Origin of the sequence: Mucilaginibacter ginsenosidivorax (genome assembly GCF_007971525.1) — a bacterium.
Classification (GTDB): Bacteria; Bacteroidota; Bacteroidia; order Sphingobacteriales; family Sphingobacteriaceae; genus Mucilaginibacter; species Mucilaginibacter ginsenosidivorax.
Genome location: NZ_CP042437.1, coordinates 6,967,026 through 7,082,368, shown reverse-complemented (window position 1 = coordinate 7,082,368; position 115,343 = coordinate 6,967,026). Strand labels below are relative to the sequence as shown.

General features: G+C 43.4%; 86 protein-coding genes (2 of these 86 cut by a window edge). 48 read left to right on the top strand and 38 right to left on the bottom strand.

The window, feature by feature from the left end; translation table 11 throughout:
• Positions 1 to 745: the 5' portion of an ABC transporter permease gene (locus FSB76_RS29175; protein WP_147059803.1), read on the bottom strand. The gene continues 1,661 nt to the left of window position 1, outside the view; only the first 745 of its 2,406 coding nucleotides appear in the window; its start codon is at positions 743 to 745; its stop codon lies beyond the left edge, outside the window.
• 147 nt (positions 746 to 892) lie between these two features.
• Positions 893 to 3,286 (bottom strand): ABC transporter permease, encoded by a 2,394-nt coding sequence (locus tag FSB76_RS29170; RefSeq protein WP_147059801.1) that lies wholly within the window; start codon positions 3,284 to 3,286, stop codon positions 893 to 895.
• Between the two features lie 257 nt (positions 3,287 to 3,543).
• Here FSB76_RS29170 and FSB76_RS29165 point away from each other — a divergent pair, with 257 nt between their 5' ends.
• Entirely contained in the window at positions 3,544 to 3,840 is a 297-nt protein-coding gene (locus FSB76_RS29165; RefSeq protein ID WP_147059799.1) for a hypothetical protein, read from the top strand.
• 216 nt (positions 3,841 to 4,056) lie between these two features.
• Here FSB76_RS29165 and FSB76_RS29160 read toward each other — a convergent pair whose 3' ends face one another.
• From FSB76_RS29160 to FSB76_RS29150, 3 genes are read right to left on the bottom strand one after another with little or no spacing between them, the layout of a single operon-like run.
• Positions 4,057 to 4,428: a hypothetical protein gene (locus FSB76_RS29160; RefSeq protein ID WP_147059797.1), complete on the bottom strand. Its 372-nt coding sequence runs from the start codon at positions 4,426 to 4,428 to the stop codon at positions 4,057 to 4,059.
• A 32-nt stretch (positions 4,429 to 4,460) separates the two neighbouring features.
• Positions 4,461 to 5,690: a M28 family metallopeptidase gene (locus FSB76_RS29155; protein ID WP_147059795.1), complete on the bottom strand. Its 1,230-nt coding sequence runs from the start codon at positions 5,688 to 5,690 to the stop codon at positions 4,461 to 4,463.
• A gap of 1 nt (position 5,691) precedes the next feature.
• Positions 5,692 to 7,008 (bottom strand): serine hydrolase domain-containing protein, encoded by a 1,317-nt coding sequence (locus FSB76_RS29150; RefSeq protein ID WP_147059793.1) that lies wholly within the window; start codon positions 7,006 to 7,008, stop codon positions 5,692 to 5,694.
• A 188-nt stretch (positions 7,009 to 7,196) separates the two neighbouring features.
• Between FSB76_RS29150 and FSB76_RS29145 the strand changes: the two genes are divergently transcribed.
• Positions 7,197 to 8,234 (top strand): sensor histidine kinase, encoded by a 1,038-nt coding sequence (locus FSB76_RS29145; RefSeq protein WP_147059791.1) that lies wholly within the window; start codon positions 7,197 to 7,199, stop codon positions 8,232 to 8,234.
• On the top strand, positions 8,231 to 8,929 hold the full coding sequence (locus FSB76_RS29140) for a LytR/AlgR family response regulator transcription factor (protein WP_147059789.1): 699 nt from the start codon (positions 8,231 to 8,233) through the stop codon (positions 8,927 to 8,929). The genes FSB76_RS29145 and FSB76_RS29140 overlap by 4 nt, the downstream gene beginning before the upstream one ends.
• Before the next feature lie 558 nt (positions 8,930 to 9,487).
• On the opposite strand, the gene FSB76_RS29135 is transcribed toward FSB76_RS29140, so the two are convergent.
• Together FSB76_RS29135 and FSB76_RS29130 are read right to left on the bottom strand one after the other, a co-directional pair.
• Positions 9,488 to 10,399, bottom strand: a complete 912-nt coding sequence (locus FSB76_RS29135; RefSeq protein WP_147059787.1) for a helix-turn-helix domain-containing protein — start codon at positions 10,397 to 10,399, stop codon at positions 9,488 to 9,490.
• Positions 10,400 to 10,483: 84 nt separating this feature from the next.
• Complete coding sequence (locus FSB76_RS29130) at positions 10,484 to 11,302, bottom strand: SDR family oxidoreductase (RefSeq protein WP_147059785.1); 819 nt, start codon at positions 11,300 to 11,302, stop codon at positions 10,484 to 10,486.
• 199 nt (positions 11,303 to 11,501) lie between these two features.
• Here FSB76_RS29130 and FSB76_RS29125 point away from each other — a divergent pair, with 199 nt between their 5' ends.
• The 5 genes from FSB76_RS29125 to FSB76_RS29105 all read left to right on the top strand — a co-directional run bounded on the left by FSB76_RS29125 (position 11,502) and on the right by FSB76_RS29105 (position 18,232).
• On the top strand, positions 11,502 to 12,269 hold the full coding sequence (locus tag FSB76_RS29125; protein ID WP_147059783.1) for an SDR family NAD(P)-dependent oxidoreductase: 768 nt from the start codon (positions 11,502 to 11,504) through the stop codon (positions 12,267 to 12,269).
• A 92-nt stretch (positions 12,270 to 12,361) separates the two neighbouring features.
• On the top strand, positions 12,362 to 13,279 hold the full coding sequence (locus tag FSB76_RS29120) for a helix-turn-helix domain-containing protein (protein ID WP_147059780.1): 918 nt from the start codon (positions 12,362 to 12,364) through the stop codon (positions 13,277 to 13,279).
• 427 nt (positions 13,280 to 13,706) lie between these two features.
• Positions 13,707 to 16,205, top strand: a complete 2,499-nt coding sequence (locus tag FSB76_RS29115; protein WP_147059779.1) for an alpha-L-rhamnosidase-related protein — start codon at positions 13,707 to 13,709, stop codon at positions 16,203 to 16,205.
• A gap of 283 nt (positions 16,206 to 16,488) precedes the next feature.
• Positions 16,489 to 17,331, top strand: coding sequence for a helix-turn-helix domain-containing protein (locus FSB76_RS29110; RefSeq protein ID WP_147059777.1), 843 nt, complete (start codon positions 16,489 to 16,491; stop codon positions 17,329 to 17,331).
• A gap of 64 nt (positions 17,332 to 17,395) precedes the next feature.
• A complete protein-coding gene (locus tag FSB76_RS29105) occupies positions 17,396 to 18,232 on the top strand; it encodes an NAD-dependent epimerase/dehydratase family protein (RefSeq protein ID WP_147059775.1) in 837 nt (278 codons plus the stop codon).
• Between the two features lie 122 nt (positions 18,233 to 18,354).
• On the opposite strand, the gene FSB76_RS29100 is transcribed toward FSB76_RS29105, so the two are convergent.
• From FSB76_RS29100 to FSB76_RS29070, 7 genes are all read right to left on the bottom strand, one after another.
• Positions 18,355 to 19,260: a helix-turn-helix domain-containing protein gene (locus tag FSB76_RS29100; RefSeq protein WP_147059773.1), complete on the bottom strand. Its 906-nt coding sequence runs from the start codon at positions 19,258 to 19,260 to the stop codon at positions 18,355 to 18,357.
• 64 nt (positions 19,261 to 19,324) lie between these two features.
• Positions 19,325 to 20,137, bottom strand: coding sequence for an SDR family oxidoreductase (locus FSB76_RS29095; RefSeq protein ID WP_147059771.1), 813 nt, complete (start codon positions 20,135 to 20,137; stop codon positions 19,325 to 19,327).
• A 324-nt stretch (positions 20,138 to 20,461) separates the two neighbouring features.
• On the bottom strand, positions 20,462 to 22,069 hold the full coding sequence (locus FSB76_RS29090) for an RICIN domain-containing protein (RefSeq protein ID WP_147059769.1): 1,608 nt from the start codon (positions 22,067 to 22,069) through the stop codon (positions 20,462 to 20,464).
• Positions 22,070 to 22,320: 251 nt separating this feature from the next.
• On the bottom strand, positions 22,321 to 23,295 hold the full coding sequence (locus FSB76_RS29085; protein ID WP_147059768.1) for a BT_3987 domain-containing protein: 975 nt from the start codon (positions 23,293 to 23,295) through the stop codon (positions 22,321 to 22,323).
• A 29-nt stretch (positions 23,296 to 23,324) separates the two neighbouring features.
• Positions 23,325 to 25,118: a RagB/SusD family nutrient uptake outer membrane protein gene (locus tag FSB76_RS29080; RefSeq protein ID WP_147059766.1), complete on the bottom strand. Its 1,794-nt coding sequence runs from the start codon at positions 25,116 to 25,118 to the stop codon at positions 23,325 to 23,327.
• Positions 25,119 to 25,143: 25 nt separating this feature from the next.
• A complete protein-coding gene (locus FSB76_RS29075) occupies positions 25,144 to 28,455 on the bottom strand; it encodes a TonB-dependent receptor (protein ID WP_158643009.1) in 3,312 nt (1,103 codons plus the stop codon).
• Positions 28,456 to 28,666: 211 nt separating this feature from the next.
• A complete protein-coding gene (locus tag FSB76_RS29070; protein WP_158643008.1) occupies positions 28,667 to 29,821 on the bottom strand; it encodes a FecR family protein in 1,155 nt (384 codons plus the stop codon).
• A gap of 120 nt (positions 29,822 to 29,941) precedes the next feature.
• On the opposite strand from FSB76_RS29070, the gene FSB76_RS29065 reads away from it, so the two are divergent.
• Positions 29,942 to 30,514, top strand: coding sequence for a sigma-70 family RNA polymerase sigma factor (locus FSB76_RS29065; RefSeq protein ID WP_147059760.1), 573 nt, complete (start codon positions 29,942 to 29,944; stop codon positions 30,512 to 30,514).
• 81 nt (positions 30,515 to 30,595) lie between these two features.
• On the opposite strand, the gene FSB76_RS29060 is transcribed toward FSB76_RS29065, so the two are convergent.
• Positions 30,596 to 31,858, bottom strand: a complete 1,263-nt coding sequence (locus FSB76_RS29060) for a PQQ-dependent sugar dehydrogenase (RefSeq protein ID WP_147059759.1) — start codon at positions 31,856 to 31,858, stop codon at positions 30,596 to 30,598.
• Positions 31,859 to 31,966: 108 nt separating this feature from the next.
• On the bottom strand, positions 31,967 to 35,170 hold the full coding sequence (locus FSB76_RS29055; RefSeq protein ID WP_147059756.1) for a glycoside hydrolase family 2 TIM barrel-domain containing protein: 3,204 nt from the start codon (positions 35,168 to 35,170) through the stop codon (positions 31,967 to 31,969).
• Between the two features lie 320 nt (positions 35,171 to 35,490).
• Between FSB76_RS29055 and FSB76_RS29050 the strand changes: the two genes are divergently transcribed.
• The gene (locus FSB76_RS29050) at positions 35,491 to 39,657 is read left to right on the top strand and encodes a hybrid sensor histidine kinase/response regulator transcription factor (protein WP_147059754.1); all 4,167 of its coding nucleotides are present in this window, start codon (positions 35,491 to 35,493) and stop codon (positions 39,655 to 39,657) included.
• Between the two features lie 146 nt (positions 39,658 to 39,803).
• Here the strand turns inward: FSB76_RS29050 and FSB76_RS29045 are convergent, their stop codons facing one another.
• The 6 genes from FSB76_RS29045 to FSB76_RS29020 form a co-directional block, all read right to left on the bottom strand.
• Positions 39,804 to 42,185, bottom strand: a complete 2,382-nt coding sequence (locus FSB76_RS29045; protein ID WP_147059752.1) for an ABC transporter permease — start codon at positions 42,183 to 42,185, stop codon at positions 39,804 to 39,806.
• A gap of 210 nt (positions 42,186 to 42,395) precedes the next feature.
• On the bottom strand, positions 42,396 to 44,780 hold the full coding sequence (locus FSB76_RS29040) for an ABC transporter permease (protein ID WP_147059750.1): 2,385 nt from the start codon (positions 44,778 to 44,780) through the stop codon (positions 42,396 to 42,398).
• Positions 44,781 to 44,902: 122 nt separating this feature from the next.
• Positions 44,903 to 47,290, bottom strand: a complete 2,388-nt coding sequence (locus FSB76_RS29035) for an ABC transporter permease (protein WP_147059748.1) — start codon at positions 47,288 to 47,290, stop codon at positions 44,903 to 44,905.
• 120 nt (positions 47,291 to 47,410) lie between these two features.
• Positions 47,411 to 49,765: an ABC transporter permease gene (locus FSB76_RS29030; protein WP_225976343.1), complete on the bottom strand. Its 2,355-nt coding sequence runs from the start codon at positions 49,763 to 49,765 to the stop codon at positions 47,411 to 47,413.
• A gap of 151 nt (positions 49,766 to 49,916) precedes the next feature.
• Complete coding sequence (locus tag FSB76_RS29025) at positions 49,917 to 52,337, bottom strand: ABC transporter permease (RefSeq protein ID WP_147059744.1); 2,421 nt, start codon at positions 52,335 to 52,337, stop codon at positions 49,917 to 49,919.
• Between the two features lie 219 nt (positions 52,338 to 52,556).
• Positions 52,557 to 54,293, bottom strand: a complete 1,737-nt coding sequence (locus FSB76_RS29020; RefSeq protein WP_147059742.1) for a phospho-sugar mutase — start codon at positions 54,291 to 54,293, stop codon at positions 52,557 to 52,559.
• A gap of 1,143 nt (positions 54,294 to 55,436) precedes the next feature.
• Here FSB76_RS29020 and FSB76_RS29015 point away from each other — a divergent pair.
• From FSB76_RS29015 to FSB76_RS29000, 4 genes are all read left to right on the top strand, one after another.
• Entirely contained in the window at positions 55,437 to 56,192 is a 756-nt protein-coding gene (locus FSB76_RS29015) for a glucose 1-dehydrogenase (RefSeq protein WP_147059740.1), read from the top strand.
• Positions 56,193 to 56,384: 192 nt separating this feature from the next.
• On the top strand, positions 56,385 to 56,963 hold the full coding sequence (locus FSB76_RS29010; protein ID WP_147059738.1) for a TetR/AcrR family transcriptional regulator: 579 nt from the start codon (positions 56,385 to 56,387) through the stop codon (positions 56,961 to 56,963).
• Positions 56,964 to 57,345: 382 nt separating this feature from the next.
• The gene (locus FSB76_RS29005) at positions 57,346 to 59,241 is read left to right on the top strand and encodes an AAA domain-containing protein (RefSeq protein WP_147059736.1); all 1,896 of its coding nucleotides are present in this window, start codon (positions 57,346 to 57,348) and stop codon (positions 59,239 to 59,241) included.
• Between the two features lie 103 nt (positions 59,242 to 59,344).
• Positions 59,345 to 59,863: a DinB family protein gene (locus FSB76_RS29000; protein ID WP_147059734.1), complete on the top strand. Its 519-nt coding sequence runs from the start codon at positions 59,345 to 59,347 to the stop codon at positions 59,861 to 59,863.
• 201 nt (positions 59,864 to 60,064) lie between these two features.
• On the opposite strand, the gene FSB76_RS28995 is transcribed toward FSB76_RS29000, so the two are convergent.
• The 3 genes from FSB76_RS28995 to FSB76_RS28985 are packed head-to-tail and all read right to left on the bottom strand — an operon-like array spanning position 60,065 to position 65,338.
• Complete coding sequence (locus FSB76_RS28995) at positions 60,065 to 61,006, bottom strand: sugar phosphate isomerase/epimerase family protein (protein WP_147059732.1); 942 nt, start codon at positions 61,004 to 61,006, stop codon at positions 60,065 to 60,067.
• A 3-nt stretch (positions 61,007 to 61,009) separates the two neighbouring features.
• A complete protein-coding gene (locus FSB76_RS28990) occupies positions 61,010 to 61,870 on the bottom strand; it encodes a sugar phosphate isomerase/epimerase family protein (protein ID WP_147059730.1) in 861 nt (286 codons plus the stop codon).
• Between the two features lie 24 nt (positions 61,871 to 61,894).
• A complete protein-coding gene (locus FSB76_RS28985; RefSeq protein ID WP_147059728.1) occupies positions 61,895 to 65,338 on the bottom strand; it encodes a ThuA domain-containing protein in 3,444 nt (1,147 codons plus the stop codon).
• A gap of 331 nt (positions 65,339 to 65,669) precedes the next feature.
• Here FSB76_RS28985 and FSB76_RS28980 point away from each other — a divergent pair, with 331 nt between their 5' ends.
• The 4 genes from FSB76_RS28980 (at position 65,670) to FSB76_RS28965 (ending at position 70,681) form a co-directional block, all read left to right on the top strand.
• Positions 65,670 to 66,542, top strand: a complete 873-nt coding sequence (locus FSB76_RS28980; protein WP_147059726.1) for an alpha/beta fold hydrolase — start codon at positions 65,670 to 65,672, stop codon at positions 66,540 to 66,542.
• 44 nt (positions 66,543 to 66,586) lie between these two features.
• Positions 66,587 to 67,315, top strand: coding sequence for a DUF2625 domain-containing protein (locus FSB76_RS28975; protein WP_192910110.1), 729 nt, complete (start codon positions 66,587 to 66,589; stop codon positions 67,313 to 67,315).
• Positions 67,316 to 67,382: 67 nt separating this feature from the next.
• A complete protein-coding gene (locus tag FSB76_RS28970; protein WP_147059724.1) occupies positions 67,383 to 69,293 on the top strand; it encodes an AMP-dependent synthetase/ligase in 1,911 nt (636 codons plus the stop codon).
• A 185-nt stretch (positions 69,294 to 69,478) separates the two neighbouring features.
• Complete coding sequence (locus FSB76_RS28965) at positions 69,479 to 70,681, top strand: DUF763 domain-containing protein (protein ID WP_147059722.1); 1,203 nt, start codon at positions 69,479 to 69,481, stop codon at positions 70,679 to 70,681.
• Positions 70,682 to 70,833: 152 nt separating this feature from the next.
• Here the strand turns inward: FSB76_RS28965 and FSB76_RS28960 are convergent, their stop codons facing one another.
• The 4 genes from FSB76_RS28960 to gltB form a co-directional block, all read right to left on the bottom strand.
• Entirely contained in the window at positions 70,834 to 71,832 is a 999-nt protein-coding gene (locus FSB76_RS28960; RefSeq protein WP_147059720.1) for a family 43 glycosylhydrolase, read from the bottom strand.
• Positions 71,833 to 71,884: 52 nt separating this feature from the next.
• On the bottom strand, positions 71,885 to 72,418 hold the full coding sequence (locus tag FSB76_RS28955) for a DUF4142 domain-containing protein (protein ID WP_147059718.1): 534 nt from the start codon (positions 72,416 to 72,418) through the stop codon (positions 71,885 to 71,887).
• 194 nt (positions 72,419 to 72,612) lie between these two features.
• Complete coding sequence (locus tag FSB76_RS28950; RefSeq protein WP_147059716.1) at positions 72,613 to 74,091, bottom strand: glutamate synthase subunit beta; 1,479 nt, start codon at positions 74,089 to 74,091, stop codon at positions 72,613 to 72,615.
• 6 nt (positions 74,092 to 74,097) lie between these two features.
• Positions 74,098 to 78,615, bottom strand: coding sequence for a glutamate synthase large subunit (gene gltB / locus FSB76_RS28945; protein ID WP_147059714.1), 4,518 nt, complete (start codon positions 78,613 to 78,615; stop codon positions 74,098 to 74,100).
• Between the two features lie 484 nt (positions 78,616 to 79,099).
• Here gltB and FSB76_RS28940 point away from each other — a divergent pair, with 484 nt between their 5' ends.
• The 13 genes from FSB76_RS28940 (at position 79,100) to FSB76_RS28880 (ending at position 91,894) form a co-directional block, all read left to right on the top strand.
• Positions 79,100 to 79,591, top strand: coding sequence for a D-glycero-alpha-D-manno-heptose-1,7-bisphosphate 7-phosphatase (locus tag FSB76_RS28940; RefSeq protein ID WP_147059712.1), 492 nt, complete (start codon positions 79,100 to 79,102; stop codon positions 79,589 to 79,591).
• Positions 79,592 to 79,759: 168 nt separating this feature from the next.
• Positions 79,760 to 81,295, top strand: coding sequence for a hypothetical protein (locus tag FSB76_RS28935; protein ID WP_147059710.1), 1,536 nt, complete (start codon positions 79,760 to 79,762; stop codon positions 81,293 to 81,295).
• 339 nt (positions 81,296 to 81,634) lie between these two features.
• Complete coding sequence (hisG, locus tag FSB76_RS28930) at positions 81,635 to 82,486, top strand: ATP phosphoribosyltransferase (RefSeq protein ID WP_147059708.1); 852 nt, start codon at positions 81,635 to 81,637, stop codon at positions 82,484 to 82,486.
• Between the two features lie 103 nt (positions 82,487 to 82,589).
• Complete coding sequence (gene hisD / locus FSB76_RS28925) at positions 82,590 to 83,873, top strand: histidinol dehydrogenase (RefSeq protein ID WP_147059706.1); 1,284 nt, start codon at positions 82,590 to 82,592, stop codon at positions 83,871 to 83,873.
• Between the two features lie 136 nt (positions 83,874 to 84,009).
• Positions 84,010 to 85,062, top strand: coding sequence for a histidinol-phosphate transaminase (gene hisC, locus FSB76_RS28920; protein WP_147059704.1), 1,053 nt, complete (start codon positions 84,010 to 84,012; stop codon positions 85,060 to 85,062).
• 48 nt (positions 85,063 to 85,110) lie between these two features.
• Positions 85,111 to 86,253 carry a bifunctional histidinol-phosphatase/imidazoleglycerol-phosphate dehydratase HisB gene (gene hisB, locus FSB76_RS28915; protein ID WP_225976342.1) on the top strand — a complete coding sequence of 381 codons (1,143 nt, stop codon included), beginning with the start codon at positions 85,111 to 85,113 and terminating at the stop codon, positions 86,251 to 86,253.
• A gap of 88 nt (positions 86,254 to 86,341) precedes the next feature.
• Positions 86,342 to 86,932: an imidazole glycerol phosphate synthase subunit HisH gene (gene hisH, locus FSB76_RS28910; RefSeq protein ID WP_147059702.1), complete on the top strand. Its 591-nt coding sequence runs from the start codon at positions 86,342 to 86,344 to the stop codon at positions 86,930 to 86,932.
• 5 nt (positions 86,933 to 86,937) lie between these two features.
• Positions 86,938 to 87,687, top strand: coding sequence for a 1-(5-phosphoribosyl)-5-[(5-phosphoribosylamino)methylideneamino]imidazole-4-carboxamide isomerase (locus FSB76_RS28905; RefSeq protein WP_147059700.1), 750 nt, complete (start codon positions 86,938 to 86,940; stop codon positions 87,685 to 87,687).
• A 216-nt stretch (positions 87,688 to 87,903) separates the two neighbouring features.
• Positions 87,904 to 88,659: an imidazole glycerol phosphate synthase subunit HisF gene (hisF, locus tag FSB76_RS28900; protein WP_147059698.1), complete on the top strand. Its 756-nt coding sequence runs from the start codon at positions 87,904 to 87,906 to the stop codon at positions 88,657 to 88,659.
• Positions 88,660 to 88,670: 11 nt separating this feature from the next.
• A complete protein-coding gene (locus tag FSB76_RS28895; RefSeq protein ID WP_147059696.1) occupies positions 88,671 to 89,030 on the top strand; it encodes a hypothetical protein in 360 nt (119 codons plus the stop codon).
• 272 nt (positions 89,031 to 89,302) lie between these two features.
• On the top strand, positions 89,303 to 89,890 hold the full coding sequence (gene hisIE / locus FSB76_RS28890) for a bifunctional phosphoribosyl-AMP cyclohydrolase/phosphoribosyl-ATP diphosphatase HisIE (RefSeq protein WP_147059694.1): 588 nt from the start codon (positions 89,303 to 89,305) through the stop codon (positions 89,888 to 89,890).
• Positions 89,891 to 89,975: 85 nt separating this feature from the next.
• Complete coding sequence (gene bla / locus FSB76_RS28885; protein ID WP_147059692.1) at positions 89,976 to 90,866, top strand: class A beta-lactamase, subclass A2; 891 nt, start codon at positions 89,976 to 89,978, stop codon at positions 90,864 to 90,866.
• A gap of 119 nt (positions 90,867 to 90,985) precedes the next feature.
• Positions 90,986 to 91,894, top strand: coding sequence for a WD40 repeat domain-containing protein (locus tag FSB76_RS28880; RefSeq protein WP_147059691.1), 909 nt, complete (start codon positions 90,986 to 90,988; stop codon positions 91,892 to 91,894).
• A 6-nt stretch (positions 91,895 to 91,900) separates the two neighbouring features.
• On the opposite strand, the gene FSB76_RS28875 is transcribed toward FSB76_RS28880, so the two are convergent.
• Both FSB76_RS28875 and FSB76_RS28870 read right to left on the bottom strand, forming a co-directional pair.
• The gene (locus tag FSB76_RS28875; protein ID WP_147059689.1) at positions 91,901 to 92,662 is read right to left on the bottom strand and encodes a C40 family peptidase; all 762 of its coding nucleotides are present in this window, start codon (positions 92,660 to 92,662) and stop codon (positions 91,901 to 91,903) included.
• Between the two features lie 229 nt (positions 92,663 to 92,891).
• The gene (locus FSB76_RS28870; protein ID WP_090647487.1) at positions 92,892 to 93,245 is read right to left on the bottom strand and encodes a 4Fe-4S dicluster domain-containing protein; all 354 of its coding nucleotides are present in this window, start codon (positions 93,243 to 93,245) and stop codon (positions 92,892 to 92,894) included.
• A gap of 101 nt (positions 93,246 to 93,346) precedes the next feature.
• On the opposite strand from FSB76_RS28870, the gene FSB76_RS28865 reads away from it, so the two are divergent.
• The 12 genes from FSB76_RS28865 to FSB76_RS28810 all read left to right on the top strand — a co-directional run bounded on the left by FSB76_RS28865 (position 93,347) and on the right by FSB76_RS28810 (position 105,434).
• Positions 93,347 to 94,372 carry an acyl-CoA reductase gene (locus tag FSB76_RS28865; protein WP_147059687.1) on the top strand — a complete coding sequence of 342 codons (1,026 nt, stop codon included), beginning with the start codon at positions 93,347 to 93,349 and terminating at the stop codon, positions 94,370 to 94,372.
• A 109-nt stretch (positions 94,373 to 94,481) separates the two neighbouring features.
• Positions 94,482 to 94,685, top strand: coding sequence for a fructose-6-phosphate aldolase (locus FSB76_RS28860; protein ID WP_090647478.1), 204 nt, complete (start codon positions 94,482 to 94,484; stop codon positions 94,683 to 94,685).
• A gap of 5 nt (positions 94,686 to 94,690) precedes the next feature.
• Positions 94,691 to 95,371, top strand: coding sequence for a cell division ATP-binding protein FtsE (locus FSB76_RS28855; protein ID WP_147059685.1), 681 nt, complete (start codon positions 94,691 to 94,693; stop codon positions 95,369 to 95,371).
• Between the two features lie 256 nt (positions 95,372 to 95,627).
• Positions 95,628 to 96,239: a nucleotide exchange factor GrpE gene (locus FSB76_RS28850; protein WP_225976341.1), complete on the top strand. Its 612-nt coding sequence runs from the start codon at positions 95,628 to 95,630 to the stop codon at positions 96,237 to 96,239.
• A 168-nt stretch (positions 96,240 to 96,407) separates the two neighbouring features.
• The gene (gene dnaJ / locus FSB76_RS28845) at positions 96,408 to 97,577 is read left to right on the top strand and encodes a molecular chaperone DnaJ (RefSeq protein WP_147059683.1); all 1,170 of its coding nucleotides are present in this window, start codon (positions 96,408 to 96,410) and stop codon (positions 97,575 to 97,577) included.
• 156 nt (positions 97,578 to 97,733) lie between these two features.
• On the top strand, positions 97,734 to 98,882 hold the full coding sequence (locus FSB76_RS28840) for a DmpA family aminopeptidase (RefSeq protein WP_192910109.1): 1,149 nt from the start codon (positions 97,734 to 97,736) through the stop codon (positions 98,880 to 98,882).
• A 46-nt stretch (positions 98,883 to 98,928) separates the two neighbouring features.
• Positions 98,929 to 99,579 (top strand): hypothetical protein, encoded by a 651-nt coding sequence (locus FSB76_RS28835; RefSeq protein ID WP_147059679.1) that lies wholly within the window; start codon positions 98,929 to 98,931, stop codon positions 99,577 to 99,579.
• A complete protein-coding gene (locus FSB76_RS28830) occupies positions 99,576 to 100,148 on the top strand; it encodes a hypothetical protein (protein ID WP_147059677.1) in 573 nt (190 codons plus the stop codon). The genes FSB76_RS28835 and FSB76_RS28830 overlap by 4 nt, the downstream gene beginning before the upstream one ends.
• A gap of 593 nt (positions 100,149 to 100,741) precedes the next feature.
• The gene (locus FSB76_RS28825; protein WP_147059675.1) at positions 100,742 to 101,932 is read left to right on the top strand and encodes an exo-alpha-sialidase; all 1,191 of its coding nucleotides are present in this window, start codon (positions 100,742 to 100,744) and stop codon (positions 101,930 to 101,932) included.
• A 250-nt stretch (positions 101,933 to 102,182) separates the two neighbouring features.
• Positions 102,183 to 103,103 carry an ABC transporter ATP-binding protein gene (locus tag FSB76_RS28820; RefSeq protein WP_147059673.1) on the top strand — a complete coding sequence of 307 codons (921 nt, stop codon included), beginning with the start codon at positions 102,183 to 102,185 and terminating at the stop codon, positions 103,101 to 103,103.
• On the top strand, positions 103,096 to 104,349 hold the full coding sequence (locus tag FSB76_RS28815; protein WP_147059671.1) for an ABC transporter permease: 1,254 nt from the start codon (positions 103,096 to 103,098) through the stop codon (positions 104,347 to 104,349). The genes FSB76_RS28820 and FSB76_RS28815 overlap by 8 nt, the downstream gene beginning before the upstream one ends.
• A 155-nt stretch (positions 104,350 to 104,504) precedes the next feature.
• Positions 104,505 to 105,434: a Ppx/GppA phosphatase family protein gene (locus tag FSB76_RS28810; RefSeq protein WP_147059669.1), complete on the top strand. Its 930-nt coding sequence runs from the start codon at positions 104,505 to 104,507 to the stop codon at positions 105,432 to 105,434.
• Between the two features lie 134 nt (positions 105,435 to 105,568).
• On the opposite strand, the gene FSB76_RS28805 is transcribed toward FSB76_RS28810, so the two are convergent.
• From FSB76_RS28805 to FSB76_RS28775, 7 genes are all read right to left on the bottom strand, one after another.
• Positions 105,569 to 106,462 (bottom strand): Rpn family recombination-promoting nuclease/putative transposase, encoded by an 894-nt coding sequence (locus tag FSB76_RS28805; RefSeq protein WP_147059667.1) that lies wholly within the window; start codon positions 106,460 to 106,462, stop codon positions 105,569 to 105,571.
• 13 nt (positions 106,463 to 106,475) lie between these two features.
• Positions 106,476 to 106,742, bottom strand: coding sequence for a hypothetical protein (locus tag FSB76_RS28800; protein ID WP_147059665.1), 267 nt, complete (start codon positions 106,740 to 106,742; stop codon positions 106,476 to 106,478).
• A 25-nt stretch (positions 106,743 to 106,767) separates the two neighbouring features.
• A complete protein-coding gene (locus FSB76_RS28795) occupies positions 106,768 to 107,082 on the bottom strand; it encodes a hypothetical protein (RefSeq protein WP_147059663.1) in 315 nt (104 codons plus the stop codon).
• A complete protein-coding gene (locus tag FSB76_RS28790) occupies positions 107,079 to 108,476 on the bottom strand; it encodes a radical SAM protein (protein ID WP_147059661.1) in 1,398 nt (465 codons plus the stop codon). Before FSB76_RS28790 ends, FSB76_RS28795 begins: the two co-directional genes overlap by 4 nt.
• Positions 108,469 to 109,218 carry a prolipoprotein diacylglyceryl transferase gene (locus tag FSB76_RS28785; protein ID WP_147059659.1) on the bottom strand — a complete coding sequence of 250 codons (750 nt, stop codon included), beginning with the start codon at positions 109,216 to 109,218 and terminating at the stop codon, positions 108,469 to 108,471. Before FSB76_RS28785 ends, FSB76_RS28790 begins: the two co-directional genes overlap by 8 nt.
• Positions 109,219 to 109,310: 92 nt before the next feature.
• Positions 109,311 to 110,054 (bottom strand): carboxypeptidase-like regulatory domain-containing protein, encoded by a 744-nt coding sequence (locus tag FSB76_RS28780; RefSeq protein WP_147059658.1) that lies wholly within the window; start codon positions 110,052 to 110,054, stop codon positions 109,311 to 109,313.
• A 14-nt stretch (positions 110,055 to 110,068) separates the two neighbouring features.
• Positions 110,069 to 110,635, bottom strand: a complete 567-nt coding sequence (locus tag FSB76_RS28775; RefSeq protein ID WP_147059656.1) for a hypothetical protein — start codon at positions 110,633 to 110,635, stop codon at positions 110,069 to 110,071.
• A gap of 153 nt (positions 110,636 to 110,788) precedes the next feature.
• Here FSB76_RS28775 and FSB76_RS28770 point away from each other — a divergent pair, with 153 nt between their 5' ends.
• The 5 genes from FSB76_RS28770 to FSB76_RS28750 form a co-directional block, all read left to right on the top strand.
• On the top strand, positions 110,789 to 112,780 hold the full coding sequence (locus tag FSB76_RS28770) for a M1 family metallopeptidase (RefSeq protein WP_147059654.1): 1,992 nt from the start codon (positions 110,789 to 110,791) through the stop codon (positions 112,778 to 112,780).
• 235 nt (positions 112,781 to 113,015) lie between these two features.
• Positions 113,016 to 114,140 (top strand): cyclic dehypoxanthinyl futalosine synthase, encoded by a 1,125-nt coding sequence (gene mqnC / locus FSB76_RS28765; protein ID WP_147059652.1) that lies wholly within the window; start codon positions 113,016 to 113,018, stop codon positions 114,138 to 114,140.
• Between the two features lie 84 nt (positions 114,141 to 114,224).
• A complete protein-coding gene (gene scpB, locus FSB76_RS28760) occupies positions 114,225 to 114,776 on the top strand; it encodes an SMC-Scp complex subunit ScpB (RefSeq protein WP_147059650.1) in 552 nt (183 codons plus the stop codon).
• 139 nt (positions 114,777 to 114,915) lie between these two features.
• Positions 114,916 to 115,110 carry a hypothetical protein gene (locus FSB76_RS28755; RefSeq protein ID WP_147059648.1) on the top strand — a complete coding sequence of 65 codons (195 nt, stop codon included), beginning with the start codon at positions 114,916 to 114,918 and terminating at the stop codon, positions 115,108 to 115,110.
• 77 nt (positions 115,111 to 115,187) lie between these two features.
• Positions 115,188 to 115,343, top strand: partial view of a GNAT family N-acetyltransferase gene (locus FSB76_RS28750; RefSeq protein ID WP_147059646.1) — the beginning only. 963 nt of this gene lie beyond the right edge of the window; 156 of the gene's 1,119 nt are visible here — the first part of the coding sequence; its start codon is at positions 115,188 to 115,190; its stop codon lies off the right edge, out of view.

The window sequence follows — 115,343 nt, the reverse complement described above, 5'->3', positions numbered from 1 at the left end:
TCGAGTTTTTGATTTCGATGTTCCGGATCTGAGTTTCCAGGTTTTTAATGTTGGTGCCTGGTTTTACCAACAGGTAATTACGCATACCGCTGTAGCCCCAGGAGCTTACCTTGCTTTCGGGAATTGAAGAAAATGACAAAAAGAAATCATAATGAAAATGCGAAGCTGCAGGCACATCTTTAATTACAGCAGTAATTTTGTAGGTACTGGTATCATTCATAGTGAATGTTTGCCCTACTACGTTGGTTTTATTAAAATATTTTTTGGCCGTACTTTCGGTGATAACCGCTGTATGTGGTTCTGTTAAAACATTGGTTGCGCTGCCATCAATTATAGGTAAAGTAAATACATCAAACAGGCTCGACTCGGCAAACACAACACGTTTTTCCTGAAGATTTTCGTTCCCCTTACGAATCGAAAACTTTTGTGGTGAAAAAAACAGCGCTGTGTTAGGGATCAAACGGGTTATTTTTTCGATGCTGGGCAAATCTTTTATCGCGGCTGCTAAAGGGGCCTCTGACGATGCGTATGACCCTTCCCTACCGTTTAGCTTTGCATTTACTGTAATGCGGTAAATCCTATCGGCATTGGTGTTATACCTGTCGTAACTCAATTCATCTGCTACATATAATACAATAAGCAAACATGCAGCCAATCCAACAGACAGCCCCAGCACATTTATAGCCGTAAAGCCTTTGTTTTTCCAAAGGCTGCGGTAAGCGGTTTTAAAGTAATTTTTTATCATTTGATTTAGTTCATTAGTTCATTGGTGCTATGTTTATTAGTTCGCTGGCCTGATGTTCATTAGTTTATCGGTGCTATGTTTATTAGTAATTGGGGCAACGCCGCCAAATTGATCCGCCAAACACCAATGAACTAATGAACCAATGAACTACTCGCTTTTAAGGCTCTTAGCCGGATTAACTGTGGCTGCCCTTATCGATCGTGCACTTACGGTTAAAAAAGCGATTACAGTGGCTATAACACCTGCCAGCAGGAATATCCACCATTGGATCTCGACACGGTATGCAAAGCTTTGCAGCCATTTGCTCATGCTATACCAGGCTAATGGAGATGCTATCAGCGCCGCTAATAATACAAGCTTCATTAAATCCTGCGATAGCAGTTTTACGATGCTTGCTATACTGGCGCCTAATACTTTGCGGATACCTATTTCCTTAACCCTTTGTTCGGCGGTAAAAGTGATCAGGCCGAACAGACCTAAGCATGCAATACCAATGGCCAGTATGGTGAATACAAACAGTAGCTTACCTTGCTTTTGCTCGGTTTGGTATTGTGCTGCAAAGTTTTGGTCAAGAAAATTATAGTCTGCTTTATTTTCGGGGTCAAAACGGGCATATACTTTTTGCAGGTAGTTGATGGCTGCCTGTACATTGCCCTGGCCCAGCCGCACGTATAAATTATCTTTATCTTTTGTTTCGGATGGAAGACTTAATACCATAGGCGAAATTTTATGCTGCAACGAGTAGGTATTAAAATCCTTTACTACGCCAATTACGGTTGCGTAGGTAACCACCCCATGGTCTATACCGCTGCGAACGCGAGCGCCAACGGGATTTTTCCAGCCCATTTCTTTCACCAGTGTTTCGTTAACCAATATGGAATGGTTGGCGGTATCGGCAGGACCTTTCATGAAATTACGCCCGGCAGCCATTTTTATCTGCATAGCAGGCAAAAAGTCTTCATCAATGATCAACGATTCTACCAGTTTGCTATCCGGACCTTTTTTACCGTCGGCCCCGATGCTAAAATAGGTAGATCCGATATCGTTGTTGCCGATTGGATTGCCTGCAACCGCCACGCTTTGGATCAAAGGGCTTTGCAATAATTGCGTTTTAATTTCGTCAGTTTTCGCCCTCACGTCACGGTTACGGATGTGGAACGTAAGCATTTGCGATTTGTTGAAGCCAAGGTCTTTAGTCAGCACAAAATTGAGTTGCTGGTAAATTACGCATGACCCAATGATCATCAATATGGTAATCACAAACTGGAATACCACCAGGCCCTTGCGGAAAAGAATGGTTGACGATTGGTTACCCAACTGCCCCTTCATAGCGCTGATAGTTTTGAAGCCCGAAAGGAACAAAGCCGGGTATATGCCACTTACCACGCCGGTAACTACAGCGAATAATGCAAAAACCACCAACGATTTGGTTACCCCGAAATACCAAAGCTGTAACGATTTACCGGATAGCATATTTACGTAGGGTAAGGCAGCCTGTATGAGCACCATACCTGCAATGGTGGCCAGCACGGCCAACAGGATTGATTCGGTAAAAAACATGTACAGCAATTGCAAGCGGCCCGAGCCTATTACTTTCCGGGTACCAATTTCTTTGATCCTGACAGATGAGCGAGCCGTGGTAAGGTTAACGTAATTGATAACTGCGATTGACAGGATGAGCAGGCCAACGATGCCAAAAACATACAGGTAGGCTACGTTGCCATTATTGCCCATCTGGTAGTCAAGGCTGGAGTGCAGGTGAATAGCTGTAAGTGGCAATAGTTCCAGTTTATAGGTTACCCCTGCCAGGTTTTGTTTCAGGTATTTGTTATAAAAGTCGCTGGAGCGTGCTTCTATTTTTTTATAGTCATCATGGTCTTTTAGCAGTACAAAGGTGTAAATGCCTGCGTTGCCCCAGTTGCCATTATAATCGGCATTGAATGAACGGAGTGCGCTAAACTTAAATGTAGAGTTTTGAGGCACATCATCAATTACCCCGGTAACCGTATTTTGAACCTCGCCTTCAAAAGTTATTACTTTATCAATAGCAGATGAAATATCGGGGCCAAAGATCTTTTCGGCCAGTGTTTTGGTTAAAACAATGGATTGTGGCTTTACAAGTGCCGTGCTGGGATCGCCGGCCAAAAAATGATAAGTAAATACATTAAAGATGCTTTTATCGGTAAAAGAAATATCACCTGCTTCAACCTGCTTTTCGTTGTAAACAATTTTGCCCCCGCCCTCCAAATCAACGCGTACGGCCTCTTCAACTTCGGGATAGTCTGCCTTTAACGCCTGTGAATAGGGTGGCGATGTTACTGCCAGGTTAAAACTGCCTCCGTTCCATTTGCCATGTTGGGCTACCTGGAAAATCCTATCCGATTTTTCATTATATCGGTCGTAACTCCATTCATCGGCAACGTATAAACTGATAAGCCAAAACGCTGCCACCCCAATGGCCAGGCCGCTTACATTGATAATAGAGAAAACCTTATGTTTGATTAGGTTACGCCAGGCTATTTTTATATAATTTTTCAACATAAGGCAAATGTTTAACGTTTATACAACTTAGGTATTAAAACGCGTACCAATTATATAATATATTAATAATCAAATATTTATAAAAAAATCAAATATTAAAAACCGTACGAAAGCGGACGGTGGCCGTGCACAGGCGAACAGATGTTAAGGTTATCGGCTAAGTGTATGATCAGGAATGAATAATGACAAATACTGTAACTATTCGTGCATTAAACAACTACGAAAAGTGCCCAAAGCTCCTTACATTAGCACGAATCATGACCGGGATTATTTTCCATAGTTTCGATGTTATTGTTCCTAATGGGCATTTTCCAGGCCATATCGGTTACAAGTATAATTTTGCGATACGGAACTGCAAAAGCGACTCCCGCCTTTTCAGCGCCGTCTTAGTAATTAGTAATCCGGGCCCTGCTGAGTGCAAAAATATTCCTGCATACAACCAGCGTTTGGCAATTACCGGCCTTTCGTTACTTCCCGCTTGTTATGGATACTTTATTGTCGGTATTGCTTTATACGTATCTGTTAACGGCAACCGGCAAGCCATTGCACATTAACAGAAAAAATAGGGAAAGATACCTCCTATCTGGTTTTTACGTTTTTTATGACCATAGATTTTGGAAAAAGGTAACGCCTCACCAACAATCAGCGTGTACAAAACTTAAAACACACGTAAAAAAGTGCGCTCAAAAAAATAAAATATACAACGCGATGGTTAAGCCACTGTGAATAAATGTATGGTTAACTCTTAAAAATGGCAGCTTTGCAATGATTTAACTGCCCGAATTTTCAAATTTATCAGCCCGATCAAATTTTATTTGCGCCGGATCATCGACTTTTATATAGGAGCCGTTTTTTAGAACGCCGGTTACACAGATTTTTTTACCTTCAAAATTAAAATAATCCGGTCCGATGGCCTTTTGGAACTTATATTTAAACCTGATCCTGACATAGGCGTAATGAGTCGAATCACCGAGGTACAAGCCGACGTAAAAGGCCTTGTTACGCTCGCGAAAAACGCGGTCACAGATGGTGACTTTTTCACTGGTATGATTTACGGCATCTTTGGCCGTAATGATGGTTTGAGCGGATAACTTATCAATTGATAATAGGGTAAGTGCGAAAATGATGGTTAGGGCTTTCATGGTTAATTTAGATGAATAGTTAGTTTTTTTATTTATAAATCTGACTGGAGAAAAGTATAGAGTAGATGTGTTGCTCTTCTCAGATGCGGAAAATCGATCAGGCTGATCTTATCCTGCGGGGTGTGATGCTCATCAAAGCCACCGGAACCCAGTAATAATGATGGAATCTGTTTATTTATAAAACTATAAGTGTCTGTATTCCTCAATACTTCTTTTACTGAGTCCGTTGCTGAGAACTGTAGATTTAATGTGGTAAAGTTTTTTCCTGCGTTCATAAAGGCCGTTTTGAATTGAGGGTCACCCAATGCCCACACCCCTTTGAATGAGCGGTGCTTACTGCCCAATTGTTCAAGATTGATCGTCATCACGATATCCTTTTGAGGAACGGGCAAGTGGTCGGCGAACCAATGGGAACCCTTTAGATTAAGCTCCTCGCCACAAAAGAAAGCGAATATTACTGTGCGTTTTGCGGGGTGGGCAGCCAGCATTTTTGCAGCACTAAGTTCGGTCACGCAACCGCTGGCATCGTCATTAGCGCCATTATAAATGTGGTTACCGATGCGGCCAATATGATCGAGATGGGCACCGACAAGTATGGCCCGATGGGCCATTTTGAGGTTAGTACCTAACGCTTTGCCTATTACATTATACCCGGTTTTATCTTCAGACCTGTATTTAAGTTTTACGGTTATGCTGTCCCCGGTTGCCAGCATTTTTGCCAGCAATGGGCTGACCATGATAGAAGGTAGGCTGTTTGCGGCTTTTATGCCATCGGGCCGGTAATGCATATACCCGAAGCGGTATTGCCGGATGACGGTTGTTTCCCAGTTATTTGCCTGTTCTTTGTTGGGGAGAAGGAGAACACCGGCTGATTTATCATTTACCGAATCGCCGGATGTTGTTACGACCCATTTTCCGGGCCCTGTAATACCGCGCTGAATAACAATATAGTTTTTTGGGGAATGCAGGTAGGGTTTACCATTAATGATCAGTGTGGTGCCAGAATAATTATCCCAGCTGAAAGGGACAGGTTGCAAATAGGTTAATTTGTTTCTTTCCTTCCAGCCGGGTTTTATGCCTGATGCCTTTAATTGGCTCGCCACATATTTTGCAGCTTTCAGATATCCGGGAAAGGCAGTAAAACGTCCTTCTGTGGCATCGGAGGCAATACCATACATGTCTTTTTTTAATGTACCCACACTTTGCGATTTGCTTTCCAAAATATTAATGGCCAAAATCAGAATGATCAGATACTTTTTCATATTATTTGCGGTTAACCTTTAGTACTTGTTTGCCACTTTCGATTACGACCAAGGAGTTGGTGTCGGGAAACTGTAGCTGCACATCGTAACCCTCCATAAAGAATTTGTTCGCTGATTCGGGGAATACAGTTACAGTGGGCACACCATCCCCGGAAATTTTTAAGGCGTTGCCATCCTTCTCAACCTTTACCAGTTTGCCATTACTTTGTGCGTATGTGCCGATATAGCTTTGGATCAACTGATCGGCGATAGCTACCCTTTCGTGGCTGGTCGCAGATTTGTTCATGGTTTCCAGGATCAGCGCTCCTTCAGGCAGGGCGCGTTTGATGATGCGGTCGCAGATGAATTCGCCGTTATCACCATTGGTCATCACGACCACGCCGCTTTTTGATCCCGGCAGAAAAATCGCCATAGTCCTAACCCCAATGTCCGAGCCCCCGTGCTGCAGGGCGTATTCACCATTGGGTAGGCCGTCCACGAGGCCCCAACCCAGTCCGGAGGCGTTGCCGCGTTTGGTTCTTCTTTGCGGTCTGATCATTTCGGCATAAACCGGGCCGCCGTCATTAGCCAGTTTCATGGCGTAGATACCCAGGGTGCAATAGTCGGCAATACTGGTGATCAGGTCATCAGCTGCGTTTACCGAAGTTTGGATCGATGTAGCGTAGCGTTTGCCTTGCCCGTCGTGCCACATAGCAAAGCGTGTAGTATCCAGGTTTTCGCTCCAATATTGTGTGTCGTTCATACCCAGCGGTTTGAACAGGTAAGTAGCCATCAATACAGCAAGGGATTGATGAAACTTTGCTTCCAGCGCCCGGCGCAAATACTCAAAACCTTCGCCCGAATAGCCTGAGGCAGTGCCTGGTTCAAATTTGAATTTGAGTTTGGTCCCCCCGTTATCTGACCGCCAGTTAGGGAAACCGGTCTGGTGGCTCAACACAAAACGGGTAGTCAGTTTTATCAGACAAGGATCGCCTGCAATATCCGGATCTGTCCAGTAATGCACCAGCGGCTCATCTAAGTTCCATTTACCCATTTGTACCAGCTTCAAAGTAAGCATAGCGGTTACCGGTTTGGTTTGCGAAGCGATATTGAATAACGAATTTTCTGGTGCAGAGTGCCCGGCTTGTAAGTCGCCAAAGTTTTTGACCCATTTGATCTGACCATTTTCGATAATGCCAACACCAACGCAGGGGACACGGTATTCGGTCATCCAGGCAGGGATATCTTTAAATAAGTTAGTGTGAACAGTATCGGTTTGGGCAAAAGTCGAAACGATCATCAGGAATAAGGCGACTAAGGAGGTGACGAATGTTTTCATAATTTTTAAATTATGGAACAAAAGTATCCTGGCTTCAACCTCTAAAAAATAAGAGTGATAAGTCTATAGGGATTGATGTCGAACGTAAATAAACTGATGATATTCGTCATTTGTAACGTTTATCCCCGGAATCGATCAGTTCATCATCAAAATTTGGATGAGCGGTTTTGCTGTCGTTTATTTGAAAAATGAAGACTTTCGACTGGACACGTTTATTTACCTGGCCTTATAAGATTTACACACAACTATTGTTCTGGGTGATAGTTTTCTTATTATACATCCTGCTGAAGGAGTATCCGCAACGCATGAGCGGGATAACATTGATCTGCCTTGTTTTCCAGGAAACGCTCGAGCTCATCATTCCCTGTTATTCACAAAACCTGTTGGTGCTGCCATTTCTAAAACACCGCAAATGGCTTGTGGGGTTCGTTATTTATGCAGTGCAGCTGGTAGTACTTATCGAGTTACTGCCTTATTTTTTGAACCTTATAGGCTTGCTTTTTGCAAAGCTGTTCCATATTACGGACGTGGTTACTAATTGGCAGGAGCAGCATTTTGCTTTCACGATGGTGGCCTTTACCGTGATGGCCTCACTGGCTAAAGTTGGGATGGATCGTTTGATCCGTGATAAAGAACAAAAGGAAAACGAATTGCGGCACCTGAAAGCTCAACTGAACCCTCATTTCCTGTTCAATACCCTGAATAACCTGTATGGCCTATCCGTCGCTGAATCGAAAAAATTGCCTGATTTGATGCTAAAGCTATCCGACCTGCTAAGATATTCACTATATGACACCAACCAGCATTACGTGGCTTTACAAAAAGAGATCGAATATCTAAATAATTATGTGGAGCTGGAGCGGATTAGGCTAAGTGGCAACTCGGATATTGAGTTGACTTTTGAGGGTGATACGGCAGAAAGATATATAGCCCCTTTGCTGATGATCGTATTTATTGAAAACGCGTTCAAGCATTTTTCAGCCGCTAAGGGCGAAAAGTCCTTTGTGCATATCCGGCTTGCTGTAAACGGGGACGAATTGCATTTAAAAGTTCAAAATTCTGTAGATCCCGGATTTGCACCTATTCTTTCAGCCAAACGAAAAGGCGGCCTTGGTTTGGAAAACGCCCGGCAGCGACTCAACCTGATCTATCCGGGGCAATACCAGCTAAAAATCAATAAAAATCAGGATATCTTTGAAACTAACCTTATAGTTGAACTGACATGATCTTAAATTGCCTTATTGTTGATGATGAACCGATCGCCCGTGATATTTTGAGGGCTTATATTTCGCAGGTGCCTTATTTAAACCTGGCTGGCGAATGCAGGGATGCGTTTGAGGCCATGCAGGTGATCAACCGGCAACCTGTCAATCTGATCATCCTGGATATTAACATGCCGCGTTTAAGCGGGCTGGACATGCTGCGGACACTGAAAAAATACCCGGCGATCATCATCACTTCCGCTTACCCGGAGTACGCGCTGGAGGGGTTCGAACTTTCGGTAACGGATTATCTGTTGAAGCCGTTTTCCTTTCCGCGGTTCGTTCAGGCAACTGAGAAGGCATTGACCACCGTGAATCCCTCATTTTCATCGTCGGCATCAACAGGAGAAAAAGAGGATTTCCTGATGGTAAAATCAGATAAAAAATTAACCAAAGTTTTTTTTTACGAGATCACTTACGTGGAGGCCTATGGCAATTATATCTTCATTTATCGCGAGCAGGACAGGATCATGTCGAAACAAACGCTTACCCAATTTCAAGAACAGCTTCCTGGCAACAGGTTTGTCCGTATTCATAAATCTTACATCATTTCACTTCATTCTGTTAAATTCATAGAAGGCAATGAAGTCTCTATCGGAACTAAAAAATTACCGGTTGGTAAAGTTTATAAGGATAACCTGTTAAAAAAGTTGCAATAAATGACTTGCGAACCTATCGAGATCAAATGAAAAAAGCCTTGTTTTTACTGCTATGTCTGTCCCTTTCTACAGGGTTATCGTCCGCTCTGGCGTGTAATGCACAGCGCTTCTTCCCAAAGGAACCCAATCGTATAATATCGGTGGAACATTTTGAAGTCACTTATTAATGCTGGCTATGCTGTTATTGCGATAATTACGGTTATAACATTGCAATATTCCTAGCTCGGAGAAGAGACTGCAACCAGGCGATGGAGTATATTTACGAAAATGCCTGAAAACGTTATTTTTGTTAAAGTTAGAGAAGTGAAACCACAGAGCGACTATCACCCTTTTCGCGGATTTCGTAAAGCACTGAATCAATAATAGAATCAGATATATAACCCAGGTTGGCGTACAAAAGGCAACTTTGGCAGCACAAAACCCTTCTAAATCTCTAATAGAGTAACTTTTGTTTTTTATTATTCTTTTCAAGGATCAAAACCTGAAAGCATAAACCCGCAGCTTCCGGCTGCCCCATTTTGATCAAGAATCGTTTGGCAAAATTATAAGCGAAACTGCTTAGTTCAGGTTGCGAAACTCAACAGGTGTTTTACCTGTTTTTTGCTTAAAAAGCTTATTAAAATATTGGGGATATTCAAAGCCCAGCAGGTAAGCTACTTCGCCAACTGGCTTATCAGTGCTGATCAGGATGTTTTTGGCTTCTTCGATTAAATAGTAGTGGATATGGTCCTGCGCATTCTTCCCCGTTTCTTTTTTTAGGAGATCGCTCAGATAACCCGGCGATAAGTTGACTTTATCTGCCAGGTTTTTCACAGTTGGTAAACCTTGCTCTTTAAGCCCGGCATTGCTAAAATAATCGCGTAGTATTTTTTCCACCTGCATAATAACTGAGCTATTCGCACTTTTCCTTGTAATAAATTGTCGCCCGTAGAAGCGTGCGCAATAATTTAAAAGCAGCTCAATATGGGATACAATCACAGACTGACTGTGTGTATCTATGTTCTCATGTAATTCATTGTCCAGTTTCTGTACGCAATCATAAAAGATGTGTTTCTCTTTTTCGGACATATGAAGCGCCTCCCACACTTCATAAGAGAAAAAGCTATAATCTTTCATTTTATCATGAAGACTGGTTCCTCTGATCAGGTCGGGATGAAAAAACACACCCCAGCCCTCCTTTTCGGTGTATGCGTCAATATCGGTTTCCAGGTCCAATACCTGGTTCGGTGCAATACACATCAGGCTGCCGTTATTAAAATCAACCACCTTACGTCCGTATTTTACATTATTGCCATCATACCGCTTAAACAATAAGCAGTAGTAATCGCAGGATATCCTGGTGTTTTCTGCCACCTGCTCATCAACATCGCTAAAGTCAATAACGGCAACAAGCGGATGTTTAAGTGGCTGATCTAAGTTGAAGAACTTATAAACATCGGCTATCTCGGAAAAATGAAGCGATATGCTCATAGTTTGTTGACTAATAGCTTTAAAGGTAAAGATTTTTGGCCATACACAGGGCCGTTGCATTGCATCAGCCCTGTGTGGCTTATATTAATCAAGTTTAAACAAACCTTTGATTCCCTGCAAGAAAGTTTTATCGTCAGCTTCCTTGCGTTGGGCAACAATTCCTTTCGCATCTTCTCCAGCGGTGTATCGCAGCTTATCGGTGCCATCTGTTGCCGCTTCGTAAATAACTTCGGCAACTACGCGGGCAGGAGAAGCATTCTCAAAAAAAGCTGGCATTCCTTCGTTTACTTTCTCCACAATATCGTTATATTCAGTCATCGATTCATCGTTACTAAAGTCAAGCGAACGGCCGGCAAAATCCGTAGCGATGGCGCCAGGTTCAACGATCTTAATTTTCGCGCCGAATTGCTCCAGTTCGTAGCTCATGGCCTCCGATATTCCTTCCACCGCAAACTTGGTACCGTGATATAAGGCCCCCAAGGGAAAAGCCATCTTGCCGCCTATAGACGATATGTTGACGATGACGCCGCTTTTATTACTGCGAAAGTGAGGCAATATTGAACGGGGTACATCAATAAGCCCAATTACATTTGTATCAAACTGGCGGATAATATTTTCCCTTGAAAATGCTTCCAATGGTCCGAATGCACCATAACCTGCGTTATTGACCAGAACGTCAATCTTTCCAAACTGTTTAATGCCTTCAGTTATCGCCCGTTGTATACTATCAAGGTTAAGAACATCCAGTTGGGCCAGGATTACATTATCCAAAGCTTTAAGTTCTGATTCGCCTTCGGGATTTCTCATGGTAGCTATCACATTCCAGCCTTTTTCCTGAAACAATATAGCTGTGGCTTTACCTATACCGCTGCTTGCACCGGTAATTAAAATTGTGTTTTTCATGTTTTAATTATTTGATAACACAAAGGTCAGCGTAAATTGATGGCGACAGGTAACACAAATTGCGGCAAGTTGTATACTTATTACGGTTTGTTAAACCAGGTAAATAAATATTCATTTCGGTTACAACTCTCCTTGATTCGGTTACAGCTGCATAAAATGAAACGTTGACTTTTGCTTTATAACAGTTAATCAAAATCTTATGGAAGATCAAATAACATCTGCGAACAAACCGATTGCCTTAGTGACCGGCGCTAACCAGGGTGTAGGTAATGAAATTGCCAAAGCGCTAGCCGCTAACGGTTATGTGGTATATGTAGGTTCGCGTAAATTGGAAAATGGCGAAAAAGCAGCCGCAGCGATAGGGGAAAATGCCAAGGCTATACAGCTGGATGTTACGCAGCAACAAAGCATCAATGCAGCAATAGCGCGCATTGAAAACGAACATGCCCACCTGGACCTTCTGGTGAATAACGCAGGTATATCACATGGCGGAACATCTCCTAAAAACCCGGAAGATCTTATGAGCACAGGGCGTGCGGTTAATGTATCGCTGGACGAAGTGCGCACCGTATGGGAAACCAACGTGTTCGGCGTTATAGCCGTAACACAGGCTGCTTTACCTTTGCTACGTAAGTCATCGGCTGCACGTATAGTCAATGTATCAAGCGGCCTGGGTTCACTCACCTGGATATCTGACCCGGCTTGCTGGGCAAGAGAGCATTTCGGTATTGTTTACGCTGCCTCTAAAACTGCACTTAACGCGGTTACACTTGCCTTTGCCCTCGAGCTTGAAAAGGAGAACATCAAGGTGAACGCCACCAGCCCGGGCTATACGGCTACCGCACTGAATAATTTCCAGGGAACCGACAGCCTGGAAGTGGGATCACGTGAGCCGGTTCGGGTAGCCCTGGATACAAAAGGCCCAACGGGCGGATTTACCGGCCCCGAAGGCCCACTGCCCTGGTAGTTCCGCTTATTCGGCACCAAAGTAATCTTATTTACAAATTAATTATGACCGGGGGCTGAAACAGCCTCTGGTCATAATTATTATCTTTCAACATGAAAAACGACATACCAAAAGTTGTTAAACTCGGATCGATAACGGAAATACATCGTTTGCTTGGTATCCCGGGGCCGGCTCACCCGCTGATCAGTTTATTGGATACCAGGGACGAACGAATTAACCTGAGTCGCCTGCCGGTAAGCTATGTTACAACACTTTACAAGATCTCCTTTATTAATAAGTTAGGTGGCAAATTCAGATATGGGCAGGGTTATTATGATTTTGACGAGGGAAGTATGGTTTTTACAGCGCCGAACCAGGTGGTGGGCAGTACAGCGATTTACAATGGAAACGAGGGGTATTCTTTGATTTTCCATCAGGATTTCCTCCATGGTTATCCGCTCGCTGTTAAAATCAAACAATATGGGTTCTTTTCCTACGCTTCAAACGAGGCCCTGCACCTTTCTGAGCAGGAAAGGGCTACTGTTTCGGCTGTTTTTACCATTATTCAGGAAGAATTGAACAGCCGGATAGACGATTTTAGCCACGAAGTAGTTATCGCACAGATCGAATTGCTATTGAGTTATGCCAGGCGCTTTTATAAAAGACAATTTCTGACCCGGCAGGCAGCCAGCAGCGATCTGCTGCTTAGGATGGAAGAATTGCTCGAGTCTTATTTTAAGGAAGATAAGCCGGCCAATCAGGGATTGCCCACTGTACAATACCTGGCTGAGCAGTTAAACTATACACCTAACTATTTAAGTGATATGCTGCGCTCGCTCACCGGACTTAACGTACAGCAGCATATTCATGAAAAGCTCATCGGGCGATCTAAAGAACTACTCACTACTACCACTTTAACCATTAGTGAAATAGCTTACCAATTAGGGTTTGAGCATTCACAGTCATTCAGCAGGCTTTTTAAAACCAAAACCAAACTCACACCGCTCCAATTCAGGCAATCTTATAATTAATGATCAGGAACAAATAAGCATTCTGATGGCAACAACTTTACGTTAAGGTGTACAAAAGATAAACCAGACTTGTATAAAAATTGATATAGTCTTGGCAATCAACAAAACACAATTGGATTTCGGTAAACTTCCTTACTATAAGAAATCCAGTCTCCAAAAATATTTTCCCGGACAATAAGCGTATCCAATCAACGTAAAGCATGTTGTGCAATACGGCAAAGGGAATACCAACTCCTCCAGGGCAATCAAGTAGCTACGAGTATCAAAAAATGCAAATAAAAGCCACTTTGCAACAAAAATACTTTGGTAGCCATTAGCTAATTTCGTTTTCGCAACCAAGTTACAGGTACCGTTATGGTAACATAATTTTTATACAGCCACTTTTTATAACAAAACCAAGAATACTGATATCTAATTTATCGTCAACATGCCAAAAAAGATCGTCCAATTCCTGTTCTGTTTGTTGTTTACCCTGCGGGTATCGGCGTATGCCAAATACGCAAATACTGCAAGGATTTCGCCTTACGCAAAAACGGTCACTATAGCGGTACCCGGTAATCAATTAGCAATAGTGATAGATTACTCAGAGGGCTGCATAATTAAACAATTGCGGATAAAGGGGAAAAACGTTTTATCACCGGCCGGCATCTACACTGGCATCACCACAAAAAACGGGATATTCTTATCAAGCACAGCAGTTGAAAATATCAAATTGTCCAAAAACGACGGCGTAATAAAATTATCGGGACTAACTTATGGAGATGGTGATTTAACCGTTGACGAAACCTGGGAATTTAAGATTAACAACGATAAAATAAGCTGGACCATCATACGGAGTTATAACAAGTCGGCCGAGCTGGAAGATATGTCGTTCCCAAAATACAATTTCAGCAACCTTACGGTGTGGAAAGGCGGCATATTGGATAATGGCGGTATGGTTTGGTGTAAATATCTGAAACAGGTAGATGACACCTATGGCGTACACACCGGGGGCGTAACGTTCTGGAACGCCGAATCGGGCAACGGTCTGCGCATCAACACCAAAGCAGATAATGGTGATGTTGTAGCATCGAAGTTCTCACACAGCAAAAATAACGAATTTACGAGCACGCAATTAGTAACGGATGATCAGTTGCAACAGCGACATGACTTAAGCCGTTTCGTGTCGCAAAAGGCTGATATTTTTGCTCCCTTTAAGGTAAAAAAGGGTGTGGTAAGCGTGCAAATAGACCTGCAGTACGTTGATTATTTTAAAGAATATTCGAAAGGTAAGCTACCGGGGATAGATGCCATTGCCGTGCGCGAGCTAATGAACACCACCGGGCGTTACGGCGTGGTTGATAACAACATTATCGGCGCTAATGGCTGGCTTACCAATTGGAAATGCCTGCATGAACCGTTTTTTGCGCAGATAGGGATGGCGCTGGGCGATAAAAACTATACCAGGAATATGTCGGCCACACTGGATCAGGAACGTGATGAGGCAATACTTCCGGACGGGCGGGTACTATCCCGTTGGCACAATGCCCCAGGCGATGAAATGCCCGGTACCTATAATCCCAAAACAGGATATTACGAGGCTATGTGGGGCTACACTGTAGACTCACAAACCGGGTATGTGATTAACGCCAGCGAGCAATTTGACATAAATGGGGATTTAAAATGGTTGCGCTCACACCAAAACAGCTGCGAAAACGCCCTTGAATGGCTAATTAAACGCGACGCTAATCATAACGGGATATTTGAAGCGATGAATAACAACATTGCCGAAAAAAAAGCAAGCGACTGGCTGGATATAGTTTGGGCGAGTTACGAGAACGCTTTTGTAAATGCCCAGATGTATGAAGCGTTAAACCTTTGGGCTGATTGTGAAAAGGTATTGGGTAATAAACAAAAAGCAGCCTATTATGCCGTAATTGCTGCGCGTCTTAAAACAGTTTTTAATAAACCTATTGAGCAGGGTGGCTTTTGGTCGCAGGCAAAAAAGCAGTACGTTTACTGGCGCGATAACGATGGCTCGGTACACGGCGATAACCTGGTTACACCAGTAAACTTTGCAGCAATAGCCTTTGGCTTATGCGACGATCCGCAGCGCACAGCGCAGATTCTTGACCAGATAGAAGCCCGTACAGTTAAAGAAAATCTTTTTCACTGGCCTTTATGTTTTGATTCGTTTAAAAAGGATGAGGTTTCCGGCGGGAACTGGCCATTCCCCAATTATGAGAATGGCGATATTTTCCCTACCTGGGGCTATCTGGGCGTAAGAGCATATGCCGGATACGATAAGGGCATCGCGCTGAAGTATATTCATAAACTACTGAACCAGTACAAAAAGGACGGGCTTTCATCGCAACGTTACAGCAGGGCTACTCAGTTGGGCCTTGGTGACGATATACTGGCGGGAATATCCACCAGTATAACAGCTTTATACCGGGATATTTACGGATTAAGGCCCAAGTGGAACCGCATGGGTATAGAGCCCAAAATATCTGCAGAGCTTAACGGTACAACTTTCTCTTACACACTACGCGATACGGTATACCAGGTAAAACTCGGCTTAACTTTTTATGAAATTCGTTCAAAAAAGTTTTCGATTAAAAATAACGAAAGCTTTGGCGTATCTTATGGACAAAAAATTCTGACTTATTACTGTCAGAACCTGGAGACTAATCAGCTTCTGATAAAAGGCCGTACTGACCGGCCTATTAATCTAATTGTCCATACATGGAAAGATCAAAAAATGTCGTGGTCAATCGGCTCGCAAGATACCTATTGGTTTATCATTAAAGGGCTCGCGCCGGGAACCAGATACACATTAACTACAAGCCATAATGATGTGCAACAAATACGGGCAAAATCCGATGGCACACTAACATTTATGAAAAACTGCGATCCTGGCACCAAATTATTACTAACGCCCATTTGATAAGTTTTTCGACCGAGACCAGAAAATGATGTTTTTTCCTTTTAATAAGCTTGATATTAGGTAATTGGAAAGCGCCATGCGGAGGTTGAAACAAGAAGCAATGACTTCATATCATTTTCTGCCGCGGTACAAATAAACCGATCTTTTATTCCATGAATTATCATTTAGGCATTAGCAGACTATAATTTAGAGACAAAGATGACACATTCGCCATTTTTTATTTACAGGCAAGCCCATTATCGCCCTACATAACCAACAAGTTTGATTTTATTAACTTTGCGGTATGGCAAATGAAATTCCTGGTGTTAACATGGAAGCGCTAAGGCTGCAGGGTTTTAAAGTGCACGAGCTACCTTCAATTGTAAATATTCCTGCTGCCCATGGCAGACGCGATTTTTATAAAATGGGTTTGGTCAGCGGTGAAATGGCCATTGATTATGGCGGTCAGATCCTGGAGTTAAACGGTACGGTGTTGTTTTTTGTAAACCCCAAGGTGCCGCGTTCGGTGGTACGGCGTTCAATGAATGCCACGGGTTATGCGTGTATCTTTACCGAATCGTTTATGCCCGCCATCGTGAAGCGGTCGCCGTTATGGAATACAGGCGATAGCCCGATGATCCGACTGAATAGCGAACAGGCCGCTTTTATGACGGGCATTTTTCAAAAGATGCTGGCTGTTCATCATAGCGATTATAGCTTAAAGGCCGACCTGATCAAAAATTGTATTGAACTGATCATTCATGAAGCATTGAGTATACAGCCTCCTGCATACACTTTGCAGAACGGCGCGGCACGGCTTACGCATTTGTTCATGGACTTGTTGGAGCGGCAATTCCCTATCGAACATGCGGCAGAACCGCTCAAATTAAGAACAGCGCAAAACTTTGCAGATATCCTGACAGTACACGTTAACTACCTTAACCGCTCGGTAAAGGAAACAACCGGCAAGCCCACCTCGGTACATATTGCCGAGCGTGTTGCTGCCGAGGCCAAAGCCTTGTTAAAGCATTCTGACTGGAGCATAGCCGAAATAGCCTACGCGTTGGGATTTAATTACCCAACCTATTTTAATAATTACTTTAAGCGCCTGACTGGTGCCACACCCAACTCTTTTAGAAAGGTTTGAAAATCATACTTATTGGTTTGATTATTATTAACCCTTGGCTGTTTTTTTGCCAGACCTTTGGGTTATGAAAATATTAGTAACCGGCGCTACCGGCAAGGTAGGCAGCAGATTAGTTCCACGCTTAATAGCCAGGGGCTATGACGTCCGGGTGTTGGTGCGTGATGCCGCGAACGCCCCGGCAGGCGCTGAAATTGTAGTGGGCGACCTATTTGAAGCCGCAACCTTAGCACCGGCCGTGGCCGGCGCAGATGCCGTGATCCATCTTGCAGCACTATTCCGCACCTTTACTGACAACGAAGGTATTATCAAAACCAATCATAATGGCACCATAGCGCTGGCAGATGCCGCCGTAGCCGCAGGTATCAAACGATTTATTTTTACCAGCACGGGGAACGTCTACGGTGCCGGCTACGGACACCCGGCAAAAGAAGACGACTTTGTTAACATCAATGACCCCAGAGCCTATTCATCCAGCAAAATTGCCGCGGAACAAGAACTGTTAAAAATGGATTTGAATGTAAGCGTACTGCGTTTAGGCTTTGTTTACGGTGATAAAGACCCGCATATTGCCGAGATCATCCCCTTGCTCAAAAAAATGAAACGTCATTCCGGCTCCCGGATGCACATGGTCCACCATTTGGACGTAGCCCAGGCGTTAATATTGTTGCTGCAAAACGATAACGTAAGCGGCGAGATTTTCAATATCGCCGATGACGCGCCGATAACACTGTATGAACTTGCCGATTCCGTTGGACAGGCGTCTGTTACATTTGATACCCCCGAGGCAGCCCTGAATGACCCTTTTGAAGGCATCATGGACATTTCAAAACTCAGGCGCATCGCAGGTTTTCGGCCATTGGTACCTAGTTATTACGTCGCACGCGACCTTGATATTTTGTAATATGGTTTTTAGTGAACACCTTCCTGGCACGTGAGCGAGCGGTCATAATAATTCCCAATCAGGCACGGAAAAAGGCTATGTATCCTAACTTTAAGAAACGATATGTCTTGACAAACGTAATTTCAATTTAATAGCCTGTACTCACTTGGCGATTTCCCTGTTTTTGTTTTAAATATTTTCGTAAAATGCGATGGGTGCTCAAATCCCAGCCGGTAGGCTATCTCGCTGATTGACTGGCTACTGCCCCATAGCATGATTTTCGCTTTATCTATCAGTTCCAGGTGAATATGTTCCTGTGTGGTTTTACCTGTGAATTTACCCAACAGGTCAGACAGGTAATTAGGCGACAGGTTGAGCCGGGAGGCAAAATAACTCACGTTGGGCAGTCCCCTTTCTATGAGGTTGTCTTGAGAAAAATAATCTTTTAATAATTTTTCAAACTGCTGTACAACATCCGAATTAACCTTTGCCCTGGTATAAAACTGCCGGTCATAAAACCGGTTACAATAATTCAACAGCAATTCAATATTACTAACAATCAGGCCCTGCGAATGCTTATCGATGTTTTGTGCATACTCTTTTTCTATCTTGGCCACACAATCTTTAATGATCTGTTTTTCCTCTTCTGAAATGTGCAGCGCCTCGTTTATCTCATAATTAAAAAACGAATACTGATGTATCTTCTTGCCCAGATCGGTGCCATGGATCAAGTCGGGATGGATGAACAGCGCCCAGCCTTCTTCCACCTGAACATCAGGCCCGGGGCCAAGAACCTGGTCGGGAGCGGTAAACATTAGCGAGCCCTCATTAAAATCATAATGTCCCTTGCCGTATTTTAACAATCCGTCAAACTTTTTACACGAAATGATATAAAACCCAAACCGGTAAAACACATCTGCTTTAGGATGGTAGCTCTTATAAAAGTCGCAATGATCTATCACACTTACCAGTGGATGCCTGGGCGAGGTGTAATGTACCATCCGGTGCAAATCGCTTATCGATTTGATGTCAATGTATTTATCGGGCATATTTTTATGGTAAAGTTAACGCAAAAAAATTGTTGGCTGCCCTAACCCGGGCAGCCAACAATTTTTAAATGCCCATTTGGCCTACTATCATTTTTTTGAAATCCACATCATCCATCTGATGCCTTGCCTCAATTATTAGCCCGGCGTCGTGACCTACGGAGTAACGCAGTTTTTCGGTACCATCGGTAGCCGCGTCATAAATGGCATCAGCAACTTCTCCTATATTTTCAGACATCGGCCATTGCTGTACTGCGCTGATAAATTTATCAAAGGAGGCCTGGTAATCGCCAGATTCGCCAACGCCGAAAATGGCTATCGAACGCCCAGCAAATTCGGTTTTATAGCCGCCAGGTTCTATAATTTTTAACCGGATACCCAGGGGGTTGAGCTCATATTGTATAGCTTCGGTTAAACCTTCCACCGCGAATTTAGTGGCATGGTAAAGCGACGAGAATGGGAAGGTAACCTTGCCACCTATAGAAGAAACGTTGATGATAACGCCAGATCTTTGTTGACGCATAACCGGTATTAAGGCTTGTGTTACCTCAATCAGCCCGAAGAAATTAACGTCGAACTGTCGCTTGATCTCGGCTTCGGTAGCAGCTTCCAATGCGCCAAATGCACCATAACCCGCGTTGTTTACCAATACATCAATCTGGCCAAACTTTTCGATACCGGTTTTTACGGCATTTTGTATGCTGGTTTTGTCGGTTACATCTAATTTAATTACCAAAACCTGGTCAAGAGCCTGTAACTCCGTTTCTTTTTCTGGTGAACGCATGGTAGCTATCACGTTCCAGTTGTTTTTATGAAATAATTTAACGGCCTCTTTTCCAAAACCTGATGAAGCGCCGGTTATTAATACTGTCTTTTTCATTGCTTTTATATTTAATTGCAATAGCAAATGTGCGGTGAAAGGCAATGGCAGGTTTATACTTTTCTACTGATCACTTATACATTTCGTGGATTATCACCCCCCTGGCTGTTGTTGAAAGGCTAATCAGAAACAACATAAACAAAATTAATCCTGATTCCATTACCGCATCCCGGTGCATAAGGGCGCTGCCGGGTAGTGAATTAAAAAGACAGGTTTATGCGTTATAACAAAAATCTCCCAGGCACAGGCTTTCATGCTGAGGCATAATTGCGCTTGCTGCATCAGCTAACACTGAAAAACCTGGCCGGGGAAACCTAAGGGTTATTATTGGATTAGCCAACGCTGGGCGCTGCCACCATTCCAGCCCCATTGAACAAGTTTATAACCATTTACAGATGAACTGGAATTGTCCAACGCCCCGCTTGTTGCCTGGTTCCATATTTTGTAAGTACCATCCGATTGCTTGTCAACCCACCAACGTTGGTTGGTATTCCTGGCTGGCGTGTACTGAATAAGTTGAAGCCCGTTAGTTGTGGCACCTCCTGGGACATCTAATGTAAGCCAGCTGTATTGGCTAACAATATTCCATGAATTATCCTCGTTTTGGGTAAAATTCCACTTTTGGCTCAGCCCGTTATTCAATCCCCATTGTACCACGCCGGTTCCGTTGCCGCTCAGGCTGGCATTATCTACAGCAATACCATTTTGGCTGCTCACAATAACGTGCACACCGGCAAGGTTATCGGGCTGCGATCCCGGCGTGTATTGCAACCAGGCCACCGCACTGGCAAACTTACTTGTGGTTAAGCTATTGTCGGTAGGCGTAGCCTGGTCCCAGCCGTTCCAGGTAATATTATAGTCGGTACGGCGGTTGTTCCAAATGGCGGTTGCATTTTGGGCCATCCATGAGTAATAGGTGCTCCACATGTGATTATCGCGTACAAAATGGCCAAGTCCGCGGGCAAACTCATCACCCCAGGTATTCAGGTAGCCTGCATTGTTGGTGATAATACCATTAGTGGTCATATTGTTTTTCACGTAGTCGATGGATCGTTTGGCATCGTTGTAATAATTCACATTGCCGGTTATCTGGTACATCAGGTTGGCAAAATCAACAAACGTGCCCTGGTTGTAAACGGCCGCACCATGGTCAACCACATCATTGCGGTCAATTCCGGTATAAACCTGCCCGGTACTTGAATTGTAAATATGGTTCCAAACCCAGTCATAAATCTGGGTAGCTTTGGTTAAATACGATTGATCGTGCGTACTTTGGTAAATGAGACAGGCCACCTTACCTAAGCTGTTGTTTGATAAAGCCTCTTTGTTGATAGGCTGCCCGGCCGGTGTCATATTAGGTTGTTGCTCCCAAATACCGCCGCCATTATACTGGGTATCCCAGCCGCGGGCGTAGGCCATATCAAAACCATATTTGGCCTGAGTTAGAAAATTAGCCGTACCTGTCATTTGATAACCGCGGATAAGCGCCAGCGAAAACCAGCCAATATCATCATTCCAGCCATCCCATGTCCATGGTGGCGGGGTGTTTTGCAGCCAGGTATTACAAAGGTTATTTACCAATGTTTTATGTGCGGTGCTGCCAGTGCGCTCATAGGCATCTTCGGCCACTAAAATATCCAGCGATGCCACCCAGGTTCCATCGGCAGTACCGTCATTAATGGCTTTTTTATAATAGGTTTGCCCGCCGGAATTTACCAGGAACGCGTTATTATATGCGTTAAAAGCGGCATCGGCATTGCCTGCATTGGCCGAGCTGGTATGTACAGCCAGCTTTGCCCCTCCCGCCGTTTGCCCGGCGTCTGTCTTAGGGGTTTCTGTTTTCTTACAAGCCGAAAACATGACGGCTACCCCGGCCGCGAGCGGCATAATGACCCGCATCAGCTTTTTGTTTTTTAAATGGTTCTTCTTCATAACGTTGTTTTTATAGATTGTTTAAAATTGTACTGGTTAATGATGGCAGCAACAGGCAACAGGAATGCCTGCCGGGGATTTTCCCGGAAAAAATGTTTTTTCATATAGTGTAGGGTCACAATTTAAATTTTACTTACAAATAGCCGCAACCCCAACATTCAATTATGGGTTGATTGGCAATACTTGTTATTAAACTTAAAATGGCAGAAACCAATAGGTGGATGGTAGCATTCCACCCATTGGTTATTATATTAAAAAGCGTTCAATTCTGCTATCTGCATGTACGATGCGTTATAGGCCGAATTGATGGTTACTTTAAAGTACCGAGCGTTTTTGAACCCGCCCGGCAGAAATTGTTGTTGCAGGTCTTTATTATTCAGCAGGTTAAATGTGCCGGCATCAACCCAGGTAATATTATCACTGCTTACCTGTACGTTAACCTCGTTGGGTTTGCCGCCGCCATCGCCCTGCCGGCCTACAAATGACAGGCCATGCAACGTTGCTACCGCGCCCATATCAATAATAATATAATGCGGAGGCCCGGGCGCCGCGCCCGACCAATTGGAATGCCAAAACGTGTTTATATTACCATCCAGCGCAAATATTGCACGGCCATTGTTAGGGCCTTCGCCGCTTGCCTCCTGCGATGAAAAACCTATAACCTGCCATTTTGATCTGTCGTAATTTGGGTAGTCATTAAAATCGGGCTGAGCCTTTACCTGGTAAAAGGTAGTACGCAGTGTTTGATTTACCTTCACTGCTGTAGTGGAGATACTTACCGGCAATAGGTACGTTTTTAAAGCATCCATAGCATCCGCGCCTTTAGTTTTAAAGGATATAGTGAACGGACTTGTACTTAACTGGCCTTTAAGAATAGTAGCAGTTGGGTTTGATAGTGTATAAGTCCCGGCCGGCAAAAGTGCATAATTGGTTTTGTTTACCACATTGAAACTATCAACCATGGCGCCATTTACAGTAAATGTAATAGGGATATCGCTGGTTGGATAGTTTTGCCCGCCAAAGTTTGCCCCGTAAGTAGCGGTTTGCAGGCTATCGGTTATTTTAAAGGTTTTAACTACCGGATTATTTACAGCTTCGGGCATATAAACCTGGCTATAGCTATCAACAGGCTGGTTTGGTAAATCAACTTTATCCTTACAGCTATAAAGCAAGCTGCTGACCAGGCCGGTAAACAATACAAACTTTGAAATATTTTTTGTTAACATAACTTAAATTTTTGAGGTGAATAACTTAATTACCATCCTGGATTTTGAACAACCAGTTTCGATCTGTCCATATCATACTGACTTATCGGGAACCAATAAGATGCCGGCGTACGGAAAAGATGGTTGCTTGCTACAACACGATTAAAAAAATCATTGCCGTCCTTGTTGATATTCATACCATGAACGGCGCCCATGACCTGTGGCGCAATTTTCCACCTGCGTATGTCAAACCACCGTTGCTGTTCAAAAGCAAGTTCAACCCTTCGCTCGGCCCAAATACGTGTACGCATATCTGCCTGGCTTGGCGGTACAGGGATAGGTTTTGCACCATTTCCATATAGCGGGATGCCAGCCCTGTCTCTTATCAAATTCAGGTATTTGACAATATCGGCGTTGCCGGGTGCATATTCGTTCAGTGCCTCGGCATAATTCAAATAAATTTCGCCAAGCCTAATAAGAATTTCGGGCCGTGACTGGGCAGCGCCGTTACCGCCCGACCCTCCGTTGGTTTGCGTACCAATATTTTTCCTGACCAGATAGCCGGTTTTCGACCAATCTGTAGGGTGCCCGTTTTTGCCGTTAGGCCCGCTCACAAAAAATGAGATGGGTGCCGCACTTTTCATATTGCCGCCCTGGAAAATACTGTTGTTATAAGTAACCGACGCATAAAAACGCGGCTCGCGATTCATATACATATTGTAAACCGAAACACCGTTCACCGTGGTAAAACCAGTTTCTGAATAGGCAGATGATTCATGAATAGGCAAGCCATCGTTCATATAATAAGAATCTACCTGCTCCTGTGTTACGGCTACACCATTCCAGCCGCCGGCCTGGCGGGGCATCGAGTTTACATCATATGATGGTAAATTGTTGTCCTTACGCACAAATATCTGCTCGGAGTTCCACGGGATAAGGAATATATTCTGGTATGATTTTACCGGATCGCCACCAGGGTCTTTATATAATGAGTACAAACCCAGGTCAATTACAGCTTTGGCGGCGTCGGCAGCCTTTTTCCATTTGGCAACGTCATAACTCTGGTTAATCATTGGTTTGCCATCCTTGTTTTTAAAGCTGGCTAAATCGGTATTGCCGTTATATAATGGACTTGCTGCATATAACAACAACCGCGACTTAACCGCAAGCGCCATACCTACCGTAGCCCGGCCGTACTGCACATCACTTGCCTGCCCGTTGTTTGAGGGCACCTGCGGCAACACCGCCGCGGCTTTGTCCAGTTCGCTGCTCACATAGTTTACGCAATCATCAAAAGAACTGCGCGGTATTTGCATCTCATTTGCAGTGGCATCGGCAGGAATTTCTTTATCCCCCATCAATACAACCGGGCCATATTGCCGCATCAGTAAAAAGTAATAGTAAGCCCGTAAAAACCTGGCCTCGGCAGTGTATTGATCTATCAACTGCTGGCCGTTAAGGGCCAAAATTTCTGCATTGCCCTTAATATGGTTTATAAAATAAGTAGCAGAGCGAATACCATCGTAATAATGGTTCCATTTATCAAAAAGTGCGTTGCCTGCGCTAATGTTACCAATATTAAGATCGTAAATGGTGTATTTAGACCACGTTATGTCTGCTTCGTCGGCATTGCCAAGCCATGGGTTTTGTGTCCATTGATCAGCCTCGTCATCAACATAGCTGTATACGTTGGCCAGGTATTGCTCCGACGGTCCCTTTTTTTGAAAAACCTGTTCTATCGTAACACGGTCATTAGGCACCTGGTCAAGGTATTTTTTGCAGCCGGCACATGGCAATATTAAAATGAGTATTGCCACGCTATATTTTATGATTGTATTTTTCATATCTGTTTATATTTGATAATAACCACTATTTAAAGGTGCATTTTAAACCAAGGTTATAGGTTTTAAGCAGCGGGTACTGTGCACCACGACCGTCTCCCAATTCAACATCCCATAGTTTAAATCCACTCACGGTCCACAAATTGTAGCCGATAAAATAAATGCTGAGGTTTGACATTCCTGTATGTTTTAACCAGCTTGCGTGCGCAAAATCATAGCTTAATTCCAGGGTCTGCATCCGCATAAAGGCGCCATTTTTAACCCACCATGTACTGTTTACATAGTTCATATTGTCGTTACCATAAGTAAGCCTTGGGTAAAGTGGATGAGGGTTGGTGTTGGTGGGTGTCCAGCGGTCTGTTATCTGGGCAAGCAGGTTGCCACGTTCGCCACCCTGGCTAAAGGGTTGCAGGCCGTCACCATTCAATGAAATATCAACATCACTAATTCCCTTAAACCATGCTGCAAGCGCGAAACCCTTATAGTTTATAGTGGGGCCAAAGCCGTAAACAATTGCGGGGATACTACCGTGTCCAATTGGCCCCTGGTCATAGCTGTCAATTTTTCCGTCGCCATTTAAATCCTTGTATTTAATATCCCCGGCTTTGTTGGTACCTGTTTGGTAAGGGCTGTTTGCCACATCGGCATCATTCTGAAATAGCCCCAAAGCGGTATAGCCAAACCGCTGACCAACAGGGCGGCCAATCCGTTGCTGCCATGGGTATGGCCACGGGGCGTTGGCATCATTGATGTTGATAGCTTTGTTATAGGTAAAGTTTCCGCGAAGTCCCAATTGCCAATCTTCTCCAAGGCGTTTGGTAATCTCCAGCGAAGCATCTACTCCCCTGTTGTGTATTTCGCCCAGGTTGGCATATGGAAGAGATAATAAACCTGTGTAGGTGGGCACATCACCGCGTTGACGGAATATTCCGGTACGATATTCCTGGAAAACATCGGAGGTAAGGGATATCACATTATCCAGCATTTTTACCTCTAAACCTAAATTTTGCTTTTTTGCTTTTTCCCAGGTCACGCTTACGGCATAATCGCCAATATCCAGTCCGTTGATGGTTTGGTTGGTTCCGTTTTGGCCGTAAGAGTAATTGCCATTACCACCGCCTACCGTTGATATATAAGCGAAACGACGGCCGCCAATATTACTGTTACCAACAACGCCATAGGAGTAACGCAGTTTCAGAAACTGAAACACATCCGCAAGTGGTTTAAAAAACTTCTCTTCGGACACTACCCATCCGGCGCCGAATGACGGGAAGAAACCAAAGCGATGATCGGGTGCAAAAGTTTCTGAACCGTTGTATCCAAAGTTGGCTTCGGCCAGGTATTTATTATCGTAAGCATAGGTAACGCGGCCTGCCAGGCCCATGTACCGGTAAGGTATCGAGCTGATAAAATCGCCGGCAAAAGCATCTTCTTTATCTGATTGATTAAACAGCACCAAACCTGTAAAACTATGCTTACCAACGTTATTACTATAGTTTATAGCTGCTTCGTCATAAAACTGGCGGGTGCCCCCATTACTGCGGCCGTAGCCCAAAAAACTGGTACCAATAGATGTTTTATCAAGCAAAAGGTTGCCCTGTGCATCGCGCCCGGTGGCTAAGTAACCATCTACTGTTTTGGTGCGGCTGATAATATGCGCATTGTAATTATCAAATGAAAACATGCCCGTTATTGACAAACCTTTCAACCAAAAGCTCAAATCCTGCGTAACGCGAATATTGCTCCACAACTGGCTTTTAAACTCGGTAACATAGCCACTTTGGGTAAGCAGGTTATAGGGGTTTAACACATCGCCGGTACGGATTTGTGAGTGCAACCCGTTTGAGTATACAGGCGGAATGATAATTGGCGGTAATAAATATGCCGAGCTCCAGATGGCATCTACAGAACTGCCGGGGTAGTTACCATTGCTTATCCAGCCCGAGGCACCAAAATCAACCTTGGTGGTTTTGGTAACTCTGAGTGTTAAGTTTGATGTAAAATTATACCTGTTAAACTTGATAGCCGAGTTATAGTTGGCCAACTGGTCTGTTTTATACAAACCGGTTTCGTCGTAGTAGCCTAAAGACAAGTAATATTGAGCACTCTCCGACCCGCCGTTAGCGTTAACACGGGCGCGGCGATTTTGGCCTGTTTTATTAAACAGTGTTTTAAACCAATCCACATTGGGGTAAAGGTCCGGGTCCGATCCATCGGCTGTTTTTTGGATCCTGTCCTGCGAATACTTAGGCAGCGGATCATTAGGGTTACTATTCCTGTTGGCCTCATTGGCCATCTCCATATAAGTTACCCCATCAGCAAATTTCGGAATTTTGGTAAATTGGGTAATCCCCTGGTCGTACTGGGCATTAATGATAGGCTTACCAACCCTGCCTTTTTTTGTTTGAATAAGAATTACCCCATTTGCACCGCGCACGCCATACACAGCCGTTGCCGATGCATCTTTCAGGATACTGAAACTGGCTATGTCTTCAGGATCTACGTTACCAAAATCGCGCTCTACCCCATCAACCAAAACAAGCGGACTGCTGTTGGTAAAGGTAGAGATACCACGAATATAAATTTCGGCATTATCATAACCAGGCTGCCCGCTGCGTTGCACGCCTATAATACCCGCTACACGCCCGGCAAGTACATCGGTAATATTGGCAACCGGCATTTTTAAATCTTCGGCCTTTACGGTACTTATAGCGCCAATAACACTTACCTTTTTCTGTTGCCCGTAAGCTACCACCACCACATCGCTTAGGCCTGTTGATGATTCCTTAAGGGTTACATTGATGCGGGTAGTATTATTTACAGGAATTTCCAGCGGGCTGTAACCAACAAAAGTAAAAACCAGGGTACCCGTACCGTCGGGAAGTTTAATGGTGTAGGTGCCATCGCCCCTGGTTGATGTACTTATATTACTATCTTTTAACTTAACAGTTACTGCCGGTATGGGCAAACCTTTTTCATCAACAACTTTACCGGTTACGGTTAATGACAAAACCTGTTGTTCAATAACAGCTGTATGGCTATTAACGGCTCTTCGCTTAATAACAATCATGTTCTGAATCATTTGGTAGCTTAAGGATTGCTGCGAAAAGCATTTGTCAAGCACCTTTGTTAAGGGCTCGTTTACAACGTTTATACTGATAGGCTTAGCCTCCTTCAGCATTTTATCATCGTACACAAATTCAACACCGGCCTGGCGGTGCAATTGTTTAAACACATCTAAAAGCGAAACATCTTTCACTTTCAGGCTGATGTTTTGCGAATAAGTAGCGGCACTTACGTGAAGCAATGCCGCTATTAATAAAACAAACGTGAGTTTCATTATCAGCAAAAATTTTGATAGGATACGGGAATCCCTTTTGCACGGGAATGCAATAGAAAATTTATACATTTGGTTAAGGTTAGTAATTAATTGGTTGTAAGAAATAATCAGTTATTGACCCTTAATGCCGAAAGGTGTTTTGACCGGGGGTACTTCGACCTACTCCTGGTCTCTTTTGTTTAAGGATCGTTATGAAGTTTAATAGTAAAGGTTAATCCATCACAACTACCCTCCTTCCGTCTATCTTAAAGTGAACAGATCCGGTTGCTTCCAAAGCCTTCAACACAACATCAATATTTTTGTATCTCGAAATTGTGCCGCCAAAACTGCTTTGGTTAGTGATGTGTTGAAAAACGATATCCACATTATACCATCGCCCAATTTTTAACATAATGTTGTACAGGCTTTCGTTATCAAACACAAAAAAGCCATCCTTCCAGGCCACAACATCGGCCGTGTTTACATCTTTTATACTAAAGCCAGCATTATGAATACCATAGGTACCCCGTTGCCCCGGGGCAAGCAGCGCGTTGCCTGCCGGCGAATGCAGCTTAACGGCGCCCTCCAGTAACGTAGTTGCAATTTGGTTGTCTTCGGGATAACCCATTACATTAAAATGGGTACCTAATACCCGCACATCGGTACCGTTAACAGAAACCTTAAATGGCATGGCCTTATTTTTGGCGACCTCAAAATAAGCCTCGCCAACGAGTACAACCTTACGCTCTGTACCGGCAAATGCCACGGGATATTTTAATGAAGATGCCGAGTTAAGCCACACTTTTGTACCATCGGCCAGTATGGTTTGAAAAATACCACCGCGGGGTATTGTTAATAAATTACTATCTGGCTCAGCAGTTATTTTTTGTTTATTATTATTTTTATTATTTTGAGAATAAGCCAATATTCCATCTTTTATTTTTTTTATAATAATATTACCACTACCCGCTATCTGTCCGTTTTTAGCATATTGTAGTATGATAGATTTGCCATTGGCTAAGGTAAGATAGGCCATGTTTTTTCCGGGGCGGATATTATTTACAACCTGGTTTTTATCGCCATGTTTGGCAACGTAATGCCATCCCCAAAAACCTATGGCAAACAAAAACACTATCGATGCAGCATACCCTATCCAGGTGTATGACTGCCGTTTTGAAACTGTTATTATACGCTGAAAATCAACATCATCTGCCATTTTATCCAAAATCAACTTTCGCGTTTGTTCCTTATCGCCCAGGGTATCATCCCAATCGTTGTTTAATAGTTTTATCTCGTCGTAATAGCGCTCCAAAAGGGCCTTTTCCTCATCGGTACATTGGCCCGAAAGAAACTTTTCGTAAAGTGAAATAAAATCCTGTTTTGACATTTGGCGGTTTATATAAGTATAGTACCTCATCCTCAAAAAAACTCACATACTTTTTTTGCTTTTTTTATTTTATTGTATGATTATCATTTTTTTTTGCTTATTTTTAAGATACCAATTATAATGTTAAAGCTTACCAGAACAGATATCCAACTATGGCACGCCGTACGTAAGGACGATGAAATTGCATTCAATATGCTGTTTGACCGTTACTGGGTAAGCCTGTACAAAACAGCCCATTATTACCTGGATGATCACGAGGTTTGTGCCGAGGCCGTTAATGATGTTTTTGTAAGTATCTGGAACCGGCGGAAAGTACTGGAAATTGAATCCTTTTTTAATTTTATGCAAACTTCGGTTCGGTTTCAAATTTACAAGCGCCGTAAGGCAGTTAAACTCGATATTGTTTTTAACGATAGCCTGGTTGCCGATAACAGCTATCAATTAAACGAAGGAGAGGTGCGCATACAGCAAACAGAAATTAATAACCAGCTAAACGGTCATCTTGATAAGCTGCCCAAAAGATGCCAGGAAATTTTTGAGTTAAGTCGTTTTGACAATTTATCGAACCAGGAAATTGCAGATAGGCTGCAGATATCCAAACGCACCGTCGAAAATCAACTGGCCCTGGCCGTAAAACACCTTAAAGTTTGCTTTAAGCACATTTATTTTTTGATATTTATCCACCTCATGTAATTTAGGATGTGCTTATCCTTAAATATGGTAAAAGAAGAAGGCTGCCCGGTTGAGCAGCCTTCTTCTTTTAGTATTATAGTATTAGTTCTTCACTATTTTATAAACGCCTCCTTTTGTAGCGCCCGGCCCGGTATCGGCGTTGGTAAGCATAAATAATTCTCCGGCGGCATCTTCGCCAAAACCGGTGATCTTTAAATCGGGCGGCAGGTTTTGCAGGGCTACCTTACCCCTTCCCCACTTAGTACCTGCTTTTTGCAGGTAGTACACCGGCCCGGCCCAATCGGCAAAAAAATATTTACCCTTTAATACAGGAATTTGCCTGCCGTTGTAAACATAGCCGCCAATAACAGATACGCCTTCTTTGTGGGGATACTCTGATATGGGCATGGTGATACTCCTGGTATCAGAACCGTTAGCAGGATTGTAAGGATGTGTTCCTTCAAATAACCGCCAGCCGTAATTGCCGCCCTTTTTCACAATATCAACCTCTTCCCATAAATCCTGGCCAACATCACCAGCAAATAATTGGTTGGATGCCTTGTCAAAAGAAAACCGGTAAGGGTTACGGAAACCGTAGGCCCATATTTCGCCCCTTGCATCTTTACGCCCGACAAAAGGGTTATCTTTTGGCACCAAATACCCTTGTGCCGTGTTGATATCGATACGTAATATTTTACCCAGCATGATATCCATTTTTTGGCCGTTACCTATTTCGCCATGCTTATCGCCCTGGCCGCCGCCATCGCCAAATGAAAAATACAGGTAGCCATCGGGTCCAAACTGTAAACAACCGCCATCGTGGTTACCATCTGGCTTTTCTTGTGTAAGTATGATGCGGCCACTGGCTGGATCAATGGAGCCTGTGTTTGCGGGTGCCTGATATTCGGCTATCACATCCATATGGTCGGATTTATTGGCCGATGGAGCACTATAAAAAACATAAAACTTGTGGTTGGTTTTAAACCTGGGGTGCAGGGCTATGCCCAATAAGCCGCGTTCCTCGTAACCATTGTTCACTTTTATCATTTTGCTTTTTAAATCGAGCAAAGGCTCATCAAGTAATTTACCGCTCCTGATTATCCTGATTCTTCCCTTTTGTTCCAACACCCACGTGTCGCCGTTACCCGGAAAAACAATGGCAGTAGGTGCTTCCAGGTTATTAGTAACCAATTGCACTTTCAAGGTTATGGGCGTAGGTTCATCCTTTACTTTAACGGATTTTAATTTAGGAACGATGTAGGATGGGCAAACAACCACAGCAACGCCCAGTGCAAGCCATACCAAAAGCCCTTTGCGGACTGCCGGATATGCGGGTAGAAATTTATTGATCAATACATTTTTCATGATAGTTTCCTGGCGGGTGTTTAAACTCAATGGTATACTTTGCAAATGAGGGAAGCAACATATAGTTGCTCCCTGCTCACCGCAATTATAAAACAATTAACCAAATTGTCACTTTTTACCCAATAGCTCTATACAGTAACTAAAGGCAGTAGTTTTTGCGTGTACCCGGTATTGCTCCAAGGGGCGCGGGCCGCAGCCATATGAGCCTACACCCAGGGTTTGATGGCTAATGCACAACACAGTTCCCTTACTTTTTGGCAAGTCAATTTTATACTCCACATCCGTCATTTCCTCATCGCTGTAAGGCAATGCTGTTACCTGGAACAGATCGGTTTGTTTTTTTATACCTATACCCAAACCATTTGCCGCGCTTACATTAGCCCATCTTACATCCTCGTGGTTACCACAATCCATCGGTTTTTCATATGGCGTAAGCTGTTGGGCTATGCTGCTAAAGTAATGGCCAACATCAAAGCCGCTTTTTCTATCACCATAGTTTTCCATAGGGCCGCGGCCAAAGTATTCAAACTGATTAAGGTTTTCCTTTAAAAACATCCGCACGCCCAACCTGGCTAATATCAGTTTAGCATCGGCATTAAAACTTACGTTATTATCAACCTTGATAACGCCATTACCGTTAATGGTATAAACTACCTGGTGGTGTACAACAAAGCCGTTTTTTCCTGTGCCGGTAAGGTTTGCTGTTATCGCCACGTCGCCGTTAGCAAGTTGTGCGGACTTCGCCTCTTCGGTTTTCCAGGCTATTTCTTTCAAACCGTATTTAACCCAATCATCATAAGCCCACATATCATCCTTACGGTGTGGGGCACGCCACAGGTGCAACATTGGGCCACCGTTGTCGCGTAAAACGTTTTGGCCATCTTTTTCCATTTTTGAAAAAGTGCCTTTCTCTTTGTCAAACACCAAACTGAAACCAGGGCCTTTTACCTTGATATCGTCTTTTGAATCAGATAGGGTTAGTTTGCCGGCTACCGGTTGTGCGGCAGCGGCAGCAAGCGCGATAGGTAATTCTAATTGCTGGGCAGCAACTTCAAATCCCTTTTTGGCCCATAGCTTATCGGTTGCCAGATCAAACGATACTCTCAAGAAGTACTCCGCGCCTGGTTTGGGTATAATGTTGTAAGGGATTTTCACATCCTGCTCCTGGCCTGGTTTAATCTCTTTTAAAGGCAAATTACCCGATGATATGGTGGTACCGTTTTCTGTTACGTTCCATTTAGCGGTTAAACCATTAAGGTTAATGAATTGGTAACGGTTTTTGATAATAATCTCGCCGTTTCTAAGATCTTTGGCTTTGATACTGATCCATTGGTAAGCGTGCTTCAACTCGGGGTAGTGTGGTTTTAAAGAACGATCGGAAAACACCACTCCCTTATGAATAAAATACTGATCATTTGGATACTCGCCAAAGCCGCCGCCAAAAGCGGTTATGGGGTGTTTAGGATCGCGGTTGTTGTAAATGCCCTGATCCTGCCACTCCCAAATAGCGCCGCCTAATAGCTGCGGATATTTATCAAACAAGTCGTTATAAATATCTACCGAGCCCATGGAGTTGAACATGGCATGCGCGTACTCGCACAGGTAAAAAGGTTTGGTGAGTGTTTTATCGTTGGCATGCTTTTCAAGGTTCTCTACATCGGTATACATTTCGCTGTCCATATCGGCCGGATTGTTATTGCCAATGCCAAAACCCTGGTAATGCCTTGGGCGGGTTGGGTCGATATCCTTGATCACCTTTAATATGGCCCGAAAGTTTGAGCCGCCGCTGCCGCACTCATTACCCAGCGACCAGATAATAACCGATGGGTGATTTTTAAAATTCTCCACGTTGGCCACGTTACGGTCAATCAACGCGGCTTTAATCCTTGGATCTTCGTTAAATTCATCCCAGGCGCCATGGCTCTCCAGGTTAGCTTCGGCAACCAGGTAAATACCATACTGATCGCACAGTTCGTACCAACGCGGGTCGTCAGAATAGTGGCAGGTTCGTACATGGTTACAATTGGCCTGTTTAATCAATACAATATCCCGTATCATTTGCTCTTCGGTAACCGCGTGGCCATCATTTGGCCAGTTTTCATGGCGGTTAACGCCTTTTAGTTTGATAGGCACTCCATTTACCAAAAACAAACGCCCTTTAATTTCGATGTTCCTGAAACCGGTACGTGATGATATAGTTTCTACCGCCTGGCTCCCGTCGGCTATTTTTACAACTGTTGTATAAAGCTTGGGGGTTTCCGCTGTCCATTTTTGTGGGTTATTTACATGGAAGGTAGCCTCAACTACAGCTTCCTCGCCGGGTTTTAGTGCAGGGATAGCTTTTTTGGTAGTGGCTCCAGGTACAGGTACCAAACCATTGTATAAAGCCACATCCAGCAACCTTGCTTTAACAGGTGTGGTGCCGTAGTTTTTTACTTTGGCCGCTACTACTACATCGGCATCCTTGTATTGTTTATCTAAATTGGTTTTTACAAAATAATCCCGGATGTGCTCCTGCGGTGTACTCCAAAGGGTTACGTTTCTGAAAATGCCGCTTAAGCGCCACATATCCTGATCTTCCAGGTAGCTACCGGTGGTGAAGCGGTAAACCTCAACTGCTAAAACGTTTTTGCCTGGTTTAATGTATTTAGTTAAATCAAACTCGGCGGCGTTGCGGCTATTTACGCTGTAGCCTACTTTTTTGCCATTTACCCAAATGAAGAAACCCGCGTCGACACCATCAAAGGTGATAAAGATATGACGCCCGGCCCATTCTGCGGGTACTGTAAAATCGCGGCGATAGCTGCCTACCGGGTTACGCTCTTTAAACGCTGTATATTTTTCGGGCGGAGTGCTCATCACCCTCGGGAAATCCTTTTGAAAAATGTAAGTAAAATTGCTATAGTATGGTGTACCATAACCTTCAACCTGCCAGTTTGAAGGCACTTTAATATTTTTCCAGCCCGATACATCATAATCGGTTTTATAAAAGTTAACGGGGCGTTTTTGAGGCCAATCTACCCAGTTAAATTTCCACAATCCGTTCAGGCTACGGCTAAACGACGATGCATGGCGGTTTGCCGCCAGCGCTTCTTTTAAAGATGCATAGGGCATCAGCGTAGCGTGGCTGGCCTCTTTGTTTATGCCGATATTTTCGGGATCTTCAATTTCTTTGGGCACAAAAGCGGTATCAGATTTTGACAGCCCGGTGCCTTGTTGCTGCTGAAAACCCAGGCTTATTTTGTAACTAAGAATAAAAATGGAGATCAATAAAAGTTTAGCAAGTTGTTTACTAAAAAGAAGGTTACGCATAGATATTTATGATAAATTGAAATTGGTTACGGATACGATATTAACAGCAAAGAAATATAAATTTCGGCTGCGTAAATTGTCATTATATACATATTTATTGCCGTTATGTACATTTAAATAACCGATGTGTTAAATTATCCGCTATATAAAAGCATTTTTGTATTGGGCTCCATATGGCAAATAAAATGGCAATAACCCGTAGCTTATTTTGAGTGATTGCTACCATGACCGATTATTAAACCAACATTATTAAAGTAAAACGTTAACTTAAAACGCAAAAATTTAAGCTTGCCTGGTGGCGTTAATAACTATTAGTATAAATGAAAACTAAAACACCCTTTAAATTGATAGGGAATAATTTTACAAAAACTATAATTTTTCTCGCTCTCTTTTTATGGGTAGTACCAAACATCACGCGTGCACAGCAATATCCCTATAAATTTCATTACCTTACTGTCGACGAAGGATTATCGCATACTGATGCTAATGATATTGCACAGGATAAGCATGGCTATATATGGGTAGCCACTTTTTTTGGCCTGGATAGGTTTGACGGTTATTCGGTAAAAAAATTTTATAATACCAACACACCATTAAACAACTCCTTTAAAAACAGGCTGGTAACTATTTATCCGGATGACGATGGAAATATTTGGCTGGCTACCGAAGGTGGACTACAATGTTTTAACCCTCGCCTGGAGAAGTATACTGATTATACCGAGACAAAAAAAAACAGCAACACCAATTTTCAAAAAATATTTAAACCAAGGGGTAACCTCATTTATATTTTCACGGGCAACCAGCTCAAAATATTCAAAATCAACGGAACTAAGATTGATGAGCAAAATTTAACAGCCCCCGGCGTACAGTTTTCCGATATGGCGCCAGATGGTAAAGGCCAGCTTTATTTAACAAGTAATAAGGGCTTGTGGGTGCTTGATAAAAACAACCGTTTAAAAAAGATACCTATTGCAGGCCTTACAAATGAAAACCTATCGCGGTTGTATTTTAACAATAACAACAGCCCGGTGCTATCTGCCGAAAACAAAATATTACTTATAACAAAAAGGCAGGGTGCAGCAGGGCAGATTTGGGCTGTAGAAAAACAATTGGCTTGCCCCAGCTTTATAAGAAATATTACTGAAGGCAAAAGAGGCGATTATTGGCTAAATATTGGCCCCAGCCTGCTCAAGCTTGATCATAACTTAAACCTGATTCAAACGGTGAGTGATAAAAATTCACCCCACGGCTTAAATTCGGGTTCATTAAGCAAGGTATTTGTTGACCGTACAGATTGCTTATGGGTATGCACATTTGGCGGCGGCCTAAATTATTGTGATTTAAACGAAAAGCTATTTTACACCCTGCAACATAACCCCGAAGTAGCAAATTCCTTGGCGGGCAACCATATTCGGTCGGTATTGGCCGATGGCGATAATCTTTGGATAGGTACCACTGCCAACGGCCTTAACCTGTACAATTTAAAAACTCAAAAATTTACTTATTACAACACCTATAATTCCCGCTTAAGATTAAAAAGCGATGTTATTACTGCCTTAACAATTGATAACGACCATAATTTATGGATAGGCAGCTCGGCAGGCATCGAAATATTAAAACCCAACGGTGCTGAATTGTGGAAACCTGCCGGATATCAAAACTTCCCCTCACACGTAATAGATACCTTTGTTAAAGATTATTACGGCAATATTTGGTTTGGCAATCACCAGGATAAATACGGAGTTATATGGAAAGACGCTAAAAATATTTACCAGGTAAAATACTACGACGAGGGCTTTTTTATTTTTGCGGATAAAAGCACCCCACAGCTCCTTGTTTCCAGCACGCATGGGTTAAAACGCGTAACGATTGATGCTCAGGGTAACATCCAACAAATATTTACTTATCGGGCATCGGCAAGGCCAAATTCATTAAGCTCCGATTACACCTATCCAATAAGCAAGCAAAATGACAGTACCTATTGGATAGGTACCATTGGAGGCGGGGTTAACAGGCTTATTTTAAAACCAGCAGACAATTCATATACCATAAAATCATATACCGGCAGTTATGGAATTTTTAATGACGTAGAGAGCCTTGAAATTGATAATGCCGGCAATATATGGATGGGAGGCAATGGATTAGAGTGCCTTAACCCCTTAACCGGCAAATTGATACGGTATGATAAAAACGACGGCCTGCAGGGTAATAGTTTTAAGGTAGGTTCATCATACAAAGGCACCGACGGCCGTTTATATTTCGGCGGTATTAACGGCCTCAATTATTTTTACCCGGACCAGATCAGGGCCAACAACATTGCAGCTATACCTGTTTTAACTGATATTTTGATCAATAATCAAAAGCCTGGCTATGGGTTAGATAATCCATCGAAAAACAATATAAACCAGGCTATCGGTTACAGCAAAAACCTAACACTTAGCTACCTACAAAACAACTTTGTTATCTTTTTTTCATCTATGCATTTTGCAAACCCGTTAAAATGCAAATATCGCTACAAACTGGTTGGCTTTGATAAAGACTGGCGTTACACCGATGGTAAAAACCCAAGCGCGGCCTACAGCAACCTCGATTACAGCAATTTTAGATTTGTTGTAGAAGCCACAAATAATGACGGTGTATGGAGCAAAAGTGAAACCGGCGCAAACATAACTATCACCCCGCCCTGGTGGAAATCGGTCATAGCTAAAACCATTTATTTCCTGCTCATCATATCGGCGCTACTGGGCATTTATATTTACCAGGCCCGTTGGTACCGCCTTAAGCGTGAGGTTGAAATTCGTAAAGTAAACGAGGCCCAACGCGAGGAAATACACCTGCAACGTGAAGAACTTTACCAGCAGCAGCTCATGTTTTTCACCAATGTATCGCACGAGTTTCGCACACCACTAACTTTAATTTTAGGCCCGCTGGAAAGTTTGATAAGCCAGAATAAGAACAAGGCGCTTGATTATTCCTACCAGCTTATGTTCAGGAACGCTAAACGCCTCATGAACCTGATAAGTGAGCTGATGAACTTTAAAAAAGTGGCCGATAGTATTGTAAAGCTACAGGTGCAGCCGTTGGCAGTCAACCAGTTTTGCAGGGACCTGGCCTGGGAATTTCAAAACCTGGCCGTTAATAAGGGGATAAATTTCGAACTTAACTACCATCCCGATAGCCAGGACGCACTTGCACAAACCGGATACTTTGATGTGCAGGTGCTGGAAAAAATATTGTTTAACCTTTTGAATAACTCGTTCAAATACACCAATGCCGGCGGGCGGGTTTCCTTCGAGATCTTTTTCGATATAGAACGGTTTACACCATCCTTTAACACAGGCTTCGAATTGTTGGCCAAAGAATACCAGGCAAAAAAATACATTTATTTCCGCGTAGCTGATACCGGCATAGGCATTTCCAGCGATTCTATCACCCGTATTTTTGACCGCTATTACCGCATCAGCAAAAATCACCTTGGATCGGGCGTAGGCCTGGCACTGGTTAAAAGCCTTACACAGCTGCACAAGGGTAACATTTATGTTTACAGTGAACGCTATAAGGGCACCGAGATAATTATAGGCATTCCCTGGGGCGAAGAAAATTACCTGCCATCAGAAAAAACAGCTTCGGGACTGGTAGAGACACAGCTGGAAGTTATTGATAATGCCATTCAATTACCATTGCCAGAATATGAAAACGAGGGCATTGGGATTCAAACTAAAAATCGCAAACACATTTTACTGGTAGAAGATAACCAGGAACTCCGTACCTTTTTAAAACAGGCTTTTGAAAAACACTACCAAATTTACGAGGCCGAAGATGGCCGCTCCGGGATGGAATTAGCGACCAAAAAAGTACCAGACATGATTATCAGCGATGTTATGATGCCGGGAATGAGTGGTATTGAGCTTTGTAAGGCCATCAAAGAAACCTTTGAAACCAGCCATATCCCTTTTATCATCCTATCGGCCAAGGATGCCTTAGACACCAAAATTGAGGGAATGGCATCGGGCGCCGACTTTTATTTTGCCAAACCTTTAAGCATCGATCTTTTACTGCTTACCGTACACAACATTTTTGAACAGGGCGAAAAGCTTAAGCAACGCTATACCAAGGATTACCTGGTAGAAGCCACCGAACTTGTACACTCCGAAAAGGACAAAGAGTTTTTTAATAAATTATTAAAGTTGATCGAAAACAACATCCAGGATTTGAACCTCGATGTCGATTTTTTATGCAGGCATTTGTATATAAGCCGCACCAAGCTTTATCAAAAAATAAAGGGAATATCCGACCAATCAGTAGGTGAATTTATCCGTACCATCCGCCTAAAAAAGGCTATCCAGATTATGACCCATGAGGACGTTACCATGAATGAAGTAGCCGACAGGATTGGACTGCAAAGCAATTCTAATTTTTCGCGGGCCTTTAAAAAGGAATACGGCAAATCGCCGTTACAGTTTATGCAAGCGTTAAAAAAGAGCTAAGTAAAATTGCCGGTATATTATCTAAATCATTTTCATAGTTAAAAAAGTTGGTTTTACCTGGTTTGGCACATCAGTGTACTTAAAGTAACCCTATATTATCAGGATCAAACGCGGTTCGCTACCACCCTTCGCCTTTCACCTATATGTCACTCGCTTCTTAAACTTTTAACCGGGTTGGTAAGCGCCGCGCGGATGGCCTGGAAACTGATAGTGCCAAGGGCTATAACAGAGGCCAGGATGCCGGCGATAACGAAGATCCACCAGCTGATATCAATGCGGTAGGCAAAGTCTTTGAGCCAGCTGTGCATAAACCAATATGCCAACGGCGATGCAATAAAGAAAGAGATAATAACCAGTATAATAAAATCCCGTGATAGCATGTTAACTATGCCCGGTACAGTGGCCCCCAATACCTTCCGGATACCAATTTCGCGCGTACGCTGCAGCGTGCTGTACGATGCCAACCCCAATAAGCCGAGGCATGATATAAATATGGCCAGCGCCGCAAAATTGAGGAACAGTTTGCCAAAGCGCTGTTCGGCCCGGTATTGGCGGTCAAAAAACTCATCTAAAAAGTAATAGCTGAACGGCCTGTTCGGGATTAAAACCTTCCATTTATTTTCGATGGCTGCCAGGGTTGCAGGCGTATTTTGGGTGGACATTTTTACCGAAATTAAAGAGATGTTTTTCATCTCGATACGCATGCTAAGTGGTTTAATAACTTCCTGTAATGATCGGAAATGGAAGTCCTTCATCACCCCTACTATTTTACCCTCGCGGCCCCACTGTTTAAAGCGCCTGCCGATAGCCTGCTGCGGCGAACTGTAGCCAAATAATTTAACCGCGGCTTCGTTTAATAGCATGGCCTGGGCTGTATCTGTGCCAAACTCGCGGGAGAATGACCTCCCTGCAACCATCTTGATTTTAAACTGATTTACGTAATCCCAGTCGACAAAATACAGGTCGAGATTAGCTATTTGCAAATCGCCTTTTTTGTTCTCGATCTCGGAATATGCACCCGGATTACCCCCACCCGGAACACTTGACGACATTGCGGTTGACTTTACGCCCGGAATGGATGTCAATGCTTCCTTAAGTGCGTTCCCGGCCGGATCGCCGTTAGTATCCAAAATAAGCATCTGGTCTTTACTAAAACCAAGGTCCCTGTTTTGCATAAAGTTCATTTGGGTGTAAACAATGATGGTACCTATGATAAGAAATATCGAAATGGTAAACTGCGCTATTACCAACGTTTTACGCAACATATTCCCTTTACTGCTACTGGCAAACCGACCCTTTAACACCGAAACCGGCATAAATGACGACAAAACCAATGCCGGATAAATGCCGGCAATAAGACCAATGGCTACCGATGTACCCAATAAAATAAGTACGTAGTACCAATTAGAAAAAATTCCGGGGCTGATTGTTTTTCCCGCAAGCTGATTAAACAAGGGCAGGAATAATACCGACAAGATGATAGTTAACACAAAAGCGATAAGGCAAAGCACCACCGATTCGCCTATAAACTGGCTGGCTAATTGCCCCTTTTCGGCGCCGACAACCTTTCGGATACCTACCTCTTTGGCCCGCTCGACCGAACGGGCTGTGGTTAAATTCACAAAATTGATACAGGCTATCAGGAGTATAAAAACGGCTACAATGGTAAATATGTAAACATTGGTGATACTGCCCGATTCCTGGCCGTTGCGTTTAGAATACAGATAAACCGATTTCATGGGCTCCAATAACAACTTGTAACTCATGTGCATTTTCCTTTCTTCGTCGCCATTTCTGCGTTCTAAAAATGCCGCGAATTTGGATTCTAACCTTTTAGCATCGGTGCCCGGCTTTAATAACAGGTAACTCGATGCACCAAAATTTGCCCATTGGTTATCCAGCCCTTTATTAAACTTTTGGGTAAGCGACACCATTGATATCAGCATATCCGCTTTTATTTGTGAGTTTTCGGAAATATCCTTCATAACCCCTGTTACCTTGGCGGGTATGGCATCGCCGGTTACCAGCACGGTTTGCCCTACAGGATCGGTATTACCAAAATATTTTTTTGCAGCCGACTCTGAAAACACAATAGTAGCCACCTCTGACAATGCCGTTTTAGGATCACCTTTCAACAGTTTAAAATCAAAAACTTTGAAAAAGGTTGAATCGGCGAAAATGGATTTCTCTTCCTGAAATTTAACATTGCCTTTTTTTACCAAAAAACTGCCGCCACTCACCCGCACAAATGATTCCACTTCTGGAAAATCGGCTTTAATGTTTGGCGCGAATGGCCATGCTGTAACGCCGGTATTAATGGTTTCGGTCGGCGTTTTAATATCCGTAACCAGCCGGTAGATTCTATCTGCCTTGGTATGCATATTATCGTAGCTCAACTCAAAGCCTACATACATAAAAATAAAAAAACAGGCCGTTATCCCTATGGATAGGCCTGTTATATTGATAATAGAAAATGCTTTGTGCTTCCACAGGTTGCGCAAAGCTATTTTGAAATAGTTTTTTATCATGATTGGTTCATTGGTTCACTTGTTTATTAGTTCATTGGTCTGTTCTGTTGGTTCATTTTTTCTCTGATCTTGTCAGGCGGTTCATTGGTTCATTGAAACGCGGACATAGCGGGTAAAAGGCTTTAAACTCCGGCTATCTAAATGCCTCCTGCCTGGAATACCACCAGAAAGGACCAATGAACTAATGAACCAGTGAACCAATGAACTAAATTATTCGCTCCTTAAGCTTTTTACCGGGTTGGCCAGCGCTGCCAGCACCGACCGGTAGCTTACCGTTATTGCAGCTATTATAAATGTAAACAGAATCGATTCGGCAAAAATTTCGGGGCCGATGGGTATTTTGTATTGAAAATCTTTTAAATAATTGTGCATGGCCCAATAAGCCAACGGCGAGGCTATTACAAAGGCTATGAGCAATAAAATGGTAAATTCCTTGCCAAAAACCCATAGCACCGATGTGATACTTGCCCCTAATACTTTGCGTACGCCAATTTCTTTGGTTTTGCGTACAGCCATAAATGATACCAAACCATACAAACCAAGGCAGCCTATAACTATAGCGATACCTGCAAAAGCTTCTATCAGCGTTAACAGGATATTATCCAGTTCATAAAATTTCCTGATGCTATCATCCAAAAACTGGTACGAGTAAAATTCTTCCGGGAAAGCCTGGTTCCATACCTTCTCAAATGAGGCTAAAGTTGTCTTGGCATTACGCATATTCATTTTGATGGCTACAGTTGAATAGCCATGAAAATTTGGCATAATACAAACGGGCGAAATTTCGCTGTGGAATGAATAATTGTAAAAATCTTTAACCACCCCTACTATCGGCGCAGTTGTACTTTTACCATTAATTGATAGCATTTTACCTATCAAATCCTGCGGCTTCATATTTAGTTTTTTAGCCACCATCTCATTCACTACAAACTCACGCGTGGTATCCGAAGGGAAAAAGTTACGGCCTGCAACCAGTTTTAAACCAAAGGTTGAAATGTAATTTTCATCTGCCGATTTAACGTTGATGCTCCAATGTTCATCCTCGGCCCGGTGGTTAAAGTTAACGCCGGTACTATTGTTTGATTGCGAAGCGGGTGCCCTGTAGCAATAAGTTACCTTTTCAACACCTTGAACCTGGTTTAGCTGGTTTTTCATGGTGCTTAAAATGGCCTTGTTGTCGTTTTTAGGGATGGGCAGTAATACGATGGCGTCTTTGTTAAAACCCAGGTCGGCAGTTTGGGAATAATGCAGCTGCGATACTATAATAATGGTACCAATAATTAAAACCTGCGAAATAGCAAACTGGGTTACCACCAGCACCCTGCGTAGCGAAAACCCGCCGATATCCTTTTGCGAAAGTTTACTTTTAAGCGCCTGGATGGGCTGAAACCGTGCTAATACCAAACCTGGATACGAGCCTGATAAAAACACAACCGCAACAGCAATTAACACAATGAAAATAGCTAACTCGCCTTTATCAAATTCCATCTCCGATTGGAACAGGTGGTTAATAGCAGGCAAAGCAATGTACGATAAGCCAATGGCAACCAAAACCGCAAACACGGTTATCAAAGCTGTTTCGGCAATAAACTGCCAAAACAACTGGCCGGGCATGCTACCCAAAACTTTACGCACGCCAACCTCTTTTGCCCGGTTAAGCGCCTGGGCGGTTGCCAGGTTAACAAAATTTACACTCGCGGTAATAATCAGGAACAGGCCGATGAAAAATAATGCCCATAAGTATTTTTTATCGGCATAGCCGTTCAACTCAGGGTTAAAGTGCATATCGTTAAGGGGTTGCAGTTTAAAAAACCAAACTTTTAAATCGCGGCCTGTATAATGCTTTTTAACAATTTGTGCGGTAGTTGCATCTACCTGTGCCTGGGTAACTCCTTTTTTTAGCCTGGTAAATACCTCGCTGCCGCTGTAAACCCCACCCCATTTATCTTCGCGGCGCTTGTTGCCGGTGTACTCGTCCATATTGTCGTACGATACGTAAATCTGTTGCCTGCGGTCGGTATTGTTGGGTAAATCTTTTAAGATACCGGTTATGGTAAAGTTCACCTTATTATCCAGGCGGAATACTTTGCCAATGGCATCATCTGTTCCGAAATATTTACGGGCAATTTTCTCGGTTACCAGAGCCTCGCCCGGCGCAACAAGCACCCTTTTTTTGTCGCCTTTTAATAATGGGAAGTTTAAAATATCGAAGTATTCCGGTTCGGCAAAGGCCACACCGTCATCTTCCTGAAACTTTTTAACATCGGCTCCCTGGGTTATGGTAATCAGCGTTCCGGTAAAATTAATTACCCTGGCTGTTTTCTCGCCTATGGTAAAGTCATTCCTGAAGGTTTTGCCTAATGGCTGTGGCACGCCATTTGATTTTCCGATGCCATCGTCATGCCATTCGGTATACAAGCGGTACACCCTGTCTGAATCCTTATGAAAGGTGTCGAAACTTAAATGATAGGTAACCAATGTAAATATCAGTATGCCACAGGCAATACCCAGTGCCAAACCAATAACACTTATAGCAGCGTAAGCCTTATTCCGCTTTAAATTTCTCCAGGCAATTTTAATATAGTTTTTTATCATAATGTTAGTTCATTGGTTCACTTGTTTATTAGTTTATTGGTGTCTTGTCATTGAGTCATTTGGCCATTAAGTCATTTTTAAAGCCTCAATGACCTAATGACGCGAAGCAAATGACTAAATGACTATTCTGACCTCAAGCTTTTTACGGGGTTGGTTAACGCCGCCTTTATAGCCTGGAAGCTGATGGTCATTAATGTTATTACTATAGCCACCAGTGCCGATAGCAGGAATACTCCAGGCCCAATGGTTATCCGGTAGTCGTACTTTTGCAGCCAATTGCGTAAAAAGTAAAATGCAACAGGCGATGCAATTACGCAACTGATGATTACCAGCAAAATAAAATCGCCCGACAGCAGCATCCATACGTTAGCAACAGATGCTCCCAGCACTTTGCGGATACCAATCTCTTTGGTACGTTGCTCGGCTACATACGCAGCAAGGCCAAATAATCCCAAACATGAAATAAATATAGCCAGGCCCGCAAAAACGCCGGCAAGCTTACCCACAAGTAGCTCCAGGTTAAATTTATGGTTATACTCATCATCAACAAACTGGTATATGTATGGGTAAGCCGGGTTATAGGTATCAAATATTTTGTTAAGCTTTGGCAACGCATCATGAATGCTCACATTTTTTGCCAGCCGGTACATGATGTTATTACCGCCCCTGCCGTGGTTAAATATAGCCGGCTGGATGGGCGTAAAAGGCGATTCCATGAGCGCGTCCCTTACAACACCTATAATACGTACAGGTTTAGCGCTTCCATTCCACGTTACCAGTTGGTTTATCGGGTCCTTTAAGCCTATTCGTTTTACGGCTGCCTCGTTCAAAATAACATCCGATGTATCATTGGCCCAGTTGCTTGTAAAATCTCGGCCGGCTTTTAGGCTCATACCAAGAGTTTTAAAATAGCTGTCAGATACTGATATCGACCCGATATTGACAGGATCTTCGCCGGCACTTTTGCCCGGCCATTTGTCAAGCGAACTGTGGCTATATATGTTAGTTACAGGGCTTGATGCCGAAGCCACACTTTCTACCAATCCGCTTGCTAACAGATCGTTTCTGAGCGCGCCAAAATGCGCTTCCAGATCGCCGCTCATATCGGTCATCATTAATCTTTCTGCGCTGTAACCGGTGGGCCTGCTTTTGGCATATTGAATTTGCTGGTAAACAATTACTGTACTTATAATTAACGCTATAGAACAGCTAAACTGCAATACTACCAATACTTTACGTGGTATTGAACCAGCTTTGCCCACTTTGATGGTTCCCTTTAAAACCTGTACCGGGTTAAATGACGACAGGTAAAAAGCTGGCCTGCTGCCTGCCAGTAAACCTGTTACGGCCACATATAATAACATTGCACTCCAGAACAACGGATTAGCATACGGTATAGCTATAAAGCCTCCTGTTAGCTCATTAAACGACGGGATAACCAATTGAACAATTAATATAGACAACAGGAACGCGATAAAAGTGATCAGCAGCGATTCTGCTAAGAACTGAACGATCAGGTCTCTCCGTTGTGAGCCGATGGCTTTTCTTACCCCTACCTCACGGGCCCGTTTCTCTGAGCGGGCTGTACTCAGGTTCATAAAATTGATACAAGCTATCAGCAATACCAATATGCCGATGATGCTAAACATGCGCACATAATCAATAAAACCGCCAACAGCTTTACCGTTTTTAAAGTCGGTATACAGGTGCCAGTCCTTCATCGGGTGCAGTATAACCTCCGGATGAGCTAAGCGCATTGGCACACTGTTATCATAAACAAGATTCTTTATCTTAGGCGCCACCTGCGCCAGGGTTACTCCGGGCTGTAACTCTACAAACATATTAAAGGAGTTGTTTGTCCAGGTTACGCGGGCATTTTTCATCCAGCTTTCGGTTTGTTCTTTAAAGCTGAAGGGCGTTAAGAAGTTGAACTGCTTGGTGGCATTTTTGGGGATATTTTTAATAACCCCGGTAACTTTCATGTTATGATTGTTATCATAACGGATCACTTTGTTTATAGGGTCGGCATTGCCAAATAAAGCTGTAGCGGTCGCCTCATCAATAATGATAGAGTTAGGATCGGTAAACGCATCCTTCGCGCTGCCTTTTACAAAAGGATATTGAAAAATCTTTAAAAAATCGGGATGCGCGGCGCCACCACCAAGGTATAGCTTTTTGTTGCCCACCAACAGATCGTGCCATTGCCAGCCCACCCAATCCGTTTCGGCCACGTGTTTAATGCCGGGAATTTGTTTCCGCAACACATCGGCTAACGGGATGGCAACAGCGGTTTGTGTATGCTCGTCATGCTGCGATGTAAAGTGTACTTCAACCTGGTATAATTGTTTATAGTTGGGTAAAAACTTATCATACGAAAACTCATTAAACACCCACAAACCGATGATAAGCGCTACAGCCATACCCGCAGCCAAACCCAATATATTAATGGCGCTGTAAACTTTGTTATTTAAGATATTACGCCAGGCAATTTTCAAATAGTTCTTGATCATAATGTTAGTTTATTGGTTAACTTGTTCATTAGTTTATTGGTACCTTGTCTCATTGCGTCATTAAGTCATTTGAAAGCATCAATGACTTAATGACGCAAAGCAGATGAGCAACAACGTAAATCATTCATTCCTTAAACTTTTAACCGGATTACTTAACGCTGCTTTTATGGCCTGGAAACTTACAGTTGCCAGGGCAATAAGCGCGGTTATAATGCCCGCGGCAGCAAATACCCACCAATGGATGTTTACCCGGTATTGGTAGCTTTGCAGCCAGTTATTGATGGCCCACCAGGCCACCGGGAATGCTATAAGGCATGAAATGCCAACCAGTTGTAAAAAGTCTTTTGATAATAAACTTGTTAAACCGGCTACAGTGGCGCCCAAAACTTTGCGGATACCTATTTCTTTTATCCTTCGCTCGGCAGTGTACGCGGCCAGGCCAAATAAACCCAGGCAGGATATAAATATAGCTAACGACGCAAAAACGCCGGCCAATGTACCGGTTAGTGTTTCGGTTTTAAATATCAGGTCAAATTCGTCGTCAACAAATTTATAATCGAATGGATAGCCGGGATTATTTGATTTAATTACACCGCCAACTTTATTCAATACACCCGGCAGGTTTGCTCCGTGTTTAAACCTTATGGTTAAAAAGCGGGCTCCGTCGGTATGATTATATAGTAACATGGGGGCACTGGCGGCGTACATATCATTGTAGAGGAAATTTTTAACTATGCCGGTTATAGTTAGGCGCTTTGAGCCTCCTTCTGTTATAATAGCTCCAACGTGCCCTTGTTTACCCATTTGTTTTGCAAAGGCTTCGTTGATAATCACGTTATTACTATCAGCAGTTTGATTTGAGCGGAAATTCCTGCCGGAAGCCAGCTTCATACCCATGGTTGATAAAAAATGGTCGTTAACATTCTCCAGGCTTATCAATGGATTTTTTGATGCATCCTTGCCTTCCCACGAATAATTATCGGTATTGCTCCAGATTTCTAAAGCGGGATAATCACTCAACGCGGCATCCTCAATCAACCCTGTTTTTTTTAATTCGTTGTAAACTGCAGGGAAATGGTCAACCAGCTTTCCTTGCGTGCTGATGCTGATCAGGTCATTTTTATTAAAACCCAGTTTGCGGTTTTTTACATGCTGTATTTGTTGATAGATTACCACGGTACCAATAATCAATATAATCGAAATTGAAAACTGGATAACCACCAGGCTTTGCCTGATAAGCCCCGAGCTTGTACTTGACTTTATTTTGATACTTTTTAAAACCGTTATAGGGTTAAAAGATGACAAGTAAAAAGCCGGATAACTACCGGCAAGCAGGCCTGTTATTATACCTATAGCTACTAAGTAAATAACATGACCAGCAGCAAACAGGTTAATGGCCAGTTCTTTTTGAACCAGGTTATTGAACGCAGGCAGCGTTAAAGCAACCAATAATACAGCTACGGCGACTGCTATAAATGCCATAATCAACGCTTCGCCAATAAACTGACTAATAAGCTTACCCTTGCCAGCCCCCATCACCTTACGCACGCCAACTTCTTTGGCACGCCTTTCTGATCGGGCTGTTGCCAGGTTCATGAAATTGATACAGGCTATAAATAATATAATGAAGCCGATAATGGCAAATAAACGCACATAAACAATGCGGCCGCCATCCATTTTACCATCGGTAAAATTATCGTGCAAATTCCAATCGTTCATGGCAAAAAGAAATGATTGGGTATTGTTGCCCGTTTTTTTGGTTCCAATATAGTTGGCCAATTTTTTATTAATGGCACTAACATCCGCTGCGGGCTCCAGTTCAACATAGGTATGTGCCCAGTTTGCACCCCAATCCTTCATCCAGGGCTTTTTAGGGTCAATATCGATTAATGGTGCCAGCCATTGAAACTGCATCGTAGCATTTTTAGGCAGATCCTGAATTACACCGGTAACCGTAAAATCCTGCTCGTTATTTACTTTTAGCGTTTTACCCACCGGGTTGGTATCGCCAAAAAACTTCTTAGCCATAGTGGTATTAATTACCACCGAGCGCACATCACGGAAAGCATTATTGGCATCGCCATAAACAAAAGGAAGTTTTAGTATAGAAAATATCCCCGCATCAGCGTATTCCCCTTTTTCGTTAATGGTTTTATCGCCAAGGGAAAACAAAACATCGCCGGTACCGCCCGACCGGGCAGCCGTTTTTATGCCTGGGATATCTGCAACCAATGACTTGGCCATAGGGCCCGGCGTAGCATGAAAAGTAGAAACCTTACCTTCATAGGTTTGATTTTCATAGATAACGTAAATATTATCCCGTTTTTGAAAGTTATGGTTAAAAGTAAGTTCGTCCTGAACCCACAGAAATATAACAGATGCGCAGGCAATACCTATTGCAAGGCCCGCGATATTCAAAAAACTGTAAGCCTTGTTTTTTAACAAGCTACGAAAGGTTGTTTTCAGGAAGTTCATTATCATGATAATTAAATTCTAAATCCTAAACTCTAAATCCTAAAAATTAAAGGCTTTACCCAAATCTTAAATTCTAACTTGTATGCCCAATTTCACTCACAACTCACAACTCACAACTCACAACTCACAACTCACAACTCACAACTCACAACTATTCACTACGAAGGCTTTTCACCGGGTTAGCCAATGCTGCACGTACCGCCTTGTACCCTACCGTTACCCAGGCGATAACTACCGACGAGGCTATGGCCAACAGGAAAATCCAGGCGCTTAACGATATGCGATAGGCAAAGTTTTGTAGCCAGCCTGTCATCACGTACCAGGCCAATGGCATGGCAATTACAAAGGATATAACGATAAGCACAACAAACTCTTTAGAAAACAGGTAAACGATACTGCTAACCGACGCGCCTAATACTTTGCGGATACCAACCTCTTTGGTGCGTTGCACTGCCATAAATGATACCAGGCCATATAAACCAAGGCAGGAAATAAAAATGGCTATACCGGCAAATATTTTGTAAACCATGGCCATCTGGTTTTCTGCCTGGTAAAATTTAGCAATATTATCATCCAGGAAATATCCGTTGTAGGCATATTCGGGGTAAGTGTTCTCCCACATTTTTTGCAATTCGGCAACGGTTTTACTTAAGTTTTTAGTCTGGATTTTAATGGCAACATTGCCCTCGAATTTTTTGGCCGGGGCAATAACAATTGGTTTCACAGTTTCGCGCAGCGAGTTGGTTTTAAAATCCTTAACCACACCGGTTATAGGCATCCACCTGCCATTGCCACCCATTCTTACGGTTTTACCAATCGCGCTTTCGGCATTTTGGATTCCCAACTTATGGATAAATGTTTCGTTGACCACCACCTGCCTGGCAGTATCACTTACATCATATCCTTTGCCTGCGGAGAATTGGAGCCCGAAGGTTTTAAAATAGTCGGCATCGCCAAATTTTAAATAGGTGTTAAACCCTGGATCTTTTGTGTTATTATTAAAATTAAAATTGGTGCCCCAGTTGTTTTCCGACGATGGCGCATCCGAACTAAAACTAACCGATTTTACAGCAGAGTTTTGCATCAACTGTTGGCGATATGCTACCATTTTACCCAAACTGATACTATCGGTATAGCCGGGGATAACCAGTACAGCTTCTTTATTAAAGCCAAGGTCGGCCTTGTTTACAAAATCCATTTGGTTCATGGCCACTATAGTACCAATCATTAACAATTGAGATATCGCAAACTGGGTAATAACCAGCGCCCTGCGTAAGGGAATGCCACCGATTGAAGCCGCCGTGATCTTATTTTTCAAAGCTAAAACAGGTTTAAAACCCGATACTACCATAGCGGGGTAAATACCCGATAATACGATAACAACTACCATTACAACAAGTAAAAACAGTAGGTTTTCGGCAGTAAATAAGCCAATGCTTTCGGGTACATTGGCAATACTTTTAAGTTGTGGCATGGCCAACTTTGCAATACCTAAAGCCAGCACTACCGAAAAGAAAACCACCAGGGTGGTTTCGCCAATAACCTGGGCTATCAATTGCTTAGGCGTACTGCCTAATACTTTGCGGATGCCCACTTCTTTTGAGCGGCCAACCGATTGCGCCGTAGACAGGTTTATAAAATTGATGGATGCCATTACGATGATCAGTAAGGCGATGAGCGATATGGTACGCAATGTTGCGTAGCTCATGGTATGATCGGCCAGCGGGTTGCCAAAACGGGTATCAAAGTGGAACAATGATAGTGGTTGCGCCAGGAGATGGGTTTCTGATATACCTTTTTTAAAGTGCTTACGCGAAAAAGCTTCCAGTTGCTTACCAACATTATCAGCACTCATATTTGGGGGCACCATTATAAAAACCTGGTGATTGCTGCTTGTCGATCCCCATTCGCCGCTGTAGTTATAATCTTTACCGTGCGCTTTCCAACTTACAAAAGATACCATTATTTTAAACGGGAAGTCGGTATTAACAGGCGCGTCTTCAATAACCCCGGCAACTTTAAGCGTTATTACGTTGTCCATTTTAAGGGTTTTGCCAACAGCATTTTGCCAGTCGCCAAAGTATTTAATGGCCATGCTTTTGTCAATCACTGCCATGTCCGGATCTTTTAAAACAGATGCGGCGCCAGCCAGCCATTTTGAACTAAAAATGTCAAAGAATTGAGGTTCGATAAATAAAACGCCCAGGTTTTCGGTGAATTTTTTATCGCCTGTACCTGTGCCGGCAACTTCGGGAACGGTGATCTGGCTGCCATAGCTGCTATTTAGGGCTGCTACCTTTGCCTGCGGAAAATCTAACCGAAGGGCCTCAGTAGCAGGCACTGCAATGCCCGGATTATAAGTAAGGTCCGATTCGTGTTTTTCTTGGGTTACAACGTGGTATATATTTTTGTAGTTGGTCTGAAATTTATCAAAACTCAGCTCAAAACTAATGATAACAAAAATGAGCAAACAAGCGGCTATGCCAACCGTAAGCCCGGCTATATTTATGCTTGAATAGGCCTTGTGCCTGACTATATTACGCCACGCTATTTTGATGTAATTCTTGATCATGTGATATGCAGATTTGCACACATGGTTTAAAACACATACCAAAACTTTAAATACCTGATAATAAATAAGTTAAATTACACCAGAATTACGAACATGTTCGTAAGCGTGACAGTGAGTGTACGGTAATGATACAGTAATTTTGGTGCCTGGGCTCGGAATAACGCAAAATCCCGGCGCAAAGGCCGGGATTTTCAGGATATATACTTTTAAACGAAGGGGTTACACGCCCAGGTCCTGCATAATGGCGTCAATTTTAGCATCCAATTCCTTGTCGGTATCGGCATAGGCTTCTTTGCTGGCCAGTTTACCGTTAACGCTGCAATAAAATTTAATCTTCGGCTCGGTACCTGACGGACGGGCAGATATTATGCTGCCGTCTTCGGTAATAAACTGCAACACATCTGATGTAGGCAACTCAATTGCTTTGGTAGTATTGGTATTCAGGTCGGTTTCTACCTGGAACTCGTAATCCTTTAAGGTAACCACTTTCGATCCACCTAAAGTAGCCGGCGGGTTTTTCCTGAAGGTTTCCATCATGGCCTTAATTTCTTCGGCACCGGTTTTACCTTTTTTGGTTATCGATATCAGCTTCTCTTTGTAGAAACCATACTGCACGTAAGTATCTATCAAGGCCTCAAACAGGCTGCTGCCTTTGTCTTTGTAATAGGCCGTCATTTCGGCAATAAAGGCACTTGAAACAACGGCATCTTTATCGCGCACCAGGTCGCCTATCAAATAGCCGTAGCTTTCTTCGCCGCCGCCAATAAAGGTTTGTTTGCCTTCAAAGTGGGTCATCAGCTCGCCAATATATTTAAAACCGGTTAACGTATTGTAGCAGGTTACATTTTTGGCTTTGGCTATGGTATCAATCAGGTTTGATGTCACAATGGTTTTAACAATGTACTCGTTGCCTGTAAGTTTGCCTTTATCTTCCCATGCGCTAAGCAGGTAGTTGATAAGCATACAGCCGGTTTGGTTACCGTTAAGCAATATAAATTCGTTATCGGTGTTTTTTACGGCTATCCCTACACGGTCGGCATCGGGGTCGGTTGCTAACACCAAATCCGCATCAGTTTCCTGTGCTTTTTTTAGTGCCAGGGTTAAAGCTTCTTTCTCTTCGGGGTTTGGATACACTACCGTAGGGAAATTTCCATCGGGCGTGGTTTGTTCGTCTACCAGTATCACATTTTCAAAACCAAAACGTTTTAAAGCTTGCGGCACCAGGGTAATACCTGTACCATGTATTGGCGAATAAACAATTTTTAAATCTTTTTGGCGATTGATAGCATCTGGTGAGATAGATAATTTAGTGATCCCTTCTAAGTAAAGCTCATCAACTTCCTCGCCTATCTCCTCAATGTTGGCATCAACACGGTTGAATTTAATTTCATCAATGCTGGCAATTTTTGCCACTTCGTCCATCACCGCTTTATCATGTGGCGATACAAACTGGCCGCCATCGGCGCCATATGCTTTGTAGCCATTGTACTCTTTAGGGTTGTGCGATGCGGTAAGCATCACGCCGCTTTTGCAACCAAAGTGGCGTACGGCAAAAGAAAGCTCGGGCGTGGGGCGTAAGGCCTTAAAGAAATATACATGGATATCATTGGCCGAAAACACTTCAGCCGTAATGTTCGAAAACAAGTCGGCATTATTACGGCTATCGTGCGCTATGGCAACTTTAACTTTTTCGCCCGGGTATGTTTTTTTCAAATAATTGGCCAGGCCCTGGGTAGCAGCGCCTATGGTGTATTTATTAATCCGGTTTGAGCCCGGGCCCATGGTACCACGCAAGCCACCTGTACCAAATTCCAGGTCGCGGTAAAACGAGTCTGTTAACTCGGTGTATGCTTTATTGTCTAATAACGTTTGAATTTCCTGTTTAACATCAGCATCGTAATTTCCTTCGAGCCAGGTGTTTACTTTCTTTAGGATGGATGGGTCTAAGTCCTGCATTGGTATAGTATTTAAAAGTTGATTGGGTTAACCAGTGGTTGTAACAAATATGATAATAAAATGTGTTTTTAAATCGCCATCAAAAAAATCTGTTGGTACAAATTTGTCCACGATGTTACGCCGATAAATGTAATATTTTCTGCAATTATCTTTCATTATAAAAACATTAATTCGGCAGGCGTATCAATTAAAATTTCTCAAGCCAGTCTAAACCAAATCTCCTTATCACAAAATAAAGCCAGCGATACAAAGCAAAAAGCTAACCACAGAGTTGTGATCAACATCTCACCATCGGGCACTACATTGGTCCACTTGCAAATCCAATGCGGGCTAACACGCATCCATTTATCAGATAGTTAAACGGACACAACCTTGCCTGTAGGGCAAAATATCAATTAAACGGGGTGAAAAGCACTAAAATATCATGAGCTTTTAAACAAAGTATAATTATATTAAATAATTAATATTCAAATTACTATGTACTTTATATGATATATTAATTCAGTATTTTTTAAGCGCACTTGTCAAACCTCAATCCGCACTGGCAATAGGCACTACTCCGCTTTAACTTATCAATATCTCCATTAAAGCAAAATCAATCCATAACTTTAACCGCTCCCCGTTATAACCCTATTTGATTAATGAAAAGTTGACCCCGATTAATTAGTTGCTCATCAGCAGTGCTTCAGAAGCCGGCGTATAATTAACTAATGCCACCGCAAAAACTACTATTTTATCGCCTGATATAAATAATGCATTTAGCAGACTTACAATTTGTTACCTATTTAACAAAACAGCCCTTAATCATAAACACCTGAACACCAGTGCAGGTAATACGCCTGGCTTCAATTACCACACACAATACTTTATGTATGAGAAACTTACATTCATTTATTTACTTGTTTATTGTTTTAAAGTGAAATATCGGCGGTAACTGACAGGTTTGGCAAACAATAACATTAACGATAAATCCAGCAATCACCTATCATTAATATGGCTTGTTAACCCTAACAATATCCGTCACCCCTATTTTGTAATCCAAATGTAATCATCATTAAAAACGATATTTTTATTTTGGAACGATCATTCCAATTTTGTTATCTTTGAGCCATCAAACAAAAACAAATATTAAAAAATAAAACAATGAGCAATTTAACAAACAAAGTAGCCGTAGTTACAGGTGGTAACAGCGGTATAGGATATGCCACTGCAAAAGAATTAGCCGCCAAAGGTGCACAGGTTGTTATTACCGGACGTAACGCTGCGGCAGTAAGCAAAGCAGCCGAAGAACTGGGCGTAACCGGTATAGTATCCGATCAGGCTAAGTTAGACCAGATAGATAACTTTGTTGCCCAGGTAAAAGCACAATTTGGCAAAGTAGATATACTATTCCTTAATGCAGGTGTAGCCTTGTTCAGCCCAATGGAAGTTGCAACCGAAGAGCATTATGATACCATGATGAACCTCAATGTAAAAGGCGTGTATTTCACCGTTCAAAAGTTTCTCCCTATTTTAAATGATGGCGGTTCTATCATATTCAATGCATCAGTTAACGCATCATTGGGCGCTCCCGATAGTAGCGTATACGCCGCAAGTAAAGCAGCCCTGTTATCATTCACTAAAGTATTTGCCCGCGAATTAGCCTCCCGTAAAATCCGTGTTAACTCCGTATCTCCAGGCCCGGTTGAAACCCCGCTTTATGGAAAACTTGGCCTGACCGAAGAGCAGGTTAGCGGCTTTGGATCTGTTTTAAGTCAAAGGATTTTGCTTAACCGTTTCGGTCAATCAGAAGAAATTGCAAACGCGGTAAGGTTCCTGGCTTCTGATGATGCCTCATTTATAACCGGAACCGAACTTGTTGTTGATGGTGGCTTAACTGTTAATGCCATTATGTATTGATAAAGAATCAAGAGTCAAGAATCAAGAGTCAAGACAGCAAAGGTCAGCATAAAAAAATAAGGTTTATTAAATCACTTCTCTTTTGAATTAAAGCATCGACCATGCACATTTCAATCTTGACTCTTGATTCTTGACTCTTGATTCTTGACTCTTGACTCGATTTTCGGTTATTTTGTTTAAAAGAGGATATTTATGGCCAGGAATAAAGATTTTGACGAAGATGAACTGCTTGGCAAGGCTGTTGAGTTGTTTTGGGATAAGGGGTACCATGCAACATCTGCCCAGGATTTGGTAGATGGATTGGGAATAAGCCGTTCAAGTATTTACAATACCTATACTGATAAAAAAACACTTTTTTCAAATGCTTTGAGGTACTACCAGGGCAAAAATACCAGCGCGGTACTCACATTACTCGGGAATACCGAAAACCCGGCAGAGGCCATTAAACAGGTACTGTACGGCGTTATCCGCGAAAGCGAAGAAGATAAATTGGCCAAAGGCTGTTTTATGGTAAATACAGCCATTGAATTATCCAGCCACGATAAAGAGATTGCCGAACTGGTTTCCCAAAACAACCAAAGCGTGGAAGATGCGCTAACCAGTGTTATCGTGAAAGGCCAGCACCAGGGACAGTTTAAAACCACCATGCCCGCCAGGGCGCTGGCCAGGTTTATTTTTAGTATGATAAGCGGTTTAAGGGTATCGGCCCGGAGCGGAGCCGGCAGCAGTGTACTGGAAGATATTGTGTGCGTAGCTTTATCGGCTTTGTAAGGGTCGCGCTTAATGAATGCCATTAAGTTAGTGGTCGATTTAATATCGAACACCGAATGTCCAATATTGAATAATGAAGGAAATACTTCGGCCTTGGGCATTCGAAATTCAGTGTTCGATATTATTTGCCCTTCTGTTTTCTTACCCTAACGAAGGGCCCCTTCGGCTCCCTTATTGGACAACAACGGGCACAAATTTGGAGGCGGCTAAATTGCGCAGCACATCAGTTTAGTGTTAACCATGTTTAAATATAAAATATTGATTACTAAGTATTTATAAAAAATATATCTAAAATATGTTAAGTTATGTTAACCCAGCCAGGTGCGTTTGCCAATGCATCTTTCGGCCTTAAGCTTTTAGCTTTATTGCTACCTTTGCGCCGATGGATTATTTTAAAAAGCTGCTCGATCTGCTGAACAAAGAAAAAGAAGAAGACCGCAGCGCCTACCTCAAACTTACCGAAAACACATCTGCTGCGGATCGTCGTGGGCAGGGCCTTGCCTGGTACCCTATCGCCATCAGGAATACCGAGCCCGGCCGGGGCGATTATATTAACGTAGAGGTGGAACGTACAACTCACCAGGATATATCGCACCAGTTAAGGTTTGGAGTACCTGCCGCCTTATTCAGCAATCACGATCCTCAAAAAGACCGCGTGGAGGGCACTATCACCTACCAGGGCGGTAACAGGCTCAAAATCACCCTCTATACCGATGAACTACCTGATTGGGCCCGCGACGGCAAGCTGGGCATCGACCTGCTGTTTGATAATAACAGCTACGATGAAATGTTCAAGGCCATTAAACAAGCATCGGCCTTAGGCGAAAAAAAGGAAGGCCGTTTGGTGAATATCCTCAGCGGTAAAATTCCCCCCGTTTTTGCCGATGTTGCCCAGCCTTTAAATATTTCCCGTTTAAATATTTCACAACTGGCCGCGGTAAATAAAATTATATCAGCGCAGGACCTGGCTATAGTTCATGGCCCGCCGGGTACCGGGAAAACCACCACACTGTTACAGGCTATTTGTTTGTTGGCCAAACAAAGCAGCAAACAAATTTTGGTAGTAGCGCCGAGTAACACCGCCGTTGACCTCCTGAGCGAAAAACTGGCCGATGAAGGTTTAAACGTTTTAAGAATAGGCAACCCCAACCGGGTATCCGAAAAACTGGTTTCGCTAACGCTGGATAGCAAAATGGCCGGCCATGCGGATAATAAACTCATCCGCGCCCTTAAAAAGCAGGCCAGTGCCTATAAGGATATGGCACATAAATACAGGCGCAGCTTCGGCAAATCGGAACGCGACCAGCGCAAGGCGCTGTTTAACGAGGCGCACAAGATCATGAAAGATGTGGCGAATACCGAGCAGCACATTATTGACGACCTTGTGAGCAAAGCACAGGTAATAACCGCCACCCTTGTTGGCTCCAACCACTATACCATCCGCGAGTTAAAATTTGAAACCGTGGTTATTGACGAAGCCGGCCAGGCACTTGAACCCGCCTGCTGGATCCCTATCCTGAAAGCGCAGAAAGTAATTTTGGCCGGCGATCATTTGCAGCTCCCCCCTACCATTAAATCAAACGATGCCGCCCGCGCGGGCTTAAGCACTACTCTGCTCGAAAAATGCGTTGCCCTGCATCCCGAAGCTGTTGTCTTGCTGAATGAGCAATACCGCATGAACGAGTCCATTATGGGCTTCTCGTCCCGTGAATTTTATGGTAATCAATTAACAGCCCATGCTACGGTAGCAACACGGTTATTGTTCAATGGCGATACACCGGTTACTTTTATCGATACTGCCGGAGCCGGTTTTGAAGAGCAGGTAGCGGGTACCAGTACCTATAACCCGGATGAAGCTGTTCTGCTATTTAAACATCTGAACCGGCTGGTAACCGAGATTGACCCGACCGAAAAATTCCCGTCGGTAGCCATTATATCCCCTTATAAAGAACAGATCAGGGTACTGAACGAACAATTGCAGGCCAACCCGGAGCTGTTGCCTTATATCGATAATATCTCTGTTAATACCATCGACAGTTTCCAGGGGCAGGAGCGCGATATGGTTTACATCAGCCTGGTGCGCAGCAATGCCAATGGCGAGATAGGTTTCCTTTCGGATATCCGCCGCATGAACGTAGCCATGACCCGCGCCCGTAAAAAACTGGTAGTTATAGGCGATAGCGCTACCCTAACCCGTTTACAATTTTACGCTGATTTTGTGGAATATGCCGAAAAACTGGGCGGTTACCAAAGCGCCTGGGAGTATGCGGCAGATTAGGAGCCTGTCGCATATCGCCCGCAAATTGGTCGGTTACACATGCCATCGAAATTAAATTACGTACCGTAACTTTACCATAAAGAAAAAAAGCTATTGATAAGCGATGATAAAAATTGGCCGCCCATACATTGAGGATGCACCCTCCTGGTACCCCTATTTTTTCGATTTAGCCGAAGGCGATGACCTCATTGAAGCATTGGAGATTAACAAACAACAAACCATTAACTTGATCAGGTCGATTCCGGCATCCGCAGAAAATCACAGTTATGCCGAAGGCAAATGGACGGTGAAACAGGTTTTTATTCATCTGAATGACGATGAAAGATATTACGCCTATAAGGCATTTTGTTGTACAAGACGGGTAAACGCCATACTGGAGTTACCGCAGGGCGAAGATTATAACAAAGATTTTAACGCGCAAAACCGGACGCTAACCGATATAGCCGACGAATTCATAATCATCAGGGACGCTACCATCAGCCTTTACAAACATATGACTGACGCTATGCTGGATTTTAAATTCGATAACACCCCGGTCTATACAGCAAGAAGCGTGGGATGGATGGTGGTTGGGCATAATGTACACCATCATAATCTTTTGAAGGAGAGGTATGGGGTGTGAGTTTTACATCCCACTGATTATGTCATTGCAAGACCAGAAGCAATCGAGGACTTGGCGAATCACATTGCGAATATAACGACGTGTTTGCAAGCTATTGACTATCAATATCAAATATCCGTCATTGAGGTACAAAGCAATCCTCTACATGCTAAGTCCTGCATAGTTCGGGATTGCTTCGTACCTCGCAATGACGATAATTTTCTACATCCCCACCGTAACCGCTTTCATTTTCTCCAACGCCGTTTTAGCCACCTTCAACGCATCCTGCGCATAGTAGCTTTTGTTAAATACTTCAAAGGATATCACTAATGGTTTATCGGGGTGTTTCGCTAATTGTAATATCTGTTTTACGGGCGCTATGCCGTCGCCTACATAAATCCTGTCAGGTTCCGAGATTTGGGCAGGTGTAATTCCGGCCGGATAGTCGTTTACGTGTATAATATCCAGTGCCTGTTTGCCAACAAAATTCAGGCTCCCAACCGGCGATCCACCCTTAAAAAAGTGGAATAGATCCAGCAGCACCCTGGCATCTGCGTCACCTAAGGATGATACCACATATAGCACATCGCTTACATGCTTCAGGTTAACAGATGCGCCCCACATTTCCAGTTGTGGGATAACACCACTTTGTTTGCCCATTTTCAGGATGGTGGCGTACCGTTCGGTAGTGGCATCAAGACTTATCGGCTCTTTTGTGCCTCCGGCTGGTGGGGCTGCTATCCGGGGGCAGCCTAATTTGGCCAACAGGTCCATATCCGTTTGCAGGTCGGTCAGGGCTTTGGCACGGATGGTGTCATCATTTGCTATCCAGGGTGCAAAACCTATGGCATCCTCCACTTTAAGGCCAAGCCCGTCGATGATTTTTTTGGCTTCGGTTATAGTGCCACCACCCTGGAGGTAAGTATGCAGCGTATCCAGCCAGATCTCTACAGATGTAAATCCGGCCTTAGCCGCTATCTCCAACTCCTTTACAAAGCCCAGGTTATGGCCTCGGATGGTGCTCATGTTCAGCGAATAAACAAAGCCGTTAGCAGGCTTCTTATCCACCTTGATAGCTGCCGTAACCGGCCCACCCAATACCGCGGCACCAGTTGCCAAACCAATTGTTTTTAACACCTGCCGCCTGTTTAATGCCCCGGCCATATGTTAGTATTTTAAACCTTTAATATATTCAATAGTAACAGGAATCTGCGTGGCGTACGAAGGGCTTTCATCCTCAATAAAATAATGCCTTACGCCCGCTTTCCTTGCTGCTTTAAGCACGGCTGGGATATCAATCTGGCCAGTGCCAAGGGCTACGTCGTTTTTAGTATCGGTGCCACCGGTAAGGTCATTGGCTACGCCTTTACGTATATCCTTCAGGTGCATCAGTTTAATGCGGGTTGGATATTTTTCTATCAGCTTAGCTGGGTCCTGCCCGCCATGGAACGACCACAGCAAGTCAATCTCGAATGATACATACTTTGGGTCGGTATTTTTGGCAATGTAGTCAAACAGTGTACCATCCTCATATGGTCCAAATTCATAACCATGGTTATGGTAGCAAAACGTAATCCCCGCCTCTGCAAGGTATTTGCCAACGGTATTAAAATCGTTAACGGCTTTTTTGGCATCTTCCAGGGTAAATTCCTTACCATGCGGAATCCAGGCTACCATTACATATTTGGCACCTAACGCTTTAGCCTGTTTCACTACCTGGGCCGGGCTTTTTACTATATCATCATACCCGGCTCCTATCGATGGGATGCTGATTCCTCTTTCGTTACAAAGCTTACGGAAAGCTTCGGGCGTCATGCCCTTGGGTTCCTGTCCTTCCAGTTCAGTTATACCCATTGCTTTAATTGTATCCAGTACGGATATCGTTGCCCTGGGCATACTACTGCGGAAGGTATAGGCTTGCACGCCTATTTTACCAATAAAAACCGGCTTGCCGCTTTGTGCAAAAGCATTACAGGTTAATAAAGTTAAGCCCACGCAGGCATTTAAAATTACTGATGATGTTTTCATATATGGTATTCTATGTGTTTTTAATTATTCACCGAAGCGAATATCGCTTAATTTAAGGATGCCATCATTTGGTTTGGTACGTTTAATGGCAAAAACAAATACGTTATGTTTGCCGGTAACTGTTTTTTGCACATCGCCACTCAACCAAGCCAGCTTATCCCAACTGCCGGTATCGCTATAATTTGCCGAGCAAATAACGGGGCCAGCCTGTGAATCCATCCGTACTTCAATCTGGCCATCAACACCCTTTGATGCGTATTGAAAGCTCAGTTTTTTAATATCGGTTAAATCCACATCCCTGAACAACACAAACGACTTATGATTGCCCAACGACAAATCGTCCTTGAAACGATTGAAGCCTTTTAATTCATCAGCATAAACTGCCTTTACATCGGCATTGCGTAAGGTTACCACATCGGTACCGGTAAGCGGACCAACTGCCTTACCGCCTTTATCAGTGTAGGATGCAAACAGCGTGTACTGCCCGCGCGGTTCGGCATCGCTAAATTTCAGGTTCAGGCTGCCGGTAAGTGGTAAGGCAGTAGCCTTACCCTTTTTGTCGGTAAGTGAGAAAATGTATTTTACAATCTCCTTGGTATCGGCTGCCGAAAGCTGTGGGTGCGCGCTCATGACATGCTCGGTTCCCCAGCTGCCCGCGCCACCGGCTATGATCTTTTTGGATAGCTTATCAACCGATCCTTTTTGTGTTTTATACCTTTTGGCTATTGCTATAAAGCTTGGCCCTACCGCTGTTTTGCTGGCCAGGTGGCACGATTTACAATCGCTGTTGGCCATCAACGCCTTACCGGGATAGCTTATTTCGCTGGCCGATAAAGCAGCCAGATTTTGCACCGTTTTACCATCTGCTGATGGCTGTGGATTGTAGATGTAATATAATTTCACCCGTTTAGGGTCTATCTTACCGTCTTCTTTATCCTTTACCACCACATGGTATTTAAAGGGTTGCCCTTTTTGGATGAATGATTTATTGCCGGTGCCGGTAATGGTAACTACCGGCCGGGTATTGCCCACCCTCACCATAATCGTATCGCGCCCTGTAGCACCACCTTTATCGGTAACTTTTAAAATAGCCTTGTAAACACCCGGCTTAGTGTAGGTATAGCTTGCCGAAGCTGTGTTAGCACCCACTGTTTTACCATCAAACAACCACTGATAGGTTATTTTATCGTCATCATCCAAATCTTTACTGTTCTGGCTGTTAAAACCTACAGTTAGCGGTGCCTGACCCGATATCTCTTTTTTTACCGGCATTTCTTTCAACTCGGCAGTAAGATATTTGGTATGCTGGTAGTAGGCTTGCATAGCAGTATCAGTAATACCTGCTTTAGCAATGGGCACACGGTTGCCGGTGTTGTATTCAATTTTCACCAGGCGGGCATCTTCGTTTTGCGCCCCGTACACCGATCCGTATTCCAGCATATATAAAGCACCATCGGGGCCAAATTGCATATCTATAGGCCTCCTGAAATCGCCATTGGCGGGCATAAAGGCTTCGTTGCGTACATAGTTTTCGTTTTCATCAAACGTGAGGCTTATTACCCAGTTGCGCATCCAGTCGGCCACAAACAATTTGCCGTCGTAATAATCAGGGAACTTATTGGGGTTTTTAACATTGGCGTTATACTCGTAAAAATCGCCCCCGATAGCACAGCGTCCGCCTAACCCCAGCTCCGGGAACTCATCCGATGCAGCATAGGGGTACCAGATCATGGCTGGCGTAGCCGGCGGCAATACATTTAGGCCTGTATTATTGGGCGAGTTATTTACCGGGCGTTTAGCATCAAACATTGGCCCGGGTGTGCCTGTAACAAAATCCCAGTGCGAGTAGGCAAAGTTGTTGCCTACAAAATACGGCCAGCCAAAGTTACCCGCCTTGCGCGCCTGGTTAAACTCGTCATAACCGCGCGGGCCACGTGGCGAATCGTTACCGGCATCGGGCCCTATCTCGCCCCAGTATAAAACCGAGGTATTGGGGTTTACCGCAATGCGGTATGGGTTACGGCAACCCATTACATAAATTTCGGGTTTGGTTTTGGCCATACCTTTAGGAAAAAGGTTTCCTTCGGGAATAGTATAGGTGCCATCAGCCTCGGGATGAATCCGTAATATTTTGCCCTTAAAGTCGTTGGTATTGCCTGCGCTACGCTGGGCATCCAGGCTAAAATGTTCTTTGCCGGGGCGTTCGTCAAGCGGTGCGTAACCGTCGGCCGGGAATGGGCTCGAACTATCACCGGTGGACAGGTACAGGTTGCCGTTTTTATCCCAGGCTAAAGAGCCGCCATGGTGCGCGCCGCTCACAATCTGTACGGGCACTTTTAAAAGTATTTTTTCTGATTTCAAATCGAGCACATTAGCCGGGCTCAATTTAAAGCGCGAAAGCTGAAAATTTAAAGGCTCGATGGTTTGCCCTTCGGGCATGTAATAGATGTAAACAAACTGGTTGATTTCAAAATTCGGGTCAAGCGTTAGGCCAATAACTCCGGTGCCCCCCTGGTAAGTGATGGGGAATTTATGGATCACCTTAAACTGGTTGGTTTTGGTATTATAAACCGAAAAATCACCCATCAGCTGAGTAAAAAACACGCGTCCGTCTTTGGCGCAGGCCAACTCCATAGGCGATGCCACGTTGCTAATCAATACCGTTTTAATAAAGCGGGTTTGATCTGGCGATACTTTGGCGTATGCTTTACTATAATCCAGCGGTTTGCCGTTGCCCATGGCGTATTTAATACCGCCAAGCATCTGTCCTAAAAATAAAGGGTCACTATAGCTTTCGTCGGTATGGCCACAGCCGGTGTAAAATGAACGGCCACCGTCAAACTCATGAAACCAGGTTATAGGGTGATTGGCCCCGTTGGTACCACCATCATAAGTATTTTCGTCAAGGCTGGCCAAAACATGAATGCCACCATAGATTGATTTATAGTTGTACCATTCATCAGTACGTTCCCAGCGGGCAGGTAAACCTGCGGTAATAGGGTTTGTGCGGTCGGTAACATCTATAGTAGCCGTACGGATATTTGAATTATTGGGATGGCTTGAAAAATACGCGCCCACCAGTTTACCGTACCATGGCCAGTCGTACTCAGTATCGGCAGCCGAATGGAAACCTGCATATCCGCCCCCGGCCTGTATATACCGCTCAAAAGCTGCCTGCTGCATGGCATTAAGTACATTGCCTGTAGTACACTGAAATATAACGGCATCATATTTTTTCAGGTTCTCATCGGTAAAAGCTTCAGAATTGGTTGTGGTATCAACATCGAAGTTATTTTCTTTACCCAGTTTTTGGATAGCGGCTATCCCAAACGGAATGCAGGAATGATGCCAGCCCAATGTTTTTGAAAAAACCAGCACGTGCTGCCGCGGAACAGTTTTTTTAAATGAATACAGCCCAAAACTGAGCCCTATCAATAAAATACAGGTGAGTTTTAATTTTAATGACATTATTTGAGAGATTTAGTTGATGTACATTTGTTGCCAATAAGCCTGCCGGAAGTCCTCCTCAAGGGCTGCGGGAATAGGCTGATTAGGCCCCTCGATAAAAATGTATTATGTAACGGTAAAAAAGTACCGGCTAACTAATTGGTTAACAATATTAACGATTTAGCTGCTCACTGTGTAATAAATACACACTTATTTTTGACACCCGGCGTATTGTAAATGAATTGTTACCCTTGATTTGCAGGTACACTTTTGTACATCTTGTCGTAAACCACCCGTTACTTTGTCGCGCATTGCTGTTTGCACCGTTGGCTCTTCGTCCTAACTTTGAATCATGAAAAACTCATTGCTGCTATATATTAAGATCACTACTTTTATAATTATACTTATGACAACAGCCACCACCACACAAGCGCAGGATGCCGGTAAATATGCCCAGGTAAACGGCATAAAAATGTATTACGAAATTCATGGCAAAGGCCAGCCGCTGGTATTAATTCACGGTGGCGGTTCAACCATGCATACGTCATTTGGTAAAATCATGCCACAACTTGCCAAAACCCACATGGTTATTGCCGTCGACCTGCAAAATCACGGCCGTACATCGGCAAGGGATATCCCCGAAACTTTTGAACAGGATGCCGATGATGTGGCCGAACTGCTAAAACAGTTAAACATTAAAGGTGCCGATGTTATGGGTTTTAGCAACGGCGGCAGCACTACACTGCAATTGGCCATCAGGCATCCCGAATTAGTACATAAACTGGTTGCCATTTCGGCACTTTATAAACGCGCCGGCACATTCCCGTGGTTTTGGGATTTTATGCGCAATGCAGATATATCATCGATGCCACAGATTTACAAAGATGTTTACCTGGCCATACCCGGCAATACCCAGGCCGGGTTGCAAAACATGCACGATAAGGATGCCCAACGGATGCAAACTTTTAAGGATTGGAATGCCGACGATATCAAAGCCATCCAGGCCCCTACCCTGGTCATTGTAAGCGACCAGGATGTGATAACGCCCGAGCACGCTATAGAGTTGTCGCGGTTATTGCCACATGGCCGGCTAACCATTATGCCCGGCAGTCACGGCGCTTTTATGGGCGAAGTTATGGCGCCAAACCCGGATAGCAAAGTACCGGCGTTATTTGTGGCATTGCTTGATGAGTTTTTGACGGAGGGTATGCCTGAAGTTAAATAAACATTATTTGTCAAGGCTTGCTAAAAAAATCAGCATTTTTAATCATGAAAAAACAAATCCTATTCCTGGTGCTGGCCATTTTAACATTGCCTGTATGCGCTCAAAGCAATTTGCGGTCTGTTGCCGAATTAACCAGCGATACATCTGCCTGGCCCCTGCTTTTAGAAGATATCAAAACAGCAAAAAACAAAATCGAAATTTTGCCTGCATCCAACGGCAAAGATGCATTATATCAAACACAGGTAACCACTCACTCCAACATGGGCGCGGTTATTTATTTTACCAGCGGAATATTGGTTGATAATGGTTGGATACGCATATTAGGATCGGGCAGCGAAAAATTAAAACGAAGCCTCCCGGGCTGGAATAAAGGCAAAAGCTTTAATGAGCTGGGCGAACAACCGGCATTTTTGTTGATAGCGGATGATGCCGACGGCGGGCTTTTTGCTATCAACGGCGGCAAATTTGGTACCGATATGGGCAAAATTTATTACCTGGCACCTGAGCGCTTAAAGTGGGAAGCGCTGCACATAGGGTATACCGAATTTTTGAACTTTTGCTGGTACGGCGATATGAACCAGTTTTACGACGGCCTGCGATGGAAAAAATGGAAGGAAGATTTGAAAAAAGTACACAGTGACCAGGCTTTTAACTTTTATCCTTACCTGTGGACTACGGAAGGAAAAGACATCAATAAGGTAACCAGGACGGTAGTCCCCATGCAGGAAGTGTATGATTTTTTAACCGAAACCATGAAAACTATTAAACCATAATGTTCCGTTGCATTTTCTCGGTAAAAAACATAAGTTTGATGCTTGAACAGAACCAATTGATCAATTAATGAGCCAGGCTAATCAACTTACAACTGTCCCATCGTTTATACGCAATACTGTTGCCAATATACATCCGGAAAGCCATACTTTTTTAATCCATAAGGTTAAGGATACCTGGGTGGAGATTACTTATGGCGAGGCGCTGGAAAAGATAGATGCCATATCGGCATGGTTGTTAAACCTGGGTATCAAAAAAGGCGACCGGCTGTCGCTGATTATTGAGAACGGCCCAAATTATGTTTATTACGACCAGGCTTTGCAGCAAATAGGCGCTGTAAATGCATCGATATACCCTACCCTCACCGAAACCGAAATAGAGTACATTTTAAACGATTCGGGAGCAAAAACCATTATTGCTGGCAATCCTTTCCTTTTTCGCAAAGTGCTTAAAATTGCCAATAACTGCCCCGAACTCATCCGTATTATACCCGCTTTTGATGATTTTGAAAAACACAGTAACAAACATACGCTCAATGCCGGCGTAATTGGCTTTGATGACGTGATTAAAGAAGGCCTGGCTTTGGTTGGCCAATATCGTCATGCTATTGCTGCCGCCCGCGAAGCCATTTTACCTACCGATCTTTCCTGCCTTATTTACACATCAGGTACAACCGGTATTCCTAAAGGCGTAATGCTTACACATTATAACCTTACCCAAAACGCGTTGAACAGCGTTATTCAAATTCCTTTTGTAACCAAAAATGATCGCTTTTTATCGTTTTTGCCGTTATCGCATGTATTTGAGCGCACTATTTATCATATCGCCATTTTAAAGGGATCGCAAATTGCTTTTGCCCAAAGTTTGGAGCTGTTAGCTAAAAACATGGGCGAAACCCAGCCTACCATACTATGCTGCGTACCGCGCCTGCTTGAACGTATTCACGATAGGGCCATTAAAAGTGGCACATCTGCAGGTGGCTTAAAGACCAAAATATTTTTATGGGCCTTTGAAACAGGTAAAAAAGTGCGTTTGATACAGGAAGCCGGTAAATCGCCGGGGCTTATCCTTAAAGCCCAGCATGGCATTGCCGAAAAATTGGTTTTCAGTAAGATAAAAGAAAAAACCGGCGGCAAGCTGCAGTTCATGGTATCGGGCGGAGGCGCCCTGCCCAAAAACATTGGTGAGTTTTTTGGCGACCTGGGTATTGTAATACTGGAAGGATTCGGGCTCACAGAAACATCGCCTGTTATGGCTGTAACCGAAAGGCACAGGGTTATTTATGGCACTGTGGGCCGTATTATTCCCGGCATTGAGGTGGCCATCCAAAATGTAGAGACCAAAGAAATTTACTCCATCCAAACCCACGATAGTTTTAAGGAAAACACAGAAACCGAAGAAGGTGAAATTATTGTTCGCGGCCATTGCGTAATGAAAGGTTACTGGCATAAGCCCGAAGAAACCGCCATGGTTATTGACGAAGATAACTGGTTTCACACCGGCGATATCGGTCGTTTCTTCCGCGGCAACCTGCAAATTACCGACAGGCTTAAAAACATGCTGGTAAACGCGTATGGCAAAAACATATATCCTACACCGGTTGAGAATACCTACCTCAAAAGCCCTAAAATAGAACAGGTGTTTTTAGTGGGCGATAAACGCGAATACATTGCCGCCATTATAGTGCCCGGCAAAGAAGGCCTGCAGGAACAATTCGGTCTCAACAACGATTTTTTTGAGCGCCCCGAAGTATTTATTGATGACCAGGAGATTGTAGACTGGATAAGCCAGGATATCCGCAAATTCAGTAATGAGCTGGCCAAGTTTGAACGCATTAAGTCATTCAAAGTAAAGCGTAACCCTTTCAGCATGGAAGAAGGCGAAATAACCCCAACCATGAAAGCCAAACGCAAAGTAATTGAGAAAAAATATGCGGCAGAAATAGATGAGCTGTACGCCGGTGAAGCGGAAGAAGATTAATTTGAGAATTTGAAGATTTGAGAATTTGAAAATGCTTTGGTCTGAACCACTATTTTGGGGATTCAGGGGGATTGACAGGATTGGATTCCAAATAATCCGAAAAATCTGTTTAATCCGAGTTCAGAAAAAATCTTGTTAGTCCTTATAAGTCCCCAAATCGTGTAAATTTTACTAACTTTGTTAGCATGAAGCGATCCGGCAGTGCTGACTTACCTTTACACTATGGCTACGTACCCACGTGGCTTGCCGAGCGTATGGCAAAGTTAGGCTTGGCGGTAATTGAAAACATCGTAATGGATTATGGCAAGGACGAGGTTTTACACCGCCTGAGCGATCCGTTTTGGTTTCAAAGCCTTGGAGCTGTGATGGGAATGGATTGGCACTCATCAGGCATAACTACCTCGGTAATGGGCGCTCTAAAAAAATCAGTAAACCCGCACAGCCGCGAACTGGGCATTTACATTTGCGGCGGCAAAGGCAAACACTCCAAACAAACCCCTGCCGAACTGTTAAAAATTGGTGAAACCACCGGGCTCGACGGCGACCACCTTGTACGATGCAGCAAACTAAGCGCTAAAGTTGATAATACAGCCATTCAGGATGGTTTCCAGCTATATACCCACAATTTTATCCTGAGCGATACCGGCAAATGGGCTGTAGTACAACAAGGCATGAGCGATGCCAGCAGCACCGCACGCCGCTACCATTGGCATTCGGAGCAATTAACATCGTTTGTTGATGATCCGCACACATCCATCTACGGCAAAAACACTGGCCTGATCCTGAACATGACAGATAAACTGGCCGATACCTCGCGCAACGGAGTAATGCAGATAGCCGCCGAAAACCCGGAAGCCATGATCAAAGAAATCAGCCACCTGGTATTGCCCAACCATCATGATGTAAAAGCCAAGGACGTGGATTTGAAACGGCTGGGCGCTGTGCTTTGGTTAGCCCATGAAAAGCAGCCCGCTGATTTTGAAGATTTGTTGCTATTACAAGGCCTGGGGCCACGTACCCTGCAGTCGCTGGCATTGGTAAGCGAGGTTATACACGGCACCCCATCCCGGTTTAAAGATCCGGCAAGGTTTTCCTTCGCACACGGAGGCAAGGATGGCCACCCCTTCCCCGTACCTACCAAAGTATATGACGAAACTATAGGTGTGCTCCAAAATGCGATACACAAATCGAAACTGGGGTTATCGGAACAAAACGAAGCCATCAAACGGTTGCATAAAATAGCAAAGAACGCCGAAAATGGTTTTACACCCAATGCCAATTTCGATCAGGTAATAGCTAAAGAGCGTGAAGATTCATGGAAATACGGTGGGCGAACCGTTATGGGCAAAGCTATGCCGCCGGTGCAACAGCAATTGAAGTTATTTTAGCAATTTACTCCTATCGCTCCCGCGAGCTTCCAGCTCGTGGGTTGCATGGTTTCAGCTTTTAGCTGAAGTAGTTAAGCCATAGGCTTAAACCAGGATGCCCACGAGTTACGCTGACGCTAACCTCGCGGGAGTTAAAGAGCGTTAAAAAGTTGTTATTTTTCATCAGTATATTTCCACTCACCCGTTTTTACATCTATCTTCCAGGGCTGCGGCTTTGGCAGCCATAACTTGCCTTCACCTATCTCCAGGGGCATCCAAAGGTAACGCGAATCCCATTGAGCTTTGGGACGCCACTGATCGGCCATAAAAATCACGGTGGTGCTTTTTGTGCCGACAACTTTAACCATCATGGTAGATTGCGATCCATAAGTATTTGTCTCGGGCGGGGCAATATCTTTAAACTCCGACCATGGCCCGCTTAGCGATGTTGCCGTAGCATATTTGTTAGGATTGGGGTCCCAACCGGTAAGCGCCGAACCAATGGCATAGTAAAGCCCTTTATAATGCACCAGGGCACCACCTTCCAAAGGTGCTTTAATAAGGCATATCTCTTTTTCAACACTCAGGTAATCGTCAGATAGTTGTGCAATATGAAAGCCCTTGGCCCTATCCTCAAATATCAGGTACGCCGAACCGTCATCGTCAACAAACTGGCCAATATCGCGGCTCTGTTCGCCTAAAGGCCTAAAGCTTTTAAGGTATTTATAATCGCCATCTATCTTGTCGCAAACTGCAACGCCAACACGGGCGGCTTTGTAGTTGGCACTATCCATATGCAGGTACATCACATATTGCCTGTTCTTTTTGTTATAAAAAACCTTCGGCCGTTCTAAAACAAAACCTTTCCCGAAGTTTGCCGGATCGCCTGTTTTGATTACTTTGTTCCGGAATGTCCAATTCGTAAGATCGGGTGAGGAATAACAGGCTACGTAGCGTTTGGCGGGATCATTGTCTTTTGCGCGGTCTTCGCCAAACCAATAGTACAGTTTCCCTATTTTGATGATACCACCGCCGTGGGCCTGCACATGTTCGCCCCGGTTATCGGGCCAAACTTCGCCCGGCTTTATAGCAGAAACTTGCGCAGAGACCTGTATTTGGCATGCAACAAAAACCAGCAATAAGGCAATAAATGAACTTTTTTTTAATAGCATGACTTAGATAGGTATAGCCTGCAATTTAAACATTACGCCGCTATTAAATAAACTATTTTAATGCCAGCATGATCACCTTAGCCGAATCAAGATGCGCTTGCAACGATGACATATTTTTGTTGGCAAAATCAGATACGTTAGGGTTTTTGTTGAGTGCGGCAGTTTTAAACAGCGCTATTTCCTGCTCATGCTGGTTTACCAGCATTGCTATATAGGCTTTGTCAAAGTTGGCAGCTTTTTTCTGTTCAAGGGCGGCAATTGCCTGTTGATGGCCGGCATTTATGGTATCGTTGGATGTTACAAAATTATCAATCTCCAATTTTCTCAAATTATCAGCAAGAAGGGTGTGGTCATCAATCATCGTTTTAGCAAACTGAATTACTTTTTGATTTTTTGAATTGGAGATAGCCAAACCGGAAGCTTTTACGGTTGCCAGGCTGGCTTCGGTGCCATTCTTAAAAAAAAGCATTCCGCCATCATCAACAAGTACTTTATTGTTGTAATTATTTGCGCGTTTGTTGCTTTCGCATGATTGCGAAAAAACGAAGGCTACTAAAATCAATAACAAGCGGGTTAAATACTTCATTTATAAATTGATGATGTTTTGTTTAGGTTTAACGGCAAAAAGGACAAGTGGTTTTTAAAGTAGCATAATTAATATTGATTTATTGTAAGCAGCACAAAATAACCCATCAAAATAAAACAAAAAAACCACGCTGCAATACCCATAACAGGAGTATTGCAGCGTGGTTATATATCTTCAGCAGATAAGGCGTTTTCTTAAAACACCTGGTCGAACTGATTAACGGCATCCTTGCTTTCCAGCAACGAGTGGCCCATTAAAAACTCATCTACTTTACGCGCAGTTTCGCGGCCTTCGGAGATTGCCCAAACAACCAGTGATTGTCCGCGACGCATATCACCTGCAGCAAATACTTTGCTCACGTTTGTACGGTAAACGCCTTCTTTGGCTTTAACGTTTTTACGGTCATCCAGTTCAACACCTAACTGAGCTAACAGGCCGGCAGGCTGCGGGTACAGGAAGCCCATAGCCAGGAACACACGCTGACAAGGAATTTCACGTTCAGAACCTTCAACCACATGGAATTTTACAGGGCGGCCCATAAAATCCTGCTCCCACTCTACATCTACCACTTTTAACGCACGCAAGTTACCTTCGTCGTCGCCTAAAAACTCCAGGGTATTTACGCCCCAGAAACGTTCGGCACCTTCCTCGTGCGAACTGGTGGTTTTAAGCACCATTGGATATGTTGGCCATGGCATATGCTGTGTACGCTGTGCCGGCGGCTGAAACATCACCTCAAACTGCTTAATTGATTTTGCTCCCTGGCGATTTGAAGTACCTACGCAATCGCTGCCGGTATCACCGCCACCAATTACCACTACGTCTTTACCGGTAGCTAATATATCGTCGCCATCAACTGCAATATCACTTACGCGTTTGTTTTGCTGTTTCAAAAAGTCCATCGCAAAATGGATGCCTTTTAATTCCCTGCCGGGGATCATCAGGTTACGGGGAATGGTTGAACCACCTGCCAGTACTACAGCATCATTGTTGCGTACCAATTCATCGGCAGCAACATTAACACCTACTTCGCTGTTCAGCTTAAACACCACACCATCTTTTTCCATTACTTCAATACGGCGCTCTACTACGGTTTTCTCCAGTTTAAAATCAGGGATACCATAGCGCAATAAACCTCCCGGTTTATCATCGCGCTCGTAAACAGTTACCGCGTGGCCTGCTTTTACCAATTGAGCTGCAGCTGCCAAACCTGCCGGACCAGAGCCTATTACAGCTACTTTTTTGCCCGATTTTACCAACGGTGCAGTTGGTTTTACCAGGTTTTTCTGGTAAGCAATTTCGATGATATGTTTTTCAATTTCCTCAATAGCTACAGCCGGCTTATTAATACCTAACACACATGCAGACTCGCATGGTGCAGGACAAATACGGCCTGTAAACTCCGGAAAATTATTTGTTGATGATAAAATATGGTAAGCTTCCTCCCAGTTTTGACGATACACGGCATCGTTAAATTCCGGGATAATATTACCCAGCGGGCATCCCGAATGGCAAAAAGGGATACCGCAATTCATACAACGGGCCGATTGCTGGTTCAGCTTCTCGTCGGTATATAAATTAACAAACTCTTTATAGTTTTTTACGCGTTCAGCAGCAGGAACCTTAGTTGGTAATTCCCTGTTAAACTCCTGAAATCCTGTTGGTTTTCCCATTGAAATTTAGCCTATTGTTTGATATTGTAATTTCTCTACTACTTTTTTATACTCTTTTGGATACACCTTCACAAATTGTGTAGATGCCTCGGCCCAGTTAGCCAGGATCTGTTGTGCAAGTTTACTGCCTGTAAGGCTTACGTGCTTACGCAGTAAGGTAAGTATCTGCTCTTCATCCTGTAACGATAGCGGATCAAGGTCTACCATCTCTGTATTACAGTTTTCGGCAAAACTGTTATCCGGATTATAAATCCAGGCTAAACCACCGCTCATACCAGCTGCAAAGTTGCGTCCTGTTTTACCCAATATCAGTGCCCGGCCACCGGTCATGTATTCGCAACCATGATCGCCAATACCCTCAACAACAGTAGTAGCACCGGAGTTACGTACCGCGAAACGTTCGCCGGCCATACCGCCTATAAATACCTCGCCCGACGTTGCACCATACAAAGCCACGTTACCTATGATGATATTATCTTCGGGCGTGAAAGTAGCTTTCTCTGATGGGTAAATAGCCAGTTGCGCCCCCGATAAACCTTTACCTACATAATCATTGGCTTCGCCCTCCAGTTCAAAAGAGATACCTTTGGTTGCAAAAGCGCCAAAGCTTTGCCCGGCCGAGCCTTTGAATTTGTAGTTAATAGTATTATCAGGTAAACCTGCCGATCCATATATCTTCGAGATCTCGTTTGACAGCAATGTACCAACAGTACGGTTAACGTTGATAACGTCGAACGATGCAAACACCGGCGTTTTATCTTCAAGAGCAGGTTGAGCTGCCGCCAACAACTGCCAGTCCAGTATCTCATCCATACCATGATCCTGCTTTTCGCTGTTATAAAGCGTCATGCCTTTGGTATTGGTAACCGGGTGTAATATGCCGCTTAGGTCAATCTTTTTGGCTTTCCAGCTTTCCAGGTGATCTTTTACCTTCAGGAACTGAACACGTCCAACCATCTCGTTAATGGTACGGAAGCCTAACTCGGCCATAATCTCGCGCAGTTCTTCGGCCATAAATTTAAACAGGTTCACCACGTGATCTGCTTTACCGCTAAACAGTTTCCTTAATTCAGGATCTTGTGTGGCAACACCTACAGGGCAGGTATTCAGGTGACACTTACGCATCATGATACAACCACCGGCTACAAGCGCGGCTGTTGCAACACCCCATTCCTCGGCACCCATTAAAGCTGCAATGGCCAAATCGCGACCGGTTTTTAGCTGGCCATCTGTTTGTAATACCACACGGCTACGTAATTTATTGCGTACCAAGGTTTGGTGAGCTTCGGTTAAACCAAGTTCCCATGGCAAGCCCGCGTGTTTTACCGAGCTTATTGGCGATGCACCTGTACCACCATCATAGCCGGCAATCAGGATAACATCAGCATGTGCTTTCGCAACACCTGCTGCTATAGTACCCACACCTGCTTTTGATACCAGTTTTACATTGATACGTGCAGCACGGTTGGCATTTTTTAAATCGAATATTAATTGCGCCAAATCCTCTATAGAGTAAATATCGTGGTGCGGCGGTGGAGAAATTAAACCTACACCAGGAGTTGAGTGACGGGTTTTAGCAATCCAGTCATCAACTTTATGACCCGGAAGCTGTCCACCTTCGCCTGGTTTAGCGCCCTGCGCCATTTTTATCTGCAATTCATCGGCATTGGTAAGGTAATTTGATGTTACCCCAAAACGGGCAGATGCCACTTGCTTGATAGCCGAACGCATAGAATCGCCGTTGGCCATTTTTTCGTAACGCATCTCGTCCTCACCACCTTCGCCGGTATTGCTTTTACCACCTATGCGGTTCATGGCAATAGCCATGGTGCTGTGCGCTTCGTGAGATATAGATCCGAACGACATGGCGCCTGTTGCAAAGCGTTTCATGATGTTTTCGGCCGGTTCAACCTCATCAATGCTGATAGCTTCACGGTGATGCGCAAAGTCAAGCAATCCACGAATGGTAAAATGCTTTTCGGTTTGCTCGTTAATTACCTTAGCGTAGTTTTTATATACGTTATAATCATTGCTACGGGTAGCATGCTGTAACAAGTGTACCGTGGTTGGGTTAAATAAGTGGGCTTCGCCCCTGCGTTTCCACTGGTAAATACCACCCTCGGGCAGTAAATTATCGGCACCCTTGGCATTAAAGCCCATGCGATGTTTACATAGTGCTTCGCGGGCTATTTCATCAAGGCCCAAGCCGCCAATGCGGGTAACGGCTCCGCAGAAATATTTATCTACAACAGTTCTGTTTAAACCTAATATTTCAAAAACCTGCGAACCATGGTATGATTGTAAGGTTGAGATTCCCATTTTAGAGAAGATCTTCAATAAACCATCATTTACAGATTTCACGTAGTTTTTTTGCAGTGTTTTAATATCCAGCCCGGTTTCTAGGCTACCGTTATTTTTAACGGTTTCGATAGTAGCCAGGGCCAGGTATGGGTTAATAGCTGTAGCACCAAATGCCAGTAAACAGGCAAAATGGTGAACTTCCCATGCATCCCCGGTTTCAACAACCAGGCCTACTGCACCACGGAGACCTTTTTTAATGAGGTGGTGATGTACGGCAGATACGGCTAACAGTGTAGGGATAGGCGCATGCTCAGAGTCTACAGCACGATCCGACAGAATCAATACTTCAAACCCATCGTCAACGGCATCCTCTGCATAGCGGCAAAGCCTCGCAATACCTTTTTCTAACGAGCCGGGCATACCATCGGCCACAAAGTAAGTTTGTAGTGTTTTGGCATGGAAAAGGCCGGTATCAATACTGCGCAGCTTCTCTAACTGGTGGTTTTTTAATATCGGGTGTTTTAAAACTACACAATGGCAGTGCATTTTATCTTCATCCAGCAAGTTACCGTTGTTGCCGATAAAGGTTGCCAAACTCATTACCAGGCGCTCGCGGATCGGGTCGATAGGCGGGTTGGTTACCTGGGCAAAAAACTGTTTAAAGTAGCTCGATAAATGTTGTGGTTTATCAGACAATATAGCCAAAGGCACATCGGTACCCATCGAGCCTACAGGCTCTTTACCATCAACAGCCATTGGCTTAATAATGGTATCTATATCCTCGCGGCTGTAACCAAATACCTGCTGGTAACGGAATACAGAAGCTTCTGAAAGCTGGGCAAATGCCAAACGTGGTTCGGTAAGTTCGCTCAGGTTTATTTTATAATTCTCCAGCCAGCGACCGTAAGGCTGCCTTGAAGAGATTTGTTTTTTTATCTCATCATCAGTAATAATCCTGCCTTTTTCTGTATCAATCAGCAGCATTTTACCTGGCTGTAAACGGCCTTTACGCACTACGGTGCTTTCGTCGATAGCCAGGGTACCTGCCTCAGACGCTGCTATAACGCGGCCATCGTTGGTAATTACATAACGCAACGGGCGAAGGCCATTCCTATCCAATAAAGCACCTACCAGTTTACCATCGGTAAACGTAATAGCGGCCGGGCCATCCCATGGCTCCATCAATGTGGCATGGTACTCATAAAATGCCTTTTTAATAGGATCCATGTGTACATTACCGTCCCATGCCTCGGGTACCAGCATCATCATTACGTGTGGTAATGAGCGGCCAGAGTGCAGCAGAATTTCGATGATATTATCCAAACAGGCAGAGTCTGACTGGTTGTTATCAATCACCGGCATAATCATTTCCATTTCTTCGGCCGTGAAGTACGACGAAGCATATGATTTTAAACCGGCGTAAAACCAGTTTAAATTACCGGTTAAAGTATTGATCTCGCCGTTATGGGCAATCAGGCGGAAAGGCTGAGCCAGTTTCCACGATGGGAAAGTATTCGTAGAGAAACGCGAGTGGATCATGGCGAAGCCAGATGCAATACGCGGGTCTGTTAAATCAGCATAATATTTACGCAGCTGGTAAGTAGTTACCTGGCCTTTGTAAACAATTGTTTTGCACGATAACGAGGTGAAATAAAAATATTCCGATGCACCGGGAATGGTATCCGTAATAGTTTTATTAATGTACCTGCGCAATATAAAAAGCTTACGCTCAAAGTCATCGGCATTGGTAATGTGGTGCGGGCGGGCAATAAATATCTGCTCTACATCGGGCTCGGCCTGACGGGCTGTTTCGCCAACCGCCATTGAGTCGACGGTTAATTTGCGGTAGCCTAATTTAACAAGGCCCAGCTTTTCTATCGCGTTGGTAATAACAATGCGGCAAGCCTTTTTTTGTGCCGAGTCTTTCGGGAAAAAGATCATCCCCACACCATACTCGCCCGGTTCGGGCAGGCTGATCTCGAGGTTTGAGCATTCTTCCATCAAAAACTCATGGGGCAATTGTATCAGTATACCGGCACCATCGCCGGTTTCAGGATCACATCCGCAGGCACCGCGGTGTTCCATGTTCTCGAGCATCGTAAGCGCATCATCAATAATCTGGTTACTTTTATGACCATTTATGTTGGTTATAAATCCAGTTCCGCACGAATCGTGTTCAAATTCTGGCCTGTAAAGGCCCTGGTTGCTATCAGTTTGATTCATCTTTAGAGTAAACCGTTTATAAAGGGGTGTAACAACGAAGTTACCAATTTGCAAATAAATTATAAAATTTATCGGAATTTTTAAAGATTTCTAAAAATTCGATTATCTATATCATATTTATTTAACAAAATGACAACATAAATAAACAATTATTATGATTAAGTAAATGAAATATGTTGTTTTCTTATTTAGAATCGGTATAAAGTTGCTCCAATTTACCGCAATTCATTTATACAATCGGTAAATATACCAATAACAGAATAAAATTTTGTTGGTTAAATCTATGTAACGAGTAGACTATTTTATGGCAAGAAGTCCGGAAGTCAGTAAAGTCGGGAAGTTTAACAGGTTTGTAGTGAAAGAAGAATCTCCAGCGATCAATAACAATGCCTTTTTTCCGCACTTCCTGCCTTTCCTAACTTTCGGACTTTCCCGACTTTCGGACTACTTCAAATTCGCTATCTTCGCCAAAAATTAAAAATAGATGTCTGCAAAAGTTAAAGCCGTTTTTTTAGATCGCGATGGAGTATTGAACCAGGAAATGGGCGATTATGTTCGCCGTATAGAGGATTTTCATGTTTTGGATAATTTTGACGCCCTTAAAACTTTGCAGGATAGAGGCTATATGCTATTGGTAGCTACCAACCAGGGCGGCCTTGCCAAAGGCTGGTATACCGAAGAGGAACTGGCTAAAATGCACCAGCATTTAAAAACTGTTTATGCAGAGCATGGTGTGGTAATAACCGACTTTTTTTACTGCCCGCACCATCCAAATTTTACGGGCGACTGTGATTGTCGCAAGCCAAAACCAGGATTACTATTACAAGGTATTGCTAAATACAACATTGACCCTGCCCTATCCTATTTTATTGGCGACCGCGAGCGTGACGTAGAAGCCGGCACCCAGGCTGGTGTTAAAGGAATTTTAATTGATAGCGATCAGCCGATTAGCACAGTGTTGGATTTGATAGCGTAAGCCAGCCCCACCCAAACCCTCCCCGGTAGGGAGGGCTTAGAAAACTTACAAAGTTAAAGTCTCCCCTCCCGGGGGAGATTTAGAGGGGGCCGGGCTGTGCTTTTTAACTATTTTTAAAACATTTTACCAGCTTACAACTTTTACAACTAAATTTAACAGTAAAAACTTATGCAGCTAAGCCGCTATTTAAAAAACTACGACACTTTTATTGCCGCGGTACTTGGCTTTGTTGCAATACAAATATTTTGTAGTTATAGTGGTATTGGTATATCGCCAGACTCTATTATGTACACCAGCGCCGCCCGGAGCCTGAACACTAATGGCACGCTGCAAACATTTAACCATATACCTATTGTTGATTTCCCGGTATTTTACCCCATATTTTTAGGGAGTATAATGTTTATCACCCGTATTGATCCTGTTGTTTTTGGAGCGGTATTAAACGGGCTGATGTTTGCCACGCTCATTTATACCGCCGGGTGGATCATGCAGCGTTTTGTGCCCGCAAACCGCGTTTATAAATGGTTAATGCTGGTGGCCATTATATTAAGCCCGGCATTGTTGCAGGTATACTCCTATTTATGGTCCGAAACATTGTTTATAGTAGAAACCTTATTTTTCCTGGTGGCTTTCAGGCAGTACTTGCTAAAACATACGGTTAAAGCTTTAATTACAGCTGCTTTAATTGCCGCAATAAGCTGCGTTACCCGTTATGCAGCAGTTACCATAGTAGGCACCGGTGGGTTACTTTTACTATTGGACAGGGTTTTGCCGCTTAAAAAGAAAATCACGCACATTATTATATACGGCTTTGTTTGCATTTCGCTGTTGGTAAGCAATTTGGTTTTTAATGCTTTCATGTCGGGCACTACCACCGGGCCGCGGGAGCCTTCAATTACCTCGTTTGGTAAAAACCTGTATTACTTTGGCAACGTGGTTTGCGATTGGATTGGGCTTACGCCAAACCAGTACTGGCTATCTGTACCATTGGCTATTTTAATATTCGGTGGTTTTATAGCTGCCTTAGCTTATAATTATTACCGCAGGCACCTTGATAGTTTTGAAAACCTGGCCATAACCTTCGCTTTGGTGTATGGCTTATTTATAGTGGTGTCGTCAACATTTTCGCGGTACGAACGTATTAATCACCGCCTGCTGGCGCCTATATACATCCCCGCGCTTTGGGGATATACCAGCTGGGGGCTGCTGCTGCTCAAAAAAATAGTTAATGATAATACTCGTAAAATAGTTGGTGCGATAATGGTTGTGCTGATGCTGGGTTTTGTAACTAAAGAATTTTTCATCGACAAGCACCGTTACGACGACCAGGTAAGGGACGAGTACGGCAACCCCGGTTATACCGACGAAAGCTGGATAGATTCGCCATTCGCCGATTATCTTAAAACCATGGATAAAAGCAAATTCGACCCGAAGGTTACCATTTACACCGATGCGCATGAGGCGGTTTACTTTTTCTCGGGCATGTCATCCTACCTGGTTCCTCACCGGTTTTTTAAAAAGGATATTGCTAAGTTTTACACTTTTAAACATTATTACCTTATCTGGTTTAAAAGCCTGGAGAACCCCGAGCTAATCAACTTAAAAGATATCCAAAAAGTAAAAAAACTGAGGCTGATCAAAGATTTTGGGGAAGAGGGTGGCATTTATGAGTATGATGAAAGTAGTGGTCAGAACCGGAATTGAACGAATTTGTAGAATTAACAGAATTTTAAAACCAATTCAATCATTTTCCAGGTGTAGTTAGTCAGTATTGCCAAAAAGCCACTTTTCAAATTCAATAAATTCCATTAATTCGTTTAATTCCGGTTCAGACACAAATTCACTTTTAATTTTGATTTAAAAAACATCTGTCTATATTTGCGGCAGACTTACCCGTATACTATAAAAAAATGAACGGTATCGCATTACATCATCTTCATCTGCATCACCACCATGTGGTGATCAGTTAATATGTATGTTTCTACGCGAAATAACAACCTCCGTTTGTACTCTTTTTTATTATAGTTCATAAATTCAATTCTTTTGAAAACACTTAAAATAGCGATCCAGAAATCTGGTCGTCTCAACGAAAAATCTGTCGAATTATTAAAAAATTGCGGCTTAAACTTCGAAAACTACAAAAGTTCCTTAATCTCGCCCGTTTCCAACTTCCCTTTAGAGATCCTTTTTCTGCGCGATGATGATATTCCCGAATACGTTCAGGATGGTATTGCCGATTTAGGCATCGTTGGCGAAAACGTAATAGAGGAAACCGAAGTTGAAGTAAGCTACCTGCAGCGACTTGGCTTTGGCAAATGCTCGCTTAAAATAGCGGTACCAAACAATAACAATATTGCTACACTTGCCGATTTAAATGGTAAAGCCATAGCTACCACCTACCCTGTGATATTGGGCAAGTTCCTGAAAGCTCAGGGTATAGAATCGGATATCCGTACCATTTCAGGCTCGGTTGAAATCTCTCCAGGCCTGGGCCTGTCTGATGCTATTTGCGATCTGGTGTCAACTGGTGGTACATTAAAAAGCAACGGTTTAAAAGCATTTGCCGATGTAATGTCGTCAGAAGCTATCTTGATTAGCAGTAAAGCTACCGAAAGCAACGACCTGGTTCAGGAATTGATACAACGCATCCAATCGGTTTTACGCGCCAAAGAGACTAAGTACGTGGTACTTAACGTTCATAAAGATAACCTTAACGCGGTAACTGCCTTATTACCGGGTGTTAAAAGCCCGTCGGTAGTGCCGTTGGCCGAAGCTGACTGGGTAGCTGTGCACACGGTTATTCCAGAGCGTGATTTTTGGGACAGGATAAGCCAGCTGAAACAAGCCGGCGCGCAAGGCATTGTAGTAATGCCGATTGAGAAGATAATATTGTAGGCGAAGCCCCCTAACCCCCTGAAGGGGGAACAAGAGGGATTGGCTTAACTTATTAAAAACTATAAATTTCAAAAAACTCCCCCTTTAGGGGGTTGGGGGGCCTATGAAACTATTTAAGTATTCAGAACTTACTGCAAAAGATATCCAGAAACTAGTTCAGCGTAATGTTGACCCGGCTAATGAGATTCGTGCCGTTGTGGAGGAAGTGATTGCCAATGTGCAGCAGCATGGCGACAGCGCCTTGATTGACTATGCCCAAAAGTTTGATAAGGTAACACTAACTAAGCTTTTTTTGGATAAAGCCGAGTTGGAAGAACTGGCTGAAGCTATTACGCCAGAGCAAAAAACCGCGCTGGAAACCGCATACAGCAATATTTATAAATTTCACCAAACACAGCTAAAAACCGAACAGAAAGTAGAAACCATGCCCGGCGTTACCTGCTGGCGCGAGTTAAGGCCGATTGAAAAAGTTGGTTTATATATCCCAGGCGGCTCAGCTGTGTTGCCAAGCACATTTTTAATGCTGGGCATCCCGGCGCGCATTGCAGGCTGCCATGAAATTGTGGTTTGCTCGCCTCCGCAAAAAAGCGGTAAGGTAAATGCATTTATAGCCTATGTGGCGCTATTATTAGGCATCGATAAAATTTATTTGGTGGGTGGCTCACAGGCCATAGCAGCAATGGCTTACGGTACAGAAAGCATTGCAAGGGTTGATAAGATATTTGGCCCCGGCAACCAGTTTGTAACCAAGGCTAAAACGCTAATCCAATCAACTACCACTACGGCCATTGATATGCCGGCTGGCCCATCAGAAGTATTGGTTATTGCAGATGACACTGCTATTCCGGCCTATATAGCTGCCGATTTATTGGCGCAGGCTGAGCACGGTAGTGACAGTCAATCGGTGTTGGTTTGCACATCGGCTGCAATTACAGAGGCTACCTTGGCAGAAATAGAAAAGCAATTACCCGTATTACCGAGGGCCGAAATTGCCGGTTTGGCATTAGATAACTCCTATATCGTAGTAACGTCCAGCCTTGCCGAAGCCATGGATTTCAGCAACCGATACGCGCCTGAACACTTAATTTTGGCAACACACAGCTGGGAGCAGATAACAGGAAGTATCATTAATGCGGGCTCGGTTTTCCTGGGAAATTTAACACCAGAGAGCGCCGGCGATTATGCATCGGGCACCAACCATACTTTGCCAACCAGCAGCTATGCAAGGGCTTACTCGGGCGTATCAGTTGATTCGTTTGTAAAAAAAATTACGTTTCAGCATATCACCCGCGAGGGAATTCAAAATATTGGCCACACGGTTGAAGTTTTGGCCGAGATGGAAGGATTGCATGCGCACAGGAATGCGGTGAGTATTAGAAAAAGTTAGTTAAAAAATAAATAGGCGTTTCTTCAAACAATATGTCATTGCGAGGAGGAACGACGAAGCAATCTCGTAGCCATGCATAATCGCCAGGTAAGCGACGAGATTACCACGCTACGCTCGCAATGACATAGTATCAATAATGTACGATATCAATAATATACTCAGAGAAAACATCAAACGGCTTGTCCCCTATTCATCCGCACGTGATGAGTATCAGGGCGAGGCCAGTGTTTTTTTAGATGCCAACGAAAATGCCTACGGGTCGCCGTTGGATAAACAATTTAACCGCTATCCCGATCCTATGCAGTACGCCATCAAAATGCGTTTAAGCGAGATTAAAGGTGTACCGGCCCGCAACATATTTATAGGTAACGGGAGCGATGAAGCCATCGATATCCTGTTCCGTAGCTTTTGTAATCCGAGCGTTGATAACGTGATCCTGATGCCACCTACTTATGGTATGTACGAGGTATCGGCCAATATCAATGATGTGGAAGCCCGCAAAGTTTTGCTGACCGAAGATTACCAGCTTAATTTAGAAGGCATTGCCGAAGCCATTGACGAGCATACCAAGCTGATATTCATCTGTTCGCCAAATAATCCAACAGGCAATTCCATTAACCGCGCAGATGTTGAAACATTGCTGGCAAACTTTAATGGCATTGTCGTAGTTGATGAAGCCTATATCAATTTCAGCCGTCAAAAAACATTTATACAGGAACTTACCGAATATGCAAATTTAGTGGTGATGCAAACCTTATCCAAAGCGTGGGGGCTGGCCGGCTTGCGTGTTGGAATGGCCTTTGCCAGCGAAGAGATTATCGAGGTGATGAACAAGGTGAAACCACCTTATAACGTTAACGAATCATCGCAACAACTGGCTTTGGAAGCCCTGGCAAACGTTGACCAGGTAAACGGCTGGATAAAGGAAACCCTTTTACAACGCGACAGGCTGGTACTTGCCTTGAAGGAATTTGATTTTGTGGTAGATATTTACCCATCAGATGCCAACTTTATTTTGGTAAAAACCACTGATGCTAACGGGATTTATAAATTTTTAGTGGGTAAAGGCATCATTGTACGTAATCGCTCAAAAATTGATTTGTGCGAGAGCAGCTTACGCATCACTGTGGGCACACCCGAAGAAAATTCGATTTTATTAGAGACCTTAAAAAGCTTTGATAAGCAGTAGAAAACATAATCACTAATTCAATAATTCATTAAATCAATAATTATATTGATGAGCAAGCTGCAAAAAATACTCTTTGTTGATCGTGATGGCACCATGATTAACGAAACGCCGGACGAGCAGATCGATTCGTTCGAAAAACTTACCTTTTATCCCGGTGCGTTAACTTACTTACCCAAAATAGCCAAAGAACTTGATTTTGAACTGGTAATGGTTACCAACCAGGATGGTTTAGGCACGGCTGTTTACCCCGAAGATACATTTTGGCCGGTGCACAACTTCATCCTTAAAACATTTGAGGGCGAGGGCGTAAAGTTTGCCAACCAAATCATTGATCGTACTTTCGCGGCCGATAAAGCCCTTACCCGCAAACCGGGAACGGCCTTATTGACACAATATTTTGATACAGAAAAATACGACCTGAAAAACTCCTTCACCATCGGCGACAGGAAGAACGATGTATTGCTTGCTAAAAACCTGGGGGCTAAAGCAATCTGGTTAAATAACCAATCTAACTTAGGCGGCGGCGAATTCACCGAAGCAGACCATATTGGCGACACAATTGTGCTGGAAACTACCAACTGGCAAAAGGTCTACGAGTTTTTAAAACTGGGAGAACGTGTTATCGAACACCGTCGCAGCACCAAAGAAACAGATATCTATATAAAAATAAACCTGGATGGCACAGGCGAAGCCAAAGTATCAACCGGGCTGCATTTTTTTGACCACATGCTTGATCAGATTGCCCGTCATGGTAGCATCGACCTTGAAGTTATAGCCAAAGGCGATTTACATATTGACGAACATCACACTGTTGAGGATACCGGTATTGCTTTGGGCGAGATTTTTGCCACAGCTTTGGGCAATAAAATGGGTATTGAACGCTATGGCTTTTGCCTGCCAATGGATGATTGCCTTGCCCAGGCAGCCATTGACTTTGGCGGCCGCAACTGGATAGTTTGGGATGCCGAATTTAAGCGCGAAAAAGTTGGCGATGTGCCAACCGAAATGTTTTACCATTTCTTCAAATCATTCAGCGATGCGGCAAAATGCAATTTGAACATAAAAGCCGAAGGACAGAACGAACATCATAAAATAGAAGCTATATTTAAAGCCTTTGCAAAGGCAATAAAAATGGCCGTTAAACGTGATGTAAATAAGATGGTTTTACCAAGCACTAAGGGACTTTTATAGAGAGAGTCAAGAATCAAGAGTCAAGAATTAAGACAATAATGTTTCTTTCTTGACTCTTGATTCTTAATTCTTGATTCTAACTCAAAAAATGATAGGTATAATAAGATACGGCGCCGGAAATATTTTCTCACTTACTGCAGCACTCGACAGATTGGGGATTGCTTATGGTATGGTGAATACCGTGGACGACCTTGAACTGTACGACAGGTATATCATTCCTGGTGTTGGACATGCCGGTGCGGCAATGAAAAAACTGGAATCAACCGGTTTAGTACCAGCCATTAAAGCGCTAAATAAACCCACTTTGGGAATTTGCGTGGGGATGCAGTTACTCACCTCCTACTCCGAAGAGGGAGATTCTACGCTGCTTGGCCTGTTCCCAATTAAAACTTTAAGGTTTAAGGAAAGTAATTTATACAAGGTGCCACATACCGGCTGGAACCAGGTTTATCCCGAAAAGGAAAACCCATTATTTAAAAATATACCGTCAGGATCACATTTTTACTTTGTACATTCATACTTTATTGAGTACGATAAAGCATACACTTTACTATCAGCCAATTATGCTAACGAATTTTCGGCATCAATTTGGCGGGATAATTTTTATGGCGTACAATTTCACCCCGAAAAATCGGGTGCGTACGGCGAAACACTTTTAACAAACTTTTCAAAAATATAAAAGACATGTACATAATTCCCGCTATCGATATTCTGAATAAAAAAGTAGTTAGGCTACGTGAGGGTGATTACCAACAGGTAACAGAATATGATGTAACGCTTGAAGAAATGATTGAGCGCTACCAAAGCAATGGTACCAATTTCATCCATATTATTGACCTTAACGGGGCTAAAAACGATTTCAGCAACCAGCAATACCTGTTTGATGTGATCCGCAAAACCGATATGAAGGTTCAATATGGTGGAGGTATCCGCAGCATCGATAAAGTAAAAGAGCTTATTGATTCGGGCGTTCACCGGGTTATTGTGGGCACACAGGCATTAACCAACCCCGAGTTTTTACCGCAGTTAGGCAAAGAGATTTGCGGTCGCGACAAATGTTCCGACCAGGTGGTTATCGCAATAGATGTGTTGGACGAGGTAATCAAATACTCCGGCTGGATGGAAAGCTCGCCAATTAAATTAATGGACTACGTTGATAAATGCCTGGCTTTAGGCTTTTTCCGTTTTTTATGTACCGATATCAACAAAGATGGCAAACTGGGCGGTGCGGGTATTGAGCTTTACGAAAAACTGCTTGACCATTCGCCTTTCATTAAACTGATAGCGTCCGGCGGTGTAAGCTCGATGGATGACGTAGAAAAACTGAGCCGTTTAAAGGTAGAATCGGTAGTTGTAGGTAAAGCGATCTATGAAAACCGGGTTACTATCGAAGATGTTAAAAACTGGAATTTAGAGGCATTAATTTCTATTTAATAGATAGCACCGTCATTGCAAATTATAAAAACCGTAGCTTCCGAATAGAAGAGATGACATAAAATAAACCTGTCATGCTGAGGAACGAAGCATCTATTCACAAACTTTTCTGGAGGCTATGCCTGTCGGTGAATAGATTCTTCGCTATGCTCAGAATGACAGTGTTTTTTATAAGTCATGGCGATGAACTAAGCAATGAGGATCTTATAAAAACACATGTTAAGTAAAAGAATTATCCCCTGTCTTGATGTTAAAGACGGCCGCACCGTAAAAGGTGTAAACTTTGTTGACCTGCGCGACGCGGGCGACCCGGTTGAGCTGGCCTGGAACTACTCGAGGCAGGGAGCCGACGAACTGGTATTCCTGGATATTACCGCAACTGTTGAGCGCCGCAAAACTATGGTAGAACTGGTGAAGGCTGTAGCCAGGCAAATAAATATCCCTTTCACTATTGGTGGTGGTATTAACGAAATTGCCGACGCTGATGCGCTTTTAAACGCCGGTGCAGATAAGATCTCGATCAACTCGGCAGCAGTACGTAACCCGGCTTTAATTGATGAACTGGCTAAAGCCTTCGGCGTTCAGTTTGTGGTTATTGCCGTAGATACCCGCAGTATTGGCGATAAAAACATTGTACACCTGAATGGCGGCAGATTGCCTACGGAACGGGAAACATTGGAATGGATAATGGAAGCCGAAAGCCGTGGTGCCGGCGAAATTTTGCTCACATCAATGGATCATGATGGTACAAAAGCCGGTTTTGATAACAAGCTATTAAAAATTGTTAACGATGCCGTACATATCCCGGTAATAGCTTCGGGCGGGGCAGGCTCGGTGCAGCATTTTGTTGATGTATTTGAAAAAACAAATATTGATGCAGCTTTAGCAGCCTCGGTATTTCACTATGGCGAGATATTGATACCGGATTTAAAAGCGATATTGAAGAGTAGTAATATAGAGGTGAGGATATAGTTAGGGTCCTTATGAGTTATTTAGTTAGTTGTAAAAATGGCTATTTAGAAGGCATAGAACCATTTAGCAATCATATTCGCAAGAATGAATTGTATGAAAAACTTTGTTTTTTAGCAGACCAACTAAGCCTGGATGAGTTTACAGGTTACTTAGTAGAAGGACAATACTTTATTAATTTGTGGACTGCAATCATTATTTTAGATAGGTTTAGACCCAAGACATCAGAAAAGTTAATTGGATTAAATAATAACAAATCTATAGCAGAAGATTGCCTTGAAACGATTGAACAATATTCGGCCCGCTTTAAACAAGATGGTCAGTTTGACAATTATCAAAAATGGATTTTAGAAATAAAATCAAGCCATAGTTAATAATTAAAGCCCAAATTCACCATCACTTACATTTAGTTATGGCGAATTCATGCGTTAGGGATTGCAGCGGATACCGGCCCGTGATTAAGGCCTGTGCAGTATGAGCGTAAAGCCCGGGCCGAAGGTAACGCCCGGATAAGCATTAGGAGTGGATGCATGGTGTAGAACACACCCCTGCCGCCACCCAATCCGGCCCGCCCCCTCTCAAGAGGGGAATTTAAAAAAGAACACGAACCTGGCAACCCGCAACGGGAACCAGAACAACAGATACAATGAATATAGATTTTAACAAAACAGACGGTTTAGTGCCGGTTATTATACAGGATGAGCAAACTTTAGAGGTGCTGATGCTGGGTTATATGAACCAGGAGGCTTACGATAAAACCGTACAGGAAAATATAGTTACATTTTTCTCCCGCTCAAAAAACCGCTTATGGACCAAGGGTGAAACCAGCAGCAACTTTTTGCATGTAAAAAACATCAGCATTGATTGCGATAACGATACCCTGCTGATTAAAGTTAAACCAGACGGCCCTACCTGCCATACCGGCTCGCGTAGTTGTTTTAAAACGGAATATAACCAAAACTTTATTTTGGAGCTGGAAAATATTATTGCCGATAGATACGAAAATCCGGTAGAAGGATCATACGTAAACAAGCTGCGGAATAAAGGGCTCAACAAGATAGCCCAAAAAGTTGGCGAAGAAGGCGTTGAAACCGTTATAGCAGCCCTTGCCGAAGCAGAAACCGACTTGATTAATGAATCGTCTGACCTGGTTTTTCACTTGTTGGTTTTGCTTCGCGAAAAGGGATTAACGTTGGGAACGATAGCTAAGAACCTGGAAAACAGGCATAAATAGTCATTAGTCATTAGTCATTAGTCATTAGTCATTAGTCATTAGTCATTAGTCATTAGTCATTAGTCATTAGTCATTAGGGGAACTTATGTTGAGGTGGGTTGTTTTTTATATTTTGCTGTTTTGCTTCTTATTTATTGGCAATGCCAATGCCCAACAAGATGGGCTAAAGGCCAAGATTGACGAAATTGCGAAGGATGCAAAGGGTACTGTCGGGGTTTCGGTATTAAACCTTGAAACGGGTGATACTTTAAACTATAATGGCTACCTGCACCAGCCAATGCAGAGTGTGATGAAATTCCCGATTGCCATTACGGTTTTGCATGAGATTGACGAAGGAAAATTCACATTAGATCAGCAGCTTCGCCTGGATAAAAGCGATCTGTTTAAGACATATAGTCCGCTGCAGGATAAATATCCGGCTGCAAACGTAAATGTTTCGATAAGGGAGTTGCTAAGCTACATGGTGTCGTTAAGTGACAATGTTGCCTGCGATAAGCTGTTAAAAATTTTAGGCGGAACGGATGTTGTAGATACCTATATCCACCATATCGGCATCAAAAACTTCTCGATAAAAGCCTCCGAATATCAAATGGCGCAAGCCTGGGATGTGCAGTTTTCCGATTGGGTAATGGCTTCCGAGCTTACTCATTTATTGAACGTAGCCTTTAAACCCAATTTCCTTTCGACGGCCAGCCATGCGTATTTATGGAAAATTATGCAGGAAACATCAACCGGCCCCAACCAGATTAAAGGCTTGTTGCCCGTTGGTACAATAGTATACCATAAAACCGGCCGCTCGGGCACCAACGAAAAAGGAATTTCGGCTGCTACCAACGATACCGGCATTATTACGCTGCCCAACGGCAATCACCTGGCTATTGCCATTTTGGTTACCAATTCGCCCGTTGATTTGAAAACCCGGGAATCGGTTATTGCCCGCATAGCAAAGGCCGCCTATGACGAAGCCGCGAAATAGATTGCTTTTGCCTGATATACGCCGGTTAAGGCATGCCCCTAAAAAACCTACTTTTGTAAAAAGTCATCATCACTATCATCCATCTTGATACTTGATACTAACTACTTGATACTAAAAAAATGACCGCAGAAAAAATAGCCGAACTTACCGGGCATGGCAACCCCATTTTCACGTTGGAGTTATCACAAAAACCAGGAATATTATTTACCGGCGGTAATGATAAAGGATTGGTGGAGTGGAGCCTGAAAACAAATGCCTTCATTAAAGTAATGTTCCCTGTTAATGCGTCAATTTATGCCATCCATTGCCCTGCGGGCTACCCGTTAATGTTTGCAGGCTTGCGCAGCGGCCAGGTGCTGGTTTTTGATTTTATACAGCAAAAGGTCATTAAATCGCTCAATCATCATCTTAAGCCGGTGTTTGATATCAAGTCTGTGAGTAGTAAAAAAGAGTTGCTGATAGCCGCTGAGGATGGCACTGTGTCTGTTTGGAGCATTGATACATTGGATATGGTGCATACCATTAAAGTATCGGCAGATACGGTTCGTTGCATCACGGTTTCACCGGATGAAAAGCAGGTGGCCTTTGGCTGCAGGGATAATACTGTTAAAATTTACGATTTAGAGGATTACACCTTACTGAAGGCACTGCATGGGCATACCATGTCTGTTTTTGCATTAGCATATAGTATTGATGGTGCTTACCTGGTATCGGGCGGCCGAGACGCGCAGGTAAAAATATGGGATACAACATCGTATCAGTTGGTTAAAAACATTCCGGCACATTTGTTTGCCGTTAACCATATCCTCTTCCACCCTACCCAGCCTTATTTTGCTACAGCCAGCATGGATAAAAGCATTAAAATATGGGGAGCCGATGATTTTAAACTCTACAAGATCATCAGTCGCGAAAAAGGTTATCCCAGCCATCCGCTGTCAATAAATAAACTGGCATGGAACGGCGATCAGCTGCTATCTGTAAGCGATGATAAAAATATTTTTATTTGGGATATAAAATTTCAAGATTAACCCGGCTTACATAAACCTCCTGATGCTATGCAATTTATGGGTATGACGTTTCAATTCGGCCGAGTAGATGCCATCGTTATCAATAAGGTCTATCTTTACTTTGCCGGATGCATGGATAATATATTCGTTGTTTAGCAGGATGCCCACGTGGGTAATACGCCCTTCCGCATTATTAAAAAAGGCAAGATCCCCAAGGCGGCCTGCCTGCAGATTGGCTACTTCTTTCCCTTCTTCGGCCTGTTGGCTTGCATCGCGCCTGAGTTTTATTTTGTTTAAGGCAAATACTACCTGCGTAAAGCCCGAACAATCGATGCCAAAATGGGTACGTCCTCCCCACAAATAGGGTGCATTTAAAAACGATTTAGCTGTAGTTGCTATATCTTCTTTTTCGCCTATTTCGCCAATAATCTCAAATTTATCATTTCCTATTTTACAGGTTGTCCCCTTTAAACCGGCAAGCGAGCTGCCGGCAGGTAAATAAATTACCGAGTTGTCAATAATTTTCCAGGCCTGGGTTACCGGTCTGTACGTTAAAACCGGAGGGTTGCTTTGTTGGGTTTTATACGCTATATGACCCAGCATGGCAAACTGTAACCTGCCTATCCAGCCTGTATAATTATCGGTTGTTGTAACAATTTTAACCCAGCGTTCGGCCCACTCCTTAATTTCAAATGTTTCGCCAAATAACACCTGCGATACCTGTTCGCTCCTGTCATCAGGCAAAGCGCGAAGTGGAATTACTGCAAGGTTACAAATACCATATTCCATAGATCAGATTAAGATGCAAAAATTAATGTAACTAAGATGAAATAAGCGCACAATAATTACAACGTTTTAATTGGTTTTCAAGATATATTTTAGCCTGGGGAGAGATTAAGCTAAAATTTACAAGGCTAATTTATTAAAATATTAAAAGTTAGTTAATTTATTTCGAAATAAATTACAAAAAAAGGGAACAGCAAGCTGTTCCCTTTTTTAATATCTTTTAAAGAGCTTGTTACTCATTCATATGCAGCCAATCTTTTTTGGCCAACAACTCTTCCTGTGTCTCGCGGATATCCTCATCATCTACACAGCAATCAACCGGGCAAACGGCAGCACATTGCGGCTCGTCGTGAAAACCAACACACTCGGTACACTTATCAGGCACTATATAATATATCTCGTCGGATAAGGCAGCCTGAGTTTCCTCGGCATTTAAAGTATTGCCATCTCCAAAATCAATAATTCCTTTAAGGCCGGTACCATCGCTAAAACGCCATGCCGCACCTGCATCATAAATTGCATTATTGGGGCATTCCGGCTCGCAGGCTCCGCAGTTTATGCATTCATCGGTGATTTTAATCGCCATATTTCTAAATATATAATAATCTCAATTAACTTTGCCCGTAATTTACAAGCGCACAAATATAACAAAAAAAGGCTTTAGGGGTTTCAATCCTCACCATATATATGTCAAAATTTAACATAAAAAATTCCATAAATTCATTTTCGACCTTAGGAAAGCAGCTAATTACGCCCGATGCCCAGTTGATGGCCATCATTGAAGACGAACGCTACCATAATGCCTGGTTTACACCCGAGAGTGTATTACAGGCCGTAACGGCCATTGGCAAAATGCTAAAAGAGGAGGATTTGCAAACCTGGCTCTCGAAATATAACCTTGATAATGACGCCCCGGGCAAAAAAGTAGGCCTCATTTTGGCGGGAAATATCCCGCTGGTTGGTTTTCATGATGTTTTGTGCGTATTGGCATCCGGCAATCACGCACTAATCAAATCATCGTCACAAGACGCGCGGCTGATAAAAACTGTTTTAGAACGGTTGGTGGCCATTGACGACAGCTTTACCAACCAATATAGCTTTATAGAGCGTTTGGCCGATTTTGACGCCGTTATAGCTACCGGAAGCAATAATAGCTCGCGTTATTTTGACTACTACTTTGGTAAAGTGCCCAACATCATCCGCAAAAATAGGAATAGCATTGCCCTGCTAACCGGCGATGAAACTGCTGAGCAACTGTTTAAGCTTGGCCATGACATTTTTGATTATTATGGCCTGGGTTGCCGCAATGTGAGCAAGCTGCTGGTACCAAAAGATTATAATTTCAATTTCTTTTTTGAATCGATTGAAGATCATAAGGCCATCATCCATCATCATAAGTACAACAATAATTATGACTACAACAAATCCATCTACCTGGTAAACAGCGACAAGCACCTGGATAACGGCTTTTTAATGGTAAAGGAAGATGACCGGCTGGCATCGCCACTTGCTGTACTGTATTTTAGCTATTATGATAACCTCGCCCAGGCACAGGAATTATTTCAAAAACAAAGCGACAATATCCAATGTATTGTTACCAATGCCCCCATCAATGTAGCCAGCCAGGTAGTAAGCTTCGGCCAAAGCCAGCACCCCGAGTTGTGGGATTATGCCGATGGGATTGATACAATGGAATTTTTGTCAAATCTTTAAAATAACAATACCTTTGGTTTTTGAGGCGAAAGCCGAAAGGTAAAAGGCAAAAGGTTGTACCGGGTGATTTTACCTTTCTCCTTTTACCTTTAACATTTCACCTTAAAAAATGTATATTATAAAAGTTAAAGGCGTTGCCAAAATACCCGATTATGTGCAGCTGCGGGATGATAAGTTTACGCTGCTGGCTTATTTCAGGGTAGATAGGCCCGATAAGTCGTTGGATAAGGTGGGGCTGGCGGATAAGTCGGAATATATTATGAATATTATTAAGGATTTACCTTTCGGGCAGATCTTGAAATTAGAGCTATAAAAAAGATGATTGGGAACTCTATTATAAAGCTAAATGGTGTTGATATTTTTCAGCAGGCGCACCTGGTACTGTCAAACGTAAACCTGCATGTTGATAAAGGCGATTTTGTATGGCTGATAGGCTCTACCGGATCGGGCAAAAGCAGCCTGCTTAAAGTTATTTATGGCGACCTGGGCATAAAAGCCGGTACAGGCCATGCCTGCGGGTATGAGTTAAGCAAATTATCGGGTCGTGATGTACCATATTTACGCCGTAAGCTGGGGATAGTTTTCCAGGATTTTCAATTACTGACAGATCGCTCGATAGAGCAAAACCTGCTTTTTGTGATGCGCGCCACGGGCTGGAAAGATAAAAAGCTAATAGCCGAACGCACCCTTGACGTACTGGAAAAAGTTGGCCTGCGTTCCAAGCTTAAAAAAATGCCGCATGAGCTATCCGGCGGCGAGCAGCAACGCGTGGTAATTGCCCGTGCCCTGCTTAACAACCCCGAAATTATCCTGGCCGACGAACCAACCGGTAACCTTGACCCGGAAACATCTGAAGAGATTGTACTTTTGCTAAAACAGATCAGCCAATCTGGGACCGCAGTACTAATTGCCACTCACGATTATCATATCATCCGTACTTTCCCATCGCGCATTATCAAGTGCGAGAATGGCAAAGTTTTGGAAGATGCGGAGATATAATTTCTGAATCAGAATTTACAGAATTTGAGGATTAATAGAATGTAAAATAACATTTGATTAGTCCTTTTTTTATTTAATACGAAGTTCAGGCAAATTCTGCTCATCCTTAAATTCTGTAAATTCTGATTCAGACAGTTCAGACAATACACTGTCAGACCTGCACATACCGTGTCATACCTGCCTGAATTGATTTTGTACCACTGACACCTTGTCGGCTTTACGGCTATGGCAGGATACTTGATTGGCACTATCAGCTATGAAATTTAACGACATGTTGAAGAAAAAGAAGAAAGAAAATATGGATACCCCAGAAAATATAAATGAGCCTACGCAGGAAAATTTAGCCCAGGAGCAACAACTGAAAGACCAGCAGGCCGAAACCGTTGAGGCTGTTGAAACTGAAGAAACAGCCGGCCCTACTGCCGAAGAGAAGTTAAAAGCCGAACTGGCACAGGCAAATGATAAATATTTACGTTTGTATGCCGAATTTGACAACTTCCGCAGGCGTACCCAAAAGGAACGTACCGAAGCACGTGAGACTGAAGGCAAAGACTTGATTATTGCCCTGCTGCCGGTTTTAGACGATTTTGAGCGCGCGCAACGTGCCATTGAAAAAGCGGTTGATGTAGCCCCGGTTAAAGAAGGCGTTACCCTGATACAAAACAAACTAAAAAACATACTTGCTCAAAAAGGCCTGAAAGAAATGGAATCAATAGGCGCTCCATTTGACGCCGACCTGCAGGAAGCAATTACTAATATACCCGCCCCTACCGATGACCTTAAAGGCAAGGTTATCGACGAAATGGAAAAAGGCTATACCCTTAAAGACAGGGTTATCCGTTTTGCCAAAGTAATTGTAGGAGCGTAATTAATTATTGAATTATCGAGGGATTGAATTATCGATTTTTTTCATGTTCGGTCAACCAATAATTTAATTACATAATATCACAATTAATATCATCGGATTATTGAATATGTATTTTAAAGACCTCTTTAACTCAATAATTCAGTAATTCAATAATTCAACATTAAAAATATGGCTAAAAGAGATTATTACGATATACTGGGCGTTTCAAAAGGATCAGATGCGGACGAGATAAAGAAGGCATATCGTAAAATGGCTATTAAATATCACCCGGATAAAAATCAGGGTGACAAAGAGGCGGAAGAAAAATTTAAGGAAGCAGCTGAAGCTTACGAAGTTTTAAGCAGCCCCGAAAAACGCCAGCGTTATGACCAGTTTGGTCATGCGGCCAATGCTTCATCGCCAAATGGCGGCGGTTATGGCGGCGGCGGTATGGATATGAACGACATATTTAGCCAGTTTGGTGATATCTTTGGCGGCGGCAGTCCGTTTGAAGGTTTCTTTGGCGGCGGAGGCCGCCAGGGTGGCGGTGCCGGTGGCAGGCGAGTAGCCCGTGGCAGCAACCTGCGTATTAAAGTACGTTTAACACTTGAAGAAATTGCCAATGGCGCCGAAAAGAAAATAAAAGTAAATAAACAGATAGTTTGCAAAACCTGCGACGGCTCTGGCGCAAAAGATAAAGCATCGTTCCAAACTTGTAAAACATGTGGTGGCTCGGGCGCCGTGCGCAGGGTAACCAATACCATTTTGGGGCAAATGCAAACAACCAGCACCTGCCCTACGTGTAACGGCGAAGGCTCAACCATACTGTCAAAATGTAATGTTTGTCATGGTGATGGCGTAGTACGTGGCGAAGAGTTGATTACCATCAACGTACCCGCTGGCGTAAGCGAAGGCATGCAACTTAGCATGAGCGGCAAAGGTAATGCGGCCCCACGCGGCGGTGTACCGGGCGATTTAATCATTTTGATTGAAGAGATTCCGCATGAAACTTTAAAACGCGATGGTAACAACGTGATATACGATTTGCATGTAAACTTTGTTGATGCAACCCTGGGTACCACTGTTGAAGTACCTACCATTGACGGTAAAGCCAAAATAAAAATTGACCCCGGAACCCAGGGAGGCAAAATATTGCGCCTGAAAGGTAAAGGCGTACCCGAAGTAAACTCCTACCATCGTGGCGACCAGTTGGTGCACATCAACATCTGGACACCAAAAATTGTAAGCCGCGAAGAACGCGAGATGCTGGAGAAACTACAATCAAGCCCCAACTTTAAACCCAATCCGGGAAAAAACGAAAAAAGCTTTTTTGAGCGAATGAAGGAATATTTTGAGTAGTTTTTTGAGGTGAAAGGATAAAGGCGAAAGATAAAAGATTTTTGCTGATAAGAAGCCCGGAGTTTATGACTTCGGGCTTTTTTGTTGCAGGTGATTTCGGAGATCGTTTTTTGATGAGTATATTAGAATTTTGATTCCTGCTAAACAATCATCAAAATGAAAGCCCTTGCGTTAACAGTATTTTTTATATCGACTATCAGCATCACCACCGCCCAGCAACGCGCCCGCGACCTGGGCATAAAATTTAACGGCACTACCGGCCAATACAATGCTATTACCGATGTTAAAGGCGTTTTGGTGGGCTACAAGACATTAATTAGTGGCGACGGGCCCTTGGTTACCGGCAAAGGCCCGGTGCGCACTGGTGTTACGGTTATTATGCCAAACGGCAAATCTACCGATCCGCTGCCTGCCGGCTGGTTTAGTCTGAATGGCGACGGTGAAATGACGGGCACAACGGTAATTGATGAATATGGCCTAAACTACGGCCCCATCGGTATTACCAATACCAATAGCGTTGGTGTGGTAAGAGATGCTATTGGCGAGTGGAATGTAAAAAACTTCAGCAAAGGCTCGTTGGTTGATTTCTCTTTTGGCTTGCCTGTGGCTGCCGAAACTTTCGATGGTGTATTAAATGACATTAACGGCTTTCACGTAAAAAAAGAAGATGTATTTGAGGCCCTGAACACTGCCCATAGCGGCAAAGTAGAAGAAGGCAACGTTGGCGGTGGCACGGGTATGTCTTTATTCCAGTTTAAGGGCGGCAGTGGCACATCGTCGAGGGTGATTAGTATAGATACAGCGACTTATACCGTTGGGGCTTTTGTACAAGGCAATTTTGGCAGGCGGACAGACCTGATCATATCCGGCGTACCTGTTGGTAAAGAATGGAAAGGCGATTTGCCTGTTATCAACTCCAAACCAAAGGATGGGTCGATAATTATCATCATAGGCACCGATGCCCCTTTATTGCCAGCCCAGTTAAAACTTGTAGCCAAACGCGCCTCGTTAGGTGTTGCCCGTTGCGGTGGCGTGGGCCGTAATAGCTCGGGCGATATTTTCCTGGCGTTTAGCACCGTGCCTCCAAAAGATAACACCAAAGGCACCCTACAAACCTGGACTGTATTACCCAAAGAACAAATGGATAAAGTTTACCAGGCCACCGTTGAAAGCGTGGAAGAAGCTATTGTAAATGCCATGATTGCCGCCAAAGATATGAAAGGCATAAACGGCAACACTGTTTATGCTATACCGCATGATAAGCTGATGCAGATGATTAATAGTTATAGCCATAAAATGCAATAACAGGTTTATTAATAAAGTTTATTTGCTAATTTAAGGCAACCTTACAATGATGAAACCAACAATTGGCAAAAGCATCTTTTATATAGCAATAGCACTTGCCTATTTAGCCTGGCTACCGTTCATTAATATGGTGAACATTATGAAGTGGTCTATCAATTTCTATCTCGATGGTACGCTTTCAATCTTATTTTCTGTAGTGCATTGCTTGGTGTTTTTTTACCTGGTATGCATTTTAAGATTACAGGAGGAAAAGCGTTCAATAGTCATTTCCTTTGCGGTTTTTGTTTGTTTTAGTGCGGTTACTATCCCGTTTTCTTTTACAGGCTTCGGTAACCAGGGTATTACTATAGCAATCGGCATTTTAGCTTTAATAATGCTACTTAATATGATTATCCAGTCTTTCAGGGTGACTGACGAAACCGCGGGTACTGGCTTTAAGCTATTGGGTATCACACTCGCACTTAAAATTATCGCACAAATGGGGCTGCCTTTTATCTGGGGCTACTTAGCCGATGCCCTTTCCTTCAAGTTTGCCTACCTCGGTTACATTCCACCGGTTTTGGAAGCAGCGGTACTATTAAGCATCATTTTTATTTTTTACCAATTGCTTAACGAACAAAAAGAGCAACACTACAAGCTGATACATGCCAGCTTGAGCGAAACTTACACATCCGAACAATTAAATGCAGAAAAATGATAGTAACAGTAAAAAACACTTACTATATGATGGCCGTAAACCTACTTTACACCATTTCGGTTATTTCATCCATTGCATTAAGATTTAACGATATACCGGTAGGCAAACTACACCTTGTTTCTAATGAAATAGTATACATAATCCCGTTAATTTACCTGGTTTTAGTTTTAAAGTACTTAAAGGAAGATACCTCCATCATCACAACGTGCAAAATCTTTATTGGTGTTGATGTTTTTATTTCGTTATATTTTGTGGTTGTTAAAGTCACTGCAAAAAATATATCCTTGTATTATCTTCTTTTTTTATTATCCATTATTGTAGTAATTATTTTTATTATCCAATCTGCCAGGATACAAAACAAGTGGTTGGCGTACCCCATGTTCACTTATGGCCTTGCATTTCTTTTTATCACTTTGTTACAATTGGTGGCAAGCATCATCTATTCGTCGATGATGTTCAAATATGTTAGCCTTACCAAGGTATTTATTCCGGGCATAACATTCTATATCCTGTTTAAGGTAGTAAAGTACCTGGCTATGGACAAGGGCGTAAACGAGCGAGTTATATGAAAGTGAGCGTTAAAACAACCCGGTATATCATCGCCATTAATGCTATTTACTTTATTACAGCCATCGGGGCTCTTCTATTCGAGCTAAACCAACAGCTGCCACCGTTTTACTTCACGATGATTAGGGAGTTACTTTTTGATGCGCAACTTATATACCTGGTTTATGTGTTAAAACATTTTCATGAAAAAAAAGCGTACATCAACACGTTTATAGTTTTCATCGTATTCAACTTTATATTAACCTTTTTATCTGACCTTACTCCCCCTCATACTAACGGAGCCATGTTGTTGTTTTTCCTATCAATTTTGAAGATCATTATGAACATCGCTTTGATTATTGCTTTTTTTAAATTGCGTAATGATGAACTTAGGCTACCCCTTGCTTTATTTGGGCTTGCTTATTTAAGTTACTTTCTTTTTTATATAACATCCGGCATTCTGATAGTTCTTGTAGCTCAAATCTTCGTGCAAATTAGTAAGTTCAGCCTGTTGTTTGTACCGGGTTCGTTGTGTTATACATTGATAGGGATAATACAGTACTTAAAAGCCCAGGATGAAATTAGTCGCTCAATCTCTGAATTTCGAACACGATAAATGAACATACCATCCAAATCAAAAACAAGTTTTAATGCTGCGTCCGTTAAATATTTAGCAGCCTTTATTATTTTGTCATTAAATTTCACACCCGGCAATGCCCAGGCCCAAACCATCCGCAACACCTACAAAACCGAAGCTGGCGTTCCAAAACTAAATATCCAGCGGTCTATGATCTACTCGCCCGATAAGTCATGGCTTTATAATCATCACCCTTCTATCATCCATTTTAAAGATAAATTCATAGCGATATGGAGTAATGGCCTTATCGACGAGGATTCGCCGGGCCAGCGGGTGGTTTATGCTACGTCTAAAGATTTTATACACTGGTCGGCACCGTTGGCGCTGGCATCCCCCGGCAGGGTTAACGACACATTGACCGTACTTACCGCCGCCGGGTTATACCAATATAAAGGCACGCTGGTTGCCTATTACGGCGAGTATACCAAACACCGGCAAAACACCCACCTTTGGGGCAAAACCAGCAAAGATGGTATCCACTGGAGCAATCCTATCGATATGCATGTACCGCTAATCCCTAACCACGGCCCCGAGGCTACCAAAAGAGGCCGACTCATCATCAGCGGTAACTTTTTGTTTCCATACACCGATGATCGCCGCGGTATCTCCGGCTGGAAACTCAGCAGCTTTTACCCCGATTCATTATACACCCAGGATAACTCAGCTGCCTTTTATGCCCCTGCTGCCAGGCTTGGGTTTCCGCCACTTTGCGAAGGCTCGTTTTTTCAGACGGATGATAACGTGTTGCACATGCTGCTGCGCGTAACCGGCAAAGGCTGGAAAGGTAAATTATGGCTCACCGAAAGTAAGGATAATGGTACTTCATGGTCGCGCCCGGCAGAAGCGCCTTTTTCTGATAACGACAGCAAATTCCACTTCGGCCGCCTGCCCGATAATCGATTTTACTACGTTGGTATCCCCGATACCCTGCACCATTACGACAGGAACCCGCTGGTGTTATCATTATCAAAAGATGGCAAATCGTTCGATAATAACTACATCATCGCAAACCAACTTTATCACCTAAAAAGAGAAGGGCTATGGAAAGGCGGTCAATACGGGTATCCGCATACCATCATCTGCAATGGTTATATGTATGTGATTATATCGAGACAGAAAGAGGCTATCGAGGTGCTGCGGTTTGATTTAAAGCAGTTGGAAGGGCACTAATCTCTGCACACTAATTTCACGGATTTTATCGAATTTCACTAATGCGGGGCGCACACAATTTTTACAAATAGAAGCCTAAATTGCACCTGGGTAAAGAATTGGATTGAATTCGTTTAATCTTGATTGGTGTAATTCGATAAAATTCGTGACAATTCGTGTGTATAAATTCGTGACAATTCGTGTGTTATGTAACATTTTAAAATTGCCCGTATCTAAACCATAAATTAACAAAATAAACCTTAATCAAAATATGTTAAGCATCCGCAATATTGTTAAGCAATACGCCGGCCACCGGGCATTAGACGACGTGAGCCTGGAGGTAGAAAGCGGCCAGGTTTTCGGTCTGCTGGGGCCAAACGGCGCAGGCAAAACTTCCCTTATCCGCATCATTAACCAGATAACCGCTCCCGATTCAGGCGAAGTTTTCTTTAACGGCCAAAAGCTCAACCAATCGCACATTGAACGTATTGGCTACCTGCCCGAAGAGCGCGGCCTGTACAAAAAAATGGAGATTGGCGAGCAAATGATTTACCTGGCCCGCCTGAAAGGACTTAGCCGCACCGAGGCCCAAAAACGTTTAAAGTTTTGGTTTGATAAGCTGGGGATGGAAACCTGGTGGAAAAAAAAGATTGAAGAGCTATCAAAGGGTATGCAACAAAAAGCCCAGTTTGTGGCTACCGTACTGCACGAACCCGACCTGATTATCCTGGATGAACCCTTCAGCGGTTTCGACCCGGTGAATGCCGAGGTAATTAAAGATGAGATCCTGGAGCTGAACAGAAAAGGTGCTACCATCCTGTTCTCTACCCACCGAATGGAATCAGTAGAAGAGCTTTGTGATGCTATTGCCCTAATCCATCAATCGCATAAAATATTGGATGGTACTGTTAAAAATATCCGCAACTCCTACCGCAACGAAACCTATATGGTTGAGTACGCAGGCCAGCCTTTAAGTTTTAACGGCGCCCAGCCGTTCGACATCATTGGCGATACCATAACCGATGATGATAACCATACTATCCGCATAAAGCTAAATGAGGGTTATACCTCAAATGATGTATTGCAATACCTTATACCGCAGGTGCGCATCAATATGCTACAGGAAGTAATACCCGGTATGCATGAAATATTTATCGAAAAAGTAAACGCAAACAACAAAAGCCATGAATAAAGTATTACTGATTATCCAGCGCGAATACCTTACCAGGGTGCGGAAAAAATCGTTCATCGTCATGATCTTCGTGGTGCCGTTGTTAATCCTGGCAATGGGGGCTATTATCGCTTTAGTAGCCAAAGACAGCAACAACCTGTCAACACTCCAAATAGTTACGGTGGTTGATGACAGCAAAATTTTTGTTGATAAGTTCCGTGATGTATCCAACATCAAATTTGTGGTTAATCATAAAGATTTAAATGCAGATAAAGCAGAATCAAAAAAGGACGAAAATATATCAACCCTGTATATCCCTGCCGATTACGGAAAAAAAGGAAGCGTGCAGATTTTCTCTAAAAAGAAATCGCCCATGCAGCTTACCGACGAGATTGAGAAGCAGATGGGCAACATAGCTTTTGATTACAACATGATTCAGCACCATATTGATACGGCAGTTATCCACTCGATAAAAAGGGCTGACATTAGTGTGAAGACGGTAGAAATTACCGAAACCGGCGATAAGAGCAGCGACCTTGGTGCAAACATAGCCGTTGGCATTGCCTGCGCCATATTCATATACATTTCGCTGTTTATTTACGGCGGCCAGGTTATGCGTGGCGTTATTGAAGAGAAAACAAGCAGAATCATCGAGGTGATTATATCATCAGTAAAGCCATTTCAACTGATGCTGGGCAAAATAATAGGTGTGGGATTAGTTGGACTAACACAATTTAGCGCCTGGATAATTTTATCAGTTATATCGTCAAAAATAGCCGGGCATGCGTTTAACACACCGCAAAGCTTTATGGCGGGTATTATCGCAACATTATCTACCATACCATTTGGCTATATTTTGGGTTGTTTCCTGTTTTACTTTCTCACCGGATACCTGTTATATAGTGCGCTGTTTGCAGCCGTAGGTTCGGCGGTTGACAGCGAAACTGAAACGCAGCAATTCATGTTCCCAATAACCTTGCCCCTGTTGTTTACTTATATGCTATCGGTATCAGTTTTATTTCGGGCCCCTGATAGCGCATTGGCGGTTTGGTTGTCTATTATACCATTTACAGCACCGGTTGCCATGATGGTGCGTTTACCATTTGATCCGCCGGCATGGCAGGTTGCCTTATCCATGTTTATGATGGTAGTAGGCTTTTTGTTTACCACTTACGTAGCCGCACGTATTTACCGGGTTGGAATTTTGATGTATGGTAAAAAAGCCAGCTTTAAAGAATTGAGTAAATGGTTTTTTTATAAGGAATAATTGGTTCATTGGTTCATTGGTTCATTGGAACGCGGGCATAGCGGACAAATGTTATTTTGTCTGAATGCCTCCTATCTATCTGGTAATCCCACCAGAAAAGACCAATGAACCAATGAACAAGTGAACCAATGAACTAAAATATCTATTTTAGCAACATGAGTAAACGCGTTGCCGTGATGGATTTGGGTACCAATACTTTTCATTTGCTGATAGCCGATGGCAGTGTAGATAATTACCAGGAGATTGTACACTTACATGAAGCCGTAAAGCTTGGCGAGGGAGGCATTAACAAAGGTTATATTGCACCCGAGGCTTACCAGCGCGGCATTGATACCATGCAGCAATTTGCCAATGAAATAAACACAAGCGGCGCTATTGAAGCCCGCGCCATTGCAACATCTGCCCTGCGCAACGCATCAAACGGAAGCGATTTTATCAGTGACGTTAAAGCCCAAACCGGCATAGCCATCGAAATTATCAATGGTGAACAGGAAGCAGGTTTTATTTACCAGGGCGTAAAAATCAGCGGATGCTTATCGGCACAAAATTCCCTCATTATAGATATTGGCGGTGGTAGCGTAGAATTTATTTTAGGGAATATCGATGGCATCATATGGAAACAAAGCTTTGAAATTGGCGCCGCCCGGCTGATGGATTTGTTTCATCGAACAGATCCTATCCCACCCGCATCCATAGAAGCCTTAAATCAATACCTTGACGAAAAACTGGTCGATTTGTTTGCGGCCGTTAAAAACATCCAAATTGACACTCTCATTGGTTCGTCCGGCGCGTTTGAAACTTTTGCCGAAATGATAGAAGTTGAAAAAGGTCATAATTTCGACTTAAAAACCACCAAAAATTATAATTTCGATGAGGACGAGCTACTAATGCTCATTGGTAAATTTGTAGCATCCAGCCATAAAGAGCGGGCCGCCAATAAAGGCATTATCCCGGTTAGGGTTGACATGATAGTTGCCGCATCATTAATCACCCGTTTTATTATGCATAAGCTGGGGATTAGCAAGGTAAGTATGTGCAGTAATTCGTTAAAGGAAGGGGTTTTGGCAGAGATGTTGGGGGAGTAAGAGTCAAGAATTAAGAGCCAAGAGTCAAGACTTAGCTGCACTTTATCAGGGTTGTGGTTATGAGGGTTCGGTTATGTTAATCTATCAGAATAATAAATTTTTTAAGCCGTTATTACGTATCTGTGGCCTTACCGTTAAAGTTTTTCTATTTCCTCTATCGACAGCTTAGTTGTTTTTGCAATAAGGTCATTTGACAAACCTTCTTTTTTCAATTCACGGGCAATCACTTTTTTTTCTTCGTATGCTTTTATTCGTTCTTCTTCACGCGCTTTCGTATCGGCTTCCTTAATAGCATAGTCCAACACATTTTTATTATCCCATTTATATTTTAAGCTGCTATCGTACATTGTTTTTTCCTCCTTGCTAAGGTTAATATAAGCTGCAATACTGAACAATTTTTCAAATATTGGTTTACGCAGATAAGCCGGTATTTTATCCATTCGGCTCATATTTTTTAATAGATATAACCACTTGTCCAGATCGGAATCTAAATCTGCCCCCTCTTTCACAAATTTAGCTAATTCTATGTAAGTATAACCCAGTTTATCGTAAAATATTTCGCCGGTATCCCTGTTACAAAGGCAAATATCGTGCAGGTATTTATCTTCCGGGCTGTCATCTAAGGTAAAATCTTCAAGCAGGGCGATAAAATATACTTCTGCAATGTTGTAAGCCCAGGCATTCCGTTTACCTTTTGGCGCCTGATCGCTTATTAGCCTGCTGGTGTAAAATAAAGCCCTTTCTTTAAAGTATCCCTGTTTTGCCCGCTGTACTTCTATTAAAAAGTGTTCGCCTTTATCACCGGTGCAAAGCAGGTCGAATATGGCCGCGCCCTCGTCCTTTAAATCGCCATGGTGTTCATTTTTGTTGTAAACCAGGTCAACAATATGTTTACGACCTCTGAACACTTCATTTAAAAAAGCGATGAGCAAATCCTTATTAGGTTCGCTGCCGAAAATCTTTTTAAAAGCAAAATCAACTAAAGGGTCGATATATTTCCCGGGGGGCGGCAGTTTACTATCTTTCATATCCATTTATTGATCAGCTTGTAAAGACTGCCAGGCAGGTTGAAAAGCCTATCAGCAAAACCACTAAAGCACTTAATAAAAATTCTTTACGGTAAACAAAAATGGCTGCTATTAAGCATATTATAATTTGGACAGCTATAAAAAACGCTTCGCCAATAATGATCAGTTCTTCTTTGTTAACGCCAAAGTATATAGTATAAGCTGCAAGCACCGCAAGGTTAATGCCAATGATTATTATTTTTTGATCCTTTTTAGGCTGCTTCTTGTTTAGCTCTTCCATTAATAGTTTGAATTATTTATTTGCACTAAAGGCCTTTAAACCCAACCGTAACACAGGTAGAAAAACCAATAATTAAAACCAATAAACCGGCCAGCAGCCAAAACCAGCTTCGCTTACCAAGGGCGGCACAAATGCATACAACCACATGGATAAGCAGCAGGAAAGCATCAATTAAAGCGCCGCCGGATACAGTAAAGCATGGTATGGAGTAAATGGCGAGTGTCAAAATATTGTAGCCAACTATTTTCATTCCCTCACCTTGTTTATTGGGCCCAGGTATTTCATTGCCATTAAAATTACCTGATCGGGAGGGGTTGTTAAGGTCGTTATCTTCCATCATACTGTTATCTCGTTTCGTAACTGTTCTAAATATTCCCGTTTATCATCACGATAAAAAATGTTCATGGTTTCAAAGGGGATGATCTGCATATCTTTGTTTACGATATGCACGCATGATTTTTTGATGGCGCGTACGTCAAAATTATGGGCATCGATGAATTGCATAATAATCACCCTGAACAGATTATCATAATTCAAACTTGGTGCATCAATTTCGGGCAGGCAGCATAATATCGAATGCAGGTGCTCCTTAGCTTTATCAACCGAATTACCGGTGCTAAACATGTTGAGCAAATGGCCTTTCAGTTGTTCGTCCTGCTCGTATACAATGGTATTTTTGGAATTATCCAGCAAATCATCCGGGCTTATCATCCGTGTGAGCGGGAACACCTGGTCGCCCAGTTTTAAGGCGTAGGCCATTACCAGCGCGTCGGGGTTGCAGGGTACCGGGATCAGGTCGTTTTTATTGAAGATGTTGGTTTGCTCCAATATAGCGGTGCGCACTTCGGTTAGCGTGTACCTATCTGTTTGCTCATTAAAATTCTCCAACCGGCCGGCCTGCTGTGTTGGCTGGAAGGTTACCCCGCGAATACAGGGCTGTTTCAGCGCATATTCAATAATCTCGCCTATCTCGTCGGTATTCAATCCTTTTTGCAGCGTTACTACCAAAGTAGTTGACAGGTTGTATTTATTCAGGTGTTCAATAGCCTTTACGCGCACCTCGCGCAAATCCTCACCGCGCAATTGTTCCAAAGCTTCTTTTTTAAAGGAATCAAACTGCAGGTATATCTCAAAATCGGGCATATAGGTAGCCAGCCGCTTTACAAAGTTTTCATCTTTGGCTATGCGGATGCCGTTGGTATTCAGCATCAGGTGTTTAATGGGCTTTGTTTTGGCAATGTCCAATATCTCGAAAAACTGGGGATGCACGGTAGGCTCCCCGCCACTTATCTGTACCACATCGGGTTTGCTCTCGTTCTCTACAATCACGTCCAGCATCTGTTCAATCTCCTGCAAGGTGCGGTGCCGGCCATAGCTTGGCGACGACATGGCATAGCAGGTTGGGCAGCTTAAATTGCACCTATCGGTAACTTCAACCACGGTGAGGCAGGAGTGCTGTTCGTGATCCTGGCACAGGCCGCAATCATAAGGGCAGCCGTAATGTGTTTTGGCGTTGAATTTGAGCGGCATTTCGCTACGCTTGGCATAGTTGCGGCAGTTTTTATAATACTCAACGTCGGTAGCTATCAATACTTTTTCGAAACCATGCTGGCGGCAGTTTTTAAGCATGAACACCTTATCGTCCTCAAACACAATTTTGGCATCAACCCGACGCAAACAGGTGGAGCAAATGCTCAGGGTAAAATCATAATAAATATAAGGGCGTTCAGGCATCGGTTTTTATCAGTTTAGATGGGTGTATAAATACTTTATAATAATACACAATACCAGCCAAACAAACTAACTGAATTACCGAAAGCCCGAAACTAAAAAAGTAATCAGGCTTAATAAACTCGTCCAAAAACCTGAATAACAGGCAACTCGTCATAAAAACCTTAAACTTTGAACCGTCTGTGAACTGGTGCCCCCGTTCAATCAACTTTAAAACGAGCCAAAGCAAAATCCAAAACACAATCTCGTAAAGGTTTGTGGGATGCCTGCGGATGCCATCACCAAAGTTAATAGCCCAGGGCAGGTTTGAGGCTACGCCGTAAGTACCATCTTCCAATCCCGCCAGGAAACACCCTGTTCGACCGATAATCATGGCCAGTATCAGCGGGTAGACCATTAAATCGCCGGATGATACGGTTACACCTATTTTCTTCTTGGTAAGCTCCACTCCTATCAATCCGCCAAGCATTCCGCCCACAATGGTTTTATTGCCCATAAAGTAAATGAGGCTGAACTTTGACAGCAGCGCCGGGTTCTCCAAAACGCCAACCACATGCGAGCCTACAAATGCCCCGAAGGCAGCGCCTATAAAGATGACAAGCCGGTTTTCGGTACTGATCTGGTCGTGGGTATTCCGGCGCAGCCAGGCATAGTAGCGGTAGCCTAAAAAATAAGCCAGCGTTTCGCACACAAAATGTACAGGGATAGATGATTTACCTATAGGGATGTTTACGGGGAAGTGCATTGGGCGGCAATGTACCAATCTGCCGTATCAAAGCAAATTAAATTCATATCGCATTTGAGCAATCATTAATCAGGTAGTCTCCAATTCCATACTCAATTAAATATCTTCCGTATCGGCCTTTTAATGCATTTGTAATAAATCCGTTTGATAAGCGGAGCCCTGGTTACCACCACCTCGCCCATCCAGACATATTGTTCGGTAGTAAGTTTTACCTGGTAATTGTCATCTGCACAAATGTCAACCAGCAGTGTTTTGTATCCTATAAATGAAACCTGTACTTGTTTTGTGTCTGCCGGTATAATCAGCCTGAATTTACCGGCTGTATCGGTTGTAGTACCTGTTATGCTCGATGGTATTTTGATTATCACACCCGGCATTGGCACGTCTTGGTCGTCATATATGCGCCCGTTAATTACCCTGGTTTCAGCGGCATCCGTGGTGGCTAATACCTTACCTAACACAATACGGCCAGCGTCGCCGGTTGGCCGGGGAGTTTGCACTGTTATAGCTGGTTTATTTTGCGCTACAGCTTTAAATGATAAGGCAAAACTTGCTATGCCCATTATAACAGCTAGCCTTTTCCAACGACTTGAAGGCGTTGCCGGGGCATCGGCAACAAACTGGTGATTGAGGTTAGTTAGCTGGTGCTCATTAAACCTTCCACAAACATTGCCTGTATTGCTTAGATAAGCAATAACCTGGCTATTAGTCATGGTTGTAAAATCGGTAACAGTTTTACAGCATTGGGTGCAATGCCTGCCACTTTCGGCAGGCATCATTTGCTGCCACGATTGGTGACAAGGTTTAGGTATGTTAATGTTTTGGATGGTATTCATGATGGTTAACAGTTTTAATATTCGCGAAGCATGTCATATATCGAAGTCCAGACACGTACAATTGCAGGTTTCTCGAAACCAACAACCGTTACGCCACCAACCCTACCCGAAAGGCCGTTAGCGACATATGTCAATTGCAAATTGTCATCTTTTACTGCTGTTGCCACCGGAGTGATATTTATATCAGCTGGAGTTAAATGTTTAGGTTGCATAAGTAACGTATCCCGGTGCTTTTGCCGTACGGCGGCTTGCTCCGTTTTGTGTTTCTTTTGCGCATTTGCCCTGGCAAAAGGTATAGCCATCAAAACGGCAGCTGCAAGGCCCACCCTTTTAAAAAAAATAAATGGCGTCGGCTTTTCTTGAAGTTGTTGATTTATCCGTACCAATTGCCGATCCTCAAATCGCCCGCAAACATTGCTTTGCCTGCCAAGGTAGTTGATGATCTCTTTATCCGTCATCGCCGAAAAATCAATAACCGTTTTACAACAACTTTGGCAGTGCCGCCCACCGTCAACTGGTAACATCTGTTGCCATAACTCGTGACATGGTTTAGCGATATTAATGCTTTTGGTTCGCGCCATTTTAATCTTTTGGTTACAGGATGCAGTTAATTAAACTTTTCCATAAGCGCTTTGTACTTTTTTTGTGAATTTTTTGAAATTTCCTGCATCTTTCTTATCGCCAAATAAAATTCCCGGCCATCATTTGTATATTGCTGCCTTTAACTGACCCTCATGAAAATTAAATTTTTAGGCTTCGGTCTATTCGCACTTTTAGCTGTCAATTCCCAGGCGCAAAAAACAAAAGTTAACCCCGGCGATACCACATCCAACTACAACCCGGCCGCCTTATTTTCGCCGCAGTTTTATACCGATAAGGGCAACGAATTCCATTCGGCCAACGGCGAACCCGGCCCGAAATATTGGCAAAACCGTGCCGACTATACCATTAAGGTAACGCTGGATACTGCTGCCAAAACCATCAGCGGTACAGTAAGCATCAACTATGTAAATAATAGCCCTGATGCCTTGCAGTACCTATGGCTGCAACTGGATCAAAACACCTATAAAAAAGAGGCCCGTTCCAACTTTTTTACCGGCCGGGTACCGGGGCCTAACCAGCATACTACAGGCTACACCATTGAATCTGTGGCTTTAGATTATGGCGACGTGGTTAAAAACGTGCCTTATATAATCACCGATACCCGTATGCAAGTACGCTTACCACATGCCCTGGGTAAGGGTGCTTTAAAACTTCGAATCAATTATCATTATACTATTCCGGGTGATTTTGGTAACCGTACAGATTACGTAAACACCAAAAACGGAACGATTTACGAGATAGCACAGTGGTTTCCGCGTATGTGCGTTTATGATGATAGCCGCGGCTGGGATACCCTGCCATTTTTGGGCGCAGGCGAGTTTTATTTAGATTATGGCGATTTTGATTACCAGGTTACCGTACCATGGGATATGATTGTAGCTGGTTCGGGCGAATTGTTAAACCCAAAAGAAGTTTTAACAGCCAAACAAATTGCCCGCCTTGATGCAGCCCGCGCAAGCGATAAAACGGTAATGATACGCAGCCTGGCCGAGGTTACCGACCCGGCAAGCCGCCCTGTTAACAAAGGCACGCTTACCTGGCATTACAAGATGCTAAATACCCGCGATGTGGCTTTTGGCGCATCAAAAGCCTATGTTTGGGATGCGGCAAGGGTTAATTTGCCGGGCGGCAAAAAATCATTGGCCATGTCTGTTTACCCGGCCGAAAGTGTTGGCCCAAATGCCTGGGACCGCGCTACTGAGTACTTAAAAAAATCGATAGAGTATTTTTCAGAAAAATGGTTTGTGTACCCCTACCCTGTGGCTATTAACGAGGCCGGTATTGCCGGCGGTATGGAGTATCCGGGTATTGTGTTTGACGGCATTACCGATAAAGGCAGCGAGTTGTATTGGGTAACCGCGCACGAGATAGGGCACAACTGGTTCCCGATGATCGTAGGATCGGACGAACGCCGTTTTGGCTGGATGGACGAGGGCTTTAACACCTTTATTGACATTTACGCATCGGACGAATTTAACAAAGGCGAATATGCCCCTAAACGCGATGGTGAATATGCGCCCGGCGGCGGTAACCCCGCCGATGAGATCATCCCGATTTTGAACGATCCCGCTTCGCCGCCTATCATGACCGCTGCAGATGCTACACCCGAAAAATACCGCCACCCACTGGTTTATTTTAAACCCGCATTTGGCCTGGTTTTACTGCGCGAACAGATACTGGGTAAGGATAGGTTTGATTATGCCTTCCGCAACTACATCGCTAAATGGGCATTTAAACACCCACAACCCGACGACTTTTTCCGCTCGATGGAAAGCGGCGCCGGCGAAGACCTTTCCTGGTTTTGGAAAGGCTGGTTTTATAATAACTGGGTAAGCGATATAGCCATTACAGCGGCCCAAAACGTTGGCAGTAATGCTACCAAAGGCGTAAAAATAACCGTTGTGAGTAAAGAGCAGCTGCCAATGCCATTCACTGTAGAATTAAAGTATAAAGACGGCAGCAAAAAGCGCCACTACCTGCCTGTTGAAACCTGGATGCAGCGCAAAGTAGTAACCGTAATTCTGCCCGATGAAAAGGATGTTGAAAGCGTTACGATTGACCCCGATAATGCTTTACCTGATTTGAACAGGGGGAACAATAGCGTGAAGGTGAGCCCCCTCTAAATCTCCCCCGGTAGGGGAGACTTTAAAAATTTCTCCTTGAGAGCCGGCTAAGCTGAACAAATGGAATAATAAACTAAGTTGATTACGCTATCGACGAATTGATAATTGAACTGAAAAATTGCAAATCAAAAGTCTCCCCTACCGGGGGAGATTTAGAGGGGGCTGGGGCTATCATTAATTTGTCAATCTTACCTCAACGTTAAACAATTAATAAGGTAAAGCTTATCTTTGCTATATGAACACAGCCGATCTGTTGCAACGCGCTTTGCGGTTTGATTTTTTAACCCTGGAAGAAGGGGTTTATCTTTATAATAATGCCCCTACTGCCGATTTAATGTACACCGCCAACGAACTGCGTAAAAAACAGGTTCCGCATGGTAAGGTTACCTGGCAAATTGATCGTAATGTTAATACTACCAATGTATGTATAGCCAATTGCAAGTTTTGTAACTTTTTTCGCAGGCCCGGCCATGAGGATAGCTACATTACCGATATTGAAACCTACAAAAAGAAGATAGAAGAAACTTTCCGCTATGGCGGCGATCAGTTGCTGCTGCAGGGTGGTCACCACCCCGACTTAGGGCTAAAATTTTATACCGATCTGTTCAGCGAACTGAAACAGCTGTATCCAAAGTTAAAACTGCACTCTTTAGGTCCGCCGGAGATAGCGCACGTAGCCAAGCTGGAGAATATGAGCCATATAGATGTGCTCAGGGCGATGAAAGAGTCTGGACTTGATTCACTACCCGGTGCAGGCGCCGAGATACTGAACGACCGTGTACGCCGCCTGATATCAAAAGGTAAATGTGGCGGCAAAGAGTGGCTGGATGTAATGCGTGCAGCCCATCAGCTCAACCTGCCTACATCTGCCACCATGATGTTTGGCCACATTGAAACCATCGAAGAACGCTTTGAGCACCTGGTTTGGATCCGCGAGGTACAATCCGAAAAACCGGAAGGTCATTATGGGTTTGTTGCCTTTATTCCATGGCCTTTCCAGGACGATGGCACGCTGCTACGTAAAGTTCGTGGCATCACCAATAATGTAACCGGCGATGAATACATCCGCATGATAGCCTTGAGTCGCATTATGCTGCCTAATATTAAAAACATACAAGCGTCATGGCTTACCGTTGGTAAACAGGTTGCCCAATTGTGCTTACATGCCGGCGCTAACGATTTTGGATCGATCATGATTGAAGAAAACGTAGTATCCGCCGCAGGCGCACCGCACAGGTTTACCGCCAAAGGCATCCAGGATTCAATCAAAGAAGCTGGTTTTGAACCCCAGCTGCGCACCCAAAAATACGACTGGCGCGATATACCGGTTGAAATTGAGGAACAAGTTATTGATTATTAAGTTGGCAGTTTTCAGTTAGCAGTTGGTAACCAGGTTTATTGGTTTTTACTGCAAACTGAAAACCGCGAACTGCAAACTAAAAAAATGACCCACCATATAGAGGCACTCATCTTTGCATCTGAACAAGGTATACGGCTGGAGGAGATCATGTATTGCCTCCAGGCTGCTTTTGAACGCGATTTTACTGCCGATGAAGTGAATGAGAGCCTAAAAGCCATCGAGCTAAAATATAGCGACGATAACCTGGCCATCGAATTGGTAAAAGTGGGCAATGGCTACCAGTTTTTCACCAAGAAACAGTACCACCCTGTTATCAATTTATTGCAATTACAACGCTCTAAAAAAAGATTGAGCCAGGCCGCATTGGAAACCCTTGCCATTATTGCATATAAACAGCCGGTAACCAAAACAGATGTAGAGCAAATTCGTGGTGTAAACTGCGATTATTCGATCCAAAAACTGCTGGAAAAAGAGCTAATAGCTATAACCGGGAAGTCGGAAGCGCTCGGAAAACCCATATTGTACGGCACCAGCGGCCTTTTTATGGATTACTTTGGAATTAACAGCATACAGGAATTACCTCAGATTAAGGATTTTACAAGCACATCCGTAGCCATTGGCGAACAAACAGAATAATTTTTATTTCCTGTTTTTAATAAAAATGATTTTGATTATTTTTACTATTGAAATGGGAAATAAAAGCTTTAAAAAAATTCCTGCTTTTTGCCCGATTTAAAGTATTATTGACAAAGTTTTACAAATAAAATCCATTACAATGGGAGCGCCAAAAAAACCAACCACTAAGAAGATCGACAATTCTGATGACGACCTTGATGACGATGACGATCTGAGTCTCGACCCTAAAAAGAAAAAAGTTGAGGACGATGATGATGATTTTGATGGGCCTTTAGACGATGATCTGGGCAGAGGTTATGATTCATTCGACGAAGACGATGACGACGATTTTTAATCGTTGACCATACATAGTTCTATTTGTAAAGCATTCAGCACATGCCCTGAATGCTTTTTTTTATATTTGGCCTTCCTATGATTATTACCGAAGTAAAAGATAAAACATCAAAAAAAGCATTTTTAAACCTTGCGCGTACTTTGTATAAGGACGACAAAAACTGGGTTTGCCCGCTGGATAATGATATTGAAGTGGTATTTGATCCGGCAAAAAACAACTTCCACCAGGATGGT

Bases quoted from the DNA above. Each gene is read 5' to 3' on its own strand.
- FSB76_RS29025 (WP_147059744.1), bottom strand. From the start codon at position 52,337: ATGATCAAGAATTACATCAAAATAGCGTGGCGTAATATAGTCAGGCAC.
- FSB76_RS28815 (WP_147059671.1), top strand. From the start codon at position 103,096: ATGAATAAAGTATTACTGATTATCCAGCGCGAATACCTTACCAGGGTG.
- FSB76_RS29100 (WP_147059773.1), bottom strand. From the start codon at position 19,260: ATGCCCGATAAATACATTGACATCAAATCGATAAGCGATTTGCACCGG.
- FSB76_RS29060 (WP_147059759.1), bottom strand. From the start codon at position 31,858: ATGAAAAATGTATTGATCAATAAATTTCTACCCGCATATCCGGCAGTC.
- gltB (WP_147059714.1), bottom strand. From the start codon at position 78,615: ATGAATCAAACTGATAGCAACCAGGGCCTTTACAGGCCAGAATTTGAA.
- FSB76_RS28980 (WP_147059726.1), top strand. From the start codon at position 65,670: ATGAAAAACTCATTGCTGCTATATATTAAGATCACTACTTTTATAATT.
- FSB76_RS28965 (WP_147059722.1), top strand. From the start codon at position 69,479: ATGAAGCGATCCGGCAGTGCTGACTTACCTTTACACTATGGCTACGTA.
- hisC (WP_147059704.1), top strand. From the start codon at position 84,010: ATGTACGATATCAATAATATACTCAGAGAAAACATCAAACGGCTTGTC.
- hisD (WP_147059706.1), top strand. From the start codon at position 82,590: ATGAAACTATTTAAGTATTCAGAACTTACTGCAAAAGATATCCAGAAA.
- FSB76_RS29115 (WP_147059779.1), top strand. From the start codon at position 13,707: ATGCCAAAAAAGATCGTCCAATTCCTGTTCTGTTTGTTGTTTACCCTG.
- FSB76_RS29050 (WP_147059754.1), top strand. From the start codon at position 35,491: ATGAAAACTAAAACACCCTTTAAATTGATAGGGAATAATTTTACAAAA.
- FSB76_RS28870 (WP_090647487.1), bottom strand. From the start codon at position 93,245: ATGGCGATTAAAATCACCGATGAATGCATAAACTGCGGAGCCTGCGAG.
- FSB76_RS28995 (WP_147059732.1), bottom strand. From the start codon at position 61,006: ATGGCCGGGGCATTAAACAGGCGGCAGGTGTTAAAAACAATTGGTTTG.
- hisIE (WP_147059694.1), top strand. From the start codon at position 89,303: ATGAATATAGATTTTAACAAAACAGACGGTTTAGTGCCGGTTATTATA.
- FSB76_RS28895 (WP_147059696.1), top strand. From the start codon at position 88,671: ATGAGTTATTTAGTTAGTTGTAAAAATGGCTATTTAGAAGGCATAGAA.
- bla (WP_147059692.1), top strand. From the start codon at position 89,976: ATGTTGAGGTGGGTTGTTTTTTATATTTTGCTGTTTTGCTTCTTATTT.
- FSB76_RS28785 (WP_147059659.1), bottom strand. From the start codon at position 109,218: ATGCACTTCCCCGTAAACATCCCTATAGGTAAATCATCTATCCCTGTA.
- FSB76_RS29030 (WP_225976343.1), bottom strand. From the start codon at position 49,765: ATGAACTTCCTGAAAACAACCTTTCGTAGCTTGTTAAAAAACAAGGCT.
- FSB76_RS29035 (WP_147059748.1), bottom strand. From the start codon at position 47,290: ATGATCAAGAACTATTTGAAAATTGCCTGGCGTAATATCTTAAATAAC.
- FSB76_RS28860 (WP_090647478.1), top strand. From the start codon at position 94,482: ATGTATATTATAAAAGTTAAAGGCGTTGCCAAAATACCCGATTATGTG.
- FSB76_RS29105 (WP_147059775.1), top strand. From the start codon at position 17,396: ATGAAAATATTAGTAACCGGCGCTACCGGCAAGGTAGGCAGCAGATTA.
- FSB76_RS29075 (WP_158643009.1), bottom strand. From the start codon at position 28,455: ATGAAACTCACGTTTGTTTTATTAATAGCGGCATTGCTTCACGTAAGT.
- FSB76_RS29005 (WP_147059736.1), top strand. From the start codon at position 57,346: ATGGATTATTTTAAAAAGCTGCTCGATCTGCTGAACAAAGAAAAAGAA.
- FSB76_RS29170 (WP_147059801.1), bottom strand. From the start codon at position 3,286: ATGTTGAAAAATTATATAAAAATAGCCTGGCGTAACCTAATCAAACAT.
- dnaJ (WP_147059683.1), top strand. From the start codon at position 96,408: ATGGCTAAAAGAGATTATTACGATATACTGGGCGTTTCAAAAGGATCA.
- FSB76_RS28790 (WP_147059661.1), bottom strand. From the start codon at position 108,476: ATGCCTGAACGCCCTTATATTTATTATGATTTTACCCTGAGCATTTGC.
- FSB76_RS28865 (WP_147059687.1), top strand. From the start codon at position 93,347: ATGTCAAAATTTAACATAAAAAATTCCATAAATTCATTTTCGACCTTA.
- FSB76_RS29000 (WP_147059734.1), top strand. From the start codon at position 59,345: ATGATAAAAATTGGCCGCCCATACATTGAGGATGCACCCTCCTGGTAC.
- FSB76_RS28825 (WP_147059675.1), top strand. From the start codon at position 100,742: ATGAACATACCATCCAAATCAAAAACAAGTTTTAATGCTGCGTCCGTT.
- FSB76_RS28990 (WP_147059730.1), bottom strand. From the start codon at position 61,870: ATGAAAACATCATCAGTAATTTTAAATGCCTGCGTGGGCTTAACTTTA.
- hisB (WP_225976342.1), top strand. From the start codon at position 85,111: ATGAGCAAGCTGCAAAAAATACTCTTTGTTGATCGTGATGGCACCATG.
- FSB76_RS29015 (WP_147059740.1), top strand. From the start codon at position 55,437: ATGAGCAATTTAACAAACAAAGTAGCCGTAGTTACAGGTGGTAACAGC.
- FSB76_RS28950 (WP_147059716.1), bottom strand. From the start codon at position 74,091: ATGGGAAAACCAACAGGATTTCAGGAGTTTAACAGGGAATTACCAACT.
- FSB76_RS29020 (WP_147059742.1), bottom strand. From the start codon at position 54,293: ATGCAGGACTTAGACCCATCCATCCTAAAGAAAGTAAACACCTGGCTC.
- FSB76_RS29160 (WP_147059797.1), bottom strand. From the start codon at position 4,428: ATGAAAGCCCTAACCATCATTTTCGCACTTACCCTATTATCAATTGAT.
- FSB76_RS29155 (WP_147059795.1), bottom strand. From the start codon at position 5,690: ATGAAAAAGTATCTGATCATTCTGATTTTGGCCATTAATATTTTGGAA.
- FSB76_RS29055 (WP_147059756.1), bottom strand. From the start codon at position 35,170: ATGCGTAACCTTCTTTTTAGTAAACAACTTGCTAAACTTTTATTGATC.
- FSB76_RS28905 (WP_147059700.1), top strand. From the start codon at position 86,938: ATGTACATAATTCCCGCTATCGATATTCTGAATAAAAAAGTAGTTAGG.
- FSB76_RS28770 (WP_147059654.1), top strand. From the start codon at position 110,789: ATGAAAATTAAATTTTTAGGCTTCGGTCTATTCGCACTTTTAGCTGTC.
- FSB76_RS29010 (WP_147059738.1), top strand. From the start codon at position 56,385: ATGGCCAGGAATAAAGATTTTGACGAAGATGAACTGCTTGGCAAGGCT.
- FSB76_RS28875 (WP_147059689.1), bottom strand. From the start codon at position 92,662: ATGGAATATGGTATTTGTAACCTTGCAGTAATTCCACTTCGCGCTTTG.
- FSB76_RS28795 (WP_147059663.1), bottom strand. From the start codon at position 107,082: ATGATGGAAGATAACGACCTTAACAACCCCTCCCGATCAGGTAATTTT.
- FSB76_RS29110 (WP_147059777.1), top strand. From the start codon at position 16,489: ATGGCAAATGAAATTCCTGGTGTTAACATGGAAGCGCTAAGGCTGCAG.
- FSB76_RS29125 (WP_147059783.1), top strand. From the start codon at position 11,502: ATGGAAGATCAAATAACATCTGCGAACAAACCGATTGCCTTAGTGACC.
- FSB76_RS28975 (WP_192910110.1), top strand. From the start codon at position 66,587: ATGAAAAAACAAATCCTATTCCTGGTGCTGGCCATTTTAACATTGCCT.
- FSB76_RS28935 (WP_147059710.1), top strand. From the start codon at position 79,760: ATGCAGCTAAGCCGCTATTTAAAAAACTACGACACTTTTATTGCCGCG.
- FSB76_RS28840 (WP_192910109.1), top strand. From the start codon at position 97,734: ATGAAAGCCCTTGCGTTAACAGTATTTTTTATATCGACTATCAGCATC.
- FSB76_RS29080 (WP_147059766.1), bottom strand. From the start codon at position 25,118: ATGAAAAATACAATCATAAAATATAGCGTGGCAATACTCATTTTAATA.
- FSB76_RS28985 (WP_147059728.1), bottom strand. From the start codon at position 65,338: ATGTCATTAAAATTAAAACTCACCTGTATTTTATTGATAGGGCTCAGT.
- FSB76_RS29065 (WP_147059760.1), top strand. From the start codon at position 29,942: ATGTTAAAGCTTACCAGAACAGATATCCAACTATGGCACGCCGTACGT.
- scpB (WP_147059650.1), top strand. From the start codon at position 114,225: ATGACCCACCATATAGAGGCACTCATCTTTGCATCTGAACAAGGTATA.
- FSB76_RS29095 (WP_147059771.1), bottom strand. From the start codon at position 20,137: ATGAAAAAGACAGTATTAATAACCGGCGCTTCATCAGGTTTTGGAAAA.
- FSB76_RS28820 (WP_147059673.1), top strand. From the start codon at position 102,183: ATGTTAAGCATCCGCAATATTGTTAAGCAATACGCCGGCCACCGGGCA.
- FSB76_RS29045 (WP_147059752.1), bottom strand. From the start codon at position 42,185: ATGATAAAAAACTATTTCAAAATAGCTTTGCGCAACCTGTGGAAGCAC.
- FSB76_RS28780 (WP_147059658.1), bottom strand. From the start codon at position 110,054: ATGAATACCATCCAAAACATTAACATACCTAAACCTTGTCACCAATCG.
- FSB76_RS28960 (WP_147059720.1), bottom strand. From the start codon at position 71,832: ATGCTATTAAAAAAAAGTTCATTTATTGCCTTATTGCTGGTTTTTGTT.
- FSB76_RS28805 (WP_147059667.1), bottom strand. From the start codon at position 106,462: ATGAAAGATAGTAAACTGCCGCCCCCCGGGAAATATATCGACCCTTTA.
- FSB76_RS29085 (WP_147059768.1), bottom strand. From the start codon at position 23,295: ATGTTAACAAAAAATATTTCAAAGTTTGTATTGTTTACCGGCCTGGTC.
- FSB76_RS28830 (WP_147059677.1), top strand. From the start codon at position 99,576: ATGATAGTAACAGTAAAAAACACTTACTATATGATGGCCGTAAACCTA.
- FSB76_RS29135 (WP_147059787.1), bottom strand. From the start codon at position 10,399: ATGAGCATATCGCTTCATTTTTCCGAGATAGCCGATGTTTATAAGTTC.
- FSB76_RS29150 (WP_147059793.1), bottom strand. From the start codon at position 7,008: ATGAAAACATTCGTCACCTCCTTAGTCGCCTTATTCCTGATGATCGTT.
- FSB76_RS29140 (WP_147059789.1), top strand. From the start codon at position 8,231: ATGATCTTAAATTGCCTTATTGTTGATGATGAACCGATCGCCCGTGAT.
- FSB76_RS28850 (WP_225976341.1), top strand. From the start codon at position 95,628: ATGAAATTTAACGACATGTTGAAGAAAAAGAAGAAAGAAAATATGGAT.
- FSB76_RS28940 (WP_147059712.1), top strand. From the start codon at position 79,100: ATGTCTGCAAAAGTTAAAGCCGTTTTTTTAGATCGCGATGGAGTATTG.
- FSB76_RS28880 (WP_147059691.1), top strand. From the start codon at position 90,986: ATGACCGCAGAAAAAATAGCCGAACTTACCGGGCATGGCAACCCCATT.
- FSB76_RS28835 (WP_147059679.1), top strand. From the start codon at position 98,929: ATGATGAAACCAACAATTGGCAAAAGCATCTTTTATATAGCAATAGCA.
- FSB76_RS28855 (WP_147059685.1), top strand. From the start codon at position 94,691: ATGATTGGGAACTCTATTATAAAGCTAAATGGTGTTGATATTTTTCAG.
- FSB76_RS29070 (WP_158643008.1), bottom strand. From the start codon at position 29,821: ATGTCAAAACAGGATTTTATTTCACTTTACGAAAAGTTTCTTTCGGGC.
- FSB76_RS29165 (WP_147059799.1), top strand. From the start codon at position 3,544: ATGACCGGGATTATTTTCCATAGTTTCGATGTTATTGTTCCTAATGGG.
- FSB76_RS28810 (WP_147059669.1), top strand. From the start codon at position 104,505: ATGAGTAAACGCGTTGCCGTGATGGATTTGGGTACCAATACTTTTCAT.
- FSB76_RS29145 (WP_147059791.1), top strand. From the start codon at position 7,197: ATGAAGACTTTCGACTGGACACGTTTATTTACCTGGCCTTATAAGATT.
- FSB76_RS28800 (WP_147059665.1), bottom strand. From the start codon at position 106,742: ATGGAAGAGCTAAACAAGAAGCAGCCTAAAAAGGATCAAAAAATAATA.
- FSB76_RS28955 (WP_147059718.1), bottom strand. From the start codon at position 72,418: ATGAAGTATTTAACCCGCTTGTTATTGATTTTAGTAGCCTTCGTTTTT.
- mqnC (WP_147059652.1), top strand. From the start codon at position 113,016: ATGAACACAGCCGATCTGTTGCAACGCGCTTTGCGGTTTGATTTTTTA.
- FSB76_RS29130 (WP_147059785.1), bottom strand. From the start codon at position 11,302: ATGAAAAACACAATTTTAATTACCGGTGCAAGCAGCGGTATAGGTAAA.
- FSB76_RS29040 (WP_147059750.1), bottom strand. From the start codon at position 44,780: ATGATAAAAAACTATATTAAAATTGCCTGGAGAAATTTAAAGCGGAAT.
- FSB76_RS28970 (WP_147059724.1), top strand. From the start codon at position 67,383: ATGAGCCAGGCTAATCAACTTACAACTGTCCCATCGTTTATACGCAAT.
- hisF (WP_147059698.1), top strand. From the start codon at position 87,904: ATGTTAAGTAAAAGAATTATCCCCTGTCTTGATGTTAAAGACGGCCGC.
- FSB76_RS29120 (WP_147059780.1), top strand. From the start codon at position 12,362: ATGAAAAACGACATACCAAAAGTTGTTAAACTCGGATCGATAACGGAA.
- hisH (WP_147059702.1), top strand. From the start codon at position 86,342: ATGATAGGTATAATAAGATACGGCGCCGGAAATATTTTCTCACTTACT.
- FSB76_RS29090 (WP_147059769.1), bottom strand. From the start codon at position 22,069: ATGAAGAAGAACCATTTAAAAAACAAAAAGCTGATGCGGGTCATTATG.
- FSB76_RS28775 (WP_147059656.1), bottom strand. From the start codon at position 110,635: ATGGCGCGAACCAAAAGCATTAATATCGCTAAACCATGTCACGAGTTA.
- FSB76_RS28755 (WP_147059648.1), top strand. From the start codon at position 114,916: ATGGGAGCGCCAAAAAAACCAACCACTAAGAAGATCGACAATTCTGAT.